The sequence below is a fragment of the Winogradskyella thalassocola genome (genome assembly GCF_900099995.1).
In the GTDB taxonomy this organism is placed as follows: Bacteria; Bacteroidota; Bacteroidia; order Flavobacteriales; family Flavobacteriaceae; genus Winogradskyella; species Winogradskyella thalassocola.
The window spans coordinates 57672-173014 of sequence record NZ_FNCZ01000001.1; the positions used below are offsets into that span (position 1 = coordinate 57672).

The window sequence follows — 115343 nt, forward strand, 5'->3', positions numbered from 1 at the left end:
TCAACAATAGAGCTATTTTCGTTTAGCTCTTCAACACTTTTCCAGTATTTCTTGTTTGATGACATAGTGTTTATTTATAATTTTCGATTTTCGAATTTAAAATTAAAGTCTTTAAAACTTCAACAAATCCAATCTAAATATTTAACTCTTTTAATTTATTGTTTTTTTTCTCTTTAAAGTACTTCCTGATGAATCTGGAATCACAAAAAACGAGTTTTAGTAATGACACTTACCACATTCTAAACCACCCATTTGTGCTACTGTCAATTCCTCAACACCATACTTTTTAGATAATTCCTCGTGGATCTTAGTGTAATATTCGTTATCCTTAACTTTTACGTTAGTTTCTCTGTGACAGTTAATACACCATCCCATAGTTAAAGGAGCATGCTGATACATAATTTCCATTTCTTCTACAGGACCATGACAGGTCTGACATTCTATACCTCCAACTTCTACGTGTTGCGAGTGATTAAAATAAGCGAAGTCTGGCAAGTTATGAATACGAATCCATTTTACAGGTTTAGAATCACCGGTATATCCAGTTCCATCCCATCCCACGGCATCATATAATTTTTGAATTTCAGCATTATAATCAACACCAAAGTCAGTTCCTTCAGCTAAGGTTTCTGGTGCTACTTCCGAAATTGATTTATGACAATTCATACAAACATTTAAAGAAGGAATACCTGATGTTTTACTCACTCTAGCAGAAGAGTGACAATATTTACAATCGATACCATTATCTCCAGCATGAATTCTGTGTGAATAATGAATAGGCTGAACAGGTTCGTAACCTTGATCTACACCTACCTGCATAAAGTAACCATATACAAAATAACCACTAGCTAATAAAAAGACAATAGCCGTAACCATTACTAAAAATTGATTCTGAACAAAAGCCTTCCACAATGGCGTTCTTTTATCTTGCGAAGTAAAGACTTCGATATCCTTAGCTTCAGCAAAACGATTTAATGTACGATTCACTAACACTAAGGCGATTGCTAATAAAGCAAATAATAATGCCAACGCACCAAGTATTAAATCATTTGACACGCCACCTTGCCCACCACCTTCAGATGTTGGCGCAACATAGTTTGGACAACCTGGCTGAGGATTAGCTACACAAGGATCAACTTTCTCAGCAGTATAAGCTAATATATCAGAAATATCCTGATCACTTAACTGTGGAAACGGAGTCATTGCTGTGCCGTTGTGCTCATTAAATATTTTAGTAGCATATGCGTCACCTGCTTTGATAAGTGCAGAGCTATTCCTAATCCACGCACTTAACCATGCTTTATCTAAACCTTGCTCATCAGCTAATCGAGCTTCGATATTACGTAGAGCCGGACCCGTCATTGGCTTATCTAACTTATGACATGCTGCACAATTAGAATTAAAGAGCGATTTTCCATTTGCTGGATCACCTTCTTGAGCTATAAGGGCGGTTGAAAAAGAAAGCAATAGAACAAGACAAAGACTAAAAATCTTTGAGGTTAAACTACAGTAAATCACCTGTTTCATATTATAAGTTGGATTATCTTCTAAACTTTGGTACGATTTTTTCATTCAAAAAGTGAAAAAAGATGTTATAAAAACTCTGGCAAAAGTAACATTTAAAGTCGATTTTGAAAATCTTAGAGAAGTGTTAATAGATAATTTATACTTATTCTAAATAATATCTTTTGAAATTTAATATGCGAATATTCGTTCCTTATATATCGACCGCTTGAAGCGCAATTGATTACAATAGAAATGTCAATAAAAAAAAGTTGTACATGTTAATTTGAATACTCTACCTTTGTCTAATAATTTGAACTTATGAAATTAAAAAATAAAAATTTTGCTCTTATAATTATAGGCTTTGGCCTAACCGTTTCATTACACGCACAACAAGGTGTCGTTAATGTAAGCCAAGATAGTGATATTGATAAGTTACTAGAATATAAAAAGGATATTAAAACCTCAAAGGTTTATAAAATTCAAGTATATCAAAGTATTGATATTGATAATGCGCAACGTGAGAAAGAAAATTTCTTAAACGCTTATGACGAATGGCCTACAGAGATTATTTGGAACACTCCAAATTACAAGGTTTGGGTTGGCAATTTCGCTACTAGACTTGAAGCAGATCGCGCACTAGTTAAAATTAAGAAAAATTATATGTACGCTAATATTCTTCAACCAAAAACAGAAAAATAAGTATTTGGTTCTATCCCATAAAAAAACCGACAATCACTTGTCGGTTTTTTTGTTTATATAACTTATGAAGCTATTATTTTAACTTCTTCTTTACTTCTACTTCTTGGAATGCTTCTATAACATCACCTTCTTTAATGTCGTTATAACCTTTAATTTGCATACCACAATCATAGCCTTTAGCTACCTCTCTTACATCATCTTTAAATCGTTTTAAAGCTTCTAATGTACCTGTATGAACAACAACTCCATCTCTAATGATTCTGATTCCAGAATTTCTAAAGATTTTACCATTCATTACCATACAACCTGCAATGTTTCCGATTTTAGATACTTTAAATATTTCTCTAATCTCAGCAGTACCCGTAACCTCTTCTTTAACTTCTGGAGATAACATACCTTCCATAGCATCTTTAAGATCATTAATAGCTGCATAGATAATTGAGTACGTTCTGATATCAATTTCTTCTTTGTCTGCAATCATTCTTGCATTTCCAACAGGACGTACATTAAATCCGACAATAATAGCATCAGACGCTGTTGCTAATAACACATCACTTTCTGTAATGGCACCAACACCTTTATGTATAATATTTACTTGTATCTCTTCAGTAGATAACTTCTGGAAAGAATCTGTTAATGCTTCAACAGAACCATCCACATCACCTTTAAGGATAATATTTAATTCTTGGAAATCACCAAGAGCAATACGTCTTCCAATTTCATCAAGTGTAATATGACGTTGTGTTCTAACTGACTGCTCACGTTGTAACTGTGCACGTTTCGTTGCAATTTGTTTTGCTTCACGCTCATCAGAGAAGACATTAAACTTATCCCCTGCTTGTGGCGCACCATCTAAACCTAAAATAGATACAGGAGTTGCAGGACCAGCTTCTTTAACATCTTGTCCTCGCTCATCTTGCATGGCTTTTACTTTACCACTATTCTTACCAGCTAAAACGTAGTCACCAACTTTTAATGTACCTGCTTGTACCAAAATTGTGGATACATAACCTCTACCTTTATCTAAATAAGCTTCCACTACTGTTCCGCTTGCGGCCTTATTAGGGTTTGCTTTTAATTCTAAAAGTTCAGCTTCTAGTAATACTTTTTCTAATAATTCTTTAACACCAGTTCCTACTTTCGCAGAGATGTCATGAGATTGAATTTTCCCACCCCAATCTTCTACTAAAAGATTCATTTGTGCTAATCCTTCTTTTACTTTTTCAGGATTTGCATCTGGCTTATCAATTTTGTTAATCGCAAATACGATTGGTACTCCTGCAGCTTGTGCATGAGAAATCGCTTCTTTCGTTTGAGGCATTATAGCATCATCCGCAGCAACAACAATAATAGCAATATCTGTTACTTGAGCACCACGAGCACGCATCGCTGTAAAGGCTTCGTGACCTGGTGTATCTAAGAATGCTATTTTTTGCCCATTTTCTAATTGTACACCATAAGCACCAATGTGCTGTGTGATACCACCAGATTCACCGGCAATTACATTCTCTTTACGTATATAATCTAATAAGGATGTTTTACCATGATCGACGTGACCCATTACAGTAACGATTGGAGCTCTTTCTACTAAATCTTTTGGATCGTCTTCAACAACCACAATAGATTCTTCGATATCTGCTTTGATAAATTCTACATCAAAACCAAACTCTTCGGCAACAATTGTCAACGTTTCTGCATCTAATCTTTGGTTCATGGTCACCATCATACCTAAAGACATACATGCTGAGATAACTTGCGTTACTCCAACTTCCATCATCGTAGCCATTTCACTTACAGTAACAAACTCAGTAACCTTAATAGTTTTACTTTCTGCTGCTGCAATCTCTTGGTCGATTTCAGATTGTTGACGGTGTTGATCTCTCTTATCTCTACGATATTTAGCTCCTTTACCTTTATTCGATTTTCCTTGAAGCTTTTCTAAAGTTTCACGGATTTGTTTTTGAACATCTTCTTCAGTTGGCTCTTCCTTAACAACTTTTGGTCTTGCAGCATTATTACCACCGCGACCTCTTGGTGCGCCTCTTTTATTATCGAAGTTTGGTTTACCAGGTGTATCACCTGTTTTGCTAATTCTACGTCTTTTACGTTTATTAGCATCACCAGGTTTAGCTGTTTCTACTTTTTTCTTCTTAGGCTTGTTAAATTGAGATAAATCAATTTTTTTACCTGTAGTAACAGGACCGGTAAGTTTTTTGTATTGTGTCTTAAGTGTTTCTTCTACTGGTGCACTTGGAGTTGTAGGAGCTTCTTCTTTTTTAGTCTCTTCTTTAGATTTAGTCTTTTCAGTTTTTTCAACTTTTTCAACCTTCTCTACTTTCTCAACTTTGTCTACTTTCTCGGTTTTCTCAACTTTTTCAAGCTTTTCTACCTTTTCAACTTTTTCAGTTTCCTTTGGTTTTTCAACTTTAGGTGCTTCCTTAGGTACTTCAGACGTTACCTCAGGTTTTTCAGCTTTAGGTTCTTCCTTAACTTCTGGAGCTTTAGGTTCTTCCTTTTTTTCAGCTTTAGGTTTTTTATCTAAGTCAATTTTACCAACTTGTTTTGGTCCAGTTAACTCAGCCTTAGCCTTAACAACGGCTTCCCTCTCGGCTTTTTGCTTTTGCTTCTCTTCAATTTCGCGTTCTCTTTGTTCGCGAAGCTCTTCTTTTTCTTTAAGCTTTGCTTCACTTACCTCTTGAGCTTTTTCACGCTTAGATGCATCCGTCTGAAATTCATCAGAAAGCGTGTTATAAACCTCTTCCGAAATTTTAGTATTAGGACTTTTCTCAATTTCGACACCTTTGGATTCTAAAAAATCCACAGCACGATCTATTGAGATATTTAATTCCCTTAATACTTTGTTTAATCTTGTTGTTTGAGCCATAAACTGCCTGTAAAATACTTAAATATATTATATATTAATTTTAAATTAAAATTAATACAGTACCAATTAACTTAAAAATGAATTACTATAAATCATTTTTGAAATTATTTTGATATTATTCTTCAAATTCTTCTCTTAGAATTCTAATGACATCTAAGATTGTTTCTTCTTCTAAATCTGTACGCTTCACTAAATCAACAATATCTTGCTCTAAAATACTTTTTGCAGTATCTAAGCCCGCTTTGCTAAATTCAGAAATTACCCAACCTTCAATTTCATCAGAGAATTCTTTTAATTCTACATCTTCTTCTGCGCCTTCTCTAAATACATCAATCTCGTAACCTGTTAATTGACCAGCCAAACGAATATTGTGACCACCTCTACCAATGGCTTTAGAAACCTCTTCTGGTTTTAACAACACTTCAGCTCGCATCGTTTCTTCATTTAATTTCAATGAAGTTACTCTCGCAGGACTTAATGCTCTAGTTACAAAAAGTTGAATATTATTAGTGTAATTAATAACGTCGATATTCTCGTTTCCTAACTCACGTACAATACCGTGAATTCTTGATCCTTTCATACCAACACAAGCTCCAACAGGATCGATTCTATCATCATAAGAATCTACCGCTACTTTCGCTTTTTCACCAGGAATACGCACTACTTTTTTAACGGTAATTAAGCCATCAAAAACTTCTGGTATCTCTTGTTCGAATAATTTCTCAAGAAATACAGGAGAGGTTCTAGACATTATAATTGCCGGTTTACTTCCTTTTAATTCAACACTTTCAATTATTCCTCTTACATTTTCTCCTTTTCTAAAGAAATCTGAAGGAATTTGTTTGTCTTTTGGAAGTATAATTTCATTACCATCATCATCTAACAAAATAATTGCTCTGTGACGAATGTGATGAACTTCTGCCGTATAAATCTCACCTTCAAGCTCTTTAAAGTGCTTGTAAATGTTAGTATTATCGTGTTCGTGAATCTTAGAAATTAAATTTTGTCTTAATGCAAGGATTGAACGTCTTCCAAGGTCAATTAACTTAACTTCTTCTGCAACATCTTCACCAACTTCAAAATCTGGTTCTATTTTCTGAGCTTCTGATAAAGCTATTTCTTGGTTTGGCTCTTCAACTTCACCATCTGCAACTACGATTCGGTTTCTCCAAATTTCTAAATCTCCTTTATCTGGATTTATAATGATATCAAAATTATCGTCATCACCATATTTCTTTTTTAATGCATTACGTAATACATCTTCAAGAATCGCCATTAGCGTAACTCTATCTATTAATTTGTCGTCTTTAAATTCTGAAAATGACTCAATTAACGCTATATTTTCCATATATTGATATGAATTAAAATTTTATTTTAACTTTCGCTTCTTTAATATTATCAAAAGCAATTGTTGCTGTTTTAGCTACTGTTACTTTTCCTTTTCCAACGGGTTTTGGCTCTCTTGCTTTCCAGCTTAAAACCACCCCATCATCGTTTACTTCTGTGAGTTCTCCTTCTAAATCTTGATTATCTAAAGTCTTTACTTCTAAGTTTCTGCCAACATGTTTGTTATACTGTCTTGGCAAAATTAACGGAGTTGCGGCACCAGATGATAAAACCTCTAGAGAAAAATCGTGTTCTTCTCTGTCTATGTTGTGTTCAATCGATCGACTTATAAACATACAGTCTTCTACTAACACACCATTATCACCATCTATTACAATTTTGACAGCATTATCTCCAGACAAAGAAAAATCTATTAAGAACAGATCTTGTCTTTCTGTTAACGCCGTTTGTAATAAGTCTTCTACTATTTTCTTAAACATTTGTTGATATAAAAAGAGAGGACTTTTCGTCCTCTCGCTTATTCATTTTTAGTAAATAACGGTGCAAATATACGACTTTTATATTAAATTACCCAAGCTATGTAATGTGGATTTATTTTCTTAAATTTAGAAAGACTAACTCAAACCGATAAATATGAATAGAATATTAGTTCCAACAGATTTTTCAGAGCAAGCAGAAAACGCCTTAAAAGTAGCTGCCATGCTCGCTAAAACGCATAATGCAGAGATTTATTTATTGCATATGATGGAGATTCCGATGCAACAAACGGATCCAGGACAAACTCAAAGTGATATTCCTGAAACTTTATTTTTTATGAAGTTAGCACGAAAAAGGTTTGAAAATCTAATGGCACAAGACTATTTAGAAAATATTACTGTTCATGAAACCGTAAAGGCAGACATCACTTTTAATGAAATTAAAGATTCTTGCAAAGAGTTTAATATCGATTTGATTGTTATGGGTTCTCATGGAGCAACAGGAATGAAAGAAATGTTTGTAGGTTCTAATGCCGAAAAAGTGGTTCGTTCTTCAGATGTACCCGTATTGGTTATAAAAAACGAACATCAAAGCTTTAAAGTATCTGATTTTGTATTTGCATCTGATTTCAAAAATGACAACAAAGAAACTTATAAGCAAGCCGTAAAATTTGCGCAAGCCTTTGGGTCAAAAATTCATTTATTATTGGTTATAACCTCTAGTAATTTTATGACGTCGTATGAAGCAAAATCTAGAATTAATGATTTTATTTCCGGACAAACTTTTGATAACTATACCATTACCATACACAATGACCATACGGTCGAACAAGGTATCTTAAATGTTTCTAAAGATATAGATGCCGATCTTATTGGAATTAGTACCCACGGCAGACAAGGTATTGCCCATTTCTTCAACGGCAGTATAAGTGAAGATTTAGTGAATCACGCAAAGCGACCTGTGATTACTTTTAAGATATAAAAAACTGATATCTAATACATTAAACAAACATATTAGTCTTTAGTAAATATTATAAAAACGAAAAAATCCTAATCATATTGATTAGGATTTTTTTCTTTTGGTTGGCCTACTAGGTTTCGAACCTAGACTCTTCTGTACCAAAAACAGATGTGTTAGCCAGTTACACCATAGGCCAATCTCTCATTTTGAGGGTGCAAATTTAATACAAAGTTTCACTTCCGCAAAAAAAAACAAGAAAATTTTTTAAAATACTTAACGTTAACTTAAAAATGTAGGCTTTTAGGTATTAATTAGTAGATTTGCGAGCATTAATAAGCAACGTTTTCATGAAAGATTTTAACTTTAAAAAGTGGAACAACATCCTAGGATGGTCTGTTTTTACAGTAGCAGTTGTAGTTTACGGACTAACTATAGAACCAACCGTTAGTTTTTGGGATGCTGGAGAATATATTTTAACGTCATCCAAATTACAAGTTGGCCACCCTCCTGGAGCACCATTATTTCAAATGTTAGGAGCTTTTTTCTCAACGTTTGCTTTAGAACCTTCACAGATTGGAGCCATAATGAACATGATGAGTGGTGTTGCAAGTGCATTTACCATCCTTTTTATGTTTTGGACCATTACTTTGTTGCTTGTAAAACTCACCAAATACAATGAAGACAAAGACACGAGCAAAGCTTATGCTATTTTAGGAAGTGCTTTAGTGGGTAGTTTAGCTTTTACATTTACGGATTCGTTTTGGTTTAATGCTGTAGAAACAGAAGTGTACGCCATGGCTACACTAATAATGGCCGTTTTATTTTATTTAGGACTACGCTGGGAACAAGACATGAACGAGCCACGAGGTAATCGTTGGTTAATCCTTATCGCTTTTGTTATTGGTTTATCTTTTGGAGTTCACTTTATGGGATTATTAACGATTCCTGCAATTGGTCTACTTTATTATTTTAAGAATTATAAAACCATTACGGTAAAGAATTTCATCATTGCAAATATTGCTTCGGCCGCAATTCTACTTTTTATATTTAAATTACTATTGCCTTCAACCTTAAAACTTTTTGGTTACTTAGAAGTATTTTTTGTCAATTCTATAGGCTTACCATTTAACTCTGGGACTATTATTACAGGTATAATGGTTATTGCTTTATTTTATTTGGGTCTGAATTACACTCAAAAAAAGGGCATGAAACATACCAATACATTAGTGTTATGTCTAATGTTTATTTTTATAGGTTTCTCATCTTGGATGATGCTTCCTATTCGTGCGAATGCCCAAGTTGTTATTAATGAAAATAACCCATCGGATGCGAGAGAACTTTTAGCATACTACAACTTAGAACAATATCCTGAAACGCATTTATTCTATGGGCCGTTTTTTACAGAAGTATATTCTGGAGCAGATAAAGATGAACCGTTTATTGATGATAAAAAGAATTATGAACGCGACGATGAGGCTGGAAAATACGTTATTATAAACGATTGGGAAAAAAGTAAGCAAAACTACAATCATGAGCATGCGTCTATACTTCCAAGAATGTGGAGCTCAGAACACGCTGAAAACTACATGATGTTTACAGGCTTAATTGATTTTAAAGTTGATCCAAGTTTACAAACGCGTGCCTATAATGAAGCGCTTAATGCTGGTTTAACGGAAGAGCAATCTGCGCAATATGCCCTTGGAGAAAAACAACAATTTGATCAACTGATTAATGACTTCAGAATGCGTGTTGCAAATGGAGAAGTAGACTATGATGGTTATAATCAATTTTTAAAGCGTTATGGCCAACAGTATCTGATTATAGAGAAACCTACCTTCATGGACAATATTATGTACATGTTTCAATATCAGTTTGGATATATGTATTGGCGTTATTTTATGTGGAATTTCACTGGACGACAAGATGATATTCAAGGAAAATACACTCATAAAAATGGAAATTGGATTTCGGGTATAAACTTTATAGACTCGATGCATATAGGAATGTCTCAAGATAATTTACCTACTGATGTTCTAGACAATAAAGCGAGAAACACCTATTACTTCTTACCGTTATTGCTAGGATTAGCAGGTTTCTTTTTCTTAATGTATTCCGATTTAAAACGTTTCTGGGTACTATTAGTCTTCTTTTTACTAACCGGTTTAGCCATTCAGTTTTACACCAATGTAAGACCTTTTGAACCTAGAGAACGTGATTATTCTGTTGTAGGTTCATTCTATGTCTTTGCGATTTGGATTGGTTTTGGAGTTTATGCCATTTATGACCTCTTAAAATCGAGCCTAAAAACGAAACTTTTAGCTCCTATAGTCACATTAGCTTGTCTTATTATTGTGCCTGGAATTTTAGCAGCAAACAATTGGGACGATCATGATCGTTCTGGTAAGTACACCACAAACTCTATGGCCCGGAAGTATTTAGAGTCTTGTGCGCCAAATGCGATTTTATTTACTATTGGAGATAACGATACATTCCCACTATGGTATTTACAAGAGATAGAAGGTGTACGTACAGACGTACGTGTTGTAAATACCAGTTTGTTTCAAACAGATTGGTACATTGATCAAATGAAACGCAAAGCTTATGACAGTGACCCTATACCTTCTCAACTTACCCACAATCAATATAGAGGAGGAACAAGAGATGTCATTATTAGAAGAGAAATCACTAAGGATACATTACCGATTAAGGATTTTATGGATTTTATTTCTAGTGAAAGACCTGATACAAAATTTAAGTTTGTAGCAGAAAAACAAGGTGAAGATCCAAGTCAGTATCCAAAGCATTTGTTGAATTCTAATTATTTCCCTACACGAAACATTAGTATTCCTGTGAATAAGGAAATGGTTCTAAAAAATGGTGTTGTAAAGCAAAAAGATGCTGATAAAATAGAAGACAACTTATACACTCAAATTGAAGGGAGTTACATTTATAAAAACCGCTTATTAATGTTAGATATCATTGCTAACAATAATTGGGAGCGTCCTATATATTTTACAGGAGGAGCTTTTGGTGCTGAAGATTATGTTTGGCTAAAAGATTATTTACAGCTCGATGGTATGTGTTACAAACTCGTGCCAATTAAAACTGCAGTAGACAAAGCTAATCCATATGATATGGGACGCGTTGATCCAGAGCTTATGTACGATATGGTTAAGAACTGGGAATGGGGAGGCAGTGGAGACGATATCTACTACGACATTGAAACTAGGAGAAATGGTATCACCTACAGAGGGAACTTAGCACGATTAATTGAGCAATTAATTAATGAAGACAAATTAGATAAGGCGGAAGAAATAGCAGACATCGCTATGGAAAAAATGCCGGTTGATAAATTTGGTTTTTACTCATTACTTGAGCCTTATGTAAGTGCGTATTATGAAATCGGAAACCTTGAAAAAGGACGTGCACTCTACAAAGATGTCGCTAAAAAATATCAAGAAAACTTAGTGTATTACAGCGGACTTTCTTTAGAAAACCAAGAACGTATGGTTGGTGAGGATATTTACTTAGACATTCAACGCTATAGAGCTCTAATTGATATTTTAGTCATCTACAACGATAAAGAATTTGCTTTACAGGAAACCAAAACCTTTAATAGTTATTTAAGCTTGTTTGACGAACTTATGAATCGTTACAGTCAAGACGAGTTACCAGAACTACCAAGTGATTTAGATCTACAAGAAGCAACTAGAGACACGATAGACTTAATAGCTCCTGAGAATTAATAAGGTATGCAGATTATTCCAGCTAAAACGCCAGACTTTGTAAAAATAGTGTTCCCAAATTTTATCTGGAATATCAATACCAAAAGTAAAGAACTCTATCTAACGTTTGATGATGGCCCAACTCCTGAAATTACAGATTGGGTACTTACAATATTAAAGGCTTACAACGCAAAAGCTACCTTTTTTTGTATTGGAAATAATATTGAAAAACATCCTAATATTTTTCAAACTATTATCAATGAAGGGCATGCTATTGGTAACCACACTTACAATCATTTAAAAGGCTGGAAACATAAAGCCAAGGATTATATTAACGATATTGCATTAACGCAATCTTTAATAGATTCTGTATTTGAAAATTCCCAAGTCGTTAATCAGAAGTCCTCAATCTCTCCTCTTTTTAGACCTCCATATGGTAAGTTAAAATCTAAGCAAAGTCAACAACTTCAAGAATTAGGCTATAAGATTGTTTTATGGGATGTTTTATCTTATGATTGGGATAGTTCAGTAACTGAAGAGACTTGTCTTAAAAATGTAACTTCTGCTGCTGTAGAAGGAAGTATAATTGTATTTCATGATAGCGTAAAAGCCTCCCGAAATTTAAAATATGTCCTCCCTAAGGTTTTGGAATATTACAGTGAGCGCGGTTTTGAATTTAAAAGTATAAATTAATACCTGTCTGGTTGTATCTTGAAAGACTAAAACCTACCTAAATATATTCTTGAATTATATTAATTAAGGTATTAGCATCTTGCTCTCCGCTATGTCGCCATTTCATTTCACCATTCTTATAGATGATTAAGGTTGGTAAACCTTTAACGCGCAATGCTTCTGCAAGTTCTCTGTTTTTTTCTACATCAATCTTAATCACTTTAGCTTTATCACCTAATGCAGCCGCAACATCTCTAAGAATAGGATGCATCGCTATAGATTGATCTTCTCGTTCGGTGTAAAAATCCAGAAGTACTGGAATTTCAACATCTATTAATTCCCCAAATTTTGACATACGTTTTAGTTTTAGTCAAATATATAAGCACTTCAAGTAAGATACTCATATCATAAAAATAAGCAATTCTTTACAATTAAGCACTTTTCGAGCCTTTTTTGAGCTCAATCACTGTGATTTCTGGCCAAATACCAACGCGACCAGGATATCCCAAATAGCCAAAACCTCTATTCACATTGATATGCTGACCTAACTCTGTATAAATTCCAGCCCATTGTTTATAACGCCATTTTGCAGGACTCCATTTTATCCAACCCGGAATTTCAATTCCAAATTGCATACCATGTGTATGACCACTCAAGGTTAAATGGTAGTGATAAGGATCTTTTAATACTTTCGCTTCCCAATGACTTGGGTCGTGTGACATTAATATTTTAAAGTCATGAGCATGAATTTCTGCCGAAGCTTTTTCTAAATCTCCAGCTTTTTTAAAACCACCTTTTCCCCAATTCTCTACTCCAACTAAAGCTAAGCGTTGACCATCCTTTTCAAGATAGCGACTCTCATTTAATAATAAATCGAAACCTATATCTTTTTGAATCGTTTTTAAATCTTCAAGATTTTGCGCTTTTTCTTCAGGTGAATTCCAATCGACATAATCTCCATAATCATGATTTCCTAAAACAGAAAATTTACCATCCTTAGCTTTCAATCTTCTGAAGGTCTTTAACCATGGCAACATTTCAGAAGCTTTATTATTTACCATATCACCTGTAAATAATAACACATCAGATTTTTGTTCATTGATTAAATCTACGGCATATTCTATCTTTTCGTGATTATCAAAACTACCAGAATGAATATCACTAATCTGCGTTATCCTGTACCCATCAAAAGCGTCAGGCAAATCTTCAAAATGAAGCGTATAACTAAGAACTCTAAAATTATATTTCCCTCTAAACATCCCGTACAACAATGAAGACAATGGTATTGCTGCCAGACCTAATGCCAGTTGACTCACAAATTTTCGGCGTGATGGCATATAAAATGTATCATTTTTAGTTACAACTTTATCGTATAACCCTATGATGCCTCTAATAATATCTTCACCAATTAAAAAAGGAACTATCACCAAATTAAAAGCCATAAACGCTAATAAAAACCCAAAAGCAAAACTTTTACCTGTTGTTAATACACGACCTTCGCTAGTTATTGCAAACTGGTAAATAAAATTACCAACAACAATAATTGCAATACCAAAGAACAAATAATAAACCCAAGTTTGTTTAGTTACTGTTCTTATAGCTTGAAAACCATAAACAGTTAGAATTATAAATAAAATAGCAAATAGTATCCAACGAATCATCTTGATTTTTTTGAGCTTACAAATTTAAAGCTTATAACAAGCCACCTATCTTATGAAAGTGTTAAAGGTTTTTCAACCTCAATACTCGAAACAGCAAAACACAAACTAGACAAAAAGGACGACAGTTAAAGATGGTCTTGATTTCATTTTACTATATTAGATGCATTAAAATTAATAGTCTTTTTGATGAATCTTATACGGACCACTATTGTAATTGCACTTACACTTCTTATAAGTTGTAATACCTCAACTTCGATTACCGAAGCTCAAAAAGACCAACCACTAACCCACTACGTCAACACATTTATTGGCACTGGAGGTCATGGACACACCTATCCTGGAGCCACATTACCTTTTGGCATGATGCAGTTAAGTCCCGACACACGCTTAGACGGTTGGGATGGTTGCTCAGGCTATCATTATACAGACAGTTATATTTATGGGTTTTCGCATACGCATCTAAGCGGAACAGGCATTAGTGATTATGGTGATGTGCTTTTAATGCCAACAAACGAAATCAATTTTAATAATGGAGCTGATGGTAAAAAGGGCTATCGTGCACATTTTAGTCATGATAATGAATTTGCAGAACCAGGCTATTATAAGGTGCATTTAGATTCTACTAATATTAATGTAGAGCTTACGGTTGCGCAACGAAGTGGTGTTCATAAATATGAATTTCCAAGTTCTGAAAATCAATATGTGATTTTAGATTTAGAACATCGTGATAAAGTTTTAGATGCTAAGATTGAAATGATTTCAGACACTGAAATTGTGGGTTATCGTCATTCTGAAGCTTGGGCAAAAGATCAACGATTATACTTTATTATAAAAACATCGCACTCGTTTAATGATGTGTTACAATCTCCATCCGAAACAGGAATGCCAGGAGCTAGACGGTCAGCCTTAAAATTTATAAACCCAAATAACGAACCTGTTTATATCAAAGTTGGCATTTCAGCAGTTGATTTAGATGGTGCACGTAAAAATTTGGAAGCCGAAGTTTTAAACAAAGATTTTGAAACCGTTAAAAAAGAAGCCCAACAGACTTGGGAATCGCAACTCGAAAAAATTGTGATTGAAGGTGACGATTTAGACAAAAAGACCAATTTTTATTCGGCATTATACCATACGATGTTGGCACCGCAATTGTATCAAGATGTTGATGGCCGTTATAGAGGCATGGATTTAGAGATTCATAAAACAAATGATTTTAATTATTATTCGGTGTTTTCACTTTGGGACACCTATAGAGCTGCACATCCACTATACACTATTATTGAACAAGATCGCACCAATGATTTTATAAAAACATTTTTAGCCAAATACGATGAAGGTGGCATTATGCCCATGTGGGATTTAGCTGGTAACTATACCGATTGTATGATTGGCTATCATGCCGTACCAGTTATTGCAGATGCCTATTTAAAAGGCTTACGTGATTATGATACCGAAAAAGCATTTGAAGCTATGAAGTATTCCGCTACAAGAGATAAATTTGGACTTGAAGCTTATAAAAAATATGGATTTATTCCTGTGGATGAAGAAAGCGAATCGGTTTCAAAAACTTTAGAATATGCTTACGATGATTGGACGATTGCACAAATGGCAAAAGCCATGGGTAAAACGGATGATTACAAAACCTACATTCAACGCGCACAGTACTACAAAAATGTATTTGATCCGGAAACCAATTTTATGCGTGGACGATTCAGAAATACATGGTTTACTCCTTTCGATCCTTACGAAGTGAATTTTAATTACACCGAAGCCAATGCTTGGCAATACAGTTTTTATGTCCCTCAAGATATTTCAGGATTTATAGAACTACTTGGAGGAAAAGAGCAATTGGAAGCACAACTTGATGAATTATTCAGCGCCAAGACAGAAATATCCGGACGCCATCAATCGGATATCACAGGCTTAATTGGGCAATATGCACATGGCAATGAGCCTAGTCATCATATGGCTTACCTCTATAATTTCGTGAACAAACCACATAAAACGCAAGAGAAAGTCCATCAGATTTTAACGGAATTGTATCATAATGATCCCGATGGCGTTTCAGGAAATGAAGATTGCGGACAAATGAGTGCTTGGTATGTGTTGAGCTCCATGGGTTTTTATTCCGTAACTCCAGGAAGTAATGAGTACATTATTGGAACTCCTCTTTTTGATAAAGCAACCATAAGTCTTGAAAGTGGAAAGAAATTTTCAATAATAGCCCATAATGTTTCAGATAAAAATAAATATGTCGGTTATGTTCTTTTAAATGGTGAGCTTTTAGATAGAAGCTACATATATCATAATGAAATAATGCAGGGTGGAACAATGGAGTATTTTATGACAGATTCTATTTCTCGATGGGGAAGAGAAAAATGGCAGATGCCAAAAACTGAAATAAAAGACCATATTATTCTGCCGTCACCTTTTATAGCAAAAGGAGATATTACGTTTAGAGATTCGACCGAAATTGTTCTGTCTACTTCTGAAGTTGATGCTAAAATATATTACGCTTTAGATGATAATGACTTCAAATTATATAAAAACCCATTTACCATTTCCGAAGACACGAAAGTGAAATTATATTCTGAAAAAGGAGATTTAAAAAGTCCGGAATTAACCACTACATTCTTCAAAATTGATCCTAATTTGAGTATTACTCTAAAAAGTGACTATGCGAATCAATATTCTGCAGGAGGCAACGATGCGCTTATTGACGGTATTAGAAGCACCAAAAATTACAGAACCGGGAGTTGGCAAGGTTATGAAGATACAGATATGATTGCGATAGTCGATTTGGGCTCAGAGAAATGGATTGAATCTATAACAACGGCCTTTTTACAAGATCAAGGTGCATGGATATTTTTTCCGACTGAGGTTGAATACTTGGTTTCAAAAGATGGTAAACAGTTTAAATCTGTAGCTAAAACCAAACTCAATCCTTCAGAAAAAAATAGTGATATCGAAATTGAAGACCTTCAATACCATCTTAAAGGTGAAAATGCAAGGTATGTAAAAGTTATAGCAAAAAAACTTGGCAAAGTACCAAAATGGCATGTTGGCTATCTTATGGATGGACGAAGTTGGATTTTTGTGGATGAAATATCCATAAAATAGCATAACATTCAATACTTTTAAATCCGATTAAAATTAACCACACAAGATTGTATTGACAACAAAACACAATTTAAACAAGACCTTAACACTAACTAACAATTAATAACAATGAACAATCAAAATAACAAATCTGCACTAGCTACGCTTTGTACGGTCTTCTTTTTCTGGGGATTTATAGCCGCTTCTAATAGTGTGTTTATTCCGTTTTGTAAAACCTATTTTAATATCGATCAGTTTCAATCGCAATTAGTTGATTTTGCTTTTTATGGCGCTTATTATATTGGTGCGCTATCATTATTTGTAATGTCTAGTGCTGTAAAGCGTGATATATTAAATAATTGGGGTTACAAAAATGGTATTGTTTACGGCTTACTGTTATCTGCAATAGGAGCTTTTGTAATGTATCCTGCAACTGCTGGTGCAGAACAAGGCCAAACAGAGGTATTCTATTTTGTGCTTATCGCCTTTTTCATTGTAGCGTTAGGGTTCTCATTACAACAAACTGCAGCAAACCCGTTTGCTGTTGCGCTTGGTGATCCCAAAACAGGCTCGCATCGCTTAAATTTAACAGGAGGTATAAATTCCTTTGGTACAACCATTGGCCCAATTGTAGTAAGTCTTGCTATTTTTGGATCTGCTTCTTGGTCCACTGAGCAATTGGCAGAAAAAATTAGTACTAATGAAATTACATTGGTCACCGTGCAAGTTTTATACATGTGCGTTGGTGCCTTATTTTTAATTGCAGCAGCACTATTTCATTTTTCAAAAAAATTACCAGCTCTTAAATCAGAAACGGCTTTTGAACCCGCCAATAAAGCTAGAAACTTATTAATTGTTTTAACCTTAGTCATCGTCGGTTGTTTTGGTTATATTTTTAGCACTTACTCAGGAGATGCTGTTGCCACTGAAGAGCTAGAACATACAAGATTAATCATTTTATTTATCGCATTATTGGCAGTTATCGCAACTGTATTTGTCGCAAATTCTAGTGCTTCTAAAAATCCGGAAGGTTGGGGAGCCATGAAATACCCTCAACTTGTTTTAGGCATGTTAGCTATATTTACCTATGTTGGTGTAGAAGTAACTATAGGAAGTAACCTTGGAGAACTTTTAAAACAAGGTGTAGAAAACACAGGTTTAAACACTATAGGTTTACCAGTCTTAAATGATTCCGAATTAGGAAAATATATTTCTATGTATTGGGGAGGTTTAATGATCGGTCGATGGGTTGGCGCAATTACCGTTTTTAATCCAAGTAAAGGATTGAAAAAAATACTTCTAATTATAGTTCCTTATGTGGCCTTTGCGGTAATCATTTTAGCCAATTTGGTTAAATACAGTTTTACTACCAATGAAATTCTGTTCTTTGGAATCTGTATCGCTGTTCAAATTGGTGGCTTTTTCTTAGCAAAAGATAATCCTGTTAAAACCTTAAAAATATTTAGTATTCTTGGTATGTTAGGCATGTTGATTGGATTATTCTCTTCAGGAAATCTCGCCTTATTTGCCTTTTTATCTGGTGGGTTATTCTGTTCTATTATGTGGCCATGTATTTTTACATTGAGTATTGCTGGCTTAGGAAAATACACGTCTCAAGGTTCTGCCTTTTTAATTATGATGATTTTAGGAGGTGCTATTATTCCACCTGTTCAAGGAAAGTTGGCTGATGTCTTTAACATTCAAGCATCGTATTGGATGGCAGTGGCTTGTTTTGCGTATTTATTATTCTATGCATACAGAACCAAAACAGTGTTGGATAAACAGGGCGTAACCTACTAAATATCGTAGAGTTCACCAGAAAACATTCAGTAACCAAATAGCCATTAAAATATTCAGGGTTTCCTTTTATGAAATCATGAATTAAATTCAGCACAACATGAAACGAAGAGATTTTATAAAAAATGCATCGTTAACCGGAGTTGGTTTAGCAATTGGCAGTTCTTTAATTAATTGTGATGAAGCCGTTTCTGATAAAACAACAGAACAAAACAATAAAGCTATCCATGATTTGTATGGCCTACCTTTAGTTGTTGCCACTTGGCATGTTAAAAATGCAACAGCCAAAGCCATGGAGATTTTACAAGCTGGCGGAAATGCGTTGGATGCCGTAGAACAAGGTTGCAGAGTTGAAGAAGCTAACGAAAAAGACCAAACTGTTGGCAAAGGTGGCTTGCCAGACAGGGAAGGTAATGTTACGCTCGACGCTAGTATAATGGACAAACATGGCAACTGTGGCTCGGTAGTGTATCTTCAAAATATTACGCATGCCGTTTCAGTCGCTAGAAAAGTGATGGAAGACACACCACATGTAATGCTCGCTGGCGAAGGGGCCAAACAATTTGCTATTTCTAAAGGTTTTGAACCTGAAGATTTATTAACAGAAGCCTCAAAAGACGCATGGGAAAAATGGAAGGTTGAAGCCAAATACAAACCCATTATTAATATTGAAAACCACGATACCATAGGAATGTTAGCCATTGATAAAAATGGTGATATTTCTGGTGCCTGTACCACTAGTGGATTAGCATATAAATTAGCAGGACGTGTTGGCGACTCTCCAATTATCGGTTCAGGATTATTTATAGATAATGAAATCGGTGGTTGTGTTGCCACTGGTTTAGGTGAAGAAGTTGTAAAAACCGTGGGTAGTTTTTTGGTTGTTGAATTGATGCGTCAAGGTAAATCACCTCAACAAGCATGCGAAGAAGCAATTAGTAGAATTGTGAATAAACCCAATAGTAATTATAAAAATTTTCAAGTCGGTTATGTTGCCGTTAATAAAAAAGGAGAAACGGGATGTTACTCAATTCATCAGTGGTTTAGCATAACTAAATATCAGGATGGAGTGAACGCGCAAATTCAATCTGATTATTATAATAAGGCCTAAAACCACTTTATAGTCAACCTAGCCAGCTTCTCTTTAAACCCTGTATAAGGAGGAAACAACAGCTCGGTAACTCCAAACGTATGTTGTTTCATTACTGAGCGTTCATTACTAAAAGCTTGAAATCCATAAAACCCATGGCTTTTACCAATACCACTATTATTAACCCCACCAAAAGGTAAATTATGGTTGGTATAATGCAATACACTATTATTAATACAGGTTCCTCCTGCCCTAGTGTTATTTAAAATCGTATTCGTATTCGTTTTACTTTTACTATATATATAAAGCGCCAATGGTCGTGGTTTAGAATTGATGTAGGCTACGGCCATATCTAAACTATCATAAGTTACAATCGGCAAAATTGGTCCAAAAATTTCGTCTTCGAGCAATTTAGCTTCTGGTTTTAAATCGGAAATGATGGTCGGTTCTATATATTTTGAAGCACTATCGGTTTGTCCACCCACTTCAAATTTAGCATCTAGTGCTTTTGCATTGTTGAGATAAGAACTTAAGCGCTCAAAATGTTTATCGGTAACGATTCTTCCATAAGAATCTGATGCTTTTGGATTATCGTTGTAAAATGTTTGAAGCCATTTTTTACAGGAATCTATAAATTGAGTTTTTACACTGGCATCAATTAAAACATAATCTGGAGACACGCAAATCTGTCCACAGTTCAGAAATTTAGCCCACATAATCTTTTTTGCTGCTTTATCTATATTTGCAGTTTTATCAATTAAGGTTGGAGACTTACCTCCTAATTCTAAGGTTACAGATGCTAAATGTTCCGATGCAGCTTTCATTACAACCTTCCCCACATTTGGAGAGCCTGTAAAAAAGATATGATTAAAAGGTAACTTTAATAATTGTGTAGAGACGTCAACTTCACCTTGTAGTACAGCAACTTCATCTTCAGTAAAAACATCTGCAACAATCTTAGCCATGAGATGAGACGAATTTGGTGTCATCTCAGAGGGTTTAATAATAACGGTATTACCAGCTGCAATTGCAGAGACTAAAGGCCCAAAGGTGAGATTGAAAGGAAAATTCCATGGAGAGATAATTAAACACACTCCTTTAGGTTCATACTTTATATAAGAACTAGAACCTAATAAAGACATCGGTGTGTCTACATTTTGTTTTCGCATCCATCTATGCAAATTCTGCTTAGCAAATTTTATATCACCAATTATAGCATAGATTTCTGTGAGCTCAGTTTCTACAACGGGCTTTCCTAAATCTTTTTGTAATGCATCTTGGATTTGAGTCCTATAAGTGACTTCAATAGCCTGTTGAAGTTTGTTTAAGGTTTTAAGCCTTTCCTTATAACTACGATTACCCACGGCGTATTGATTGATGCTTTGTTTTGAAAACAATTCATAATAGGGGTTATTCCTAAAATCATTCATAATTAATTATCTATTTACAAGTGTTTCAAGCATGTTTTGTGCATTTCGTCGATAAAATTTATTGAGAAGTGTTTTTCATCTTATAAAAAACGACGTTTAACTTTAATTGCAACGTATTTAAAGGGCTACCGACGCAAATAGTGCATTTCAACGATGCTTTTTGCTAGCGTTTACCACTTAACAGTTTATCGACATATTTCATCTAAAAATTTTATTCACACTAGATATCTTGCGTTTCTTTGACCCGAAGTTAAAACAAATATAGCTTCTTACGATTATGAAAAAAGGTTTATTCATCATATTATTCTTAACAATGTCTTTAGCAAGTTTCGCACAACAAGACGTAATAGTTAACAATGAAACTGAAGTTGTTGAAACCTCTAAAACCGTAAAATCTGAATCTAGTAGTGCTGCTATTTCTTCTGAAATTAAAGCTAAGGTTTTAAAAATGAATCGTAAAAAGAATAACGAAATTATCAGTATCAAAACTTTTAGAAAAAGTCTTCAAATTAGAGTTAAGACCGTAAAGCTTTGTTAATAAAATATTTAAAATGCTATTAACCATATAATGCTATTAACCATTTATTGTTAAAAAAAAGCCGAAACTCACGTTTCGGCTTTTTTATGTTTATATAATTACGAGTGGATTAATCCGCATAGTTTAACTCACCATTCGCTTCTTGCTCTTTAAATTTCTTTACCAATTCTAAAGCGTCAGGTATCACATCACTACATAATATAATAAGTGAGCCTTTGACAGCATTTCTAACGGCAAATTTAATCGCTTCTTTTTCTGATGGAATAATAGTCGTCTTCTTATTAGGATCTCGTTTCTTAATCCCATCATCTAGCATCTTAATCAATTCTTGTTCTGTTTTACCTCTTAAACGCTTGTCTTGTCTAATAATAATTTCATCAAACATGTCGGCAGCAATAGCTCCCATTTCATTGTTATCTTCTACACGTCTGTCTCCAATGCCTGCAATGATACCTACTTTTACGGTCGCTTCAAGTTCATTCGTAAACGCTTGCAAGGCTCGCATTCCTGCTGGATTATGAGCATAATCGAGTAAAATAGTAAAGTCTTTAAATTCAAATAAATTTAAACGTCCAGGTGTTTGAGATGCGGAAGGTATAAAGGTTTCCAAACCTGCCTTCATATCTTCAATACTAATACCTTGTACATGTGCTCCTAAAACGGCTGCTAGTACATTCTGAATCATGAATTTTGCTTTCCCACCATAGGTCAACGGAATATTTTCAGCCTTCATTAAGCGCATTTTCCATTCTCCTCTACATATGGTTACGTAACCATTTTCATAAACTGCAGTAATACCATTTAAGCGTTGTAAAGCCTTAATATGCGGATTGTTTTCATCCATAGAAAATAACGCGACATTACAATCTAAACTACGACGCATATCATACACCAAAGGATCATCTGCATTTAAAATAGCGTAGCCATCTGGTAAAACCGTTTCTGGCACGACTCCTTTTACTTTGGCCAATTGCTCTATGGTGTGAATGCCTTTTAAACCTAAATGATCTGCTGCAACATTGGTTACAATAGCGACATCACATTTTTTAAAGCCTAAACCAGCTCTGAGTAAGCCACCACGTGCACATTCTAAAACGGCAAAATTCACGGTAGGATCCTTTAATACAAATTCTGCACTTGCAGGCCCCGTACAATCGCCCGTCATTAATAAACGGTTCTGAATATAAACACCATCACTAGTGGTATAACCCACTCGATAGCCATTCATCTTGGCTATATGAGCCATTAATCTAGACGTCGTTGTTTTTCCGTTAGTTCCTGTAATGGCAATAATTGGAATACGCCCTGTGTCTCCTTTGTTTGGAAATAATTTATCAATTACCGGAGCGGCTACATTTCTTGGCAATCCAGATGTTGGTGCTAAGTGCATTCTAAATCCAGGACCTGCATTAACTTCTAAAACAGCTCCTCCGGTTTCGGATAAAGGCTGTGAAATATCAGTGGTCATAATATCAATACCACAAATATCTAAATCAATAATTTTAGAAATACGCTCTGCCATACTTACGTTTGCAGGATGTATAATGTCGGTAATATCTTCTGCGGTTCCTCCTGTACTTAAATTGGCGGTGTCTTTTAATATTAGACGTTCACCTTCTGCAATGACAGATTCTAAAGTATAACCAGCATCTTTTATAATGGTTAGTGTTAATTCGTTCGTAGTGATTTTTGTCAATACATTTTCATGTCCAAAGCCACGACGCGGATCACTATTCACTTTATCCATTAATTCTTGAACTGTAGATGTCCCATCTCCAATCACATGTGCAGGAGTTCTAATCGCTCCAGCGACTAACTTATTATTAATGACCAGTAATCTATAATCTTGACCAACAATAAACTTTTCAACGATAATCGCTCCACTTTTAGAACTTTCTTTCGCATGGTGAAAAGCCGCTAGTGCATCCTCATAATTTTGAATATCTACAGTAATCCCACGACCATGATTACCATCAATGGGCTTAATTACCAAAGGATAACCAACATAATCACAAGCCTCTTGTAAACTACGTTCACGACGAATAATATCTCCACGCGGTACTTCAACCTCAGCTTGTTCTAATAAAAACTTAGTATCTTCTTTATCGCAAGCCAATTCTACTCCAATACTACTCGTTTCAGACGTTACGGTGGCTTGAATTCGTTTCTGATTCGCACCATAACCCAACTGACAAAGCGAATATTTATTAAGACGAATCCAAGGAATACCGCGCGCTTCGGCTTCTTCAACAATAGACCCTGTACTCGGACCTAAACGATCGGCTTCACGCAATTCTCTCATTTCCTGAATATCATCAGTCAAGTCGTAGGCTTCACCTGCAATTAAGGCTTCACATATTCTCACTGCCGATTTAGCTGCAAAACGCCCAACGGATTCTTCCATATATGAAAAAACAACGCTATACACACCTTTTTCGCCATAACCTCTAGTACGACCAAAGCCCGTATCCATTCCTGCAAGGGTTTGAATCTCTAAAGCAATATGCTCTATAATATGACCCATCCAAGTCCCATCATCAACGCGCATAAAAAAACCACCTTCACAACCTTCAGAACAGCGGTGCGAATACATTGTAGGAAACATGGTTTTTAATCGCTCTGGAAAACCTTCAATTTTATTAGAAGGTAATTCTTCCATCTCTTCAAGATCGAGAACCATTACAATTAATTTATGTCGTCTTACAGACCAGTAATTAGGTCCTCTCATCGCATTAATTTCGCGTATTTTCATGTTCGTTGGTTTGTTTTAGTTATTGAAAGATTCTAAATATAGTATTTTTCACTAAAAAAAATGGCTTATTTTTGGGCAATATTTTTAGATACAAATTATGCAGAAGATAAAGGGAACTTTAATACCTATTGGAGGAAATGAAGATAAAGGGATTGAAGAAAGTGAAATCTACACACTAGAGTTTATTGACGAAGGTATTTTGTACCACGTTGTTAAAGAAGCTGGAGGAGTTGATGCCAAAATTGTGGTGATACCAACAGCATCTAGTATTCCTGTTGAAGTAGGTGAAAATTATCTAACAGCTTTTTCAACTTTAGGTTGTAAAAACGTTACCGTTTTAGACATTCGTTCTAAAGAAGATTCTGAAACGGAACACGCCATTGAACTTATAAAAAGTGCTAACTGCGTTATGTTTTCTGGTGGTGATCAATCTAAGATCACCGATAAAATTTGCGGAACTATAATACACACCATTCTGGCGGAACGCTTCGTTAATGAAGCTGGTTTTGTTATTGCGGGCACAAGTGCTGGCGCCATGGCAATGGCCAACGAAATGATTGCTGGCGGAAGTGCTTCGGAATCGTTTATTAAAGGTGCCGTGAATATGTATAAAGGTTTAGGCTTGATTCCTGAATTGATTATAGACACCCACTTTATACGTCGTGGTCGCTTTGGAAGACAGTCTGAAGCTGTTGCTAAATTCCCGAATCTTATTGGGTTTGGACTAGCTGAAGATACAGGCATGATTATTAAAAACGGAAATGATTGTACGGTTATTGGCTCTGGAATGGTCATTGTTTTTGATGGAAGCACATTAACGCATAACAATGAAAAAATATTAGAAGAAGGAACGCCAATGACTATGGCAAACCTTACGATTCATGTATTATCTAACGGAGATGAGTACAGTATTAAAACTCGAAAAGTAAAAGTGTTGCCTATTGAAGCTCCTTTCATCTAACACACACACATCCCTTTGAAAAAAGGGATCTCATTACTATATACTAGATTTTACTGATTTATAAAAACGTTTCCCAAAATCACACTTCGCGTCTTAGCGCCTTTGCGAGAATATTTCACAGAGATACACAGCGGTTACACAGAGAGAAAGACATCAACAAAAAACAAATTCCAAAAAGTTTTTAAACAACCACACTTTGCGTCTTCGCGGCTTTGCGAGAATATTTCACAGAGATAAACAGAGGTTTCACAGAGATACACAGAGAGAAAGACATCAACAAAAAACAAATTCCAAAAAGTTTTTAAACAACCACACTTTGCGTCTTAGCGCCTTTGCGAGAATATTTCACAGAGATAAACAGAGGTTTCACGGAGATACACAGAGAGAAAGATCTCAAGAACAAAACTAAACAACAAGCAACCACACTTCCCGCCTTTGCGCCTTTGCAAGAAAATCACACAGATTTCATAAACTTACACAAACACCCATTGGAAGCAATATCTTAATCGTTTTCAACCTTGAAACTATGAAACCTTGACACCTTGAGACTTTGAAACTATACAACTCTGAGACTTTGAAACCTTGAAACTTTGAAACCTCACAAACCTATCCATAAATAGAAACATCATCAATCCCATCAGAAGATTTCTGCCCTCTGTACATCCCTTCGGTATTAAATGGCATCGCAATGTTCCCTTTCGTATCCACAGCAATTAAACCGCCATCACCTCCAATTTCGAGGATTCTTTTATGGATGACTTCACTTGAAGCGTCTTTTACGGACATGCCTTTGTGCTCCATTAAACAAGCCACATCATAAGCCACCACACCACGAATAAAAAACTCACCGCTTCCGGTACAACTAATAGCACAGGTTTTATTATTGGCATAATTTCCGGCACCAATCATTGGTGAATCGCCTACACGTCCCCATTTTTTATTGGTCATACCACCTGTTGATGTTGCTGCTGCAATGTTTCCATCTTTATCGCAAGCAACCGCTCCAACAGTTCCGAATTTTGAATCTTTCTTCTTAGCATGATCTAACTGAAAACTATCGGTATCCTTAATCTCTAACCATTGGTTGTGTCGAAACTCATCATAAAAATAAGACGCATCTTCCAACTTATAATTGAGTTCTTTCGCAAACTGCATTGCTCCGTCTCCGGCTAAAAACACATGCTCGCTTTTTTCCATGACGTCACGCGCCAAAGACACGGGATTTTTAATTCCTGTAATTAAACTCACGCCTCCTGCATTCAAGGTTTTACCATCCATGATACTGGCATCCATTTCATGCGTTTCAGTAGCTGTAAATACAGAGCCTTTTCCGGCATTGAATAAATGAGAGTCTTCTAATAATTTAACCGCAACTTCAACAGCTTCAACAGCGGTTTTTCCCGCTTCTAAAACTTTGTATCCTGAGTCTAACGCTAATTGTAATGCTGATTTATACTGTGCTTCTAATTCTGGAGTCATCATCCCTTTGACTAAAGTTCCTGCGCCTCCGTGAATGGCTATTGAGAATGTTTTCATGGGTATCATTTAAGTTTGGAAAATTACAAATTGCTTTTTAAATAAACGCTTTAGTTTTTGTAATTTGCAGGCTATTGTTTTACTTAAACTAAGCAATTGTATTCCACTGTCATTTCGAGCGCAGTCGAGAACTTAAAACCTAGTGTTTTAATGAGCTTTCGACAACATTCAAAGTGACATTAATTTTCAAATTAACGCAATATCATTTTTTTGTTTAGGTTAGCTTATACGAAAAATGATGATTTTTTTAGATGATGCGAGAAAGAAAAATTAAACATAGCCATAGCTACGTTTCATTTTTATTTTGAAGCAGAAATGAAAAAAGAGCATTTTGCAAAGCTCACTTAAATAAAATATGATATAAAATGTCAGATCAAAAACGCCTATTTCTAGTTGATGCTTACGCTTTAATTTTCCGCGGGTATTATGCTTTTATAAAAAATCCAAGAATCAATTCTAAAGGGGAAGACACCTCAGCCATTATGGGCTTTATGAATTCACTTTTAGATGTCATTAAACGTGAACGACCAGATCATTTAGCTGTTTGTTTTGACAAAGGAGGTAGTGTAGACCGCGTGGAAATGTTCGAAGCCTATAAAGCCAACAGAGACGCCACACCAGAAGGCATTAAAACAGCCATTCCGCATATTTGTAATATTCTTGAAGCCATGCACATTCCAATCATGGTAAAAGAAGGATACGAGGCTGATGACGTCATTGGTACCTTAGCTAAAAAAGCCGAAAAAGAAGGTTATAAAACCTTTATGGTAACTCCAGATAAGGATTTTGCACAACTCGTTTCAGAAAACATTTTTATGTACCGACCTGTCTTTGGAGGTGGTTACGAAACTTGGGGCATCCCAGAAGTACAAAAGAAATTTGAAGTTACCGATCCACTACAAGTCATTGACTTTTTAGGGATGATGGGAGATGCTTCTGATAATATTCCTGGACTACCTGGTGTTGGCGAAAAAACAGCTAAGAAATTTTTAGCGGCTTACGGCAGCATGGAAAACCTTTTTGCAAATTCACATGAGCTAAAAGGGAAGATGAAAGAAAAGATTGAAGCCAATCAAGAACTCGGTTTATTATCAAAACAACTCGCTACCATTATGCTCGACGTCCCTGTAGAGTTTAATGAAAAAGATTTTGAAATGTCAGAACCTGATATTCCAAAAGTGACTGAAATTTTTCAAGAATTAGAATTTAGACGTCTCATTGATAATTTTAATAAAACCTTTTCTGCTGAAGCTATGCAATCTGCTGGAACTTCAACTCCAACCTCTGATAAAAAGGAAGCTCCCAAAACAACACCTACTGAAGAAAAATCTGCCGGAGCTGGTCAATTCTCCTTATTTGGTGGTGCAGAACCATCAGCAACGGAAGCTGTATCTGAATTTACGCGTAAAACAGCTGAAACCACATCCCATTTTTATCAAAGTGTAGCATCGGGAATGGCAACCAAGCTCTTCGTTAATAATTTAATGAGTCAGACCTCGGTGTGCTTCGATACCGAAACCACAGGCTTAAATGCATTAACCGCAGAATTAGTCGGGATTGCATTTTCTTGGGAAGTTGGCAAAGGATTTTATGTCCCATTTCCAGAAGATAGAAATGAAGCGCAAGAATTAATTGAAACCTTCAGACCATTTTTCGAAAATGAAACCATCGAAAAAATCGGTCAGAACTTAAAATACGACATCAAAGTATTAGCCAAATACAATATCGATGTTAAAGGCAAACTCTTCGATACCATGTTAGCGCATTATTTAATTAATGCAGACATGCGTCACAATATGGACATCTTAGCAGAAACCTATTTAAACTATACACCAATTTCTATTACAGAGCTTATTGGTAAAAAAGGAAAGAATCAATTGTTTATGCGCGATGTGCCGTTAGAAAAACTAACAGAATACGCTGTAGAAGATGCCGATATTACCTTACAGTTAAAAGAACATTTCACAACGGAATTAGGCGAAGCTAATACTCAAAAATTATTCGATGAGATTGAAATTCCGCTACTACGTGTCTTAGCAGCTATGGAATTAGAAGGGATTAACCTTGATAAAGACTTTCTAGCCTCCTTATCTGAAGACCTAAATAACGACATCGCAACGCTCGAACAAGAAATCTACGCAACAGCAGGCGAGGAATTCAACATTGCTTCACCAAAGCAGTTAGGGATTGTGTTGTTTGAAAACATGAAATTGGTCGATAAACCAAAGAAAACCAAAACAGGTCAATATGCTACTGGCGAAGATATCTTATCCTATTTAGCAAAAGACCATGATATCATTCAGAAAATATTAGATTTTAGAGGCCTTTCAAAATTAAAGAGCACCTATGTAGATGCTTTGCCTTTACAAGTAGAATCATCAACAGGTCGTGTGCATACCGATTACATGCAAACTGTGGCAGCAACTGGGCGTTTAAGTAGTAACAATCCTAATTTACAGAATATTCCAATTCGTACCGAACGTGGTCGTCAAGTGCGTAAAGCCTTTGTGCCAAGAAACGAAGAGTACATCTTACTCGCTGCCGATTATTCGCAAATAGAATTACGAATCATTGCTGCTTTAAGTGAAGAAGAAACCATGATAGAAGCCTTTAAAAATGGTGAAGATATTCATGCTTCAACCGCATCCAAAGTATTTAATGTGCCATTGGCTGAAGTCACCAGAGAACAACGTAGCAATGCCAAAACCGTCAATTTCGGAATCATCTATGGTGTGTCTGCCTTTGGGTTAAGTAACCAAACCGATTTATCGCGTGGTGAAGCCAAAGAACTCATTGACACCTATTACGAAACCTATCCAAAATTAAAAGCCTACATGAGTAAGCAAGTCGATTTTGCTAGAGATCATGGCTATGTCTCTACCGTTTTGGGTCGTCGTCGTTATTTAAAAGACATCAACTCGCGTAACGCTGTGGTGAGAGGTGCCGCAGAACGAAATGCCGTTAACGCACCCATACAAGGAAGTGCGGCCGATATCATTAAAATTGCGATGATTAATATTTATAACAAGCTAGAAGCTGGTAATTATAAATCGAAGATGCTCTTACAAGTACATGATGAATTGGTCTTTGACATCTACAAACCAGAACTCGAAGAACTCACCACCTTAATTAAAACCGAAATGGAAAGTGCATTTATTATGGATGTGCCTTTAGATGTTGAGGTGGATACTGGTGTTAATTGGTTGGAGGCGCATTGATATGAAAACAATTCCTGTTACTTGTGCCATTATTCAATTTGGCAGTAAAGTTTTAGCTATTCAACGAAGTGAAACAATGAAACTTCCGTTAAAATGGGAATTTGCTGGAGGAAAAATTGAACCTGGTGAATCTGAAATTGAATGTGTTAAAAGAGAAATATTTGAGGAATTGAATATTCATATTGAAGTCAAAGAAAGGTTAAATCCTGTTATTCATCAATACCCAGATTTTAAAATAAAATTGATTCCATTTACTGCGGACTATGTTTCAGGAGAGCTGAAGCTTAAAGAACATTCCGATTATGTATTAGCAAATAAACAAGAATTGATTAATTTAGATTGGGCAGAAGCTGATTTACCAATTTTAAAAGAATATTTAAAAGCTTAAAATAATTCTTCGATTCCTATCTCCTTCAAATAATTATAAGTCCCTTCATAAAATTTATTTGGTCTTGTATGGTCACTATCTGAACCTTTTGGAATGAAAATAATCATACCTTGTCTTGCTCTGGTTAACAAAACGCGGTAAGTATTTTTTAAGTAGCTCTTACTTACCTCCTGGTTTATATTTTGCCATTTACTTCCTTTGAAGTTTTGGTAATTCCATCTATCTCCATTTAAATGAAAATTTGCGCCCCAAATTAAACAAGTTCTATCTATTTCTAAACCCTGAATATCAAACTCAGTTGCGATATCTTCATGAAAATATGAAGACCTAATATCCTCACTTGAATTTAAAAACCAATAAGGTGCGGATATTTCATTTTTCACATTATAGCCTATAGCTTTCAACCTTCTAGCACCCGAAGAGGCAATTAGACCAGTTCTTTCTGTTCCCTTACTTTCTTTTCTCAACCAATTTTTAGCTATTTCCATATCTCTAGTTAGAAATATAGGAAATGATTTTTTAACTTCTGAATATATCTTTTTCGTATTATCTAAATTCAATTCTAATAGTTCATGTACAAAAGCAGATACCTGTTCTGACCTGAAAGAGCGTACTGAAACTGATAAATGTAAATCTGTTTCAGAAGTTCCATTTTCAATTAGCCATTTTCTTTGAGTTACACTTTTAATATAATTAGGACTATTAATTATTGTATTTGAAAAATGAATCTCCCAATCTTTATAGTTCTCTTCAAATGCATTAATCCACTCTTCTAAACCTGCTTCACCTGTATTTATCTCTTGTCCTCCTCCAATTAAACAAACTATTGTACACCAATCTTCATGACGATTCATTACATCAATTAGGAATTCAGGTTCAGACATAGCAAAATTTTCTATGCCCTTTTTTCTTTTCATAAAAGAGCTAACCTGCTTTTTAGTCCATGCTCTTTGAGCTTCATCAAAAACAACAACTTTTTCTGTTGGTTCAACATTATGTTTTAAATATTCATCTCTAAAATGATGAATGTTTTGAATAAATGTACTCGTTCTTCTTTTTGCATTTTCCTTAGTTACTTTTTCTCCATTCTCTAACGATGTTAAAACAAAATCTCTTGCTAAAGCCTCTCTTAATACCTCTACTAACGGACCATTTCCTGAAAGAAAAACAGCATGTTCATCTTCATCAGCAAGCATTCTTTCATTTGCAATGCTTAAACCCGCTAAAGTCTTTCCTGCTCCAGGCACTCCTGTTATAAAACAAATTGATTTTTTGTGGTTTCGTTTGGAATTTTCAATAACTCCATTTATATAATTAGAAGTTTTATTAAGATTTATTTTACCTGAGTCATGTCTAGATATTTCTTCAACCTTATGTCCTTTATACAAAGCTTGCGCAGCCTCAACAATTGTCGGAGTAGGTTTATAAATTGAATTTTGCCATTCATCTATATTGATTCTCTCTTTAGAGTGCAAAAGAAATTTTTCTATATTATCTTTTATACCTGATTTATTACATTTTGCAACTTGCCGATGCTCTAAGACTTCATTTATATTTATAGAACTATTATCAGCATTAGTAGCGACCAATAACGGTATCAATTTCACAAAATGACTTCCTTCATGGAAATTTTTCAAATCTAAACAATAGTCAATTACTTGTAATTCGGCATGTTTACCATATGTATCATCACCAATTTTAAATTCAACAACAAAAACGCAATCATCAACAATAATTATGTTATCTACTCTCTTTCCCATTCTTGGAATTTGAAATTCAAAATAAATTGAACCATCTATTCCATTCAATTCATCTTTAAGAATTTCAATCTGTTTTACCCAAGCATTCTTTTGTAAGTCCTCTAATGAACGATTTGTATGATTTAAGCTTAAGTATCCTAAAATTGAACTTAAGTCCTCTTTAATAAAACTTGAAATCGTATTACTATAATAAGCTCTACCCATCTAATTATCAGTCTTTAGTTCATAATCTTGATGGTTTAATTTTGGATTCTGATTTTTGAAGTTTACTAAATCAGAAATATCCATTTCAAAGGCTTTTGAAAATACAGCAATATTGGTAAGAGATATATTTCTCTCACCTCTTTCAATCATTCCAATATATGTACGATGAAATCCTGTTTTAAAAGAAAGCTGTTCTTGGCTCAACTGTTCTTGTGTTCTTAAGTATCGAATTCTAGCCCCAAATTCTTTTAAAAGAAACTTATTTACCATTTATCGAAACTATACTTATTGTATGCGTAAATCAACATACAATAAGTATCATTTTGTTATATTTGATTTTAATAAGATGATTAAATTGTTATGACTCGGTACGCAAGAAAATGTAGTGTTGACGGCAAAGGAATGAACTCAGGATTTCTATTTGAGAATGAAATGTATTATTGCAAAAATGAAGAGCAAGCAAAAGAATATGTAGAATCTTTAGGCTTAAATTGGGTAAAAGAATTAAAAACTATTCATACAAAAAAAGAGTGGTTCTACTATACCGAATGGGAAGAAATTGATGAAGATGAATTCTTTGATTCTCATGGAAACACTTATAAACTGTGTCTCAATTGCAGAAAAGCCGTGAGGGTATATACGGATTTTAACATGTGTAAATGCGAAAATCACCTCTAAAGTTCATACATTTATTTAAATTAATTTCAGCTTTTTACACCCCTAAAGTCCCCTCTAGGGGACAATCTAGACCAAGAAACTTTTGTGTAAAAATTAGTTTTTATTGATACCATTCATAATATACAATTTTATGAATAACATGTTTTCCTTAAACAAATTTCCCCTTGAGGATTATTAAGGTGAAAGAATTCTTTTATCAAAAATACCGAGCGTAGCGCATTAGCGAAGTTTTAGAAATTACACATAATTCCGCATCCTATTCTAAACAACTAGCAACACTTTAAATCACACCAATTTATCAAAAAACACCAAACAAAAAAAAGCCTCAATTATAAAATAATCAAGGCCATTTCAATAAGATTTACGTAACGCTATTTTTTCAAAAGCTTATCTGTATGGGTCTTACCATCTGTGGTAACAATAGTTAACATATAAACGCCACCAGAAAGACGACTAACATCTAATGCATCTACAGAAGTACGTTCCATTAATTGCTGTCCATTTAAATTATAAACAGACACCTGTGCAATCTGCGCTCTCTGAATACCTGTAATTTGTAATTCATCAGTAACCGGATTTGGATAGATACGCAATGTTGAACCATCAGCAACATCAGTAACACCTAAGGTACCCGTTTCAAAACTAAAATTATCGTAATAAGCATCACCACCATAATTGTTATGCAACATATTAAAACCTACAATATCAACAGACGTAAAATTGCTACGTGTATGTGCCAAAACATCATTTAAGTAATACTTTAATTCTGTGGCAGTCACTTCAATTTTAACATGTAACCAAGTATTTGGAGTCCATTCTGCTCCGTCAATATAGGCAGCCGTATAATTAATGTCATCTATGGTATAAATAAATCCTCTATATTCCATAGCAATGCCTGCTACAGGAACAAAATCATCATTAGCATCAATACCAAAAAGCGTCATTTCAAAATCCGCTCCATTACTTTCTGTTACCATAACATCATACGAAAATGTAAAATCCTCAAATGACTTTGGTGTATTAAAACTCTTAACTGCACCAAAGATTGGCAACCATTGCGCATCAAAACCAGATTCATAAGAATTTTTAAAAGCATAAGTACCATCTGAAGACTCCTCATCAGACACGACTTGATTCTGAAGAAAAGCACCTTCGCTTCCTTCAGTAACTTCCCAACCATTTTGATTGTTTAGTGTTCCTAAAGTATAAGATTCACTGGTTTCAAAGGAAATTGTTTCCTGACTAAATACACCTCCCGTAAGTAATAACATGAAGGCAATTGTGTAGTTTTTTATCATTTTTTATGTTGTTTAGAGCAATAAAAATAATATAAACACAATGAAAAAACCAAACAATTAACACTTGAAAGCCCCTAAATTCAGTAGTTAATTGAATTACTGACACCTATACCAATGATCTATTTAAGAAAGTAATAATTGCAATATGTTTTTACAGCATTAAAGCAGATTCTTAAGTCCTCTTATCGTGACATCTTCCAAAATATACCATCAGAAAACAAATCGAAAAGTGAGATTAATATAGATTAAAGTATGGGTTCACCCATAGCTCCTCCGTATCTCCTCCGTATGTACTCCGTATCTAAGTCGGGTATGCGTCGGGTAGAACCCAACTTAATATAAGCTAAAACTAAAAGAATAAATAATATAACCCACAAATCAGACTGAATTAAACAACTTAAGACTAACATAGCTTCCTCTTAGTACATCTCCCCAACACACTCACTAACACCCTTTAACAAACCTATATAAAATAAAAGCTTAAATTAGCAAGTGCGTAAATTTTGCACGCAACTATTGTTCTGTTTCAACCGTTTTGTGACTTTCTTAGGGATGAAGATCATAATTCTAGTAAGCTGTGGTTGATACTAGTCGTAATTGGTTAGAAGCACATTAAATATTATCACGTTATGAAGTACCGTTTTTTAATTTCCATTTTAATACTTAATTTTCTATTGACGTCTTGTAATGGAAATAAAACAAACCAACAGCGTATTGGTGCTGATGAGATTCAAAAAAACAACATATCAACTAGGGATCACCACGAATTCTCATTACAAGATTTTTATAATTATGATAGCAGGTTAGCTTATAAAACGGATAGTATTTTTAATACCATGTCCGACTCAGAGCGTGTTGCACAAATGATCGTAAGTTCTATTGGCGAGTTAGGTCATAGCTTAAGCAAAGCGAAACGTCTTGTTAAAAATAATAAAGTCGGAGGCTTTGTCATTTTAAAAGACACTAAAGAGGAGCACAAAAAGGCAATTGAAGAACTTAATTTAGCAGCTAAAAAGAATAAATCTCTCGGTCTTTTATTTAGTGCTGACGCTGAACCAAGTCTCTTAAATAGTCGCATTATAGGTTCTCAAACCGTAAAAAACACGATTGATATAAATTCCCTTTCAGAAGCGGATTCGGTCGCTAAAATAATAAGTAACGAATTAAAACATCTAGGAGTCCATCAAAATTATGCTCCCGTTTTGGATGTGAGCGAAAACAATTCAGCTATAAAAAACAGAAGCTTTGGTTCTAATCCCAAAGACGTTATCGATCTAAGTAATGCTTTTATAAAAAGTACTCAGAATGAAAATATAGTCGCAACGGTTAAACATTTTCCTGGTCATGGATTAGTTAAAGGAGACTCTCATTTTAATTCGGTTTATATTGATGGTGACTTATTAGAACTCGACAATTACAAACCCATAATTAACAACGATGTTATAAGTGTAATGGTGGCGCATATTTCAATTAAAAACAATCCAAAATACAATACGTTTAATGTTCCTGCATCGTGTTCAAAGAAGATAGTTACCGGACTTTTAAAAAACGAATTAAATTTTAAAGGCCTTGTCATTTCTGACGGAATGAAAATGAAAGCATTGCAACATATTCCGAACGCCACGCTTGAGGCGTCTAAAGCTGGCTGTGACATTATTTTAATACCTAAAGATGAAAAGGATACTGCTAAATTAATTCTACAGGAAATGAAGACGAATGCAGCCTATAAATCTCAAGTTTATGAATCTGTAATGAAAATAATTCGTTTAAAAATTTGTCTAGGAATTGCTTAAACAAAAAAACATGACTACCAGTTTAATAAAAAAAACACTGTGGATTATCTATGGCGCCGTTGCTTTAATTGCGATAGATTCGATTATAACATCCATTGTGTATTATATTTTTCATCTCACTATAGAAAACAACTATCAATTTTCCTCAAAAATAAAACTCTATATTTTTGGCGCTACACTCGGTTTATATTTGCTCTCTGCCTGCTTATTGGCGTTTTTTATTACAAAAAAATCACGATTAAAAAATTACAAGATAAAAGAACGTCTTCCTGTGTTACCCTTCTTAATAGCTATAAGTATTGCTATAACCCTCAAACCTTTAACACTCTATTTCTCTGAGAAAAAACTTGAAAATGCGCTTGATGATTTATCTAAAACCAATTACATGAGTTCTCTTAACCTCTCTAGTATTAACGAGTTTATTACAAATTCTATCTACATCTGTAAATGGTCCACAATCATCGTACTCGTTCTGTATCTATTTATTTTAAACAGTTATGCTAAGAAGCATTAAACTTTCAGTTTAACTAATAGTAACACGAGGACTTTAGTTAATTTCTATACCGTAAAAGGAATATTCACCCACATTACAATCACAGGTTAATTTAAAGCCAATACTCATAATCACAAAAATGATTAATGAGATAATTATGACTTTATTAGTAATCCTTTTAAAGCGCCATTTTATTTTACCAAAAAGATGAAGCATCATAACACATAGAAATAATACCAAGAAAATTACAATCGGTAATGTCTTCGTATTAGTCGTCATTATATTATATATATGACTATACTCCCCCATACACATATAGCCAAAAAACTTTATGATGATGCTAACTTCAGGTTGATATACATAGTAGTTTTGCGTTCTAAATTTGGCTAGTAAATCTTTAGTTTCACTTGCGTTTGAATCTATAGTATGACTTGTAATTTCATTATTAACTTGTTTTGCTAAAACGGACAGTACGACGCTTCCTTTCATAACATTGATAGTGTTTAAACTATCATTTTTCATATGCAAGGCGTTATCAAAGGCTATCGAATACTCTTTTATGGTGTACCCACTAAAATCAATATTCGTAATTTCAGTTAGATCGCTATAATCTATAGTCTTCTCAATATTTGAATCATTTTCTTGTCCAAAAAGGCACAATTGAAACACAACTAGTAGTTTAGCTAACCAGATTTTTGAATTTTTCAAATTAACGTTTTTATTTATCCGTATAAAAAACAATCAGACTAGAAGCTCTTTCAATTCTAGCAAGTTTAGTGGATGGATTTGGATTTAAATTTTCAAGATATGTTCCGTTATTTACATGCAATATATTTTTGCTCCCAGTATCTAGATTTAGTATAAAGTTTACATCGTAGTTTTCAGCTTTTAGGAGATTGAAAATATCTTGAGCCGCTTTTAGAATATAATCCTTGTTTTTAGTATCTATTATAAGGTTTTTTAGTTCCCCTTCTTTAGTGGCAATAACCAGAAATCGTCTTTCCTTACTATTAGAACCTACCAGAAGTGTTTTGAAATTTTCGTCTTCTGTTTTTAAATGGGAATAAACCAATTGTGTTTGAAACACTGAAAGGTTGTTCTCTTCAACCCTATTATAAAACACATAAGAATCTAAAGCATTTTCTCTGGGATTTAAATTAAGATGAGAATGATTAGATGCAATTATGGAATCACAATTTTTACTAGTAAAATCTAAATCGGTTATATCATTTGTGTTTATAAGGCCATCTGAATTAATAACCACTAGCCCATCCATAGTTTGATCTGGCATTTTATTAAGAAACTCTCCTTCGTATGCACAAAGCCCAATTGGAGTTCCGTTACTAAAAAAAGCTGAAGTAAAAGATGCTGAAGTGACTAATAAAACATCTTTGTTCTTTTCAAGATCTAAAAATTTATTATACGCATCTTTTACCAAATACTTAATTTTTACTTTTTTAGAATCTAAATGTGTATTACCAAATTCATACGACTGAAAATCATTGTCTGATAAACTGATTTTTTCTAACGCATTGTGACTTTCGCTTTGTGCTTCACTTAAATTTATAGTTCTCATCGAGAAAAATAAAACGAGAAAGACACAACATGATATAGTTATTACAATGAATGATTTCATAAGTAAGTTGATAATAATTTTTTCAAATCTAACTTTACTCAACGATTCACTATAAAAAAACGGCTAAAAGGAATATTAAAAAGATGAACATAACTTTTTATGGTTTTCAACTAAAAGTTTACATAACACATTAAGTATCAACATATGATAATAATCCTTTCGATTACAAGTTCACATATGGAGTGTATTAAGTATAAAACTGGCACAAATTAACGGATAGCCTATCCATGTCATTAAATGAGCAGAAGATATAAACTAAGAAAAGTTAGTTTTAATGAAGAAAAATAAAATCTCGACAATTAAGGCGATGATTAGCGATTACAAATCCAACCCTTTTAAACTCTCAACACGATTCCTAACCAAGAAATCATCTATAGTTTCAAAATGTTCAACGACGCGTTTTTCTTTAAATTCAAATACTTTATTAGATAGCCCTTGTAAAAAATCTCTATCGTGAGAAACAAGAATTAAAGTCCCATCAAAATTCTGTAAAGCTTCTTTTAAAACATCCTTTGATTTTAAATCTAAGTGATTGGTAGGCTCATCGAGAATTAATAAGTTAACAGGTTCTAATAAGAGTTTTACCATAGCTAATCTGGTTTTTTCTCCTCCAGATAATACGCTGACTTTTTTCTCAATATCATCTCCTCTAAACATAAAACCACCCAAAATACTTTTAATCTGAGTTCTTACATCTCCTTTAGCAACATCATCAACAGTTTGAAAAATGGTTAAGTCCTCATCTAGTAAACCTGCTTGATTCTGGGCAAAATAACCAACCTTAACATTATGACCTAAAGCACAAGTACCTTCCACATCAATTTCACCTAAAATGGCTTTAATCATGGTAGACTTCCCTTCTCCATTACGACCTACAAAGCACACCTTCTCTCCTCTTGCAATAGACATATTAGCATTTTTAAACACCACATGCTCGTCGTAAGATTTAGAAACATCCTTTACCGTCACCGGATAATCTCCAGATCGCTGTGTCGCTGGGAAACGTAATTTTAAAGCAGACGTATCAATCTCGTCAATCTCGATGATTTGTAATTTTTCGAGCATACGCTCACGAGAGGTTACTTGGTTGGTTTTAGAATACGTCCCTTTAAAACGCTCAATAAATTGCATGTTATCTGCAATAAATTTCTGTTGTTCTTGATAGGCCTTTACCTGATGCACACGTCGATCTTCTCGTAATTGAAGGTAATGTGTATAATTAGCTTTGTAATCGTAGATACGCCCCATTGTTACCTCAATCGTTCTATTGGTAATATTATCTACAAACGCTCTATCGTGAGAAATAACCACAACGGCATTGGCTTTATTCAGTAAAAAATCCTCTAACCAAATGACCGATTCTATATCAATATGGTTGGTTGGCTCATCTAATAGAATTAAATCTGGCTTTTGAAGTAAAATCTTAGCCAATTCTATTCGCATTCGGTAACCACCAGAAAACTCATTGGTTTGTCTTGAAAAATCGTCTTGTTTAAATCCTAAACCTTTAAGAGCTTTTTCGACTTCAGCATCGTAATTGACATCTTCGAGAGCATAATATTTTTCACCCAAATCCGAAACTCGCTCAATGATTTTCATGTACTCGTCAGATTCGTAATCGGTTCGCGTTTCCAATTGCTTGTTAAGGCCTTCCATTTCGTCACGCATTTCGTATACGTGCTTAAATGCTTTGGACGCTTCATCGAAAACAGTGGTATTATCTTCCGTTAGTAAATGCTGAGGCAAATACGCAATAATAGCATCTTTTGGACACCTCACATTACCACGAGTTGCACTTTGTACACCTGCAATAATTTTCATCATGGTAGACTTCCCTGCTCCATTTTTACCCATTAACGCAATTTTATCATTGGGATTAATCGTAAAAGACACATCACTAAAAAGGGTGTGACCACTAAATTCTACCGCTAAATTATCTACTGAAATCATGTTCTGAATTTTGAATTTGCAAAACTACTAAATGGAAAGTCATTATTTTTAATTGTGAATAAAATTATATAACGTTTTATTTCAGTTAATTCTGGTAGTATTTCAGTCAAGCCTTGTGACACTTTTAAACTAATTTTAAAATTAGATTATAAATAACGTTTAATATCACAATTATGATTATCACAAAAGTATTAGGATTAACAAGTGCACTTACAAGAAGCAAAAAAGCCAAAATTGCAATTTTAGGTTTAGAGATGGCCGTATTAGGCTATGCACTTTATCAGCAAAAACAGGAAAAGAAAAATAAGAGACTTAAATCTTAGTCGTATGAGATTTTGAAGTAATTTTGCAATCGGATTTTAAGATTATGAGTATTATTTCAAAAGATATATCAAAAGCGATTCAACTGTTAACAGCTGAAGACATTGTTGCTATTCCAACAGAGACTGTCTATGGCTTAGCAGGAAATATTTATAGCGAGAAAGCTATAAAAGCTATTTTTGAAACCAAGAAGCGCCCATTTTTTAATCCGCTTATTGTTCATATTCCTTCTATAGATAAGCTTTCCGACATCGTTGAATATATTCCTAAAAAAGCACAGTTATTAGCCGAAGCTTTTTGGCCAGGCCCCATAACTTTGGTTTTAAAAAAGAAAGCTATAATTCCAGATTTAATCACTGGTGGAAAAGATACAGTTGCGGTTCGTGTTCCAAATCATCCTATAACTTTAGAATTATTAAGACAATTACCATTTCCTTTAGCTGCACCAAGCGCCAATCCTTTTAGTAGCATTAGTCCAACGACAGCAGCACATGTAGAAACCTATTTTAAAGATACTATTAAAATGGTTTTAGATGGAGGGGCTTGTACAAGCGGCATAGAATCTACCATTATAGGTTTTGAAAATGACGACCCTATTATTTATAGATTAGGTTCAACAGCTTTAGAAGACATTGAAGCCATTGTTGGAAAAATTAAAATAAAAAACATGGCTACTGAGCGTAGTCAAAATAATAAAGAAATAAGTCCGGATGCTCCTGGTATGTTAGAGAGACACTATGCACCAAAGACGACGACGATCTTAACAGACAATATTCCAACCACATTAGATAAATATAAAGAGAAACGTATTGGACTCATAACGTTTCAATCTCAAATTGAAAATAACGCAATCGAAGTACAAATTGCGCTTTCAAAATCTGGCGACTTAGCCGAATCGGCTTCAAAACTTTACGATGTTCTACATCAGTTAGATAAAATGTATCTGGATGTTATTATTGCCGAAAAATTCCCAGATTATGGCTTAGGAAAATCTATAAATGATAGGCTCACTAGAGCTACAAAAAATTAATTTAAAGTGTCATTTTTGAAATCCTCTGATTTTCAGCAGAAAAATATATTAAGCAAGGTTTGGTAAATCAATAGTTTATCGTAAATTTGCAAACTCTTTTTTAAGAAGAGGAATGTTTAATCTTTTTGCGCTGTGAAGCGTAAATATAAATCAAATTAGTGTGGATACATTAAGCTACAAAACAGTTTCAGCAAACAAAGCTACCGTTAATAAGGAGTGGGTTTTAGTTGATGCTGAAGGACAAACTTTAGGTCGCTTAGCTTCGAGAGTAGCAATACTTTTAAGAGGTAAGCACAAGCCTAATTTTACGCCACACGTTGATTGCGGTGACAACGTAGTTGTTGTTAATGCAGAGAAAATCAACTTAACTGGTAACAAATGGACGGAAAAAAGTTACATCCGTCACACAGGTTATCCAGGTGGACAAAGAAGTCTGACAGCTACTGAATTATTTGGGAAAGACCCAAGTAGATTAGTAGAAAAGTCAGTAAAAGGAATGTTACCTAAAAACAAATTAGGAGCAGCCCTTTTTAGAAATTTAACAGTTGTTACTGGTACAGAGCATGCTCATGCAGCTCAAAAACCAAAAGCAATTAAATTAAACGAAATTAACTAATGGAAGTAATTCACAAAATCGGCCGTAGAAAGACGGCTGTTGCTCGTGTGTACCTTGCTGAAGGAAGTGGCAAAATCACGGTGAACAAAAAAGACATGGCGGATTATTTTACTACTGCAACATTGCAGTATAAAGTAAACCAACCTTTAGCCTTGACTAACAATGATGGCAACTTTGATATTACTGTTAACGTATATGGAGGTGGTATCACCGGCCAGGCAGAAGCAATACGTTTAGGCCTTTCTCGTATTATGTGCGAGATAGATCCTGAAAACAGACTAGTATTAAAGCCAGAAGGTCTATTAACTAGAGATCCACGTATGGTGGAAAGAAAGAAATTCGGACAAAAGAAAGCTCGAAAGAAATTCCAATTCTCGAAACGTTAATATCCAACAATTATTTTTTATTCAGAATCTGCTTCGGCAGATTCTGGATTATTATTTTTTATTGAAATTGAAAAGATCCTGAAATAAATTTGGGATTAAAGTTTAGCATCTAAATGAAGCCAACAGTAAATAGTGAAAACTATAAGCCAAATGGAACATTGCTAATTTAACAGAACGTAAACTATTACAAAATGGAAAAAGTAGAAGTAAAAGAATTACTTGAAGCAGGTGTACACTTCGGTCACCTTACACGTAAGTGGAACCCAAACATGGCTCCTTACATTTATATGGAACGTAACGGTATCCATATTATCAACCTTTACAAAACAGCAGCAAAAATTGAAGAAACTTCTGAAGCTTTAGCTAAAATAGCAGCATCAGGAAAGAAAATCTTATTCGTTGCGACTAAAAAACAAGCTAAAGACATCGTAGCTGAAAAAGCTGGTGCAGTTAACCAACCTTACATTACTGAGCGTTGGCCTGGTGGAATGTTAACTAACTTTGTTACAATCAGAAAAGCCGTAAAAAAAATGGCTTCTATTGATAGAATGAAGAAAGATGGTACATTCAACTCTTTATCTAAAAAAGAGCGTTTACAAGTAGATCGTCTACGTGCAAAATTAGAAAAGAATTTAGGTTCTATTTCTGATATGACACGTTTACCAGGTGCTATATTTGTTGTAGATATTATGCGTGAGCATATTGCAATTAAAGAAGCTCAGAAATTGAATATTCCAATTTTTGCAATGGTAGATACAAACTCAGATCCTCGTGAAGTTGATTATTTAATCCCTTCAAATGATGATGCTTCTAAATCTATAGACAAAGTCTTATCTATCGTAACTTCTGCTATTGCTGATGGTTTAAACGAAAGAAAAGCTGAACGTTCAGATAAAGAAGGTAAAGCTCAAAAAGGAGAAGCAAAAGCAAAGCCTGCTAAAAAAGCAGAAAAAGCTGTTGTATCTGAAGAAGAAGAATAAATAACATTTATACAATATTAAAAGTCATTTGGTTCTTTTCATTTTGAAAATTAATTAAATGACTTTTTAAATTTAAAAATTATGGAAAATACTGTAAAAATTACAGCAGCAGAAGTAAACAAGCTAAGACAAGCAACTGGTGCTGGGATGATGGATTGTAAAAAAGCCTTAGTTGAAGCTGGTGGAGATTTTGATAAAGCCATTGAAGTTTTACGTAAAAAAGGTCAAAAAGTTGCAGAAAAAAGAGCTGACAGAGATTCTTCTGAAGGTGCTGCAATCGCAAAAATTAATGCAGATAACACAGCAGGTGTTGCTATTGTATTAGGTTGTGAAACTGATTTTGTTGGTAAAAACGAAAACTTCGTAGCATTAGCTAATGACTTAGCTGATATCGCATTAAACCATGACACAAAAGAAGCATTTTTAGCTGCTGATTTTGGTGGTATGACTGTTGCAGAAAAATTAGTAGAACAAACTGGAGTTATCGGTGAGAAATTAGACATCACTGCTTTCGAAAAATTAGATGCTCCTTATGTTGGACAATATGTACACATCAACAAAATTGCTGCTTTAGTCGGTTTATCTGCTAAAGTCGATAACGTTGAGACTTTAGTTAAAGATGTTGCAATGCAAGTTGCTTCTATGGGAGCGTCATCATTATCTTACAAAGATTTTGACCCTGCTTTTATTGCTTCTGAAACTGAAGCGCGTATCGCTGTAATTGAAAAAGACAATATCGAATTAGGACGTTTAGGTAAAACCTTAAAGAATGTACCAAGTTACATCTCTATGGCTCAACTAACTCCTGAAGTTATTGCTGAAGCTGAAGAAGCTGCAAAAGCAGAATTAAAAGCTGAAGGTAAGCCAGAACAAATCTGGGATAGAATTTTACCTGGTAAAATGGAGCGTTTTATTTCTGATAACACAACTTTAGATCAAGAACAATGTTTATTAGATCAAAAGTTTATCAAAGACGAAAAGCAAACTGTTGCTGATTACGTTGCAACTTATGGTGACGTTACTGTTACTGGTTTTAAACGTGCTACAGTAGGATAATTAAGTCACTGCATAAGCAGAATCTACATATCTTTTAAAAGTCATTATCCATATTTTGGATAATGACTTTTTTTTTAGCGTTTTTTTCACTTTTACAGATGCTAATAATTACGTAGCTTTGCTCAACTTTTAAATCATCTATTGAAATGAGCCAAGATGATACTAATTTTACAATAGTAATTACTTGGCAGATTTCATACAGACTCAAAATTTGAACAGAACCTATCTAATGAAATATAAAAGAATATTACTAAAATTATCTGGAGAAGCCTTAATGGGAAATCGTCAATACGGTATCGATCCTGAGCGACTTTCAGAATATGCTCTAGATATTAAAGAAATAACAGAATTAGGTGTAGAAGTCGCTATCGTTATAGGTGGTGGAAACATTTTTAGAGGTGTTGCAGGTGCTATGCAAGGTATGGATCGTGTTCAAGGTGACCATATGGGTATGCTAGCCACTGTGATAAATGGCTTAGCCTTACAAAACGCACTAGAAGATAAAGGTATCAAAACACGTTTACAGACGGCTATTAAAATTAATGAAGTTGCTGAACCGTTTATAAGACGAAAAGCAATGAGTCATCTTAATAAAGGTCGTGTTGTAATTTTTGGTGGTGGAACAGGAAATCCGTATTTCACAACAGATTCTGCAGCCGTATTACGTGCTATAGAAATAGAAGCCGATGTGATCTTAAAAGGGACTCGTGTTGATGGTATTTATTCTGCGGATCCAGAAAAAGATAGTACAGCAGTTAAGTTTGATCATATTTCTTTTAAAGATGTTCTACTAAAAGGTTTAAAAGTTATGGATACAACGGCATTCACTCTAAGTCAAGAAAATGAGTTGCCAATTATTGTTTTTGATATGAATAAAAAAGGAAACTTATTAAAAGTAGTTTCTGGAGAAAGTATAGGAACAGAAGTCAATGTTTAACTTTGGCTTAAACTTTGATAACTCTCAATTAAAAAGTTAACACAATGAACGAAGACATTCAATTTATAATAGACTCCACAAAAGAGGCCATGGATGCTGCTCTTAAGCATTTAGCTAAGCAATTTACAAACATTAGAGCCGGTAAAGCTAGCCCTGCGATGTTAGGTAGCGTAATGGTCGATTATTATGGCTCACAAACACCGTTGAGTCAAGTAGCAAATGTAAATACACCAGACGGAAGAACAATAACAGTTCAACCATGGGAAAAAAATATGCTTCAAGAAATTGAACGTGGAATTATGATTGCTAATCTTGGCTTTAATCCCATGAATAACGGTGATACCATCATTATAAATGTACCACCATTAACTGAAGAGAGACGACGCGATTTAGCAAAACAAGCTAAAGCAGAAGCTGAAGATGCCAAAATCGGAGTTAGAAGCGCCCGAAAAGATGCTAATCATGACATTAAAGATTCTGACGTATCTGAAGATTTACAAAAAAATGCAGAAGCAGATATCCAAAAACTTACCGATTCTTATGTTAAGAAAATAGACGAAATTCTAGAGCTTAAGGAAAAAGAAATAATGACCGTGTAATTTTAACACGCATAACATATAACATCCCAACACATTTGGGATGTTTTTTTTAATATCACAATTAAACATTTTAAATGCGAAAGCACCTGTTTGTCGTTTTACTTATAACGCTTGCATCTTACAGTTATGCACAGCAAGCACGTGTAACTAAAAAAGACTCTACAAAAACAGCTCAAGATTCCATTAAGAAAACAGAATTCTTAAAAAACATTGGAAACGGATTTCTGCCTTTTAATTACTTTAATATCGATTTAAAGTATCTCATTAAATTCAATCAATACGAGGGTATACGAAGTGGATTAGGTGGTATTACAAATGATCGGTTTTCAGAACGCTACCGTATCGATGGCTATTTGGTTTATGGTTTTAAAGATAAGGCGCTTAAATATAAAATTGGTGGAGGCTTTAGAATTAATGAAACTTCAAATACGTGGATTAATCTTGCTTATATCGATGATTTACAAGAAACCGGAAGTTCAAAATTTTTAACCGACAAACGTTTTTTTACTTTTTTTGAGCCACGATTATTAAATATTGATTTGTTTCACCGGCACATTACAAAATCCATTTCACTACAGCATAAATTTTCTAACCACTTACTTTCGGAAACTCAATTCGCAATATCAAAAATAGACCCAACATATTATTATAACTTTTTAATAGATAACAAAACCTACTCTAGTTATGATTTAAGTACGTCCAAAATCGGTTTGCAATGGAGTCCATTTAGCACGTTTGCTAAAACAAATGGTAAGTTAGAAGAAACCAAAGATGGCTTTCCAAAATTTACGCTTCAATACACACAAGCGTTCAAATCTATTTTAGGTAGTGATTTTAATTTTTCCAAGCTCGATTTTAGAACCATACAGCAATTCCAACATAAAAATAACGCTATAACCAAACTAACACTGGTTGCAGGCATTGCGGGAGGAGACACACCAATAACGCATCTATATCATGCCTACCCTAATAATATTCGGAAAGAAACCATACTACAGCGTTTCTCTGTGGCAGGTTTAAATAGTTTCGAAACGATGTATTTTAATGAATTTTTTAGCGATAAATTTTCAACATTACAATTGAAACACACGCTAAAACCCTTTAAAATTACGGATCGTTTTAAACCACAACTGGTATTAATATCGCGTTATGCTATTGGAGATATGAATAATACTAGCAGACATCAAGGCATTCAATTTAGCACACTTAACAAGCTCTATTCAGAATCTGGTTTTGAAATCAACAAATTACTCTTTGGTTTTGGACTTAGTTTTGCCTATAGATATGGGGGGTATCACCTACCCAATTTTGAAGATAACATCGCCTTTAAGTTTACCTTCAATATTTCACTATAAGGCAAATTATAATACTGTTAATTAACCTACAAATCCTTAGGTTTTTTCTACCTTTACCGCTCATTTTTGTCACTCAACGATATTAAAGATATTGAGGAGACTGTTTCAAAAATAATTATATTTTTCAACTAATACCTTATGAGCTTACTCTGAGGACGTTACTAAGACATGTTTAAACTTTTTACCACAGGTTTTTGGGAAGCTATTGCGAGACTTATTCTACGTAATAAAATTTTTATGCTTATTGCCATTATTTTGGCGACGGTGTTTTTCAGCTTTCAATGGAAACACATGCGTTTTTCATCTACTGAAGCTAATTTATTACCAGATGACCATGAAGTTAACCTTATTTATAACGAGTTTTTAGAAATTTTTGGAGAAGAAGGAAATTTAGTTGTATTAGGTGTAAAAGATTCTACATTATTCTCAGTAAAACAGTTGAATGCATGGAATGCACTTGCCGATTCCTTTAAAGGCTATGATGAAGTTGAAGCTGTTTTATCCATCAAAGACCTTCAAAAATTAGTTAAAAATACTGAAAAAGTTCAGTTTGAATTAGAGCCTTTTATAAAGGATTCTATATCTAGTATTGAAGAGGTCAATAAACTTCAAAAAGAGCTTTTTGAGCAATATCCTTTTTACGATAATTTCTTATTTAACCCAGAGACTAAAACCGTTAGAACGGCGCTCTACTTAAAGAAAGATATTATTAATACACCTGCCCGGAAAGCATTTATTATAAATAATCTTCAGGAAAAAGTTGATACGTTCGAAGCCCAAACAGGTTTAGACGTTAGAGTTTCTGGAATGCCGTATATCCGAACTTTAAATTCTCAAAGTATAATAGATGAAATTCCGATTTTTATTGGAGGAGCGCTATTTGTAACGTCATTAATTTTCTTCTTATTCTTTAGATCGTTTACAGCCACTTTTATTTCACTTATCGTTGTATGTATTGGTGTGATGTGGACCTTTGGTATTTTGGGATTACTTGGGTATGAAATCACAGTTCTCACCGCTTTAATTCCACCGTTAATCATTGTAATCGGAATTCCGAATTGTATTTTCTTAATCAATAAATTTCAACACGAAGTAAAATCTCATGGTAACAAAGTAAGGTCGCTACAACGTGTCATTACCAAAGTGGGGAATGCCACTTTAATGACTAATGTTACAACGGCTTCTGGTTTTGCCACATTTATGCTTACCGAAAGTACATTACTTAAAGAGTTTGGTATTGTAGCATCATTGAGTATTCTGGCAATTTTCACATTGTGCTTACTCATTATTCCTATAATGTATACGTTTTTACCTTACCCTAAAGAACGTCATCTCGAACATTTAAATAAACGTTGGATTGGTGCTTTTGTAAATTGGATGGAATCCATGGTAAAGAACAAAAAAATTACGATATATATTACAACATTGATCTTAATTGTTGCCAGTATTATTGGAATTCATCAAATTAAAATTTCGGGAAGTCTTATAGAGGATATGCCTCAAAACACAGAGTTTTTTAAAGATATTCGGTTTTTCGAATCTGAATTTAATGGTATTATGCCATTAGAAATTATGATTGATACCAAACGTAAAAAAGGAGTTATGAAATTAGCGACTTTAAAACGTATGGATGAACTTGAAGACCTAATTCAAGACATACCAGAATTATCGCGACCAATTTCAGTAGTAAGCTTAGTAAAATACAGCAAGCAAGCCTATTACAACGGTAATCCTAAATATTATCAATTACCAACAAGTCAAGAAAATAGTTTCATCTTATCGTATGCTAAAAATTCATCAACGAATGTTAACATGCTTAATAATTTCGTAGATAGCACAGGGCAATATGCACGTATTACTACGTTTATGAAGGATATTGGTACAGATAAAATGGAGCGTATTCAAGAAGACCTTCAAGTTAAAATTAACAAGCTATTTCCTAAAGAACGTTATAATGTTATTATTACAGGTAAAGCTTTGGTCTTTCAAAAAGGAACTAAATATCTAGTTAAAAACTTAGCAATTTCACTGACACTTGCCATAGTCCTCATTGCTTTATTTATGGCTTATTTGTTCCGTTCTTTTAGAATGATTATTGTTTCACTTATACCAAACTTATTGCCGCTTGTAATAACAGCAGGTATCATGGGGTATTTGGGTGTACCTATAAAACCTTCAACTATCTTGGTGTTTAGTATTGCCTTTGGTATTTCTGTAGATGATACCATTCACTTTTTGGCAAAATACAGGCAAGAATTACAAGCCAACAATTGGAAAATTAGGAAGTCTGTATATGCAGCATTAAGAGAAACCGGTGTTAGTATGATCTATACCTCTATTGTATTATTCTTTGGATTTTCGGTATTTACAATATCTAGTTTTGGTGGTACTGTAGCTTTAGGAGCTTTAGTATCTATAACCTTATTATTTGCTATGCTTTCTAACTTACTGTTATTACCTTCGCTATTATTATCTTTAGAGCGAAATATTGCCAATAAAGAGGTCTTAAGAAAACCTTCTATTAATATTATTGCTTCTGAGGATAGTGATGAAGACGATAAAGAGAATAAAGATTAACACATATTTTAGCATTCAAAAATTATTTATAAAATGACTTCAAAAACTGTAGCACAATTATTATCACAAGATGTCACCTTACAAGATGTTTCTATTAAAGGTTGGGTAAGAACGTTTAGAGCTAATCGATTTATTGCCTTAAATGATGGTTCTACCATTAATAATATTCAATGTGTTGTTGATTTTGAGAATTTTGACGAAGCTCTTTTAAAGCGCGTCACTACAGGGGCAGCAATACACGTAACCGGAGAGTTGGTAGAAAGCCAGGGCAAAGGACAATCGGTTGAAATTGTTGTAAAAAGTTTAGAAATTTTAGGTGATTCTGATCCTGAAACTTACCCTATTCAACCTAAAAAACATTCCTTTGAATTCTTAAGAGAAAATGCACATTTGCGTACTAGAACAAACACGTTTAGTGCTGTGATGCGTTTAAGATCATCGTTATCATTTGCTGTTCATAAATATTTTAACGAGAATGGTTTCAATTACATGCATACACCTATTATAACCGGAAGTGATGCAGAAGGAGCAGGTGAAATGTTTAAAGTTTCAAATTTAGATCCTAAAAACCCACCTTTAAATGACGATGGTTCTATAAATTATAAAGAAGATTTCTTTGGTAAGGAAACTAATTTAACGGTATCTGGTCAACTTGAAGCTGAAACTTACGCGATGTCTTTAGGTAAAGTTTACACTTTCGGACCAACATTTAGAGCAGAAAACTCTAATACTACGCGTCACTTAGCTGAATTCTGGATGATTGAACCAGAAGTTGCTTTTATGGATTTAGCAGGAAACATGGATTTAGCTGAAGATTTTATGAAATCTGTTTTAAGCTATGTACTTGAAAATAACAAAGAGGATTTAGAATTCTTAGACAAGCGTTTACTTGATGAAGAAAAGGTAAAACCACAAGCGGACCGCAGTGACATGAGCCTAATTGAAAAAATTAAGTTTGTTGTAGATAATAACTTTAAACGCGTAAGCTATACCGAAGCTATTGATATTCTAAGAAACTCCAAGCCGAACAAAAAGAAGAAATTCAACTATATCATTGAAGAATGGGGAGCAGATTTACAATCTGAACACGAACGTTTCTTAGTAGAAAAGCACTTTAAATGTCCTGTAATTTTATTTGATTACCCAGCCAACATTAAAGCATTCTACATGCGTTTAAATGAGCCTGACAGTGAAGGAAGAGAAACCGTAAGAGCTATGGATATTTTATTTCCAGGTATTGGTGAAATGGTTGGAGGATCGCAACGTGAAGAACGTTTAGATGTCTTAAAAGAAAAGATGAAAGCTTTAGATATTTCTGAAGAAGAATTATGGTGGTATTTAGATTTACGTAAATACGGAACAGCTGTTCACTCTGGCTTTGGATTAGGTTTTGAGCGTTTAGTTATGTTCGCTACAGGTATGGGAAATATAAGAGATGTCATTCCTTATCCTAGAACACCACAAAATGCAGAGTTTTAATCACTATATTTAAACCTGTCAGGTTTTAAAAACCTGATAGGTTTTTTTATTATTTTTATAATCAACTAAAATTTTATGTCTTTAAAGCAGTTTTTATCATTTAAGCTCTCACAAAAGCTTTCTCCACAGCAGATTCAGCTTATGAAGTTGATTCAATTGCCGACTCAGGCTTTTGAGCAACGTTTAAAGCAAGAGTTAGAAGAAAACCCAGCTTTAGACACGGGAAAAGAATCGGACGAGTCTGACGACAACTTTGATGAATTCGATAATTCTGAAGAGACTTACGATGACAATGAAACTATTGAAGCTGATGATATTAATATTGATGAATATCTAAGTGACGACGAAATCCCAGAATACAGAACACAAGCCAACAACTATAGCGCAGATGATGAAGATAAATCTGTTCCCTATGCTGCTGGAACGTCTTTTACACAACATTTAATAAATCAATTAAATACTTTTCGTTTATCAGACCAAGAAGAAGAAATAGCGTATTTCTTAGTTGGTAGTGTTGACGAAAGTGGTTACATACGTCGATCACTCGCTGATATTACAGACGATTTAGCGTTTACACAAAATGTGTATACGACTGAAGAAGAAGTTGAAAAGGTCCTCAACATCGTGCATCAATTAGATCCTGCCGGTGTTGGAGCTCGTAATCTTCAAGAATGTTTAAGTATTCAATTACATAGAAAAGAACAACATCCAGATGTCGAACTAGCAACAACTATTATAGATAAAGGCTTTGAGCAATTCACCAAAAAGCACTATAAGAAGTTAATGCAAAAATTTAATATTGACGAAGAGCAACTTAAAGATGCTATAGAAGAAGTTGAAAGACTTAATCCTAAACCCGGTGGTTCTTATGCTGGTAATAACAAAATCGTAGAGCACATTGTACCAGATTTTGCGATAAAGATTGTGGATGGGGAATTAGAGTTGACGTTAAACGGTAGAAATGCACCAGAGTTACATGTCTCCCGAGAATACAACAACATGCTTAAGGGTTATAAAGAGACTAAAGAAAAGTCGAAATCTCAAAAGGATGCGATTATGTTTATAAAGCAAAAGCTAGATGCTGCAAAATGGTTTATAGAAGCCGTAAGACAACGCCAGCAAACTTTATTTGTAACTATGAGTTCTATAATGCATTACCAAAAAGAATACTTCTTAACTGGTGATGAGCGTAATTTACGTCCTATGATTTTAAAGGATATTGCTGACGAAATTGAAATGGATGTTTCTACCATTTCTAGAGTTGCAAACAGTAAATATGTAGATACTCCTTACGGCACAAAATTAATTAAAGAATTCTTCTCAGAATCGATGACTAACGATCAAGGTGAAGAGGTTTCAACTAGAGAAATCAAAAAAATCCTTGAGACCGTTATAGAGGAAGAAAGTAAAAAGAAACCTCTAACCGATGAAGCGCTTTCTAAAATATTGAAAGAAAAAGGCTATCCAATCGCAAGACGTACAGTTGCGAAGTATAGAGAGCAATTAGATATTCCTGTAGCACGATTAAGAAAGGAACTTTAAACGTTTATTGCGTACAACTTTCACAATAACTTTTGCGCAAATAATCGTTTGCCAATAGCTGAAATGTTACTCCTCCATTTTCAACAGCATTAAATATTTTACAATATCTGTTACTGTTAAGGTTTATAGCGTTTAACATAATTGCTCTATAAGCATCAGTCTTAGTGAGCTCATTATCGGTTAGTGTTAAGTTTAAGTAGTAAAACAGTAAGTCTTCATCCACATCTATAGAACGCACTTTTTTAGTTAATAATTCAGCCGCTTTATCCGTATTTGCATAATACACTAAATACTGCGCTAAACTAAAATAGTCAAAATCTGAAAGTGAGACTTTCTTATATGCATTAGTAATGTAATTTACCGACTTATCTTTGTTTTTGTAATCGCGCTCGCGCATATACTTTTCACTTTTAATGATGTGATAATTGATCATCATCCTATCGATAAGCTGCTGGTCAATACCAAAACTCTTTAGAGCGTAAATTTCTGATTTAAACTTATCGTCATTTACAGGTTCAATATTGTGACGCCAAATTAAAAATTTTAAGGCTACTAAATTATAACGCACTTTAGGATTCTTAGCTTCTAATTTTTTTAGAGTTTCTAGTTCATTCCTTACGATAATAAGTTGCTTTTGGTCTAATTGGTATTTAATGGCACTATTGTTATTTAAAAAATTAATGAATTTCAACTGTGCAGGAATTTCCATATTTTTTAAAATATCTGGTGATACTTCCTTATTCTTTAGCTTTTCAAAAATTGAATTCTGTATTTGGGCAGCTTCATCTAATTTACCATCCTTTATAGACGAATTAAAGAGACTTACCAATTCTGTAGAAGATTTTGCTTTATAGATATCTTTACGCTCTAATTCTAACGTAATAACCGCTTTTCTATGATTTTTTAAATAATGCTCCATGTCTTGAGAAAATGAACCAACAAGTTTAGATTTTAATTCATCTTTACTTAACAACTTAAGATTCTCGTGTTGTGTACCTTCAATATCATTTAAAAATTCAACCCAATTTTCTGAAGACGAAATAGTTGTTCTAATATTTGGTTTTTGATACGATTGAATGGCCTTGGCAATACTATTAGCTCTTTCCTGTTGCAATTCTATATTGCGTTCTAAACTTCCCTCAATAGATGAATACGCTTTTATATTTATACTCTTTATATTAAAGTTTGTTAAGTTTAATGAATCGTAAACTGGTTTTATATCCGCTGATGAATATTGCGTCTTATTCTTCTCAAATGGTATTTTAAAGCGAAGCGTTTTATAGGTTATCTGAAATGATTCATCTCCAGTATCTGAAACTCTTTCATTTTTAAAACTTATAGAATCTAAATACATGCCCATATCTAATAAGTCCCATTTGTAGGCTTTAATATCATAGATGATTTGATAGCGACACAGCGTTTTATTACCTAAGAAAAGCATATTGTATTCTAGTTCTTTATTTTTTAGGTTATCTGGTAATTTACCTACTAATACACGATAGGAATTTTCACCAATAGATTTTAAGCCGCTTTTAAGTCGGGATGCATACACAGGTCTTAATAATTCACCTCTAATCTGATCCGTTTTTATATTTTCTATTGTACAATCATAAATATCATTAGAAACGACATCAATAGCGATACCATCATCATTACTTGTAAATAAACTATTAAACCACGTTTTATCGTTAGTGTGAAAATACAAGTTACCATTGTCATTTTTTATGGTGAAATTTACTTCTTTTGGTTTTTGCTGAAATGCTGAAAAACAACTTCTGCAAGATTGATTTCTTTCGGATTCTGACTTAGGAAAAATGATTCCGTAATTACCTTGAGCCAAAGCATAATTGATACTTAGTAAAATGAATAAACTTAAAATGAGGTATTTTTTAATCATTAGATGCCTTTTTCATAAAAATATAATATATAATGCTACTATTAAATTATAGCATGATTTTTTTGCGGATAAAACTTTACATTTGTTACTAGACATGAAAGAATTTATTTTAAAAGGTATATCGTTTGTTTTTCACCCCTTAATTATGCCATTATTGGGTATACTTTTTTATTTTTCTAAAACACCACGTTATATTCCTGAACCTGTAAGAAATGCAAAAATTTTTTCGATTGTTATCCTTACGATCATATTACCTATTCTTCTATTCTTTCTGCTAAAAACAATTAATAAGGTCAATTCTATCTACTTAAAGAGTACTAGAGAACGCTTAATACCACTTTTTATAAATTGTATAATAATTGTATTGATTTTAATCCGCGTCCTGACGCCTGAAGAAATTATAGAATTATATTTCTTCTTTTTAGGTATTCTATTTTCTACCCTAACATGTTTTATACTGGCTGTTTTTAAAGTAAAGGCAAGTATTCATATGATCGCTGCTTCTGGATTTTTTATGTTTGCTGTGGCATTAAGTATGCACTATCATATAAATATTAATGGCACCATTGCCCTAATGATGGTAATTCTTGGAGCGATTGCGACCTCGCGTTTACATCTAAAAGCACATACGTCTCAAGAATTAGTTATAGGTGTTTTTACAGGATTGGTACCGCAGTTTATCCTACTTAATTATTGGTTATAGAATGTAAAACATCAATCCTATTTTTAAGGATTTCATATCTATACTTGCTCCATCAAACGTTGCAGAGTTGTCAAAAATAGAATTTAGACCATAATACACATGAAAATTCCATGTACTATAACCAGCACTCAAGGTTAGACCATATTGAAGTTTATTAAAGCTGTCTATATTAGAAAGTTTTTCATTAGTCACTTCACTTTTAAATTTCGAAGAATTATAAAACACATAGCCCATTTTAAATCCGGTATAAATACGCCAAAAATTATAATCTTGTTGATTTGATGTTCTCCATCTTATCTCTAAAGGAACCTCAACAAGATAGGTGGTAAACTTGTTCTTTGAGACATTATATTCACCTTCATCGATTTTAGTGAAGTAAATAGTATTGTCAATATCTTCAATCAATACATTCTTTTGATTGTATGAATTTGTAGAAATACCCATACCTAAACCAATAGCCACATTACGTTTTTGGTTAATTGGCATATCTCTAATAAAGCCAAAATGAAAACCAGAAGAAAAACCAGTTTGAGAAATACCTTTTGGCTTTTCATTAAGTAAGTTATAGGTTACAGAGGCGTAGAATTGATCTTCTCTATATTTCTCATCAAGTTCAGATGTATCCGAATTATAGCTTTGAGAAAACCCTAAAAAACCAACTAATGTTACTAAAAGTAAAAGGTAACTTTTCATGTATTAATCCTTAATTTATTTAAATGTTAGATGCTGTTTATTAGTATCAATGCATTTGAATCTAATAGACTTAACATACTCGTTTAATATTGATAAAGCTACAAAATCTTTAATATCTATTAAACAAAAAAACGTCCCGATTGCTCAGGACGTTTTTTTTATAAAATTAAGATTTTATTATAACTTTTCAGTTTTTGTATTAGCGATATACATTACTTTTAATGCATTAGCCTTACGCAGTTCTTGCTTAATATCCGATACTAAACCAGCATTGGTATTCTTATCGATCTTAAGACCTACAACCACTTTACTTTGAAGTTCTTCATTCATTTCACTTATACCTTGATATACTGAAGACTGAACATCTTCAACTGTAATAAAAGCATCATTAAACTGAATTCTTGGTTCAACACCAAATTGCTTATACTGACTACTAGGTTTACCTGCATAGATAAAAATAGTTCTATCTTTTTTAAGTTTTTCTACTTGATCTGCACTTGGCAATTGGTTTTCAATCATTAAAGAACTATCTCGCATAACAGTTGCAACCATAAAAAAGAAAAGCAACATAAATACAATATCTGGAAGGGATGCCGTTGAAATTGCCGGCAATTCACCTTTTTCTTTATTTCTAAACTTAGACATAATTGTTACGTTTTATTTTTTATCTGGTTCTGCTTCGGACAATTTCATCGGGAATAATTTCTTAATGGTCTCTATACGCTCATTAAGCACTTCATCCTTACTAAATTGATTCTTCTCTTTCTCTTCAAGCATTGCAGTAAACACTTTTTCTGCATCTGGATAATACTTTTTATAAAGTCTAGATGCTTCACGCTCTCTTAAGAAATTATAAGCCGCCACCAACTCATTTTGTACATCCATGTACTTCTCATAAGTGGTTTCTCTATCGTGTTTCATTGAGATAATTGCTTTATCAGGATGATCAGAGGACTCCTCTAAACGTTTTCCTTTACAATAATCACAAGATTCACCTGCTTGGTTTGTTCCACCACCATTATCTAAGAAATCTATTGTAGCCTGTCTTAACTGACTAATTGGAATCTCCTCTTCTTCTACTAAGAGTTGATTGTTACGGTTAATATTAACCGTAAATAGATTCTTTTGTCTAATAATTGGTGGTTCAACTTCGGTATCATCAATAGGCGGCAAACTTCTTAATAATCCTTTATCTTTCTCAATAGTTGTTGTTACTAAGAAAAATATCAGTAATAAGAAAGCAATGTCAGCCATTGATCCTGCATTAACTTCGGGTGCTGCTCTTTTTGCCATGTTATATTATTTACTGATTACTTTTTTAACTCCTGAAAAAATCATAGTTATTGCAGCAACAGCTAATAATATATAAAACGCTACTAAACCAGCTCCTACCATTGTTGATTGTCCTTCTGTTGCAAAGCCATCTTGTAATTTATACTGCATAGCATCTCCACCAGATAGCACATAAGAAATTATCAATACTGCTGCAAAAGCACCTACACCTATCAGTGTATTTTTTAGTCCTGCTGTATTTGTGAATAGATTCTTTAATACAAAAACCACCACAAATAATAAAACGAGTCCTAATATAATATAAGCTGTAATAGCCATCGGATCTACAATAGCAGTATCTCCTGCTAAAGCTGCTGCTTTTATTTCATCATCGCCTTTAGCAATTATCCTTCCAAGAAAGATAATGCCAAGTACGCTTATAATAGCAGCTACTATTTTTAATATTTTGTGCATAATTGTTTTTTATTTTTTGTGTCTTACTAATAAATCCATCAATGTGATTGATGCATCTTCCATATCATTTACAATGCTATCAATTTTAGCAATGATATAATTATAAAAGATTTGAAGTATAATCGCTACTATAAGTCCAAATACCGTTGTTAAAAGTGCTACTTTAATACCACCCGCAACTAAAGAAGGTTGCATATCACCAGCAGCTTCAATCTTATCAAAGGCTTGAATCATACCAATTACCGTACCCATGAAACCAAGCATTGGTGCCAAAGCGATAAACAATGAAATCCAAGACACATTCTTTTCTAATTGTCCCATTTGTACACCACCATAAGCTACAACAGCTTTTTCAGCAGCATCGATATCTTCGTCGGCTCTGTCTAAACCTTGATAGAATATAGAGGCAACTGGTCCTTTTGTATTTCTACAAACTTCCTTTGCAGCTTCGATACCACCAGAATTTAGTGCATCTTCTACATTTTGGGTTAATTTTTTAGTGTTTGTAGTCGAAAGGTTTAAAAAGATAATTCTCTCAATAGCAATCGCTAATCCAAGAATTAAACATAGTAGTACAATACCCATAAAGCCTGGACCACCTTCGATAAAACGCTTTTTTAATTCTTGATGGAAACTCAAATCTTCGGAAGCTGCTTCTTCTGCTTGAGTTACACTTGTTACAGTTGCTGTTGCACTTGCAAATGCTGTTGTTGCATTAGCATTAACAGTTCCGATAGCCATTAAACATGTTATGGCAAGGATAGAAAATAATCTTTTCATTGTTCTGAATCTTAATTTTATTAGTTAAAGTGTTAAAGGTAAAAAAAAATATGCAATAATCACGTAAAAATATCAGCAGAGAGGAAGGGATTCGAACCCTCGATACCCTTTTGAGGTATACACACTTTCCAGGCGTGCGCCTTCGACCACTCGGCCACCTCTCTCTAAATTTATTTCAAATTACATAGTGCCAAATAACGAAAAAAACTTCAAACACTAAAATTTATAGTGTTATTTTCTGTTATTTTTAGGACATTTCGCCTCTTAAGGACGTTTCGAAAATAGTTTTGAATTCTTTTCCTTCAATTTTCTCTCCCAAAAGGTACATTAATTTGGCAATTGCTGCTTCTATAGTAATATCTTTTCCGGAAATAACACCAATAGATTTTAACTGTGAACTCGTTTCATATTGCCCCATATTTACACTACCTCCGGCGCATTGGGTAACATTAATTATATGAAGTCCATTGTTAATTGCTTCGCTTAATAATTTTATAAACCAAGCTTCGCTTGTTGCATTACCAGAACCGTAAGTTTCTATGATAAGTCCTTTAATTAATTTACTTGTAAGTATGGCTTCACAAATTGGTCTAGAAATACCCGGAAATAACTTTAGGACTCCAATATTAGTGTCCATAGCTGTACGTAAAATCAATTTTGTATTTGGGGTTGGCTTCCATAAATGTTCTGAATTAACTTTTAAGTGGACTCCAGATTCGGCCAAATGCGGATAATTTAATGACTCAAAAGCTTCAAAATGTTCTGCATTTAATTTTGTAGTTCTATTGCCTCTGTATAATTTATATTCAAAATACAAGCCTACTTCTCTAATGACAGGTATACCTTCAATATTTAAAGATGCCATCTGTATCGATGTAATTAGATTTTCCTTAGCATCTGTTCGTAAATCTCCAATAGGCAATTGTGAACCGGTAAAGATTACTGGTTTTGCTAAGTTTTCTAACATAAAGCTAAGTGCAGATGCCGAATAACTCATGGTATCACTACCATGCAAAACCACAAAACCATCATATTTTAGATAATTTTCACCTATAATCGTCGCTATATCTCCCCAATATTTAGGATTCATGTTGGATGAATCTATAGGTTCTTCAAAAGAAATGGTATCAATGGTACAATCCAATAATCGTAATTCTGGAATCTTAACAAGCAGACTTTTAAAATCAAATGCCTTTAGCGCACCAGTTTCAACATCTTTAATCATACCAATGGTGCCGCCGGTATATATTAATAGAATATGTGGTTGTTTTGTCATTTAAATTCCGAATATAGCTTTTGAATTTTCTGTAGTAATACTAGCAATTTCTTCGTGACTTTTACCATAAAGTTCTGCCAATTTTTCTAAGACTTTATATATATGAGCACTTTCATTTCGTTTTCCTCGGAATGGTTTTGGAGCCAAATAGGGAGAATCGGTTTCTAAAACTATGTGTTTGAGATCTATTTGATTTATAAATTGATCTATTTTACCATTCTTAAAGGTAACGACTCCTCCTATTCCTAATTTCATATTATAAGAAATGGCTTTTTGTGCTTGTTGTAAATCCCCAGTAAAACAATGAAAAATTCCGTATAAATCATCGGACTTCTCTTGTTCTAAAACTTCAAAAATTTCATCAAAAGCTTCTCTACAATGAATGACTATTGGCAGCTTATATTGTTTTGCAAGATTTATTTGATGTCTGAAGGCTTCAATTTGAATCCCTAAAGTAGATTGATCCCAATACAAATCAATTCCGATTTCCCCAATCGCACAAAATTTTCGTTGAGCTAATAAGTCGTCAACAATACGCAACTCTTCTTTATAATTTTCTTTTACAGAAGTGGGGTGTAAACCCATCATTAAAAAGACATGCTCAGGGAAATCTTTTTCGAGTTGAAGCATAGATTCTGTATAGGTAGAATCTATTGCCGGAATGAAAAACCGTGTTACATTAGCATCTATGGCGCGCTGTATCATTTCCGCTCTGTCTTCATCAAAAGCATCGCTGTACAAATGGGTATGGGTATCTGTAATAATCATTTTGCAAAAGTAAAAAAGTCATCTTGGATTTGATGACTTTCGTTTTAGTATTTATTTTAAAGGGCTATAGCACTATATCGCAAGCATTTAAAGTTTAGTCTAATTTCTGCAATAATTCTTGAGCCATTTTGTAATCTTCTGCATCCTGAGGTATCGTTTTAAGAACTTTAATACACTCTGAATCCTTGTCCTGTTTTAAGTAATTTAAGGCTAAAATCCATTTTGCTTTATTTTGATACGCTGAATTTCCATTAGTTATTTTTCTTAATAAAATTTCAGCTTCTTCAAATTGACTGGTTTCAACCAAAGCCATAGATTTATATAGTTGAATTTCTAAATTCGTAAAATCATTCTCTAAAATGTTATTAAAACTCTTGATAGCTTCATTATAATTCTTTGCATTAAAGCTTTCTTCTGCTTTACTAAAATCAGCATCATTAGAACTTCTAACCGTTAAACTAATAGGGTCAAAATTATTATATTCATCATACTTAGGACCTCCAAACTGATTAAAAAGAAAGAAACCTAATAAAACAACCACAGAGGCTGCTATCGCATATTTATAAAATTTAGATTTTTCTGAAGTTCTATTTGTATTGTCCATATCATCAATTGTATTAAAATGTTTATTCGAAATCACATCTAAATTAGCTTTAAAATCTGATGTTTCCTGTTCATTCCCAATTTCATGCTCTAAATGAGCAGACATATCTTTATAAATTTCAAAGGCCTTATTAAATTTAGGATCTAATTCTAATCGCTTATTAAATGTTATTAAGTCTTCATCAGATAAGTCTCCGACGAGATAAGCTTCAAACTGTATATAATCTTGTTCTTCCATAATTTTAATATTTCAAGCTGTTAAATTTTGGTGAGGCTTGCACTAATTTCGTCAATTGCCCTATGCATAATGATTTTTTCTTTCGTGCATAAGCATAGCTGATGTTAAGACTTTTAGCAACGTCTTCCATTGATTTTATACTAAAAGTCGCTTTTAACAAATCTTTACAAGCATCTCCTAATTGTTGATACATCTCATTAAAGAGGGCTTGTTTATTTTCAAAAATTGACGTCTCAAAAGATAACACTTGTGCATCATCATCCTTAGATAACACTTCTTCATTAATTGTTACCTCTTTTCCTTTACTTTTCTTCAATTGATTTAGCCACTTTCGTTTACATAACAAGAAAAAATAAGCATCAAACGGACATGTTAATTGCAACTTCTTCTGTTTGGCTTGGTTATATATTGTTATAATCGTTTCTTGAATAACATCCTGAGCATCATATGCATCTCCACTATTCTGCTTTATATAATTTATCACTTTGGGCGCAAACTTATCATAGATGGCCTGAATAATAAAGGTATTGTTTTCGGCTAATCCATCAATATATTTTTGGTCTTCGTGTAATTTTTTATCGCTCATGAACCCTTTATTTTCAACGAATTTAAAGAATATTTACAAATTGAGGGTAACAATTTTAAATGTGTTTTTATATAAGGGTGTAACAGTGAAACAAAACTGAACAAACAAATCAAAATAATTAATTCAAAAACCCTCGATTATGAAACGTACAATTTTAATTTTCGCAACAGTAGTATTAGGATTCACAACTTTAAATGCTTCAACAGAACACACGATCGTAACTAATGAAACCTCATTAGAAATTACAACAGACAATATCATAGAAGTTTATGATTGGAAAGTCATCACTAAAAGTGGTAAAAGTGAAGGCACCTCATTAAACCTTGAAACTGCGAAACGCATGATTACCTTATTCAGCGCTGGAGAAATCATCTTAGAAAAGCAGATTAAAAACTTTAAGGTTTTAAGATCTGAAGCAACTGAGATCTCACAGCGACTTTTTTTCTGGAAGGTGAAAAGTAATTACGGTAAATCTGAAGGTTTTGCATCATCCAAATCATCAGCCGAAAGAATGATTAGGTTAGCTTCAAAAGGTGATATAATAACATATAAAGTTATCGCAAGTAGCAAATATTAAAAGAAAATTAAAAAAACAGGGTAACAATAGTATTACCCTGTTTATATAACTACAAATAATAATAAATTCAACGATTATGAAAACAAGTAAAAACATTTACATCAGAACAAGTACAAAACGTATTTTAACTAAAAATTTATTCAGCCTTTTTGCCCTATTATTAACGACCTCACTACTTACAACCAGCTGCAACCCTACCGACGATGCAAATGACGGATTACAAAATGAAGAGCCTCCTACAGCTCAAGAATTTAAAAACAATAGAGACATCGCACTTAATAACCATACTCAACTATTTAATTTTAATACAGGCGATGGTTACATTTCATTAACCTCAGAAAACGGTGTTCAAATTAATTTAAACGCAAATTGTCTTACCGACAATGGCAACCCAGTTTCTGGAGACATAACTTTAGAATATGTTGAAATTTTTGAAAAAGGCAGTATGTTAACGACCAATAAACCCACTATGGGAAAATTACCAAATGGTGATAAAGCCTTAATAATTACAGGAGGAGAATTCTTTATAGAAGCCACTCAAAACGGTACTATTTTAGATACAAACTGTGGCTTACAATTAATGATCCCAACAAGCTTAACAGGAGGCGCTGATCCAGATATGAGCCTTTGGACTGGCGAAATAGATGCAGATGGCAACTTAGTTTGGGATGAAATTGAGGATAACACCAATGGAGATGGAGGTCTATTTTTAGAAGGTGAAAATTATTATGGAATTTTAGACGGATTCGGTTGGACCAATGTAGATAAATTCTATAACGATCCACGTCCTAAAACAACATTACAAGTAGAAGCTCCAGGAGGTTACGACAATCAAAACAGTGCTATTTACTTGTCTTATGATGGCGAATTACCAGCCTTAGCACAACTAGACACTTATGATGATACTTTAAATATTTTCAGTGAGCATTATGGACAAATACCTATTGGTTTAGATTGTCATGTTATTTTTATTTCTGAAGCTGATGGAGAATGGAGATACGCTATTAAGCCAGTAACTATTGTTGCTAACGAAATTATTACGTTTTATTTAGGGGAGACTACAGTAGGAACAGAGGCTTCATTAACAGCTTTGATAAATGATTTACCATAAATCATTGTGGCCTACTTAGTTAATAAAAGTCAGAAATTAATTTTTCTGACTTTTTGTGCTATCTATAAATGGGCTTAACTTTTAATCCTTAAATTTAATCACAATAAATCTAATGTTGTAAAATGAGCATGCTCAAACCATTATCTCTAAGAATGATTAAATAACCAACAGCACGTTAACCTTGAAAAACAACACATATAAACACATGAAACCTACACTCTTATTTTATATAGCTGTTAGCTTTTCCGTTTTTAGTTTTGCACAGCAAGATATTGCAATAGACACGACACGTAGAACAGCAAGTATTGAACAGAAAACTCTAGGCAACCAAATTGAATTTAAGGCAAACGCACCAGAACTCAATCAAATTGCGGGTGCACCAAAAGCCTTTTACACCAATTTTTGGGAGTTTGGAGATGGTACGTTTAGTAAAGAACTAGAACCCAAAAAAACCTATAAGAAAAATGGCGACTACACCGTTCGGTTATGGGCCACCAATAATTACGATACCGGAAAACCACCAGTAACACGTCCTAAAAAAATAACCGTTGACAATGTATCTGACGATTTTAAAGATGAATCATCAATGGATAATGCTCTAAACCTTCAGCGGAATAGAGAGCCCATGCCAGATGAGGATATCGTCATCGTTTTAAGTTATAAAAACACCAAATCGTATACAATAAATGGAAAGTTCTTTTTGTTTTACAACGAAGCGAAATACAAAGCAGACAACTTCGACCTTATTGAAACTAGAGCGTATCATAATGAAAAAGAAATAGAAGACGCTATTGTGTATACCTCAAAATTTGATTCTTATGTGTATTATGCCTCAGCTGACGATAATTTGCTATCTCTAAAAGCAAAACCTCAAGATACAACGGTACGAAAAAATCTACCTCAAACTTTAGACGATGCTAAATTCGCGTATAGAAACTCAAGTCAACTTCGTTTTGACAATATGGAACCAAATGAAGAACGCCATGTCTTTTACAGCTTAAAGACCACCAAAGAAATGCTAAAGGATACGTCTGCTATTATTTCTGTTAGAGGAGTCTATGTGCCAGATAATAGTTACGATAATCACCATGTAAAAGATATGGAAATGGAAATTGTAACATCTCACGACCCTAATAAAATGTCCTCTAATGCCTCATTTCTAAATTATAGGTTAGTACGTTTTAAAAAGCCTAAATTTAAAATTAGATTTCAGAATAATGGTGAAGGTCCGGCTACAACGATTCGTTTAGAAACTGATATTCCAGATATGTTTGATAAATCGAGTATTGAAGTTTTAGACATGTATCCCAAAGTAAAAATATGTCCAAAATATGATGTTGCCTATAGTTGCCTCGACACTACTTATACGGCAAAGCAAGCGATTTTCACATTCAAAAACATCTATCTTCCTGGAAGCGAGCAGAAAAATGTAAAAGCATACGATTCAACAAAAGGATTTGTAAAATACAGATTAAAGTTCTCTGATGATTTTCATAAAAAGAAAACGAAATCACGAACAGCCATAATCTTTGACAAAAACGAACCAATAATAACCAACTATTCTACAACACGATTTTTACCAGGTATTTCTATTGGTGTAAAAGCGGGTTACAATTCATTTGCAGATTTAAAAAATTCAGAAAGTTACTTTTTAGGAGCTACTATTTCACCTTATAAATCTTATCGTTGGTATTGGCAGGTTGAATTATTAAACAGCATTCATAAATACGACAGTAATACAGACGTTGTGGAAGAAGTAATAGATGACGGAGCCATTGGTTTTCCATTTACCCAACGCACTACAACAAGCAGAAACTACAGCAATATAGATTGGGAAATCCCAGTATTAGCTAGGTATAATGTAAATAATTATATCGGTTTAGGAGCCGGAATTATCGGTACCGTTTCGGTAAACGAAAAACAAAAGCAATCCATTTTAATTGAACAATTTGAAGGGCAAGGTGCCGATTTATTTCTTTTTGATAGTCGCACCACTAATGAAGAAGTTACAGAATCCTTCACTAATTTCAGAAAAGGGTTCTTAGTGGAAGCTACAGCTGGCTTTGCTCGTATTGGCCCGAGTCTTGGAGCACGTTATGTGTTTAATTTAGAAGACGATTATAATTATTTACAACTTTATGCGATTTGGAAATTCTAGTTTAAAAACGGTTCCATAATAAATGAAAAAAGGACTCATTTTAATTTTTATGCTGGTCTTCGGAACTTGTTTTGCTCAAGATTTAGAAGAGGCTATTTACGTGGCTACTGAAACGTTTAGTCAAAATCAAACAGATGAAGGTTTAGAGGCATTGAATAAAAGTAGTCTTCAATTTGAAACACAACTTAATACAAAGGATGAGTACTATGCTTTTATAAATCTATTAGTTAATAAAGCGTACTATCTCGATAAAACAAATAGAAAAAAGGAAGCGATTAGAAGCTACGAAAAAGCACATCAGCTTTATAACGACCACAATATTTCATCTTATGATATTGTAGAGTATTGTTTGATTCCTTTAGGTATTCTCTATCATAAAACGAATGCCTATATAAAAGCAGAACAAATTACCACCTATTATCTTCAACTTGCCGAAAAACAACATAACAAACAACAACAAATTTCTGGTTACATTAATTTGGCAAAGCTCTATCAATCGTTACATAAACATCAGCAAGTCATTGACATTTCGAATAAAGGGCTTAAAGTTGAAGGCATAATAAAACATCAAAAACAAAACCTCAACTATATAAAAAGAAAAAGTAATCTACTTATAAAAAGCAACCAAAAGCGATTGTTTCTGGAAAATGATGTCATTGTTCCAAGACGTGATCTTGGCACTATTGAAGCCCTTCAACTCCACTACGAATCGGCTATAAACAATAAAGATTATGAGAAAGCTTATTCGTATTTAAATCGTTTAAGACCTCTAACAATTAATAACCTTTCCACAGCACGAAGTAGAGCGCAATTTAGTTTTCAGGAAGCACAATTAAATTTTAAACGCAACGAAAATGACAAAGCTATTGCTAAATTAAAAAATTGCTTAGCCATTTTATTACCCAATTTTGACGGCACTCAATTACCAAAAACAACCGATTTATATCCCGAAAACACCTTTATAGATATTTTCGATTTATGGGCAGAGTTAGAAACTAAACCTGAAACCATATTGCATTATTATGATTTAAGTTTTTTCGTTTCAGACTTACTCGCACAAGAAAATACCAGCCAAGAAAGCTATATAATTAATGCAAGCATCAACAAGAACCGCAGTGAAAAATGTATAGCCATACTATACAATATGTTTCAGCTAAAAGGAGAAAGCCACTATGCCGAACGTGCTTTTAACTACGCAGAATACACTAAAGCTTCAGCCCTAAAATGGTATACTAACAAAACGACACTTTTAGAAAAACACCCAACTGATAGCCTTCTTTTAAAAGAACATTATTTATTAAAACAGCAACAACAATTATCTAACAGATTACTTAATAGACCTATAAATAGAGCGCAATTGCAATTATTAGATCGCGATAGTTTACAATTAAAACTCATAACTACAAGCACTAAATTAAAGCAATTACAAGATTCTATTAATAAAAGATATCCTTCAAATTATTCGAAGAGTATAAATATAGCCAACCTAAAATCGAAATTAAACATAGACAACGCCTGTTTAATAGAATACTTTTATGGGAAAAATAACTTGTATCAATTTGTATTTACACCAAATCATATTGATTTTCAACACATAGAATTATCAGAATCCAACAAACTTAAAATTGCAACATTTATAGATTATTTTGATAATGCTTCCGTTATCAACAATAATATCTCTCAGTTTACTGATGATGCATTTGAACTCTATGAATTTTTAAAATTGAATGAAATTAGCACTTATGAAAATGTAGTGATGATTGCAGATGGTTTTTTAAATTTTATTCCATTTGAAAGTTTGCTAACAGAACAAACAGCAAATTCTAATTATTCAAAAATGCCATTTTTAGTTAAGAAACACCGCTTAGCTTATCATACAAGTGCTTTATTTTATACGGATACAAAACCTTATCAGTTCAAGAATTCTGCTTTGGGTGTGTTTCCTGTTTTTGGTAATAGTAATTTAAAACTCACCTATTCTTTAGATGAAGCAGAACGTATAGACGATGAAATTAAAACTGAGTTTTTAATGTATAATGCGGCCACCAAAAAAGATGTGTTAGACCAAATAAACCAATACAGTATTCTGCACCTTTCTACGCATGCTCATAGTGGTGATTTTACAACTCCGGCCAATATCGATTTTATAGATTCAAAATTGTATTTACAAGAGTTGTACAATCTCGATCTAACAAATGACTTAGTTGTTTTAAGTGCCTGTGAAACAGGAGTTGGAATGCTTCATAAAGGAGAAGGTAGCATGAGTTTGACTCGTGGCTTTACATATGCCGGTATTTCTAACTTAGTAGTTTCACTTTGGAAAATTAATGACTTATCGACCTCGAAACTGATGTCTAGTTTTTACAGCGATCTCAGAAAAACAGAGTCTGCTTTTTCTGCCAATCAAAACTCCAAATTAGCGTATTTAAATAATCCTGACATTTCCAATATTAAAAAGTCCCCCTATTATTGGAGTGCTTTTGTCTATTTTGGTGACTTAACGGTATCAAAACCTTCTAGCAACTACAATTTGTATGTCTATTTCATCTTAGGCTTGATAGTTGCATTCTTAAGTTGGTTACTAATTTTTAAACAAAAATCATGGAAACGTTAAAAGACTTCCTCTTAAATAAAGGCTATTCTAAAGTAAAATTAAAACTGACTAAAACCAATCATTTTGAAATAAAAGCCTCTATTAACGGCGTAAAAGGACGCTTTATATTAGACACAGGAGCATCAAGCAGTTGTGTTGGTTTTGAAGCTATTGAACGTTTTAACCTTAAAGTAAAAGATTCTGAAATTAAAGCCGTTGGTGCCGGAGCTTCTGACATGTTGACGCAAATCTCTACATCTAATGCAGTAAAGTTAGGAAAATGGAAGAAAAACCGTGTGGCGCTGATTCTTTTTAATTTATCTCATGTTAATAATGGTTTAATAAATCATAACGCAGATCCTGTGGATGGTATTATTGGTGCAGACATCTTAAAAAAAGGCAAAGGCATTATAGACTACAATAAGAAATACTTGTATTTAAAACTGTAATCCTATTTTAACTATAAATAGTGATAAGAAATTTTATATGCTGAAGATTCTTCTTACCTTTAAAATAATTAATAGCAAAAAATGAATCCTACAATCATTATTGCAGATGACCATCCCTTGGTACTAAAAGGTCTGCATGATTTTCTAATAGAAAAAAAGTATAACGTACTTGCAAGTGCAAAAAACGGAAAAGAAGCCTTAACGTTAATAAAGGCACATACACCAGACATTGCCATTTTAGATATAAAAATGCCTTTTCTAACGGGCTTACAGATTGCTGAAAAATGCAAAAAGGATAAGATAGCGACTAAAATAATTCTTATTACTTTCGAAAAAGATGAAAAAACATATTATGATGCCAAAGCATTAGGTATCTATGGTTATGTTTTAAAAGAATTTGCACTTGTAGAAATTGAAAATTGCATCTCCTCTGTAAGAAAGGACAACTCTTATTTTAGTCCTGAATTATTAGAATTTTTAGAATTAAATGAGCTTCCAGAAAATTTTGATTTATTAACCAATCACGAAAAAGGAATTGTTAAATTAATTTCTCAAAACAAAACCGGAGTAGAAATAGCAGAATTGCTTTTAATTTCACCTAGAACTGTGGAAAAACACAAAAGCAATATCATAAAAAAACTAAAATTAGAGAGTAAACAAAACAGTTTACTCATTTGGGCTAAGGAAAATTCTGAATTTTTTGATACTTAATTCTAAAAAAAACACAAACTACGTAAAGTTACGTATAGTATGGTATTCTTTTTTTTATGACCTTTACTGCATGTTACAAATGTAGGGGTTGTAACATACGATTTGCTATTAGTTAATTCTAAAAAATATAGGATTGATTAATTCTTAGGGATTACTTTGGCCTTGAACTTTTGTTCAAGGCCTTTTTTTTATTTAAAAAAAATTAAAAAATACGTAAAGTCACGTATAGTATTGTATCATAATTAGTTGCAATTTTACATCAGCTATTAATTCATACCTGAAATAAAAACCATATAAGCTCTGAATTAACTTATAAGTCAGAGTTTATAAAAACACAACAAGTCTATGGAAGCAATGAAAAATGAGTCTACAACAAAAAGTGACAAAGTATTTATTATTTTATTAATTGTTAGTTCAATAATTGTTATATCAGCAAATATTGCTGTTAATTTCTTTAATTAACTTTAACTAGTTAATCACTCTGTTGTTAGTTCGGAGTAAAAAAAAGCGCAATTCAAATAGAATTGCGCTTTTTTAATTTTATACTTTATATGAGATTTACATCTCCAAAGCTTTCTTTATATTATTATCCATTAATAACTCTTCAGGGTTTTCTAAGGCTTCTTTTATAGCAACTAAGAACCCTACGGATTCCTTACCGTCAATAATTCTATGGTCGTAAGATAAAGCAACATACATCATCGGGTGTATCTCAACATTACCATTTACGGCTATTGGTCGCTCAATAATATTATGCATTCCTAAAATTCCACTTTGAGGTGGATTGATAATTGGTGTAGATAGCATACTACCAAAAACTCCACCATTAGTAATAGTAAAAGTACCACCTGTCATTTCATCAACAGTGATTTGACCATCTCTGGCTCTCAACGCTAATCGCTTAACTTCAGATTCTATACCTCTAAATGATAGATTCTCCGCATTTCTAATTACTGGTACCATTAATCCTTTTGGTCCTGAAACCGCAATACTAATATCGACAAAATCATAAGTCAACATTTCCTTACCATCTATCATAGAATTAACAGCAGGATACATTTTTAATGCTCTTACTACTGCTAAAGAAAAGAAACTCATAAACCCAAGGCTTACTCCGTGCTTCGCTTTAAAGTCTTCTTTGTATTGCCTGCGTAATTCAAAGATTGGTGTCATATTAACCTCATTAAATGTGGTTAACATGGCAGTCGTGTTTTTTGCTTCAACTAAACGTTCAGCTACTTTACGACGCAACATTGACATTTTACTGTGTGTTGTCCCTCTATTTCCTCCTGTAGGAGTTCCCATAGATGGAACTGCTTTTACAGCATCATCTTGAGTGATTCTTCCGTCTTTTCCTGTTCCAGAAACGGTACTTGCATCAATTCCTTTTTCCGCTAATACTTTCTTAGCAGCAGGACTTGCAGTGCCTGTTGCATACGTTTTAGACGCTTCAGCAACTGGTTTAGATACTTCTTTTACAGGTGATTCTTCTTTCTTTTCTTCTTTTACCGGCGCTTCTCCTCCTTCTGGTTTTGCTGCGCTAGTATCGATTAAACAAACAACAGCACCAACGGCAACAGCATCACCTTCCTCGGCTTTTAGTGTAATTGTTCCACTAGCTTCTGCTGGCAACTCTAAAGTTGCTTTGTCGCTATCTACTTCAGCTATTGCTTGGTCTTTTTCTACATAGTCACCATCTTGCACTAACCATTCTGCAATTTCTACCTCAGTAATTGATTCGCCTGGTGAAGGCACTTTCATTTCTAAAATCATGCTTTATTGTTTTATTTAAGCTCTAATTTGCGTTGTGTTAATTCTCGTTTATCTCTGGTTGTTTTTGGTTTTATCAAAAACGTAATCTATAACTTGTTTATGTCTTTTTTTAGATCGCACAGAGCTTCCTGCTGCTGGCGCTCCATAAGGCCTTCTACTTGCTACTCTAAATTGTTTAGTCTCATCAAAATTCATTAACATATGACCGTAAGCTCCCATATTTCTAGGTTCTTCTTGCGCCCAAACAATGTCTTCTGCATTTTTATATTTCTCAAGTATTTCTCTCATAGCTTGAGCAGGCAAAGGAAATAATTGTTCTATTCTAACTAAAGCTATATCTTCTCTTCCTAGATTTTCTTGTTCCTCTAATAAATCATAATAAAATTTACCAGTCACAAAAACCAAGGTTTTAACCTTTTCTACTTTTGCATTAGCATCATCAATTAACATTTGGAAACTTCCATTTACAAATTCATCTACACTAGAAACCACTTTTGGATGACGCAGTAAACTTTTAGGTGTAAAAACAATTAATGGTTTTCTGTAATCCGCTTTCACTTGTCTACGCAGTAAATGAAACATATTAGCAGGTGTTGTACAATCTGCTACAAACATATTATCCTTAGCACATAACTGTAAATAACGCTCCATACGTGCTGATGAATGTTCAGCTCCTTGACCCTCGTAACCATGAGGTAATAGCATTACTAAACCGTTCTGTAATTTCCATTTGTCTTCTGCAGCAGAAATATATTGGTCTAACATTATTTGTGCTCCATTACTGAAATCACCAAATTGCGCTTCCCAAATCGTTAATGTCTCTGGACTTGCCATAGCATAACCATAATCAAAACCAACTACTCCATACTCAGATAATAGAGAATTATAGATATAAAACTTTCCTTGTTGGTCGCTTAATTTATTATGCAGTATAATTTCTTCTTCACTATCCTCAACTTTTACAACAGCATGACGATGCGAAAATGTACCACGTTCCACATCTTGTCCAGACATTCGGACGTCATTACCATCTAACAAAATAGACCCATAAGCCAAATGCTCTGCCATAGCCCAATCTAAACGATCTTCATCAAACATGGTTTGCCTCGACTCTATTAAGCGTTGAATTTTTCTTATGAATTTCTTTTCCTTTGGTAAATTAGATATGGTTTCAGTAATTTTCTTAAGTCCTTCTCTAGAGTATGATGTATCCACTGGCTGCATCATTTTATCCTCTTGTGCTGACGTAAAATTAATCCACTCGTTTTGCATGAATGGTGTAATCTCAGTTTTCTTTACTTTACGAGAATCCTCAAGTTTTTCCTCAAGCTTATCTTTATATTCTTTTTCAATTTTAGCAACAAAGTCATTATTAATAACTCCTTCGCCCAATAAGCGTTCTGCATAGATATCTCTTGGATTTTTATGCTTTGCAATCGCTTTATATAATAATGGCTGTGTAAACTTAGGTTCATCACCTTCGTTATGTCCATATTTTCTATAGCCCAACATATCAATAAATACATCGCGCTTAAATTTCATTCTAAAATGTAACGCAAATAATGTCGCGTGTACTACTGCTTCAACATCATCTGCATTAACGTGCAGAACAGGAGAAAGTGTTACTTTACCAACATCTGTACAATACGTACTAGAACGTGCATCTAAATAATTAGTGGTAAACCCAATTTGGTTATTAACTACAATATGTATGGTTCCATTAGTTTTATAGCCGTCTAACTGCGCCATCTGTACCAACTCATAAACCAAACCTTGACCTGCAATTGCAGCATCTCCATGAACAATAATTGGTAGTACTTGTGACGGATTATCTGGATATTTATCGTCTTGCTTTGCTCTAACTATTCCTTCCACAACAGCTCCAACCGTTTCTAAATGCGAAGGGTTTGGTGCTATATTTAGATTAATTTTTTTACCTGCATCACTAACACGATCGCTAGTCCAACCTAAATGGTACTTTACATCACCATCAAATACTTCTTGCTCGTAATCTTTACCATCAAATTCGCTAAAAATATCTTTTGCAGATTTACCGAAGATATTTGTTAATGTACTTAAACGTCCACGATGTGCCATTCCCATTACAAATTCTTTCACATCATAACCAGAAGCATGCTCAATTAAAGCATCTAAAGCTGGAATTAATGCTTCTCCTCCTTCTAAAGAAAAACGTTTTTGACCTACATATTTAGTATGCAAAAAGTTTTCGAACGAAACGGCTTCATTCAACTTTCTTAAAATTGTTTTCTTTTGATCTGGTGAGAACTGTGGATGATTGTCATTGACATTTAGCTTCTGCTGAATCCACTGAATTTCTTCAGGTTTTCTGATGTACATATACTCTACACCAATAGATTCGCAATACACTTTTTCTAAATGATCAATAATAATTTGCAACGTTGTAGATCCTAAACCTAATACTTCTCCTGCTGAGAAAGTGGTTTGCAAATCGCTTTTTGACAATCCGAAGTTTTCAATTTCGAGGGTTGGAGCATATTTACGTCTTGCTCGTACAGGATTTGTTTTAGTAAACAAATGACCTCTACTTCTATAACCATCAATAAGTTTTAAAACTTGAAATTCTTTTTGAACCTGTTCTGGTATTTGCGTAGAAACACCTTCTACAATTTCACCATCTAATCCGTAATTTTCGGATCCAAAGTCGTAACCTTGAAAAAAGGCACGCCAACTTGGTTCTACAGAGTCTGGGTTTTTTAGGTATTGGTCGTATAAATCAGCAAAATATGCTGTATGTGCCGCGTTGAGAAAGGAATATTTATCCATTTTACTTTTTGAGACGTTGTCGTTTCAACATAATTTAGTCAAAAATACAACTTTTGACAAATATAGATAAGGATTTATTATATTTATAACATATTGAATAGAACTAATAAAGCTATGATAAATTTGAAGCATTTTAACACCTACAAAATAATACTATTCACACTTTTAATGTGTTTTTTTACATTATTTTCATTCGCGCAAGAGCCTACTGCAAATAAGGAAAACTTTTGGAGTTCTGTAGAATATGGAGGAGGCATTGGCTTAAACTTTGGAGATGGCTTTTTTAGCGGGTCTTTGTCACCAAATGCGCTTTATAGATTTAATCCTTATGTAGCCACAGGTATTGGCCTTAACTTCTCTTATAGCAGTCAAAAAGATGTATTTAAATCTACTGTTTTAGGAGGAAGTGTTATAGGATTATTCAATCCCTACAGAGAAGTTCAAATCTCTACAGAATTTGAACAGTTGCACGTAAGCAGAAAATTTGACGACAGATTTGTTACTAATCTTAAGGAAGATTACTGGTATCCAGCTCTATTCTTAGGCGCAGGTTATACCAATAGCAATGTAACCATTGGTATTAGATATGACGTATTATACGATAAAGATAAAAGTATCTATTCTGAAGCTTGGATGCCATTTGTACGTTTCAGGTTCTAATCAAATACATCTGCTAAAAAAAACATCTCGACTTAAATTTAACTAACCCACAGTTCATCTGTGGGTTTTTGATTTTCTAACCTCACTAGATTTAAGTTACTTATATTCTAATAATCAGTATCTCAACAATAAAAATTCAGCACCATATTAAATAGGACTAAATTATCCTAATCATGATAAAAGTCATATAATTTCTGATACATCCTATTTAAATTTGACAAAAATAAAATGTAAACCAATGAAAAAATCTCTAAAATTATTATCAATCATAGCTATAGCAACTGTAATTAGTTGTGGAGGAAATGATAAAAAAAAGGAAGAATCGAGTTACGGTAAAAAAGCACCTGTAAAAACTGAAAAGAAAGTAGCTGCTTCTCAACGTATAGAACTATCTAACAAAGGAGTAGGACCAATTACATCAGTAACCTTAGCTGCAGAAATTGACCAAGATATGGCAAATCATGGTATGGAAGTTTACAACAAAATGTGTACTGCGTGTCATAAAGCAGATAAGAAATTTATTGGACCAGCACCAAAAGGCATCTTAGAAAGAAGAGCACCAGAATGGGTAATGAATATGATTTTAAACCCAGAAGGAATGGTAAAAGAAGATCCTTTAGCTAAAGATTTATTGATGGAATTCAATGGAGCACCTATGGCAAACCAAGGTCTTACAGAAGAAGATGCAAGAGCGGTTTTAGAATATTTTAGAACGTTAAAATAACAACCAATGAGAACAATAAAACATTTAGTTCTCATCTTTTCATTAGCAGTTTTTGTCTGCTCTTGTAAAGATGAAAACAAAGACACAAGCACCGCTACGTCTAACTCAGATTCGCAAGTGGAATCTACAGAACGAACAGGGCAAGCCTTTATTGAAGACGACGAAAGCACAACCGTTTTAAGTATCGCTATGGGCTCTAAAGACCATACTACGTTAGTAGCAGCAGTACAAGCAGCCCAATTAGAAAATGCTTTGGTAAACGCAGGTCCTTTAATGGTTTTTGCACCAACAAACGAAGCCTTTGCAGCTTTACCAGAAGGTACTGTTGAAAATTTATTGAAACCAGAAAACAAAGATGCTTTGGCTAATATTTTAAAGTATCATGTAACTCCAGGAAATTATTCTAAAGACTTTTTAAAGAAATTTAAAAAACTAGGTCAGGCTAATAATGACTATGTAAAAGTAGAAGTCGTAGACGGAGAACCTATGATTGGAGGAGCAAACATATTGGCAAGTATTAAAGCTGGTAACGGAATTGTCCACGTTATAGACAAAGTATTATTACCTCCAACCGAATAATTCTAACGCTAATTAAAACTATAAACAATGAAAAAAATACTAAAATCAACACTTGCAATTGTAGCGGTTTTTGCCGCATTTACAAGTTGTAATAATTCTGGTAAGTCTAGTAATTCTGGAGCCTTATCTAGCAACAATGCAGAAAAAGTTTATGTAGCTCCAGGAGAACACGATTCCCATTACGCATTCATCTCTGGTGGTTATAGTGGTAACCTTACTGTTTACGGTTTACCGTCTGGAAGAATGTTTAAAGAAATCCCTGTATTCTCTCAGTTTCCAACAAATGGTTATGGGTATTCTGAAGAAACCAAACCCATGTTAGAAACCTCTTACGGTTTTGTACCTTGGGACGATTCGCATCACCCAGATATTTCTCAAACTAAAGGAAAATTAGATGGTCGTTGGATTTTTATTAACGGTAACAACACACCTCGTATTGCCAGAATTAGTTTAACCACTTTTGAAACTGAAGAAATTATTGAAGTTCCAAATAGTGCTGGTAACCACAGTTCTTCTTTTATAACAGAAAATACTGAGTATGTGGTTGCAGGAACGCGTTTTTCTGTACCAATTCCTCAAAAAGATATCGCAATAAAAGACTACAAAGGCAACTTTAAAGGTGCTTTATCTTTTATTTCTGTAGATCCAGAACATGGGCATATGGATATTAAATTCCAGGTATTGATGCCAGGTTTTAATTACGATTTATCGCATCCTGGACGTGGAAAATCTCATGGTTGGTTCTTCTTCACCACATACAATACAGAAGAAGCAAACTCACTATTAGAGGTGAATGCGTCTCAAAATGATAAAGATTTTATTGCAGCCATCAACTGGAAAAAAATTGAAGAGTATGTAAATAATGGTGGTGGTACAATGATGCCTGCTAATTATGCACATAACGTTTATGATGATAACACTCATACAGCGACTTCTACTATGAAAAAAGAAGTACGCGTTGTAAATCCTTCAGAGGTTCCTGGCGCTGTATATTTAATACCAACACCAAAATCACCTCACGGTTGTGATGTAGATCCTTCTGGGGAATACATTGTTGGTAATGGAAAACTTTCAGCGAACTTAACAGTACATTCATTTACAAAAATGTTAGATGCAATTAAGAATGAAAAATTTGCTGGAGACGCTTATGGAATTCCAATATTAAATTTCGAAGATGTTTTAGCGGGTTCAGTTGAACAACCTGGATTAGGACCTTTACATACAGAATTTGATGGAAAAGGAAATGCGTACACCACCTTCTTTATTTCTTCTGAAGTTGTAAAATGGAAACTAGGAACTTGGGAAGTTATTGACAGAAAACCAACGTATTACTCTGTAGGTCACTTAACCATACCTGGCGGAAACTCAGCAGAACCTTTTGGTAAATATATGTTTGCAATGAACAAAATAACAAAAGATAGATACTTGCCAACTGGGCCAGAAATGGAACACTCTGCACAATTATATGATATTTCTGGTGACAAAATGGAACTGCTTTTAGATTTCCCAACACATGGTGAACCACATTATGCAGCAGCTATTCCAGCAGAAATCATTAAAAACAACTCTCGAAAAATCTTTAAGTTAACTGAAAACGAGCATCCTAAAAAAGCATTAAGTGATGCTGATACTAAAGTCGTTAGAGATGGTAAAAACGTTCATATATATATGACTATGATACGTAGTCACTTCTCACCAGATAATATTGAAGGTGTAAAAGTTGGAGACAAGGTATTCTTTCATATTACTAACCTAGAACAAGATTTTGATGTACCGCATGGTTTTGCTATGATTGGAGCTAGAAATGCTGAATTGCTAATCGCACCAGGACAAACAAGAACCTTAACTTGGGAACCTGAAAAAGTAGGTGTTTGGCCATTCTATTGCACCGATTTCTGTTCTGCATTACACCAAGAAATGCAAGGTTATGTACGTGTGTCTCCGGCTAGTTCTGACATTGAATTGTCATGGTCTTTAGGAGAATAGTTTACTACTTATAAAAATTTAGGGAAATTTTGTTTTAGTGTTTATTTTCCTAATATAAGGCGAGGGTTGACATGTCGCTCTCGCCTTTCTTTTTAAATCACTATGAACTGAATGGTTAAATTAGATAATACTGAATATTATGAAAAAGGCTGGAATTATAATGATTATAGGTTCATTACTCTTATTAGGGCTTTTTAAATTTCCTCTATGGAACATTATGCTAGGTGCACCTCAATATCCTGATCCATTAGGAATGAATATCTATATTCAAGGTATTAAAGGTGTTCAAGAATTTGATCTACAAAATATTGATGGTTTAAACCACTATATTGGTATGAAAACAATCCCAAAAGCAGAAGACATGTGGGAGTTTTCAGTTTTCCCTAAAGTAATTTTAGGTATGGCCACTCTAGGGGTTGTTATTGGCTTGTTAGGCTATTTTGAAAAACTAAGTTATAAATACTTCTTAGGATGGTTTCTATTAATGTCTGTATTAGGTATTTTAGGTATGTATGATTTTAATAATTGGCTCATAGACTACGGTAGTAATTTAGATCCGCATGCTATTATCAAAGTAACCAATCCAGATGGTACACCTATGTCTTATAAACCACCATTATTAGGGTTTCAAAAATTATTAAATTTTGATGTTACGTCATTGCCACATATAGGAGGTTACCTTATGTTTATTGGTATGGCACTAACGCTGATCGCTTTTTGGATAGGCAGAAAAGCAAGTTTACAAAAAACATAACAGTCGCCCTCTTAAAAAACACTACACTCATGCAAACACTAAAACACTATTCAAGCCTTGTACTACTACTTCTATTTTTAAGTTGCAATGTCAGTCCGGAACCGATAAATTATGGAAGCGACAGTTGTCAATTTTGCACCATGACTATTGTAGATAAAGTTCATGCCGCAGAAATTGTAACTCAAAAAGGTAAAGTCTATAAATTTGATGCCACAGAATGTATGATTAATTTCATGAATGATTTTGAGGCTTCTGAAATTCAATTGTACTTGTCTAATAACTACACAGAACCCGAAGTTCTAATTGATGCTACAAAAGCCACATTTTTAATTAGTGATCAGATCCCTAGTCCAATGGGAGCTTTTCTTTCCGCCTTTAAAAACAAGGCAGATGCTGAAAAAGCTCAAGCAGATAAGGGAGGTCAATTATACACTTGGGAAACCTTACTAGCAAAATTTAAAGCCTAGTAACATGAAACATATTTTAGCTTTATTAGCCGTCATTTTAATGACTCAATTTACTTGTGCCCAAACCGTTGAAGTTTGCAAAACCTGCCCTATTTCAACATTAAGCGATGGAATCTCACAGGCAAAGGATTTTGATACCATTGTCGTTAAAAAAGGCACGTATAAGGAACATAATGTTATCGTTGATAAACCCTTGACCATCATTGGTGAAAATTATCCAATTATTGATGGTGAATTAAAAGGCGAAATCATTACAATTATTTCAGATAATGTTACTGTAGATGGTTTATTCATCATTAATGTTGGTAATAGCTATACCGCAGATTACGCAGCCATCCGTGTTAAAAACAGTAAAAATTTCTTGATTCAAAATTTGGTTTTAGAAAAGTTATTTTTCGGAATTTATATCGAAAAATCAAGAGATGGTAAAGTCTTTCACAACAAAATAATTGGTGAAGCTGTAGAGGAATATAATTCAGGAAACGGCATTCAACTTTGGTACAGTAAAAACGTACTGATTGAACATAATTTTGTGCAGCATGTTAGAGACGGTATTTATTTAGAGTTTTCTGATTTTTGCACTATTAAGAACAACGTCAGCACATTAAACGTGCGTTACGGCTTACACTTTATGTTTTCTAATGACGATTTATACGAAGACAATACCTTTGAAAACAATGGGGCTGGTGTTGCTGTGATGTTTTCAAGACGTATAAAAATGTTTAATAATAGTTTTAAAGAAAATTGGGGAACCGCGTCTTATGGCTTATTGCTGAAGGAAATTAACGATGCCGAAATTAAAGGCAACACCTTTGAAGACAACACTATTGGTATTAATGTAGAAGGGTCTAACCGTATTAATTATACGCACAATACCTTTAAAAATAATGGCTGGGCGATTAAAGTTAAAGGCGCCTGCTATACCAACATCTTTACAGAAAACAACTTTTTGTATAATTCCTTTGACATTGCCTACAATAGCAAAGTTAATGACAATGAATTCGACAAAAATTACTGGAGCAGCTACACAGGTTACGACTTAGATAAAAATGGCATTGGAGATATCCCCTACCGCCCCGTAAAACTATTTTCTTACATCGTAAATCGTACGCCAGAAACCATCATTTTACTACGAAGTATGTTTATAGATATTATTGATTTTTCTGAAAAAGTATCACCTGTTTTTACACCAGATGATTTATTGGACAACAACCCACTAATAAAAAAACTAACATGGTAACGATTGAAAATCTACATAAAAAATTCGGAAAGAATCAAGTCCTAAGTGGTGTTGATTTATCGATAAGCGAAGGCGGTATTTTCGCCGTACTAGGTCCAAATGGCTCTGGTAAAACCACTTTGATAAAATCGGTTTTGGGTATGGTGATTCCTGATAAAGGCACTATCACTGTGCTTGGCGAAAACATTAAAAAGAATTCCGAATACAGACATAAAATCGACTACTTACCCCAAATAGCTAACTTTCCGAGTAACCTTCGTGTTAAAGAATTAATCAAAATGATTAAGGATTTACGTAAACCAACCAATGAAGACGAACGCTTAATTGATCTTTTTAAATTGAAACCCTTTTTAGACAAAAAATTGGGAAACCTTTCTGGAGGAACCAAACAAAAAGTAAATCTCGTTTTAACCTTTATGTTCGATAGTCCATTGGTTATTCTAGACGAACCGACTACAGGTTTAGATCCAATTTCACTAATTCGATTAAAAGATTTAATTAAAGCCGAAAAAGCCAAAGGAAAAACCATTCTCATCACCTCACACATAATGAGCTTTGTTGAAGAAATTTCAGATGAAATTGTATTTATCCTTGAAGGCAAAATTTACTTTAAAGGCACCATTCAAAAATTAAAAACCAAGACCAATCAACCCGATTTTGAACATGCGATTGCGTCTATATTAACCGATAACCATGCTTAAGATATTAAAATATAGTTTTTACGACCTTATGCGTAGTCGCTGGAGTTACGTGTATTTTGCCTTCTATTTATTATTAGGTGTTGTCTTGTTGTTTTTGAATAATGATTTATCAAAAGCCGTTATTACCTTAATGAACGTCATCATCGTTTTAGTACCATTAATAGGCACTATTTTTGGTGTGATGTATTATTATAATTCACAAGAATTTACAGAATTACTTTTAGCACAACCTATTAAACGGTCGTCCATATTCTTAGGACAATATTTAGGTGTTGCCTTGTCATTATCTATGAGTTTAATTTTAGGATTAGGTATTCCTTTTGTGTTCTATGGCTTGTTTGAAAGCAGTGCCATTTGGGATTTTTCACTATTACTAATCACAGGTACATTTTTAACTTTAATTTTTACAGCATTAGCGTTTAATATTGCCTTATCTAATGAGAATAAAATTAAAGGCTTTGGTTATGCCATCTTACTTTGGTTGTTCTTGGCTGTTATTTATGATGGCCTCTTTTTAATGACATTAATTTTCTTTGAAGATTATCCATTAGATAAAGTATCGCTTATTGGCACGATGTTAAATCCTATAGATTTATCGCGAACACTTATCCTTTTAAAATTAGACATTTCGGCCTTATTAGGATATACAGGTGCGGTTTTCAAACAATTTTTTGGAACAAGTTTTGGCTTAATTGTATCTTTTGTGATGCTTACTGTTTGGGTTGTGATGCCTGTGCTACGCATTATATTCAAATCAAAGAAAAAAGATTTTTAATTATGAAACGATTACTATCAAATTCAGTTATTCTTATAATGATACTGTTAAGTTGTTATTCATGTAAAAACAACACAACCAAACATCAAGCAATTCAACTTGAAGGTTTAACACTCAACAATAACCAAAAGTGGATTGCCAACGAAGAAACTCATATTGGCATGAAGCGTATTGATTCTATTTTAAAGAACAACACTTCATCAAGTGGAAAAATTTTAGGTGATGTACTTTCAAAACAAACAAGTTATATTATTAAAAGCTGTGATATGGAAGGCGAACCACACGACCAGCTTCATGTGGTACTTGTTCCTATTCTAGAAGAAATTACAGATATAAAAGATGTAGAAAACACTTCAGAATTAGAGAAAAAAGTGACAAATTTGCAACGCTTAACAGCCACTTATTTTGAATATTTTAAGATTAACTGATAAAAATCATTTAATCAAAGACAAAATTGTCTGAATTTTGAATTATGATATTAAAGGTTATATATAAAGCCATTGCCTTGTTTTTAACGTTCGTTTTATTAGCGAACAATATTAACAACGTGGTTATTGTAACCGATTTTGTTGTGAACCAAGATTTTATTGCTAAAACGCTTTGTATTCAAAAAGACGACCAAAAAGGTTGTAATGGTAAATGTCATTTAGCAAAGCAACTCGTACAGAGTAACACAGATTCTGGCTCAGATGCACCATTACCAACAACAGACAGAACGCACTTAGACGTTTTTGTTATTTATGAAACTACAAACCATACCATTGCTGATTTTAGTCAATTATCAAGGTTCCAAAACAATCCATATTACAGAATAAAACAACCTGTTTCTGGCTTTTATTCTATCCATACGCCTCCACCAGATTTAAGTTAATTTTTTTTGAAGCTCTACTTAGAGCAAACTTCTATTTTTTGAAACCAAATCGGCTTCAAACAGGATACTTACATTTAAAAATAACTTAAACACTTTAAAATGAAACTTAAATATGTATTACCAATCGCATTTATTGCGTTATTCTTTTCATGTTCAACAGACGACGACGATAACACAACAATAGTTAATGAAGTTGAAGGATTAGAACTTATTCAAACCATTGTTAATGGCAACGAAACTATTGAGCTTTACAACGAAAAAGGTCTGTTTGAAACTGGCTATAATATGATTAGTCTTAGAATTAAAGACAATACAACAGATAGCTATATTGAAGACGCTACCCTCTCTTGGATGCCAATGATGCAAATGCCAACTATGGAACATTCTTCGCCTAAATCTACAATTTCAAAAGCTATAGGAAAAGACACCGTTTATGAAGGTTTTATCATTTACCAAATGATAAATACAGATGGTTCTGGTTGGTCATTAACTTTAAACTATACTATAGATGGCACAGATTATTCATTAACTGAAACTATCTCTGTAATGCAATATGGAAACCAAAACACAGCAACTTTTATGGGTAGCGATGGCACCAATTATATCTTGGCGTTAATTGAACCAAAAGACCCAAGTATTGCTGTAAACGAAATGAAAGTTGGTTTGTTTAAAATGGAAAACATGATGACTTTTCCTGTTGTAGAAGATTATACTATCGCTTTAGACCCACGTATGCCAGGTATGGGAAATCACACATCACCTAACAATACAGATTTAACTTATAATAATGCTGATAATTTCTATTATGGCGATTTATCATTAACAATGACTGGTTACTGGAAACTAAACCTAAAGTTAATGAATACTGATGATGATGTTTTAAAAGGCGAAGACGTTACCGATGAAAACGAAGCGAGTAGCTTGTATTTAGAACTGGAATTTTAATTTATTCCTTACTGTCATTAAGAATGAGGCACGACGTGAAGAATCCCAACTTTAATAGTGGTTGTGATTCTTCAGTTTCGCCTCTAACGTCTATGACACCTTTTACCCCTTTATTTTAAACACTAAAATTTTTAGCTATGAAAACGCTAATAACAGTCATTCTATGTCTGCTATTGTCTTCTTTGGGATTTGCTCAAGATAACAATAAAGAGACAAAAAAAGACACCACAAAATTAGAAGAAGTCCTCGTACTTTCAAGACGCAAATTAAGCAATCACAGACAAGAAAAAACACTGTCTAGCATTGATGATTATCTTGAAAAATCTAACAAAATAACCATGATAAAACGTGGTAATTACGCTTGGGAACCAACCATTAACAACATGACGAGTGAGCGTTTGGTAGTGACTATCGATGGTATGCAAATTTTTGGTGCCTGTACAGATAAAATGGATCCCATAACGTCGTATGTTGATGTTTCTAATCTCGAAAAAGTAACTATTGGTTCTGGTCAAGAAGGCACAGAAAACGGACATTCAATTGGTGGTGGCATTGATTTAAAATTACCATCCTCTAAATTTAATGGTTCTGGTTTTAAATCTGGATTAGACTTAGGTTATGAAACTAACGGCAACTATAAAGCAACAGGACTAGATTTAGAATACACAGGCAATAAATTCTTTATTAGCGCAGATGGTATTTATAGAAAATCTGATAATTATGATGCAGGTGGCAATGAAGAAATCTTATATTCTCAATTCGAAAAGTATAATATCTCATTAAAAACGGGCTACAAATTTTCAGAAACTCAAAGTATAGATGCCAACGTTATTTATGATAAAGCTACAGATGTAGGATATCCTGCTTTGCCAATGGATGTTTCTTTAGCTGAAGCTTTAATTGCATCCCTAACGCATTATTACAAACCTGAAGATAAAGCCTTAAAATCTTTAGAAACCAAATTGTATTTTAATACCATAACGCATATTATGGATGATACAAAGCGACCTGTTGTAGCTATTAGAATGGACATGCCAGGTTGGAGTGATACGTATGGATTTTACAGTAAAGCCGAACTGATGAAAAACAAACATCATTTCACGCTTAACCTTAATGGATTCTATAATAAATCACTTGCAGAAATGACCATGTTTTCTAACAATCCAGGCGAGCCAGACATGTTTATGTACACTTGGCCAGATATTAGAACACTATATTCTGGTATTTTTATTAAAGATGATTTTCATTTTAGTGCACATGAAACACTCGCATCTTCTATACGATTAGGCTATCACAATAACAAAATAGCAAAAGAAGTTGGTGTACAAAGTCTTCAAATTTTTCATGATACTGTAGATGACCAAAACAATAGATTTTTAGTGAGTTTAGCATCTACATATCAACTTAAAAAAGAGAATTATAATCTATCTGTTGGTTTAGGTTATGGTGAACGCGCACCTTCCGTTAGTGAAGGTTATGGTTTTTATTTATTCAACAGTTTTGACAATTACGATTATATAGGCAACCCAAATTTAAAGGACGAAAAAGCCTTAGAAGCTAACTTTAGTTTTAAACAGAAATTCAACGATTTTGAAATTGGTTTAGAATCGTCCTACTTCCATATTATGGATTATATTATTGGTGAGATTGCGCCAGACGTAAGCTCAATGACTATTGGAGCTAATGGTGTACGCGTTTATACAGCTTTGGACCATGCCTCTATTTTTAATACCTATGTAAATAGTAGTTATAAAATATCGAAACGTTTTGCAATCAACGGAACTGTTGGTTACAATTACGGAAAAGGAAATGATGGTGAAAATTTACCTCTCATAAAACCATTTTCTTACTTTGCTGAATTCAACTACAACACACCTAAATTTAATGCCGCATTGCAATTAGATGGTAACGGAAACCAAAGTAATTACAGCCGTAAGTATGGTGAAAATGAAACTGCTGATTATGCGATTCTAAATCTTAATTTAGGGAATGTATTTTACAACAAACTCGGAAAAACAGTCTTAAAATATGGTGTTGAAAACATATTAGACACTAAATATTCTACCTACGCAGATTGGAATAACTTTCCGAGACACGGACGCAATTTTTACTTAAACCTTTCATTTGTCCTACAGTAGCTAAACTTGTAAAAACCTCTAAAAGTGATTTTTATACAAAAGTTATGACTATCTTAGATTTTACATCTTTAGAATTCAATATCATTTTATTATAATTAGGATAATTTTATCCTGTTTATGATATTTGTCATATTAAATAATTATTTATCCCGCTATTTTTGACAAAAATTAAACCACGTAAACCAATGAAAACACTAAAACCAATCATCCTTAGCTTAGCTTTAATCATGTTAAGTTGTGGAGACAACGAAAAAAAAGAACAACACTCTGATACTGCAGAAATTCCGGTAAGTAGAGAAATGATTGCAGAATTAACCTCACCTCCAAATGTACCAACACCGGTAGGACGACGAAAAGCAAAAAAGCTTATTGTTAATATGGAAATTCTCGAAGAAGAAGGCGAATTAACAGATGGAGTAAAGTACGTGTATTGGACCTTTGGTGGTTCTGTACCTGGTAGTTTTATTAGAACACGTGTTGGTGATGAAGTTGAATTTACATTATCCAATCATCCAGATAATAAACTACCACACAATATAGATTTACATGCTGTTTCAGGTCCAGGAGGTGGAGCAGAATCTTCTTTTGTAGCTCCAGGCCATGAAAAAACATTTTCGTTTAAAACATTAAACCCAGGACTCTATGTTTACCACTGTGCAACAGCACCTGTAGGCATGCATATTGCAAATGGAATGTATGGCCTTATTCTCGTTGAACCAGAAGGAGGTTTACCACAAGTAGATAAAGAATACTACATTATGCAAGGTGATTTTTATACCAAAGGTAAAAATGGTGAACGTGGCTTACAGCCTTTTGACATGCAAAAAGCAGTTGACGAAAACGCAGATTACGTTGTATTTAATGGAAGCGTTGGCGCCTTAACTGGTGACAATGCCATAACAGCAAAAGTCGGCGAAACCGTTAGACTTTACGTCGGAAATGGTGGGCCAAATCTTGTCTCTTCTTTCCACGTTATCGGTGAAATATTTGATAAAGTTCATGTTGAAGGTGGTGACTTAATTAATGAAAATGTACAAACCACACTTATTCCTGCTGGTGGTGCTGCTATTGTAGAATTTAAAGTCGATGTACCTGGCACATTTATTTTAGTAGATCACTCTATATTTAGAGCATTTAATAAAGGTGCTTTAGGTATGCTTAAAGTTGAAGGTGAAGAACAAAAGAAAATCTATTCTGGTGAGATTAGAGAAGGTATTTATTTGCCTGAAGGACCAGGAATACAAAACATGCCAACCACTAATGAGATCGTAGAATCTGAAATTCCTGCAAAATCTTTCGAAGAACAAATGGAGTTTGGAAAACAAATCTATATGCAAACCTGTTTTGCTTGTCACCAAGCAGAAGGGCAAGGCATTCCTAATGCGTTTCCTCCTCTGGCAAAGTCAGATTATTTAAATGCCGATGTGGATAGAGCAATTGGAGTTGTTATCAATGGATTAAGTGGCGAAATCACTGTAAATGGCGCGAAGTACAATAGCGTTATGACCAAGCAAATGATCTCTTCAGACGATGTTGCCAATGTATTGACTTATGTTTACAACAGTTGGGGGAATTCTAAAAAAGTAGTGACCAAAAAGATGGTTGACGACGTTAAAAAGAAATAATATTATGAAAACCAAAGTCTTTAGTTTGTTATTACTGTGTTTAATGGTTCAATCTTTAATGATTGGGCAGACTAAAGACATGGTTTTCATTGAAGGGAGTCGCTATATTCCTTTATATGGAAGAGATTCTACAGTCGTTGAAGTCAAAGATTTCAATATAGATATCTATCCTGTATCTACTGAAGATTATAAGCAATTTCTAAAAGATAATCCAAAATGGAGAAAATCTAAAGTCGTAAAGTTATTTGCAGATAAAAGTTATTTATCCAATTGGAAAACCGATTTAGAACCCAAAGATTCTATTAATTCTAACAGTCCGGTTAACTATGTGTCTTGGTTTGCGGCAAAGGCCTATTGCGAATGCCAAAATAAGCGTTTACCAACAATTGACGAATGGGAATATGTTGCCATGGCAGACGAAACCACTAAAGATGCACGTGTAAAACCATCTTATAATGCACAAATTTTAGCCTGGTATGAAGCCCCTAGAACAAAAGAAAACCGTATTGGTGAAACACCAAAAAATGCTTGGGGAGTTTACGATTTACACGGTTTACTTTGGGAGTGGACTTTAGATTTTAATTCGGTATTAATCACCGGAGAATCTAGAAAAGATGTTGATAAGGATAGTAATCTATTTTGTGGAAGTGCCGCAATCAACGCTACAGATTTAATGAATTATGCTGCTTTTATGCGTTACGCCATTAGAGGAAGTTTAAAAGCTAAATACTCTATGAAAAACTTGGGATTTAGATGCGTACAGGATATTAAAAAAGAAAACAAATGAACTTTTCAAAGAAAAATCACAAACACATAATCCATATAAATAACGTGAGTAACTATTTAAAAATATTAGCCTCAGCATTCGTATTGCTAATGGTTGTTACATCATGCAAATCGGATGCATCTAAAAATTCTGAAACTGCACTAGCTATGTATCAATGTCCAATGCAATGCGAAGGAGACAAAACTTATGATGAAGCTGGCAGTTGTCCTGTTTGTAAAATGGATTTAAAACAAGTAGAAACCACTTCAAAAGACATAGAAAGTGATGAAATTTCGGAAGAATCTATTTTCAACCTAACAAGTGAATGGCATACTGAAGAAGGGAATAAAATTCAACTTGAAGACCTTAAAGGAAAAACATTGGTTATGGTTATAATTTACACCTCTTGTAAAGCTGCTTGTCCAAGATTGGTTGCAGATATGCGACATATTGAAGCTCAAATTCCTGTTGAGAATATTAAGAATGTTCAATTTGCATTAATCTCTATCGACCCAGACACTGACACACCAGAACGATTAAAAGCCTTCGCTATTGAAAACGCGATGGATGGAGAACAGTGGACCTTTTTACAAGGTACAGAAAGTGGTGTTCGTGAATTTGCAAATGTACTTTCTGTAAAATATAAAGAAATTTCACCAATAGATTTTTCACATTCTAATATTATCAGTGTGTTTAATGCCAAGGGAGAATTAGAACACCAACAAGAAGGTTTAGGAGTAGATAACAAAGACACTATAGAAACCATTCTGCAGCTCACCAATTAAAACGACTAAGATGAAAACACTATTAACAATCCTATGTTTAGGCGTTGTAATGACGTCCTATGCTCAAGAATTTGAAATTTCAACAGAACTAAGACCACGTTTTGAATACAGGCATGGCTACAAAACTCTTAGTCCAGATAACGTAGACGCAGCAACATTTATATCGCAACGCACACGCTTAAATTTAAGCTATAAAAGCGAAAAGCTTAATGCCTATATTGCTTTTCAAAATGTAAGAGTTTGGGGAGATGTTGCGACCCTATCAACTTCCGATAAAAACGGCATTACTATACATGAAGCCTGGGCTCAACTATTATTAAATTCTCAACTCTCTTTAAAATTAGGGAGACAAGAACTTAACTATGACGATCACAGAATATTTGGAAATGTAGGCTGGGCACAACAAGCAAGAAGTCATGATGCTTTTGTAATGACCTACACACCGAATTCCACTAACCGCATAGACTTAGGGTTAGCAATGAATGAAAATGCAGAAACACTTTTTGAAACTGAGTATCTCGTTAATGATTATAAAGCATTTCAATATTTATGGTACCACACCAAATTAGAGGCCGTAAGCTTGAGTTTTTTAATCTTAAATAATGGCTTAACTTATGAAGATGAAGATGATAAACAGAATGTAGATTATAACCAAATTATAGGGACCAGAGCTACTTTTGAAAACAATAAATTTAATGCTGATGCCTCCCTCTATTTTCAGACCGGAAAAATAGCAGACACCGATCTAAGCGCTATTAATATTGCCGCCAATGCGTATTATAAAATCAATGATCAATTTAAAGCAGGATTGGGTGTTGAGTATCTTTCGGGCACAGACATGAACACCACAGAGAATACTTTAAAATCTTTTAATCCATGGTTTGGAACCAATCATAAGTTCAATGGACTAATGGATTATTTTTATGTAAGCAATCATATGAATTCAGTAGGTCTACTAGATATAAATGCCAATTTGAGTTATGTAAAAAATAACCTTTCAGTAAAATTGGCTCCCCATTTATTTTCAGCCGCTGCAACCGTAATTGATAATACAGGTAATGATATGAGTAATGGTTTAGGTACTGAATTAGATCTTGTTTTAGGTTATAAGTGGAGCAAAGACATCAATTTTCAAGCAGGTTATTCTCAGTTATTTGCCACTGATACTATGGAAGCTTTAAAAGGTGGTAACAAAGACAACAGCAACAATTGGGCTTGGCTAATGATAACAGTTAATCCTAGCCTGTTCAAAACCACATTTAAGAATTAAAAGAAGACGTAAGATTACGATGCTATTTCATCCATAATCTTACGTCTTTTTTTAACTAAAATTCGTGAATATGATACACTTATAAATACGGCAGAAATTACTGTTAGTTATGTCTTAATTTCCCAGTAAACTCTTCAATAGTAATAATAAAAACTGTTGGAGTTTCTTCAGAATCAATTTTAGCAGAAAACTCACTTATAAAATCGAGATCACGTAATTCTTTCCTCAGAATAACATCTTTAACTCCTAAAGAAAATTCATGCAACATGGCTTTGGCACTGCTGCGTTCTAGTTCTATAAATTCTCCATGCGCAACAACAGATTTCCAATTGGTAATAGACTCTATTTCAGAAACCTCAAACGCTACAGACGTATGCAGGCGTAAAGCATTTAGTTTATGCCCTTCACCCGAATAACAAATAATTCTCTCGTCTGAATAAAAATACGTAATTGGCACTACAAACGGTTTGCCTTGATAAACATAAGCCAAATGACCAATATAGTTTCGGCTCAATAATAGTTTACATTCTTCTTTAATTAAGGTTTTTATCATGATATTCAGACTTTAAACATATTCAAATTTAGCAATTAATGACTGTGTAAGACTAACAATGGTAATTTCATTCTAGACTTTAGGACTTTACTTGGTGAGGTACTAAACAAGCGTTCTAATAAAGATTTATCTTGCGCAATAAAAGCCGTTATATCTATAGTGTTAGTTTGAAGGTAACTGGATACAGCATAATCTACGGGTACATCTTCAATGAGAAAATACTTAGATTCTAACAACGACAAGCGTTCCTTATCTCCTAAAGCTATTTGAGAGGTATCCTTTTCTGATGTCACTCTAAGCACATGCAATTTCAGATCAAAATCCTCAATAAAATCCATAATGTCTTCGCGCAAATTATTATTTAATTTACAATGGTTATTTAAGGATACAAGAAATTCTTTAACGGGTAAAAACTTATAATTACTTGGTATAACTAGCGTTTTACATTTTACCTTTTCAATGACATTAATCGTATTACTGCCAAAAATAACCTCCTTAATATTAGACGCACCATTACTTCCTATGACCACAAAATCTATAGAAAACTTATTTACTACTTGATTGACAGCATCGGTAAACACATCATAATCTATGATAATTTCAAAATGATAATCTTTAGTTTTATTCTCATTTTTTAATTTTTCAATTAAAACATTTAGTTTTTTATTTGGTTTTTCGGTTATAGAATCGTGTATAGAATTTTTAGGAGACATTAATAAATCGTCGGTTACATAACCTCCAACTTTATGCACGTACATGACATAATATGTACATTTTCTAGATTCAAAAAACCGCATAGCATAAGCCATAGCATTTTCCGCATTCTTAGAAAAATCGGTAAGTAAAAGTATCTTTTTCATAATAATTGAACTTATACTTAAAATTAGAAAAACTTATAAAAACGCACAATGATATTAATCATGAATTGAATTTGCTATTTCCAAAAGACATCACTTTCATTGTCTTCAAATTTTTCAGGTTGATGAATTATTTCAATCTGACGTAATTGTGCTTCTGTAGCTACTTTTTGAATTTCTGGAAAAAGAATCCGTTCTTCAAATCGAATATGCTGATCTAATTCTTCTTCAATTTTACTCAGTATTTTTAAATCATCATCTTTATCGGTAAACAATCGTTTTAAACGTCTGTGTTCTGCCAAAGCACGTTTTACCAATTCGTTTTCGGGTTCTAAAATCGAGAATATATGAGTTTCTTCTAATTCAAAATGTGGAATTAAATGATTTTCATAAAACCAATTGGCATAAGTTCTAATGCGTTTAGGATCTATGTCTTTGCTAAATCCTGCTCTAATTTTCCAGGATAACAATAAGCCATGATGATGTTCTCTGCTTAAAGGTTGAAGTGCTTTATGTCGTTTTTGAGGTTTAGGTTGCATACGTTTTGTGTTTGATAATATTAAATAACAGGACACTGATGCCCAATGGTAAAAGGATACTAAACAAGAATAGTAATAGGTAATAATGAGAAATAATTCCGGTTCCGAAATAAAACATAATCCCTTGAATTAACAGCAGTACTTCCGTTAAAACGAAGCCTAAAAAGAAACTATACATACCAAAATTTAAACTTTTAGAATGGTGTAGTAAATTGCTTTTCAAAATAAAAGCAAATAAAAATCCCGAAACCACACCCAACATGAGTAAGTGAATAAACCCGATGACAAAATTGCGATGATTATAAACTGCAGTAGAGAATTCTGGTAAAATTGATACTGTTTGAAACAGTACTTTTAAAATAAAACAAACCAGCGCAAAACCGTACATATAGGTCACAAGCTTATATTCTTTTTCGAATACTAAAACATGTCTCGGTTTTAGTATTTGCAAGAATTTATAAAGTGTTACAACTTGAATAATTATACCAATTCCATTAAGCCATATTAAACTTATGTGCGGTGCGAACCACTGAATTGGCAGTGCAAACGTTAATACGGTTGATGCTATTAATAGCAAATAAAACTGTCTAAATGTTTTAGAATCTTCAACTTTTAAAAGATGAAAAAACACAGCCAAAACAGCAATTAAAAACCAACCGTTAAACTGAAAGTGTAAAAAGAACTGAATCGCAATGTTATAAAATGCCGAAGTTGGCCCAAGTATAGAAACTGCTGGGCCTAAACACCAAACACCAATGGTTGAAATTACCATAAATAGGAGTGCTGTTTTTACTAATTTTCCTGAAACAAATGAGGTGCTTCTAGCGTGTTTCCAAATGAGATGGACAAAATAATAACTACAAAAAATATGCAGTGTTGAAAAGGATATTGAAATGGCTGCATATCCTTGTAACGGAAAGCTAATCATCATCCCAACCACAGCAAATTCTGTGACCCAAAATAAGCGCGTAAAATTTTTGGGTTTATCTGGAACAAAATAATGAACAAAAAGTGTAAATAACATTAAATACACCCAACCTAACATAGCAACATGAGAATGCGCGTGCGTTAAAAACCGATAATTTAAACCAATAGATTCTAAAAACGAGAAGCGTAACGCCAAACCCATCAAGGCAGCAATTAGAAAATTAATTAAACATATGACGACTAATTTTTTGGGCATCGCTTTAGATTACGATTTAGTAATATACAGATTAATAAGAAGAAAATCCCAAAATGTTAGCGAATAACATCTCAGGATTTTCACAAGTTAGAAAAATAATTAGGGATTGCTATTAACCAAACTGTTGTTCTAATTTTATAGCCTCTGGAAAAAGGATATTATTCTCTAAATGAATGTGTAGATGTAAATCTTTTTCAAACTCCTCTAACATCGCAAAAGTGACTTTATAGGTATTACAAGCATCTGCTGGCGGAGTATAATTATTAGTAAGTGCATCGATTTCTCTAAAACGCGAACCTTCGTTATCGTGTTCTTCCATCATCATGGCAATAGGATTTTCTACCGTACCAAATTGAGGAGATTGTACAGCACTATTTTCTAATTTAGCTTTCACCATTTTTTTCACGAAAGGAAAAAGGATAAGTTCTTCTTTTTTCATGTGCGATGCTAACTCTCCCGAAGAAGCCGTAAACAATTCGTTAATTTTAAATAATTCTGGATGACGCTCACCATGAACTTTACAGAGTTTATCTAAAAACTGGCGTAGTATTGGTGTTTTTTCTTCAACATATCTATGGTGTTTCTTTTCGATATATTCAGCCAATAAATCTAATGGCCAAGATTTATAATCAATAGTTTCTCCTCCTTTTGAATTTAAAACGTGATTAAGTTCATCCATTAACTGGTTGCTATCAATACCTTTTTTATCACACGCCTCTTCTACTGTTCTATTGCCTTGGCAACAAAAGTCAATTTTATATTTCGAAAAAATAGCTGCGGTTCTAAAATCGTCGGCAACAAATTGCCCTATTTCTTTTTGTGTGTTTTTTTGAAGTGTTTCCATATCGCTTGTTTATTTCGGACAACTTTATCCTATTTGTATTCAAATTTTTTTAGACCTTTAAAAATGCTACACCAGATTTTATATCTAATGCTAATTGTTCTAAACTCGTGTTTTCTAACATGTGCTTAAGTTCATCTCTAATGACCTTAAACTTGTCGTGCACAGGACAAGGATGATTTTCATCGCAAGTATGTAAGCCTAACCCACAACCTTTATAGATACCATCTCCATCAATAGCGTAAACAATTTGTGATAGTTTAGTGGTTGCAATTTTGTCTTTCTCAATTTCAAAACCACCATACGCACCTCTAACAGATTTTACAATGTTATTTCTAACTAGCGCTTGTAGAATTTTAGCAGTAAAAGCCTGAGGAGAATCTATCTCTTCCGAAATTTCTTTAGGACTAACACGTCTATTTTCAGAAGAATTAATAGCAATAAAAATTGTTGCCTTAATTCCATATTCACAAGCTTTAGAAAACATATTTAATAGTATTATTGATTACAAAAGTACAATATTTTTTTAAATAAGATAAAATTATCCGAAATAAATTATTTTTAAGAGTATTTAGATTTATACCATACTTTTTGCCATTCGCGTTGCAAAATAATAAAAGTAACCTCTTCAGACAATTTTAAAATGTCACTACCGTCAAGACTTCGAATTTTAGCTTCGGAAACATCTACTATATAAAGTAGATTTAGATAGTCTGAAAATTTAGAATTTATAAGATTAAAAACGGTGTCTTGAAATATTAATTTTAAACTCGTTGGCAAGGTCTCTTGGTCAAACTCTAAATCGATATTCGCATAAAGCAAATCCTTATTAAGTTGAATAATAAGGTTCTTATAAAGTTGTAAGGCTTCTGCCTCTAGAATTAAATCTTCAAAATTTGATGGTAAACTCATTAGGAATTAAACGCGTCTATTCATTAATTGTTCCCCAAACAATCGTAGCGATTGCTTTTTATCTTCAGTAATATTTAAAGTTTCTAAAACCTCAAAAGCCTTATTTGTATAGTCTTTTACAGCATTTTGCGTTGATTCCGCTGCACCAGAAGACTTGAATAACGCTTTAACCTTTTCAACTTTGTTACTATTAGGAAATTCAGAATTAGACATAAATGTCTTTAAGTTTAAGGTATCATCATCAGACCCTAACTCTAGTGTTTTAAGATATAGATACGTTTTTTTATTTTCGATAATATCCCCTCCTACTTGTTTTCCAAAGGTTTCAGGGTTTCCGAAAGCATCTAAATAATCGTCTTGTAATTGAAACGCGATTCCTAAATGGCGTCCAAATTCATAGATAGCATCTTGATCTTCAATTGACGCTTTTGCTACAATAGCTCCCATTTTCATAGCGGCAGCGACTAAAACCGCAGTTTTATATTCAATCATTTTAAGGTATTCTGCAATCGTAACATCATCTCGTGTTTCAAAATCGATATCATATTGTTGACCTTCGCAAACCTCTAAAGCTGTTTTGCTAAATAAACGTGCTAAATCTTGAAAGGTTTGAGCATCGTAATTTTCAAATAATTGATACGCCATAATTAACATGGCATCACCAGAAAGAATCCCTGTATTTAAATTCCACTTTTCATGAACCGTTTGTTTTCCTCGTCGCAAAGGAGCATCGTCCATAATATCATCATGTACCAAAGAAAAATTATGAAACACCTCAATAGATAACGCTGCATCCATAGCATTAGCACTGCTTTCACCGAAAACCTCAGCGGTCATTAACGTTAAAATCGGACGTAGTCGTTTGCCTCCTAATTCTAGTATATAATTAATAGGATTATATAAATTCTTGGGCTCTCGGTCTACTGTAAAACCTTCTAAATACTTCAGAAAGGGCTTTTGATACTTCTCAATATGTTGCATAAGACAAAAATAATGTTTTAAACATATTTTAAACTAATGTTAGTCATGTTAAAAAATCATTAAAACTTTGGAAACTTTTTTGGTTTTTAAAGTTTCCTGTTGTAGTTTTGCGCCAGATTAAAATAGATTTCCAGACCACGGAATAACAAAATGAAAGATAAAATAATATTAAAATCTACTGATTTGTTCTTAAACTTAGGGTTTAAGAGCGTTACCATGGATGATATTGCTAATGAAATGGGTATTTCTAAAAAAACCATTTATCAGCATTTTCAGAATAAAACAAAATTAGTGGAGGCTACTGCAATGCATGTTTTTGAAAAGATTTCACATGGTATTGATTGTATTTGTGAACTGAATACAAACCCGATTGAAGAAATATATGAGATAAAGAAGTTTGTAATGCTCAATTTAAAAGACGAAAAATCGTCTCCTCAATATCAGCTTCAAAAGTATTATCCAAAAATTTATGCCTCATTAAAAGGCAAACAATTTGAAAAAATGATTGGCTGTGTCACTCGTAATCTAGAACGTGGTGTAAGCCAAAAACTATATAGAGATACCATTGAGATTGATTTTGTTGCACGACTATACTTTAACGGTATAGTATCACTAAAGGATCAAACCATTTTTCCAAGAGAAGATTTTTCAATGATAATGTTAATGAATAACTATATAGAATACCATTTACGAGGAATCTGCTCGTCTAAAGGATTAGAAACATTAACACAATTAAACACCAATCTAAAATAACCTATGAAAAAAACACTAACGCTTTTAATTGGTTTTATCATTTTTCAAGTCGGCTTTTCGCAAGACCAGCCTACAAGCCTTTCGCTTCAAGAAGCCATTGACTATGCATTGGAAAACAATAGAACGTCCATTAATGCTTCACGAGATATAGAAGCTGCGAAACAACAGAAATGGGAAACTACTGCAATTGGTTTACCTCAAGTAAGTGCAAGTATAGATTATCAGAACAATTTAAAACAGCAAGTGCAATTAATCCCTGCAGAATTTTTTGGTGGGCAACCGGGAGAATTTGCAGAAGTAATGTTTGGTACTAAACAAAGTATGACGGCTTTTGCAACCTTAAATCAAAAATTATTTGATGGATCATACCTTGTGGGTTTACAATCTGCCAAAGTTTTTTTAGAAATATCTAAAAACGCTAAAACAAAGACCGATTTAGAAGTCAGAAAAGCGGTTATTGAAGCCTATGGAAATGTGCTTTTAGCAGAAGAAAGCATCAACATTTTTAAAAGAAATATTGATGTCTTGGAAAAAAACATTTTTGAAACACAAAAAATTTATGAAAATGGATTAGGCGAAGAAGAAAGTGTTGAACAATTACAGATAACCTTATCTGGTGTAAAAAGTAACCTGAATAATGTTGAAAGATTAAAAAAACTAGCCTATCAAATGCTAAATATTAATTTAGGCTTAGACGTTCAAAATACTTTGGTATTAACGGATAATCTAGAAACATTAACAGACCAAAATATCTCGTTAGCAGGTTTAGATACAGAAAACAATCCAGAAAGTACTATTGATTATTTAATTGCCTTAAACGACAAAAAATCAAAAGAGCTTTTGGTTAAACTAGAAAAAAGCAAAGCTTTACCAACGCTTAGTACCTTTATTAATGGAGGTTATTCTGGCTACAATGAAGACTTTTCATTCACCAAGAAAAATCAACCTTGGTTTGGGTCTTCTCTATTTGGCGTTAGTTTAGATATTCCAATTTTTAGTTCTGGTATGCGAAGCGCTTCAACCCAACGTGCAAAAATAAATCTAGAAAAAGCAGAAACTGATTTAACAGAAACAGAACAACGCATAAAACTTGAAATTGCATCGGCCAAAAGCGACTATCAATTTGCTATTGAAGATTACGACAATAAAAGACAAAATTTAGCACTTGCAGAACGTATTGAAACTAAAAACCAAACTAAATTTTTTGAAGGTATTGGTTCTAGTTTTGAGTTGAGACAAGCACAAACACAATTATACACCGCACAACAAGAATTACTTCAAGCTATGCTAGATGTTATAAACTCTAAAGCAACCTTAGAAACGGTTCTAAACACACCAATCAACAATTCATAAATCACTATTCAAAATGAAATATATATTTCCACTATTATTCATAGCCATATTTACAGTATCGTGTTCTGGCGAAAAGAAAAACTCTGTAGAAAACGTCATTGAACAAGGTAATCTCGAAACCATAAGAGCAAAAAGAGGAGAGCTCGTTGGAGAACAGCAAGCCATTAATGATAAAATAAAACTTTTAGACGAAAAAATAAAAACGTTAGATTCTGTAAAACATGTGCCTTTAATTACGACTTTTAAAGCTGAAGCTGAAGTTTTTAATCATGTTTTAGAATTACAAGGAAACGTTACCACTAAAGACCTTTTGACCATTACACCAGAATACAGTGGAATTTTAACCAATGTATATGTTAAAGAAGGACAAAAAGTAACTAAAGGTCAAACTTTAGCGAAAATTGATGATGGTGGTTTAAGTCAACAATTGGCTCAATTAAAAATCCAAGCCGAATTAGCAAAAACAACTTACGAGCGTCAGCAACGTCTTTGGGAACAGAACATCGGTAGTGAAATTCAGTTTTTACAATCAAAATCTACATACGAATCACAAGAAGAAGCCGTTAATCAGTTAAAGCAACAAATTTCTAAAACAACTGTTAAAGCTCCTTTTTCTGGAACTATTGACGATATTATCACAGAACAAGGAAGTGTTGTTGCTGCAGGTCAATCTCCATTAATGCGTATTGTGAATTTAGACAATATGTATATTGAAACTGAAGTACCAGAACGTTACGTTTCAGACGTTACAAAAGGAAAAAGTGTCAGTGTAAATATTCCTGTATTAGGGAAAACAATCGAAACAAAAATTCGTCAAGCCGGAGATTTTATAAACCCTGCAAACCGAACGTTTAAAGTTGAAGTTGAAATTCCTAATAAAGATAAAGCGATTAAACCGAACCTATCTGCACGATTAAAAATTAATGATTACACAAGTGAAAATGCCTTGTTAATTCCACAAAGTGTCGTTTCTGAAAATTCTGAAGGAGAACAATATGTGTATGTGGTAACTAATAAAAACGCAAAGGGAATAGGAACCGCAAAGCGTGTTATTATTGAAACAGGAAAAACACAAGAGGATATCATTGAAGTTTTAAAAGGACTTGAAGATGGAGCTGAAATTATTAAAGAAGGAGCTCGTAGTGTAAGAGACGGTCAATCCGTAGAAGTTCTTAAAATAGACGAGAAGAACTAAAAGAACACTTTTAATCTTCAAAAAACTAACCAACAATTCAAACGTCTAAAACTAAAGACAAATGACTAAAAACAATAAAAAAAATACCGAAAAGGAATTTGGATGGTCATCATGGGCGATTAATAATAAAACCACCATGTATGTGCTTATTGCTGTCTTTTTCTATTTGGGAATTTCGGCTTTTTTCGACATGCCAAGAGAATCTTTTCCAGAGGTAAATGAAACCAAAATTTACGTCAGCACTATTTATCCTGGAAACACCGCTGAGGATATTGAAAAACTAATTACAGATCCGGTTGAAGACAAACTAAAAACCGTTAGTAATGTTGTAGAAATTACGTCGACATCGCAAGAAGATTATTCTATGGTGGTCATAGAATTTGATGAAAATATTACGGTAGAACAAGCCAAACAAAAGGTTAAAGACGAAATAGATTCTGAAACAGCCGGTGAAGATTGGCCAACATTTAACGGAGCAAAAGTAGAACCCGATGTTTTTGAGTTGAGTCTTTCAGAAGAAATGCCAATTCTTAATATTAATATTTCGGGCGATTATCCTATTGAAAAATTAAAGGATTATGCTGAATATCTTCAAGATGAAATAGAAGATTTACAAGAAATTAAGAAGGCCGATATTCGTGGTGCTCAAGACAAAGAAGTAGAAGTTGCGGTTGACATTTACAAAATGATGGCAGCTAAAGTAACCTTTAATGATATTCTTGGTGCTATTGGCAATGGAAACATTACGCAATCTGCAGGTAACTTAAAAGCAAGTGGCCAACGCCGAACTATAAGAATTATAGGAGAAATTGAAAAGCCATCAGAGCTAGAAGATTTCGTTGTAAAATCAGACAATGGTAATCCTATCTATTTAAAAGATGTGGCATCCGTTTCATTTAAAGAAGAAGATAAAACCACATTTGCTAGAAAATCGGGAGAACCAGTAGTGATGCTAGACGTTAAAAAGCGTGCTGGTAAAAACATGGTGGCTGCTGCTGAGCAAATTCAAGTTATTGTTCAAAATGCTATCGATAATGAGTTCCCACAAGATTTAGAAGTTACCATTACAAACGATCAGTCTTCTGTTACTATTGGGCAAGTAGATGACTTAGTAAATAATATCATCTTTGGTGTTATTCTGGTAGTTACTGTTTTAATGTTCTTTTTAGGATTTAAAAATGCCTTGTTTGTAGGGTTCGCTATCCCAATGTCCATGTTTATGTCACTTATGATTTTAGGTATGATTGGCTATAGTTTAAATACTATGGTCCTTTTTGGACTTATCATGGGACTTGGTATGTTGGTGGATAATGGTATTGTGGTGGTTGAAAACGTCTATCGTTTAATGGAAGATGAAGGCATGAGCCGTATTGAAGCGGCTAAAAAGGGTATCGGAGAAATTGCATTTCCTATCATCATTTCAACAGCAACTACTGTTGCAGCCTTTGTTCCTTTAGGACTTTGGCCTGGTATTATGGGGGAATTCATGAAGATTTTACCAATAACCTTATCCATTGTTTTAGGCTCGTCATTAGCTGTTGCCATCTTTTTTAATTCGGTATTAGTATCGCGTTATATGACTACAGAAGATAAGGATATGCCATTGAAGCAAATTATTAAAACAACAATTATTGTGGCTAGTTTTGGAATTCTAATTCTAATCTTAGGAGGCCCTTACCGTGGTATGGGAACTATTATGATCTTTACAGCAATTATGCTTTGGGCTTACCGCTTTTTCATTAGAGGTTGGGCAAATAGTTTCCAAACAAAAGCATTAGTACGTTTAGAGAATTGGTATGAGCGTCGTTTAAGGAATGCATTGTCTAAAAAGCAACCTTACATTTTAAGTATAGGAACGTTTCTATTATTAATAGCTGCGTTTATAGCTTTCGGAATTTCATTGTCAACACAACGTACCAAAGTAGAATTTTTTCCAGATAATAAACCCAATCAAATTATTGTCTATATAGAATACCCTCAAGGTACAGCCATTGAAAAAACCAATGCTATTACATCACAAATTGAAAAACGTGTGTATGAGGTTATCAATGCAGACCGATTTATGGAAAACGGCAGAAACTTCTTAGTAGAAAGTGCTGTTTCTCAGGTTGGTGAAGGCGCAGGAAATCCACAAACTGATATGGGTTCTGGAGCAGAAATGCCACATAAGGCTAAGATAACGGCTTCTATGCGAGAATATAAATTCCGTCGTGGAGAAGACAGTGAGCTATTGCGTCAAAAAGTACAAGAAGCCCTCGTTGGTATTTATCCAGGTGTTTTAATTTCAGTTGAAAAAAATGCAGATGGCCCACCAGCTGGTTCTCCAATTAATATTGAAATAGATGGTAACGATTATAATGAATTAATTGCAACTGCTGAACAAATGCGTGCTTTTATCAATTCTAAAAACATTCCTGGAATTGACGAACTTAAGATTGATGTTAATAAAGACAAACCTACAATGTTAGTCGCTATTGATAGAAAAAAAGCAGGTGAATTAGGAGTAACTGCGAAACAAATTGGAGATCAGTTACGTAATTCAATATTTGGATCTAAAGCCGGAATTTTTAAAGAAGACGGAGACGATTTTGATATCTATGTGCGTTTTAATGAAGCTAATCGTTATGATAAAAGTGCACTGTTTAATCAGAATATTACGTTTAGAGATAATACGGGTCAGATTAAGGAAATTCCATTATCTACAGTGGCTAAGCAGAAAAATAATTCTGGTTTTAGTGCTATAAAACACAAGGATACTAAGCGTGTTGTAACGGTCTATTCTGCTATGTCTCCTGGTTATACAGATGCGGGTTCGATTGTAGCACAGATTCAGAATGAAATGAAGAGTTATGAAGGTTTACCTGAAGATATTCATATTGATTACACAGGTCAAATTGAGGAACAAAACAAGCAAATGGCTTTTTTAATGGGAGCTTTTTTCACTGGTCTTGGTTTAATTTTCTTCATCTTAATCTTTCAATTTAACTCTATATCTAAACCGACAATCATTATGATTGCGATTTTCTTGAGTTTTATTGGTGTCTTTGGAGGTATTGTACTTTCTGGTAGTGCGTTTGTTATTATGATGACTATGGTTGGTATCATTTCATTAGCGGGAATTGTAGTTAATAATGGTGTTGTTCTCTTAGATTATGCACAATTGTTAATTGACCGAAAGAAAAATGAATTGGATCTTGGTGATAACGATTATTTAACAACCGAGGACCTTTTTGAAAGTATCGTTAAAGCAGGAAAAGCCCGTTTAAGACCAGTATTATTAACTGCAATTACAACTATTTTAGGTTTAATTCCATTGGCGATAGGTCTAAACATTAACTTCTTTACTTTGTTTGCAGATTTCGATCCAAACATCTATATGGGAGGAGATAACGTTGTGTTTTGGGGACCTTTAGCATGGACTGTTATTTATGGTCTACTCGTTGCTACATTTTTAACGTTGATTGTGGTACCAATCTTATTCTTTTTAAGTGTAAAACTTAAAATGTGGGGACGACGAAAATTCACTTCTGAGCCTTTAAGAGCTTTTGAAGTAGACCAAACTCCTCAAATAGATGAGTCTTCAAAACTCGAAATTAACAATTAATTGAAATCCATTATTTAAATAGAAAAATCCGAAGTCTTAACTTCGGATTTTTTACTTTTGCAATTCTAATAAAAAACTATGTACAGAAGTCACAATTGTGGTGAATTAAGAGCATCACACAGCAATACAGAAGTTACACTTTCCGGTTGGGTTCAAGGTGTTCGCGATAAAGGATTTATGATTTATGTCGATCTTAGAGATCGTTACGGTATCACACAACTCTATTTTGATGAAGAACGCACACCAAAAGCTATTATAGAAAAGGCTCAAAAGCTTGGACGCGAATTTGTAATTCAAGTAAAAGGAAACGTTATTGAACGTGCTTCTAAAAATCCAAATATTCCAACTGGGGATATTGAAGTTTTAGTTTCAGAATTAACCATATTAAACAAAGCTTTAGTGCCTCCGTTTACCATTGAAGATAAAACGGATGGTGGTGACGACATCAGAATGAAATATCGCTATTTAGATATTCGTCGTAATCCTGTAAAAAACAGCTTAATTTTTAGAGCGAAAGTGGCTCAAGAAGTTAGAAACTATTTGTCTAATGATGGTTTTATTGAAGTTGAAACACCATACTTAATCAAATCCACTCCAGAAGGAGCACGTGATTTTGTAGTCCCTTCTCGTATGAACGAAGGACAATTTTACGCACTTCCACAATCACCACAAACTTTCAAACAATTATTGATGGTTGGTGGCATGGATAAATACTATCAGATTGTAAAGTGTTTTAGAGATGAAGATTTACGCGCCGACAGACAACCAGAATTCACACAGATAGATTGTGAAATGGCATTTGTTGAGCAAGAAGATATTTTAAATGTTTTTGAAGGTTTAACACGTCACTTACTAAAAGAAGTAAATGGTGTTGAAGTTGAAAAATTCCCAAGAATGCTTTATGATGACGCTATGCGTTTATACGGAAACGATAAACCAGACATTAGATTTGGGATGGAGTTTGGCGAATTAAATGCAGTGACACAACATAAAGATTTTGGTGTTTTTAACAATGCTGAATTGGTAGTTGGTATCGCAGTTCCTGGTGGAAACGCTTATACAAGAAAAGAAATTGATAAATTAATTGATTGGGTAAAGCGTCCACAAGTTGGTGCTTTAGGCATGATTTATTCACGTTGCAATGACGATGGAAGTTTCAAATCTTCAGTAGATAAATTTTATGATCAAGAGGATTTAGCAAAATGGGCAGAAGTAACTGGTGCAAATCCAGGAGACTTAGTTTGTGTTTTATCTGGTGATACTAATAAAGTACGAGCGCAATTAAGTGCCTTACGTATGGAATTAGCAACACGTTTAGGGTTAAGAGATCCTAAAGTATTTGCACCATTATGGGTTATTGATTTCCCATTATTAGAACTAGATGAAGGAACAGGGCATTACCATGCGATGCACCACCCATTCACGTCTCCTAAACCAGGACAAATAGAATTGCTAGATACTAATCCTGGTGATGTCAAAGCTAATGCTTACGATTTAGTGTTAAACGGAAATGAAATTGGAGGAGGCTCTATCAGAATTCACGATAAAGAAACTCAAGCTATAATGTTGAAACATTTAGGTTTTTCTGATGAAGATGCTAAAGCACAATTCGGATTCTTAATGGATGCTTTTGAATATGGAGCACCACCACATGGAGGTTTAGCTTTTGGATTGGATAGATTGGTTGCCATTTTAGGAGGCCAAGAAACGATAAGAGATTTTATTGCGTTCCCTAAAAACAATTCGGGTCGTGATGTGATGATTGATGCACCTGCACCAATTGATGATGAGCAACTAAAAGAGTTGAGTTTAAAACTGAATTTAAAACCATAATATACTGATTGGGAAATGCTTTTCCAAAATTGTATATTTGGTAAATGAGTCTTTACACTCTATAAAATAAATAGTTAGACCTGTAGGTTATTTGCGGAGCATAGTCGAAGTATAAAACCTAACAGGTCTTTTTAAAATATGCCAACAAAATCACCCATAAGACGATTGATTTTATTGCGATACAAATATATCTCGCAAAAAAACTTTGTTTATATATTAAGTACTGCTGTTGGTTTATTAACTGGTATTGCTGCCGTAACGTTAAAAAATATTACATATGCCATTCAGTCTGGATTAGAGGAAGGTATTATTTTTTCTCAAAACCAACTTTATTTTATACTTCCCGTTATCGGTTTATTTCTGGTGTATCTTTTAACCAAGTATATGTTTAAAAAAGGAATGACACCATCTATTCCTCCATTTATTAAGCGTGCCATACCTTCACTACTCTATTCTTTATTAAGGCAAAAAGGACTTTTATCATATAAACTCATCTATCATCCGTTAATAATGGCACCGTTAACCGTTGGTTTTGGTGGTTCTGTTGGATTATTAGGACCAGCAATAACCTCTGGGTCTGCATTGAGTTCAAATCTAAGTCGGATTTTACATGTCGATAAAAAAACGAGGACACTTCTTATTGCTTGTGCAACTGCTGCTGCTGTGGCATCTATGTTTAAATCTCCAATTGCAGCCATTGTCTTGGCAGTAGAAATTTTCAGTTTAGATCTTACGTTTGCATCCTTATTACCACTATTAATTGCGTCAATATCGTCAGTTTTAACCTCTTATTTTTTCTTGGGAGATGAATTGCTTTTCAACTTTAATGTCACTGAAAAATTTAACCCAAGAGATACGGCTTTTTATATGCTTTTAGGATTAGGAACGGGTATAGCATCCATCTATTTCACTAAAATGTATTTTGCTATTTATGCCTTTTTCGACCGCTTTAAATCAAGGTTTACAAAGCTATTAGTTGGAGGTATCGCTATAGGAATAATGCTGTATTTTATTCCACCATTATATGGTGAAGGTTTAAGTTTTACAAAAGATTTATTTGAAGGCAACTATCTGCATGCACTAGGCTCTAATCCATTTGACAAATACATTGATAATATTTGGGTGGTTATTGTATTACTCATCGGTTTCACTATATTTAAAGCGATTGCAATGACGACGACTTTTGCTGCTGGAGGTGTTGGAGGAGTTATTGTACCAACCATGGTAATGGGAAGTGCATTAGGTAATGTAGTAGCCAAAATCATAAACAATATTGGGCTTGGTCATCAAGTCTCTGAATCTAATTTTACATTAATCGGCATGGCAGGGTTGATTGCCGGCGTGATCCACGCACCTTTAACAGCTATATTTTTAATTGCTGAAATTACAGGAGGGTATATTTTATTTTTACCATTAATGATTACAGTAGCGATTTCATATATGATTACAAAGAATTATATGGAACACACAATATACACACGTGAATTAGCCGAACGAGGAGATCTTTTAACACATGATAAAGACCAAAGTGTCCTAACCGTAATGACCTTAGATTCGGTGATAGAAAAAGATTTCATTGCTTTACATCCCGAAATGAGCCTAGGTGAAATGCTAAGAGAGGGAGTTTCAAAATCGAGTAGAAATTTATTTCCTGTTACGGATTCTAATGATATGTTTGTTGGTATTATCCTTTTAGATGATATCCGATCTGTAATGTTTGATCAAAGTTTATATGAATCTACTACAGTTGAAACCTTTATGCATCAAGCACCAGATTATATTTTATATGAAAAGGATGATATGCATACTGTTATGAAAAAATTTCAAGATTCAAAAGCATGGAATTTACCGGTAATAAAAGATAATAAATATTATGGCTTTGTTTCTAAATCTAAATTATTAACAGCTTATCGTACCGAATTAATTAATTTTACATCCTAAATCCCAATTCGGATTTTAGATAAATTCACTCAAATGAAACCTATAAAAATTATAACGTTTATTGCCTTTTTAGCTTCATTTTCGAGCATCGTTTGTGGCTTAATTTTAGAGATAGAATACAATCAAAAACTTATAGGCTTTGGAGTTCTTGGTTTATTCTTTATTGTTTTTCCGTTGTTTTCTTACTACAGATGGAAAGATAAAGACATTAAAGACTATATGCTTACTAAAGAGAATCTTGATAAAATGCGTGAGAATCAACACGATTTAAAAAAGGAATAGAATAAGTTTTAACGCAAGAAAAAGACTATAAAACAAAAAACAATTTTTTAACATTGGATTTTTATTTTATCTTTGTACTTTAATTTTTATTTATATTATAATGACTGGAACAGTTAAATTTTTTAATGATTCAAAAGGATTTGGATTCATTACCAACGAAGAAACAGGAAAAGACATCTTCGTACATGTATCAAACCTTAATGGCGTAGAATTACGCGAAGGAGACACAGTAGAGTACGACGAAGAAGAAGGAAGAAAAGGATTAGTAGCTGCAAACGTGCAAGTGCTATAAGTATATATCTTACAAGTTTCAACGCTCAACCAATGGTTGAGCGTTTTTTTTTGCTCAATGTTTTAGGTGTTCACTATCAGTCGTTCTGCCAATCTACTGAAACACAACAGGTAAATCCGTTTTCGGAATCTTAGTAATATAATAAGGTTGCGTCATTACACTAGTCGCATTTCCGGTAGGACTAATGTACTTCACAACAACTAACGTGTTTTCAGAAGTTGTAGAAATATCTAATTTAATACTATTCCCTCCACTACCTTTTACGTCATTGAATACTGCAATAATGGTATATTCTGAAAAATCAATTTTAGTTTCGGTAAAACTCTCTGAAACGTTGTTTACTTTATTCATTTGAGCTATTAATTGCTCCCAATCACTCTGATTTTCTATAACAGTATTTTGCTTAGCGATACCTTCTTCTCCAGCACCGTAAAGATTTCCTTTGGCAATTAAAGTAAGTTCTGAATGTTTCATTTTAGCATTATTTTCTTCAATTTTATTGCTTTTACAATTCAAAACAAATACCAACGATAATAGTATTAGGGCTTGTATTTTCATAATTAATCTCTATTTAAAATCTAAAATTGTCTTAATTCAAGTTACGCTTTTCAATAAAAAAACGTTTCATTAATGCAGAAGCTTCTTTTGCTAAAATGCCACCAATCACTTCTGTTTTAGGATGCAATTGTGTTCCCATAGTTTTAAAACCTCTTTGGTCGTCCGAAGTGCCATAAACTATTTTAGAAATCTGACTCCAATACAACGCACCAGCACACATTTGGCAAGGTTCTAAAGTGACGTATAGGGAGCATTTGTTTAAATATTTCCCACCTAAAAAATTAGCGGCAGATGTAATGGCTTGCATTTCTGCATGTGCGGTTACATCGTTTAATAATTCGGTGAGATTATGCGTGCGTGCTATGATTCTATCTTCTACTACAATTACTGCGCCAACCGGAATTTCACCTTTTTCAAAAGCAGCCTCAGCTTCCTGAAGTGCTTTTCTCATAAAATAAGTATCGTCAAATGGGTTTATCATAGTTGTAAAAATACGATTTCAAAATTATTTTAAATCATTGCGGCAAGAAATTTGATGTCTAAAAACAAAGCTATTGGTCATGAAAACACACTACTCCATTTCGATTCCAAAACCATGCCACGAAGATTGGTCTAAAATGACACCGAATGAGCAAGGACGCTTTTGCCAATCGTGCTCAAAATCAGTAATCGATTTTACTAAAATGCCAAAACAAGAGGTTCAAGATTATTTGGCCGTAAATACTGGTGCAAAATTTTGTGGGCGCTTTAAGGTGTCTCAATTAGAACAGATTCGCATTGAGATTCCACAACACATCATTCAGCAACAACGGAGTTTTCATAAATTATTCTTTTTAGCCTTGTTGATTACCATGGGAACGTCGCTATTAAATTGTTCTGATGAAAATGGTAATACTAAGAAAATTGACACTATTGAAGTTATTTCTACTCTTGATGCTAAATCAATTCAAATCCTAGAGCTTACAGCTTCTAAAATTATTATTGATTCTTCTAAAACTACTACCATCCCAAAACCATCAGATCCAATTCAGGTTCAGGCAAGTCCAATTCCTCCTATCATGGGAGATGTTATCGAAGTGATTGATGTTGTTGGTCTTATTGAACCTCCAAAACCAGATGAAGACATTGTTTTTGGACATATAATTGAAGACGTTGCAGAATTTACACACACACCAGATTCATTATCTAAATCAGAAAAGAAAGAATACCTATCTAAACACATTTCAAAAATCATTACCGACAATTTTAATATTGAAATTGCTGAAAAGCTTGGTTTAAAAGGCAAGCAACGCATTTTTACTCAGTTTAAGATAGATGTAAATGGAGATGTAGTAGATATCAATATAAGAAAATCATCCCATCCGGAATTAGAGAATGAAGCCAAAAGAGTGATTAAACTTTTACCAAAATTCAAACCTGCAAAACAACGCAACCAAAATGTAGCTGCTATTTATACTTTACCAATAGTCTTTTTAATCGAAGACTAATAAAATCTCGTATTTTTGTGTGGTGAATAATGAGCTTTTAAAACATATCAATCTACCAAAAGATTTACGACATCTTAAGCCCGAAGACTTACCTCAACTTGCCCAAGAGTTGCGCCACTTCATTATTAATATTGTCGCAACAAAAGAAGGCCATTTAGGAGCGAGTTTAGGCGTCGTAGAATTGACTATTGCTTTGCATTATATTTTTAACACACCAAAAGATCAACTCATTTGGGATGTTGGACACCAAGCTTACGGACATAAAATCTTAACCGGAAGAAAAGACATTTTTGACACCAATAGACAACTTGGTGGTATAAGTGGTTTTCCAAAGCGCAGTGAAAGTGAATATGACGCTTTTGGAGTCGGACATTCATCAACCTCAATTTCGGCAGCTTTAGGAATGGCAATTGCCTCTCAACTAAAAGGAGAAGACAAACACCATATTGCTGTAATTGGCGATGCTTCTATTGCTAGCGGAATGGCTTTTGAAGGCTTAAACCATGCCGGAGTTACAGATGTTAATTTACTCGTTATCTTAAATGATAATGCCATTGGTATAGATCCTAGCGTTGGTGCCTTAAAACAATATTTAACCAACGTAAAAAAAGGAACTGAAAAGCAAGACAATATTTTTGAGGCTTTAAACTTTAATTATTCTGGACCTATTGATGGTCACGATTTACCTTTGCTCCTTTCAGAACTAAAACGACTTAAAACCGTAAAAGGGCCTAAGTTCTTACATATTATTACCACCAAAGGTAAAGGTTTAAAGCAAGCCGAATTAGACCAAGTAAAATATCATGCACCAGGAAAGTTTGATGCCAAAACAGGTGAACTTCCCATAAAATCAGAGTTGAAGCAGCCACCTAAATTTCAAGATGTGTTTGGTGAGACGATTGTAGAATTGGCTTTAAAAAACAATAAAATTGTAGGTATTACTCCCGCAATGCCAACAGGTAGTTCGTTAAAATATATGATGGAAACAATTCCTGATCGTGCTTTTGATGTGGGTATTGCAGAACAACACGCCGTGACGCTTGCAGCTGGAATGGCAACTCAAGGTCTTATTCCATTTTGTAATATCTATTCCACCTTTTTGCAACGCGCTTATGACCAGATTATACACGATGTGGCTTTACAAAATTTACCCGTTATTTTTTGTTTGGATCGAGCCGGATTGGTGGGTGAAGATGGAGCTACACATCATGGCGTTTTCGATTTAGCCTATCTTAATTGTATTCCTAATTTGGTGATTTTCTCACCAAGAGATGCCATAGCACTCAGAAACATAATGTACACGGTTCAATTAGGTATTGATTTCCCAATTGCTATTCGTTATCCAAGAGGTCGTGGTCATCTATTAGATTGGAAAAAACCATTTAAAGCTATTGAAATCGGTAAAGGTATCTGTCTAAAAACAGGAACCCAAATTGCGATACTATCTATTGGTACTATTGCTAAAACAATTGAGGAAGTTATTTTATCTATAGATCAAAAAGAGGCCATTGGCCACTATGATATGCAATTTGTAAAACCTTTAGATGAACGCTTACTACATGAGGTGTTTAAAACACATGAAGCAATAATTACCATTGAGGATGGCACTATAATTGGCGGTTTTGGAAGTTCTATTCTAACCTTTGCCAATAACAATAACTACAAACAAAAAATTGTAACTTTAGGTATTGAAGATCAATTTATTGAACATGGAACTACTGACCAATTAATGCACTTACAGAAATTAGATACCCCATCTATTAAAAAAGACGTTGAAGATTTATTCTTCACTCTCAAGAATAGCTAAATCTGAATTGGTTTCAACCTTCTCTGTCTTAATTGTTTCGTAAGTTGTTTGTTCTAAACTTTTGCTTGAAATGTCGTCTAACATAAGCAGACAAGTCACCACAACCATAAAAATGACAAGTCCTCCAAGTATATTATTTTTCATAAGTAGGTATTTTACTGAGGGCTGATTATGAAGTAAATAAAACACTATTATCGCTAAAAAACAAATTTATTCGATGAAATGCACTCTTACAATATTTGACCTTGGAGTTTTTTATGCAATAACATGGCATTAGTATCTGATAACTTTGAAATATATAAACATACAGCTAACAGGTTTTTATATAACGATTCATTATTAAGCTTAACGGTCTCTGGCAATATACTATATAACAATTCATCGTAATTAGACATCTTATCTTCAAAACAATGATATGCCATTTCCCCAAATGATTCTAATAGCTGATTCAAAATTTTATACCCAGCAATCTCTTTATTTATGACTTCTTTAGAACGGTACACATTTTTGATACTAATATTAATAATATCCTTGATTTGCGCTTTATACTGACTTACATCTAGCAAAGCGGTTTCAAATTTACCCGCTAAAATGTCTTCTTCATGTTTCATAAACAAAGAAGCTGCTTCATCGATTAATCTTCCAATAGCTAATGCACGCAAATAACTTACGCGATCTTCAGTAGTTTTTAAGGCATGATAGTTCTCTGTTTTAATACTGCCTCTAACCAAATTGATTAGGTATTCTAAAGCATACTCTTCTTCAATGAGTCCAAGATTAATTCCATCTTCAAAATCAATAATTGTATAACAGATATCATCAGCGGCTTCCACCAAAAAAGCCAAAGGATGGCGTTGATAGCTGGCATGCTCATCACTTCGTTTTGCTAAACCCAATTCGGAAGCTATAGTTTCGAACATGGTTTTTTCACTTTGAAAGAACCCATATTTTTTATCTACAATATGATTGGTTGGCTTTTTAGGTAACGATTCTTTAGGATACTTTGTAAATGCTCCTAGAGTCGCATAACTTAATCTTAAACCTCCTTCTCTACCTTCTCGGCTTTCAGTTAATATTTTAAATCCATTAGCATTACCTTCAAAATCACATAAATCTTGATATTCTTTATCGGTTAAGTGCTTTTTAAACTCAGCTCCACTTCCATCTTTAAAATAAGACCCAATCGCTTTTTCACCAGAATGGCCAAAAGGTGGATTTCCAATATCGTGCGCTAAAGCCGCTGCCGCAACAATGGCACCAAAATCATTCATTTTATACCCATGAACATTTTCTAATTGCGGATGCTTCTTTAATAATAACTGGCCAACTTTACGACCTAAAGACCGTCCAACAACACTTACTTCTAAACTATGTGTTAAGCGAGTATGTACAAAATCGGTTTTCGATAAAGGCACCACTTGGGTTTTATCTTGAAGTCCTCTAAATTCCGAAGAGAATATAATACGGTCATAATCAACCTCAAAACCCAAACGCGTTTCATCTTGTTCTTTTCTTAATCTTTTATTAGTATCGCCAAAGCGCTTTAAGGAGAGTAGTTGTTCCCAATTCATAGTTTAAGTCTTATAAGATGCAAGATAAATAAATCGGTATACAATTAATTATATAATGCCTAGTTAGATAAAACAAATTTCAATGTTAGCTAATTGTTTCCTTAATATAAATTGCCTTAATACTAAGCTAACACTCCACTAACCTTTTCATTACAAACCTTTAATTTTCAATTAACCTACAAGTTAGTTAATCATGTTTTCTTTGCGGCATAACATTTAATGATAAAAACAAAATGAAAACAATTAAAAATTTATTTTTCTTACTTACATTTTCTTTAATTGCATTTAACTGTAGTAGTGATGATGATAACACTACTGATGACGGAGGAGATTCTAATGAATTAATCCTGAAATCAGGTATTCTAACTGCAGATGAAACATGGACATCTAACAACATCTACTTATTAAATGGAAAAGTAGTCGTTAACGATGGTGTAACTTTAACGATAGAAGCGGGTACTATTATTAAAGGTGCTGAAGGACAAGAATCATTAGCGTCTGCTTTAGTTGTTGACCAAGGTGGTAAAGTTATTGCTAACGGAACAGCAACTGCACCAATTATAATGACATCGGAATTAGACAACATTTCTTTTGGACAAAACACAGGAACAAACCTTAACCAAAACGATACAGGTCTTTGGGGTGGATTAATCATCTTAGGTCGTGCACCTATCTCTGTTAGTGGAGATGTTGAAACCGCACAAATAGAAGGTATTCCTGCAACTGAGCCTTACGGTCAATATGGTGGTACGGATGCTAATGATAACTCAGGTGTATATAAGTACATTTCAGTAAGACATGGTGGTATTACTATCGGGTCTGACAATGAAATTAACGGTGTTACAATGGGAGGAGTTGGTAACGGAACAGTAATAGATCATATTGAAGTTGTTGCAAACCAAGATGATGGTTTTGAGTGGTTCGGTGGAACTGTAAATGCAACCAACTTAATTACTTGGGGTAATGGTGATGATGGTTTAGATGCTGATCAAGCTTGGTCTGGATCTGTAAATAACGCCTTAGTTATTCAAGGAAGTGAATCTGGTAGCGCATTAGAATTAGATGGTCCTGAAGGATCTGCGGCAACAGAAGATGGTTATACAATGAGCAATATTACTTTAATTGGTGATCCTACAACCTCTAGCTATATCGCAGATTGTAGAGATGGTTTAATTGTTAACTTAAATAATATTTTAGTTTACAACTTTGGAACTGAATCTACAGTAAGAATTAGTGGTGATGACTCACATACAGAATTTGCAAATGATAGATTAGCATTTTCTAACTGGGAAATTATTTTACCTACAGGAGTTGCTCTTGAGGATATCATTCAAGCAGATGCAAACCAAACAAAATTCACTGATAACGCTACAGCTATCACTGAAACACAAGCATCAACTGGTGCTAACACAAGTGTATTTGGTTGGACATATGCAGCGTCTCAAAACGCATTCTAAACTAACAAACATAATTCTCAAAATGTCCGGAAATTACTTTCGGACATTTTGTATATTTTAAAATCATATTAAAATGATTAAGTCTATATCTCTATTTTTTGCAATCTTATTATCTTTTTCTTTCTTATCAGCACAACAAACAGGAACTGTAACTGGTAAAA

The 115343-nt window shown here is 33.7% G+C and carries 102 protein-coding genes and 2 tRNA genes (2 of these 104 cut by a window edge); 62 read left to right on the top strand and 42 right to left on the bottom strand.

Annotated elements, in window-relative coordinates:
• Both BLT80_RS00215 and BLT80_RS00220 read right to left on the bottom strand, forming a co-directional pair.
• Positions 1-65, bottom strand: partial view of a TAT-variant-translocated molybdopterin oxidoreductase gene (locus tag BLT80_RS00215; RefSeq protein WP_092465585.1) — the start only. The gene continues 3187 nt to the left of window position 1, outside the view; 65 of the gene's 3252 nt are visible here — the first part of the coding sequence; the start codon lies at positions 63-65; its stop codon lies off the left edge, out of view.
• A gap of 151 nt (positions 66-216) precedes the next feature.
• Positions 217-1527 (bottom strand): c-type cytochrome, encoded by a 1311-nt coding sequence (locus BLT80_RS00220; RefSeq protein WP_092466835.1) that lies wholly within the window; start codon positions 1525-1527, stop codon positions 217-219.
• A gap of 297 nt (positions 1528-1824) precedes the next feature.
• On the opposite strand from BLT80_RS00220, the gene BLT80_RS00225 reads away from it, so the two are divergent.
• Positions 1825-2205 carry an SPOR domain-containing protein gene (locus tag BLT80_RS00225; protein WP_092465586.1) on the top strand — a complete coding sequence of 127 codons (381 nt, stop codon included), beginning with the start codon at positions 1825-1827 and terminating at the stop codon, positions 2203-2205.
• A 73-nt stretch (positions 2206-2278) separates the two neighbouring features.
• Here BLT80_RS00225 and infB read toward each other — a convergent pair whose 3' ends face one another.
• The 3 genes from infB to rimP all read right to left on the bottom strand — a co-directional run bounded on the left by infB (position 2279) and on the right by rimP (position 6915).
• A complete protein-coding gene (infB, locus tag BLT80_RS00230; RefSeq protein WP_092465587.1) occupies positions 2279-5089 on the bottom strand; it encodes a translation initiation factor IF-2 in 2811 nt (936 codons plus the stop codon).
• Between the two features lie 115 nt (positions 5090-5204).
• Entirely contained in the window at positions 5205-6437 is a 1233-nt protein-coding gene (gene nusA, locus BLT80_RS00235) for a transcription termination factor NusA (RefSeq protein ID WP_092465588.1), read from the bottom strand.
• 13 nt (positions 6438-6450) lie between these two features.
• Positions 6451-6915, bottom strand: a complete 465-nt coding sequence (gene rimP / locus BLT80_RS00240) for a ribosome assembly cofactor RimP (protein ID WP_092465589.1) — start codon at positions 6913-6915, stop codon at positions 6451-6453.
• A 154-nt stretch (positions 6916-7069) separates the two neighbouring features.
• Between rimP and BLT80_RS00245 the strand changes: the two genes are divergently transcribed.
• Positions 7070-7894 carry a universal stress protein gene (locus BLT80_RS00245; protein WP_092465590.1) on the top strand — a complete coding sequence of 275 codons (825 nt, stop codon included), beginning with the start codon at positions 7070-7072 and terminating at the stop codon, positions 7892-7894.
• 98 nt (positions 7895-7992) lie between these two features.
• Here BLT80_RS00245 and BLT80_RS00250 read toward each other — a convergent pair.
• A tRNA-Gln gene (locus tag BLT80_RS00250) sits at positions 7993-8069 on the bottom strand.
• A gap of 151 nt (positions 8070-8220) precedes the next feature.
• Between BLT80_RS00250 and BLT80_RS00255 the strand changes: the two genes are divergently transcribed.
• Positions 8221-11619: a glycosyltransferase family 117 protein gene (locus tag BLT80_RS00255; RefSeq protein WP_092465591.1), complete on the top strand. Its 3399-nt coding sequence runs from the start codon at positions 8221-8223 to the stop codon at positions 11617-11619.
• A 6-nt stretch (positions 11620-11625) separates the two neighbouring features.
• On the top strand, positions 11626-12291 hold the full coding sequence (locus tag BLT80_RS00260) for a polysaccharide deacetylase family protein (RefSeq protein WP_092465592.1): 666 nt from the start codon (positions 11626-11628) through the stop codon (positions 12289-12291).
• Between the two features lie 37 nt (positions 12292-12328).
• On the opposite strand, the gene BLT80_RS00265 is transcribed toward BLT80_RS00260, so the two are convergent.
• Together BLT80_RS00265 and BLT80_RS00270 are read right to left on the bottom strand one after the other, a co-directional pair.
• The gene (locus BLT80_RS00265; RefSeq protein ID WP_092465593.1) at positions 12329-12625 is read right to left on the bottom strand and encodes a thioredoxin family protein; all 297 of its coding nucleotides are present in this window, start codon (positions 12623-12625) and stop codon (positions 12329-12331) included.
• A 76-nt stretch (positions 12626-12701) separates the two neighbouring features.
• A complete protein-coding gene (locus BLT80_RS00270; protein WP_092465594.1) occupies positions 12702-13931 on the bottom strand; it encodes a metallophosphoesterase in 1230 nt (409 codons plus the stop codon).
• 186 nt (positions 13932-14117) lie between these two features.
• On the opposite strand from BLT80_RS00270, the gene BLT80_RS00275 reads away from it, so the two are divergent.
• The 3 genes from BLT80_RS00275 (at position 14118) to BLT80_RS00285 (ending at position 19938) form a co-directional block, all read left to right on the top strand.
• Positions 14118-17051 (top strand): GH92 family glycosyl hydrolase, encoded by a 2934-nt coding sequence (locus tag BLT80_RS00275; protein ID WP_092465595.1) that lies wholly within the window; start codon positions 14118-14120, stop codon positions 17049-17051.
• A gap of 108 nt (positions 17052-17159) precedes the next feature.
• Positions 17160-18830, top strand: a complete 1671-nt coding sequence (locus tag BLT80_RS00280) for an MFS transporter (RefSeq protein ID WP_092465596.1) — start codon at positions 17160-17162, stop codon at positions 18828-18830.
• A gap of 97 nt (positions 18831-18927) precedes the next feature.
• Positions 18928-19938 (top strand): glycosylasparaginase, encoded by a 1011-nt coding sequence (locus BLT80_RS00285; RefSeq protein ID WP_092465597.1) that lies wholly within the window; start codon positions 18928-18930, stop codon positions 19936-19938.
• On the opposite strand, the gene BLT80_RS00290 is transcribed toward BLT80_RS00285, so the two are convergent.
• Entirely contained in the window at positions 19935-21347 is a 1413-nt protein-coding gene (locus BLT80_RS00290; protein ID WP_092465598.1) for an aldehyde dehydrogenase family protein, read from the bottom strand. The two genes, BLT80_RS00285 and BLT80_RS00290, sit on opposite strands and share 4 nt — an antisense overlap.
• Positions 21348-21624: 277 nt before the next feature.
• Here BLT80_RS00290 and BLT80_RS00295 point away from each other — a divergent pair, with 277 nt between their 5' ends.
• The gene (locus BLT80_RS00295) at positions 21625-21885 is read left to right on the top strand and encodes a hypothetical protein (protein ID WP_092465599.1); all 261 of its coding nucleotides are present in this window, start codon (positions 21625-21627) and stop codon (positions 21883-21885) included.
• A gap of 109 nt (positions 21886-21994) precedes the next feature.
• Here the strand turns inward: BLT80_RS00295 and cphA are convergent, their stop codons facing one another.
• A complete protein-coding gene (gene cphA, locus BLT80_RS00300) occupies positions 21995-24637 on the bottom strand; it encodes a cyanophycin synthetase (RefSeq protein WP_092465600.1) in 2643 nt (880 codons plus the stop codon).
• A gap of 97 nt (positions 24638-24734) precedes the next feature.
• Between cphA and BLT80_RS00305 the strand changes: the two genes are divergently transcribed.
• Positions 24735-25598, top strand: a complete 864-nt coding sequence (locus tag BLT80_RS00305; protein ID WP_092465601.1) for a cyanophycinase — start codon at positions 24735-24737, stop codon at positions 25596-25598.
• 606 nt (positions 25599-26204) lie between these two features.
• On the opposite strand, the gene BLT80_RS00310 is transcribed toward BLT80_RS00305, so the two are convergent.
• The gene (locus BLT80_RS00310; RefSeq protein ID WP_092465602.1) at positions 26205-27134 is read right to left on the bottom strand and encodes an isoaspartyl peptidase/L-asparaginase family protein; all 930 of its coding nucleotides are present in this window, start codon (positions 27132-27134) and stop codon (positions 26205-26207) included.
• A gap of 365 nt (positions 27135-27499) precedes the next feature.
• On the opposite strand from BLT80_RS00310, the gene polA reads away from it, so the two are divergent.
• Both polA and BLT80_RS00320 read left to right on the top strand, forming a co-directional pair.
• On the top strand, positions 27500-30352 hold the full coding sequence (polA, locus tag BLT80_RS00315; protein ID WP_092465603.1) for a DNA polymerase I: 2853 nt from the start codon (positions 27500-27502) through the stop codon (positions 30350-30352).
• A 1-nt stretch (position 30353) separates the two neighbouring features.
• On the top strand, positions 30354-30740 hold the full coding sequence (locus tag BLT80_RS00320; RefSeq protein ID WP_092465604.1) for a (deoxy)nucleoside triphosphate pyrophosphohydrolase: 387 nt from the start codon (positions 30354-30356) through the stop codon (positions 30738-30740).
• On the opposite strand, the gene BLT80_RS00325 is transcribed toward BLT80_RS00320, so the two are convergent.
• Both BLT80_RS00325 and BLT80_RS00330 read right to left on the bottom strand, forming a co-directional pair.
• Positions 30737-32704 carry a DUF2075 domain-containing protein gene (locus tag BLT80_RS00325; protein ID WP_092465605.1) on the bottom strand — a complete coding sequence of 656 codons (1968 nt, stop codon included), beginning with the start codon at positions 32702-32704 and terminating at the stop codon, positions 30737-30739. The genes BLT80_RS00320 and BLT80_RS00325 overlap by 4 nt on opposite strands.
• The gene (locus tag BLT80_RS00330) at positions 32705-32974 is read right to left on the bottom strand and encodes a helix-turn-helix domain-containing protein (RefSeq protein WP_092465606.1); all 270 of its coding nucleotides are present in this window, start codon (positions 32972-32974) and stop codon (positions 32705-32707) included.
• A 90-nt stretch (positions 32975-33064) separates the two neighbouring features.
• Here BLT80_RS00330 and BLT80_RS00335 point away from each other — a divergent pair, with 90 nt between their 5' ends.
• Positions 33065-33382: a hypothetical protein gene (locus tag BLT80_RS00335; protein WP_092465607.1), complete on the top strand. Its 318-nt coding sequence runs from the start codon at positions 33065-33067 to the stop codon at positions 33380-33382.
• 371 nt (positions 33383-33753) lie between these two features.
• On the opposite strand, the gene BLT80_RS00340 is transcribed toward BLT80_RS00335, so the two are convergent.
• A complete protein-coding gene (locus BLT80_RS00340; protein ID WP_092465608.1) occupies positions 33754-34680 on the bottom strand; it encodes a T9SS type A sorting domain-containing protein in 927 nt (308 codons plus the stop codon).
• Between the two features lie 629 nt (positions 34681-35309).
• Between BLT80_RS00340 and BLT80_RS00345 the strand changes: the two genes are divergently transcribed.
• The gene (locus BLT80_RS00345; protein WP_092465609.1) at positions 35310-36473 is read left to right on the top strand and encodes a glycoside hydrolase family 3 N-terminal domain-containing protein; all 1164 of its coding nucleotides are present in this window, start codon (positions 35310-35312) and stop codon (positions 36471-36473) included.
• Positions 36474-36483: 10 nt separating this feature from the next.
• A complete protein-coding gene (locus tag BLT80_RS00350) occupies positions 36484-36987 on the top strand; it encodes a hypothetical protein (protein ID WP_092465610.1) in 504 nt (167 codons plus the stop codon).
• 33 nt (positions 36988-37020) lie between these two features.
• Here the strand turns inward: BLT80_RS00350 and BLT80_RS00355 are convergent, their stop codons facing one another.
• The 3 genes from BLT80_RS00355 to BLT80_RS00365 all read right to left on the bottom strand — a co-directional run bounded on the left by BLT80_RS00355 (position 37021) and on the right by BLT80_RS00365 (position 40552).
• Positions 37021-37674: a hypothetical protein gene (locus BLT80_RS00355; protein ID WP_139180991.1), complete on the bottom strand. Its 654-nt coding sequence runs from the start codon at positions 37672-37674 to the stop codon at positions 37021-37023.
• Positions 37675-37684: 10 nt separating this feature from the next.
• On the bottom strand, positions 37685-38542 hold the full coding sequence (locus BLT80_RS00360) for a hypothetical protein (RefSeq protein WP_092465612.1): 858 nt from the start codon (positions 38540-38542) through the stop codon (positions 37685-37687).
• Positions 38543-38920: 378 nt separating this feature from the next.
• Positions 38921-40552: an ABC-F family ATP-binding cassette domain-containing protein gene (locus BLT80_RS00365; RefSeq protein WP_092465613.1), complete on the bottom strand. Its 1632-nt coding sequence runs from the start codon at positions 40550-40552 to the stop codon at positions 38921-38923.
• 173 nt (positions 40553-40725) lie between these two features.
• Here BLT80_RS00365 and BLT80_RS19940 point away from each other — a divergent pair, with 173 nt between their 5' ends.
• The 12 genes from BLT80_RS19940 (at position 40726) to rpoN (ending at position 53430) form a co-directional block, all read left to right on the top strand.
• Positions 40726-40875 (top strand): hypothetical protein, encoded by a 150-nt coding sequence (locus tag BLT80_RS19940; RefSeq protein WP_175455517.1) that lies wholly within the window; start codon positions 40726-40728, stop codon positions 40873-40875.
• A gap of 44 nt (positions 40876-40919) precedes the next feature.
• Positions 40920-41903, top strand: a complete 984-nt coding sequence (locus BLT80_RS00370; RefSeq protein ID WP_092465614.1) for an L-threonylcarbamoyladenylate synthase — start codon at positions 40920-40922, stop codon at positions 41901-41903.
• Positions 41904-42063: 160 nt separating this feature from the next.
• Positions 42064-42519, top strand: a complete 456-nt coding sequence (gene rplM / locus BLT80_RS00375) for a 50S ribosomal protein L13 (RefSeq protein WP_092465615.1) — start codon at positions 42064-42066, stop codon at positions 42517-42519.
• The gene (rpsI, locus tag BLT80_RS00380) at positions 42519-42905 is read left to right on the top strand and encodes a 30S ribosomal protein S9 (RefSeq protein ID WP_092465616.1); all 387 of its coding nucleotides are present in this window, start codon (positions 42519-42521) and stop codon (positions 42903-42905) included. Before rplM ends, rpsI begins: the two co-directional genes overlap by 1 nt.
• Before the next feature lie 191 nt (positions 42906-43096).
• Positions 43097-43885: a 30S ribosomal protein S2 gene (rpsB, locus tag BLT80_RS00385; protein WP_092465617.1), complete on the top strand. Its 789-nt coding sequence runs from the start codon at positions 43097-43099 to the stop codon at positions 43883-43885.
• Positions 43886-43966: 81 nt separating this feature from the next.
• Positions 43967-44941, top strand: a complete 975-nt coding sequence (gene tsf, locus BLT80_RS00390) for a translation elongation factor Ts (protein WP_092465618.1) — start codon at positions 43967-43969, stop codon at positions 44939-44941.
• A 229-nt stretch (positions 44942-45170) separates the two neighbouring features.
• Entirely contained in the window at positions 45171-45878 is a 708-nt protein-coding gene (gene pyrH / locus BLT80_RS00395; protein ID WP_092465619.1) for a UMP kinase, read from the top strand.
• 44 nt (positions 45879-45922) lie between these two features.
• Positions 45923-46477 carry a ribosome recycling factor gene (frr, locus tag BLT80_RS00400; RefSeq protein WP_092465620.1) on the top strand — a complete coding sequence of 185 codons (555 nt, stop codon included), beginning with the start codon at positions 45923-45925 and terminating at the stop codon, positions 46475-46477.
• A gap of 74 nt (positions 46478-46551) precedes the next feature.
• Positions 46552-47832, top strand: a complete 1281-nt coding sequence (locus tag BLT80_RS00405; RefSeq protein WP_092465621.1) for a DUF5686 family protein — start codon at positions 46552-46554, stop codon at positions 47830-47832.
• Positions 47833-48000: 168 nt separating this feature from the next.
• The gene (locus BLT80_RS00410; protein WP_092465622.1) at positions 48001-50409 is read left to right on the top strand and encodes an efflux RND transporter permease subunit; all 2409 of its coding nucleotides are present in this window, start codon (positions 48001-48003) and stop codon (positions 50407-50409) included.
• A 33-nt stretch (positions 50410-50442) separates the two neighbouring features.
• A complete protein-coding gene (gene asnS, locus BLT80_RS00415) occupies positions 50443-51888 on the top strand; it encodes an asparagine--tRNA ligase (RefSeq protein WP_092465623.1) in 1446 nt (481 codons plus the stop codon).
• A gap of 75 nt (positions 51889-51963) precedes the next feature.
• Positions 51964-53430: an RNA polymerase factor sigma-54 gene (gene rpoN, locus BLT80_RS00420; RefSeq protein ID WP_092465624.1), complete on the top strand. Its 1467-nt coding sequence runs from the start codon at positions 51964-51966 to the stop codon at positions 53428-53430.
• A 4-nt stretch (positions 53431-53434) separates the two neighbouring features.
• Here the strand turns inward: rpoN and BLT80_RS00425 are convergent, their stop codons facing one another.
• Positions 53435-55327, bottom strand: coding sequence for a hypothetical protein (locus BLT80_RS00425; RefSeq protein ID WP_092465625.1), 1893 nt, complete (start codon positions 55325-55327; stop codon positions 53435-53437).
• 94 nt (positions 55328-55421) lie between these two features.
• Here BLT80_RS00425 and BLT80_RS00430 point away from each other — a divergent pair, with 94 nt between their 5' ends.
• The gene (locus BLT80_RS00430) at positions 55422-56030 is read left to right on the top strand and encodes a hypothetical protein (RefSeq protein ID WP_092465626.1); all 609 of its coding nucleotides are present in this window, start codon (positions 55422-55424) and stop codon (positions 56028-56030) included.
• Here BLT80_RS00430 and BLT80_RS00435 read toward each other — a convergent pair.
• The 10 genes from BLT80_RS00435 to BLT80_RS00480 form a co-directional block, all read right to left on the bottom strand.
• Positions 56025-56723: a porin family protein gene (locus BLT80_RS00435; RefSeq protein WP_092465627.1), complete on the bottom strand. Its 699-nt coding sequence runs from the start codon at positions 56721-56723 to the stop codon at positions 56025-56027. The two genes, BLT80_RS00430 and BLT80_RS00435, sit on opposite strands and share 6 nt — an antisense overlap.
• A 177-nt stretch (positions 56724-56900) precedes the next feature.
• Positions 56901-57368, bottom strand: coding sequence for an ExbD/TolR family protein (locus BLT80_RS00440; RefSeq protein WP_092465628.1), 468 nt, complete (start codon positions 57366-57368; stop codon positions 56901-56903).
• A 12-nt stretch (positions 57369-57380) separates the two neighbouring features.
• The gene (locus BLT80_RS00445) at positions 57381-58016 is read right to left on the bottom strand and encodes an ExbD/TolR family protein (protein ID WP_092465629.1); all 636 of its coding nucleotides are present in this window, start codon (positions 58014-58016) and stop codon (positions 57381-57383) included.
• Positions 58017-58022: 6 nt separating this feature from the next.
• Positions 58023-58469, bottom strand: a complete 447-nt coding sequence (locus BLT80_RS00450; protein WP_092465630.1) for a hypothetical protein — start codon at positions 58467-58469, stop codon at positions 58023-58025.
• 9 nt (positions 58470-58478) lie between these two features.
• The gene (locus BLT80_RS00455) at positions 58479-59249 is read right to left on the bottom strand and encodes a MotA/TolQ/ExbB proton channel family protein (RefSeq protein WP_092465631.1); all 771 of its coding nucleotides are present in this window, start codon (positions 59247-59249) and stop codon (positions 58479-58481) included.
• Positions 59250-59325: 76 nt separating this feature from the next.
• Positions 59326-59413, bottom strand: a tRNA-Ser gene (locus tag BLT80_RS00460).
• 83 nt (positions 59414-59496) lie between these two features.
• The gene (locus tag BLT80_RS00465) at positions 59497-60525 is read right to left on the bottom strand and encodes an asparaginase (RefSeq protein WP_092465632.1); all 1029 of its coding nucleotides are present in this window, start codon (positions 60523-60525) and stop codon (positions 59497-59499) included.
• A complete protein-coding gene (locus tag BLT80_RS00470) occupies positions 60526-61293 on the bottom strand; it encodes a TatD family hydrolase (RefSeq protein WP_092465633.1) in 768 nt (255 codons plus the stop codon).
• Positions 61294-61387: 94 nt separating this feature from the next.
• Positions 61388-62134 carry a tetratricopeptide repeat protein gene (locus BLT80_RS00475; protein ID WP_092465634.1) on the bottom strand — a complete coding sequence of 249 codons (747 nt, stop codon included), beginning with the start codon at positions 62132-62134 and terminating at the stop codon, positions 61388-61390.
• Between the two features lie 4 nt (positions 62135-62138).
• Positions 62139-62720 carry an RNA polymerase sigma factor gene (locus tag BLT80_RS00480; RefSeq protein WP_092465635.1) on the bottom strand — a complete coding sequence of 194 codons (582 nt, stop codon included), beginning with the start codon at positions 62718-62720 and terminating at the stop codon, positions 62139-62141.
• Between the two features lie 139 nt (positions 62721-62859).
• Here BLT80_RS00480 and BLT80_RS00485 point away from each other — a divergent pair, with 139 nt between their 5' ends.
• The 6 genes from BLT80_RS00485 to BLT80_RS00510 all read left to right on the top strand — a co-directional run bounded on the left by BLT80_RS00485 (position 62860) and on the right by BLT80_RS00510 (position 70319).
• A complete protein-coding gene (locus BLT80_RS00485) occupies positions 62860-63297 on the top strand; it encodes a hypothetical protein (RefSeq protein WP_092465636.1) in 438 nt (145 codons plus the stop codon).
• Positions 63298-63373: 76 nt separating this feature from the next.
• Entirely contained in the window at positions 63374-64408 is a 1035-nt protein-coding gene (locus BLT80_RS00490) for a hypothetical protein (protein WP_092465637.1), read from the top strand.
• A 205-nt stretch (positions 64409-64613) separates the two neighbouring features.
• Complete coding sequence (locus BLT80_RS00495) at positions 64614-66566, top strand: PKD domain-containing protein (protein ID WP_092465638.1); 1953 nt, start codon at positions 64614-64616, stop codon at positions 66564-66566.
• A 22-nt stretch (positions 66567-66588) separates the two neighbouring features.
• Positions 66589-69180: a CHAT domain-containing protein gene (locus BLT80_RS00500; RefSeq protein ID WP_092465639.1), complete on the top strand. Its 2592-nt coding sequence runs from the start codon at positions 66589-66591 to the stop codon at positions 69178-69180.
• A complete protein-coding gene (locus BLT80_RS00505) occupies positions 69168-69608 on the top strand; it encodes a retropepsin-like aspartic protease (protein WP_092465640.1) in 441 nt (146 codons plus the stop codon). Before BLT80_RS00500 ends, BLT80_RS00505 begins: the two co-directional genes overlap by 13 nt.
• A gap of 81 nt (positions 69609-69689) precedes the next feature.
• Positions 69690-70319 carry a response regulator gene (locus BLT80_RS00510; RefSeq protein ID WP_092465641.1) on the top strand — a complete coding sequence of 210 codons (630 nt, stop codon included), beginning with the start codon at positions 69690-69692 and terminating at the stop codon, positions 70317-70319.
• Positions 70320-70877: 558 nt separating this feature from the next.
• Here the strand turns inward: BLT80_RS00510 and odhB are convergent.
• Positions 70878-72092 carry a 2-oxoglutarate dehydrogenase complex dihydrolipoyllysine-residue succinyltransferase gene (gene odhB / locus BLT80_RS00515; protein WP_092465642.1) on the bottom strand — a complete coding sequence of 405 codons (1215 nt, stop codon included), beginning with the start codon at positions 72090-72092 and terminating at the stop codon, positions 70878-70880.
• A gap of 48 nt (positions 72093-72140) precedes the next feature.
• Complete coding sequence (locus BLT80_RS00520; protein WP_092465643.1) at positions 72141-74897, bottom strand: 2-oxoglutarate dehydrogenase E1 component; 2757 nt, start codon at positions 74895-74897, stop codon at positions 72141-72143.
• A gap of 168 nt (positions 74898-75065) precedes the next feature.
• Here BLT80_RS00520 and BLT80_RS00525 point away from each other — a divergent pair, with 168 nt between their 5' ends.
• The 17 genes from BLT80_RS00525 to BLT80_RS00605 all read left to right on the top strand — a co-directional run bounded on the left by BLT80_RS00525 (position 75066) and on the right by BLT80_RS00605 (position 91183).
• Positions 75066-75557: an alpha-ketoglutarate decarboxylase gene (locus tag BLT80_RS00525; protein WP_092465644.1), complete on the top strand. Its 492-nt coding sequence runs from the start codon at positions 75066-75068 to the stop codon at positions 75555-75557.
• Positions 75558-75795: 238 nt separating this feature from the next.
• Positions 75796-76281, top strand: coding sequence for a c-type cytochrome (locus tag BLT80_RS00530; RefSeq protein WP_092465645.1), 486 nt, complete (start codon positions 75796-75798; stop codon positions 76279-76281).
• Between the two features lie 6 nt (positions 76282-76287).
• On the top strand, positions 76288-76860 hold the full coding sequence (locus BLT80_RS00535; protein ID WP_092465646.1) for a fasciclin domain-containing protein: 573 nt from the start codon (positions 76288-76290) through the stop codon (positions 76858-76860).
• 27 nt (positions 76861-76887) lie between these two features.
• Positions 76888-78846, top strand: a complete 1959-nt coding sequence (gene nosZ / locus BLT80_RS00540) for a Sec-dependent nitrous-oxide reductase (protein WP_092465647.1) — start codon at positions 76888-76890, stop codon at positions 78844-78846.
• Between the two features lie 139 nt (positions 78847-78985).
• Entirely contained in the window at positions 78986-79600 is a 615-nt protein-coding gene (locus tag BLT80_RS00545) for a hypothetical protein (protein ID WP_092465648.1), read from the top strand.
• A gap of 29 nt (positions 79601-79629) precedes the next feature.
• Positions 79630-80067, top strand: a complete 438-nt coding sequence (locus BLT80_RS00550; protein WP_092466836.1) for a nitrous oxide reductase accessory protein NosL — start codon at positions 79630-79632, stop codon at positions 80065-80067.
• Positions 80068-80071: 4 nt separating this feature from the next.
• Entirely contained in the window at positions 80072-81307 is a 1236-nt protein-coding gene (locus BLT80_RS00555; RefSeq protein ID WP_245710054.1) for a nitrous oxide reductase family maturation protein NosD, read from the top strand.
• On the top strand, positions 81301-82008 hold the full coding sequence (locus BLT80_RS00560; protein ID WP_092465649.1) for an ABC transporter ATP-binding protein: 708 nt from the start codon (positions 81301-81303) through the stop codon (positions 82006-82008). The genes BLT80_RS00555 and BLT80_RS00560 overlap by 7 nt, the downstream gene beginning before the upstream one ends.
• Positions 82001-82783 (top strand): ABC transporter permease, encoded by a 783-nt coding sequence (locus BLT80_RS00565; RefSeq protein WP_092465650.1) that lies wholly within the window; start codon positions 82001-82003, stop codon positions 82781-82783. Before BLT80_RS00560 ends, BLT80_RS00565 begins: the two co-directional genes overlap by 8 nt.
• A 2-nt stretch (positions 82784-82785) precedes the next feature.
• Positions 82786-83211, top strand: coding sequence for a hypothetical protein (locus BLT80_RS00570; protein WP_245710055.1), 426 nt, complete (start codon positions 82786-82788; stop codon positions 83209-83211).
• A gap of 44 nt (positions 83212-83255) precedes the next feature.
• Complete coding sequence (locus tag BLT80_RS00575) at positions 83256-83654, top strand: hypothetical protein (RefSeq protein ID WP_092465651.1); 399 nt, start codon at positions 83256-83258, stop codon at positions 83652-83654.
• Between the two features lie 99 nt (positions 83655-83753).
• On the top strand, positions 83754-84599 hold the full coding sequence (locus BLT80_RS00580; RefSeq protein WP_092465652.1) for a hypothetical protein: 846 nt from the start codon (positions 83754-83756) through the stop codon (positions 84597-84599).
• A 137-nt stretch (positions 84600-84736) separates the two neighbouring features.
• Entirely contained in the window at positions 84737-86737 is a 2001-nt protein-coding gene (locus tag BLT80_RS00585) for a TonB-dependent receptor plug domain-containing protein (protein WP_092465653.1), read from the top strand.
• A 185-nt stretch (positions 86738-86922) separates the two neighbouring features.
• Complete coding sequence (nirK, locus tag BLT80_RS00590) at positions 86923-88362, top strand: copper-containing nitrite reductase (protein WP_092466839.1); 1440 nt, start codon at positions 86923-86925, stop codon at positions 88360-88362.
• A 4-nt stretch (positions 88363-88366) separates the two neighbouring features.
• Positions 88367-89149 (top strand): formylglycine-generating enzyme family protein, encoded by a 783-nt coding sequence (locus BLT80_RS00595; protein WP_092466840.1) that lies wholly within the window; start codon positions 88367-88369, stop codon positions 89147-89149.
• Between the two features lie 161 nt (positions 89150-89310).
• Positions 89311-89913 carry an SCO family protein gene (locus BLT80_RS00600; RefSeq protein WP_092466841.1) on the top strand — a complete coding sequence of 201 codons (603 nt, stop codon included), beginning with the start codon at positions 89311-89313 and terminating at the stop codon, positions 89911-89913.
• A gap of 10 nt (positions 89914-89923) precedes the next feature.
• On the top strand, positions 89924-91183 hold the full coding sequence (locus BLT80_RS00605; RefSeq protein WP_092465654.1) for an alginate export family protein: 1260 nt from the start codon (positions 89924-89926) through the stop codon (positions 91181-91183).
• A 103-nt stretch (positions 91184-91286) separates the two neighbouring features.
• On the opposite strand, the gene BLT80_RS00610 is transcribed toward BLT80_RS00605, so the two are convergent.
• The 8 genes from BLT80_RS00610 to BLT80_RS00645 form a co-directional block, all read right to left on the bottom strand.
• A complete protein-coding gene (locus BLT80_RS00610; protein WP_092465655.1) occupies positions 91287-91736 on the bottom strand; it encodes a pyridoxamine 5'-phosphate oxidase family protein in 450 nt (149 codons plus the stop codon).
• A gap of 35 nt (positions 91737-91771) precedes the next feature.
• Positions 91772-92596: a universal stress protein gene (locus BLT80_RS00615; protein ID WP_092465656.1), complete on the bottom strand. Its 825-nt coding sequence runs from the start codon at positions 92594-92596 to the stop codon at positions 91772-91774.
• A 74-nt stretch (positions 92597-92670) separates the two neighbouring features.
• Positions 92671-93132, bottom strand: coding sequence for a hemerythrin domain-containing protein (locus BLT80_RS00620; RefSeq protein ID WP_092465657.1), 462 nt, complete (start codon positions 93130-93132; stop codon positions 92671-92673).
• On the bottom strand, positions 93122-94315 hold the full coding sequence (locus tag BLT80_RS00625; RefSeq protein ID WP_092465658.1) for a hypothetical protein: 1194 nt from the start codon (positions 94313-94315) through the stop codon (positions 93122-93124). The genes BLT80_RS00620 and BLT80_RS00625 overlap by 11 nt, the downstream gene beginning before the upstream one ends.
• A gap of 112 nt (positions 94316-94427) precedes the next feature.
• Positions 94428-95159 carry an iron-sulfur cluster repair di-iron protein gene (ric, locus tag BLT80_RS00630; RefSeq protein WP_092465659.1) on the bottom strand — a complete coding sequence of 244 codons (732 nt, stop codon included), beginning with the start codon at positions 95157-95159 and terminating at the stop codon, positions 94428-94430.
• Between the two features lie 49 nt (positions 95160-95208).
• Positions 95209-95643 (bottom strand): RrF2 family transcriptional regulator, encoded by a 435-nt coding sequence (locus tag BLT80_RS00635; protein ID WP_092465660.1) that lies wholly within the window; start codon positions 95641-95643, stop codon positions 95209-95211.
• Positions 95644-95717: 74 nt separating this feature from the next.
• Positions 95718-96068, bottom strand: coding sequence for a hypothetical protein (locus tag BLT80_RS00640; RefSeq protein ID WP_092465661.1), 351 nt, complete (start codon positions 96066-96068; stop codon positions 95718-95720).
• A 6-nt stretch (positions 96069-96074) separates the two neighbouring features.
• Positions 96075-97049, bottom strand: coding sequence for a polyprenyl synthetase family protein (locus tag BLT80_RS00645; RefSeq protein WP_092465662.1), 975 nt, complete (start codon positions 97047-97049; stop codon positions 96075-96077).
• 150 nt (positions 97050-97199) lie between these two features.
• Here BLT80_RS00645 and BLT80_RS00650 point away from each other — a divergent pair, with 150 nt between their 5' ends.
• From BLT80_RS00650 to BLT80_RS00685, 8 genes are all read left to right on the top strand, one after another.
• A complete protein-coding gene (locus tag BLT80_RS00650) occupies positions 97200-97802 on the top strand; it encodes a TetR/AcrR family transcriptional regulator (protein ID WP_092465663.1) in 603 nt (200 codons plus the stop codon).
• A gap of 3 nt (positions 97803-97805) precedes the next feature.
• Complete coding sequence (locus BLT80_RS00655) at positions 97806-99155, top strand: TolC family protein (protein ID WP_092465664.1); 1350 nt, start codon at positions 97806-97808, stop codon at positions 99153-99155.
• Positions 99156-99168: 13 nt separating this feature from the next.
• On the top strand, positions 99169-100350 hold the full coding sequence (locus BLT80_RS00660; RefSeq protein ID WP_092465665.1) for an efflux RND transporter periplasmic adaptor subunit: 1182 nt from the start codon (positions 99169-99171) through the stop codon (positions 100348-100350).
• 61 nt (positions 100351-100411) lie between these two features.
• Positions 100412-103954, top strand: coding sequence for an efflux RND transporter permease subunit (locus BLT80_RS00665; protein ID WP_092465666.1), 3543 nt, complete (start codon positions 100412-100414; stop codon positions 103952-103954).
• Between the two features lie 78 nt (positions 103955-104032).
• Entirely contained in the window at positions 104033-105787 is a 1755-nt protein-coding gene (gene aspS, locus BLT80_RS00670) for an aspartate--tRNA ligase (protein WP_092465667.1), read from the top strand.
• A gap of 138 nt (positions 105788-105925) precedes the next feature.
• Positions 105926-107728: a chloride channel protein gene (locus BLT80_RS00675; RefSeq protein WP_092465668.1), complete on the top strand. Its 1803-nt coding sequence runs from the start codon at positions 105926-105928 to the stop codon at positions 107726-107728.
• A 33-nt stretch (positions 107729-107761) separates the two neighbouring features.
• Positions 107762-108010 carry a hypothetical protein gene (locus BLT80_RS00680; protein WP_092465669.1) on the top strand — a complete coding sequence of 83 codons (249 nt, stop codon included), beginning with the start codon at positions 107762-107764 and terminating at the stop codon, positions 108008-108010.
• A gap of 100 nt (positions 108011-108110) precedes the next feature.
• On the top strand, positions 108111-108302 hold the full coding sequence (locus BLT80_RS00685; RefSeq protein ID WP_020898101.1) for a cold-shock protein: 192 nt from the start codon (positions 108111-108113) through the stop codon (positions 108300-108302).
• A gap of 93 nt (positions 108303-108395) precedes the next feature.
• Here the strand turns inward: BLT80_RS00685 and BLT80_RS00690 are convergent, their stop codons facing one another.
• Together BLT80_RS00690 and BLT80_RS00695 are read right to left on the bottom strand one after the other, a co-directional pair.
• Positions 108396-108860, bottom strand: a complete 465-nt coding sequence (locus tag BLT80_RS00690) for a protease complex subunit PrcB family protein (RefSeq protein ID WP_092465670.1) — start codon at positions 108858-108860, stop codon at positions 108396-108398.
• 31 nt (positions 108861-108891) lie between these two features.
• Positions 108892-109341, bottom strand: a complete 450-nt coding sequence (locus tag BLT80_RS00695) for a nucleoside deaminase (protein ID WP_092465671.1) — start codon at positions 109339-109341, stop codon at positions 108892-108894.
• 79 nt (positions 109342-109420) lie between these two features.
• On the opposite strand from BLT80_RS00695, the gene BLT80_RS00700 reads away from it, so the two are divergent.
• Both BLT80_RS00700 and BLT80_RS00705 read left to right on the top strand, forming a co-directional pair.
• Positions 109421-110347 carry an energy transducer TonB gene (locus BLT80_RS00700; protein ID WP_092465672.1) on the top strand — a complete coding sequence of 309 codons (927 nt, stop codon included), beginning with the start codon at positions 109421-109423 and terminating at the stop codon, positions 110345-110347.
• Positions 110348-110369: 22 nt separating this feature from the next.
• Positions 110370-112154 carry a 1-deoxy-D-xylulose-5-phosphate synthase gene (locus BLT80_RS00705; RefSeq protein ID WP_092466842.1) on the top strand — a complete coding sequence of 595 codons (1785 nt, stop codon included), beginning with the start codon at positions 110370-110372 and terminating at the stop codon, positions 112152-112154.
• Here the strand turns inward: BLT80_RS00705 and BLT80_RS19945 are convergent.
• Together BLT80_RS19945 and BLT80_RS00710 are read right to left on the bottom strand one after the other, a co-directional pair.
• Positions 112128-112298, bottom strand: a complete 171-nt coding sequence (locus BLT80_RS19945) for a hypothetical protein (protein WP_175455518.1) — start codon at positions 112296-112298, stop codon at positions 112128-112130. The genes BLT80_RS00705 and BLT80_RS19945 overlap by 27 nt on opposite strands.
• A gap of 86 nt (positions 112299-112384) precedes the next feature.
• Positions 112385-113725, bottom strand: coding sequence for a deoxyguanosinetriphosphate triphosphohydrolase (locus BLT80_RS00710; protein ID WP_092465673.1), 1341 nt, complete (start codon positions 113723-113725; stop codon positions 112385-112387).
• 233 nt (positions 113726-113958) lie between these two features.
• Between BLT80_RS00710 and BLT80_RS00715 the strand changes: the two genes are divergently transcribed.
• Together BLT80_RS00715 and BLT80_RS00720 are read left to right on the top strand one after the other, a co-directional pair.
• Complete coding sequence (locus tag BLT80_RS00715) at positions 113959-115182, top strand: hypothetical protein (protein WP_092465674.1); 1224 nt, start codon at positions 113959-113961, stop codon at positions 115180-115182.
• A 73-nt stretch (positions 115183-115255) separates the two neighbouring features.
• On the top strand, positions 115256-115343 hold the start of the coding sequence (locus BLT80_RS00720) for a TonB-dependent receptor (RefSeq protein WP_092465675.1). The gene runs 2738 nt beyond the window's last position; the window shows 88 of its 2826 coding nt (coding positions 1-88); it begins with the start codon at positions 115256-115258; its stop codon lies off the right edge, out of view.

What these genes read in the sequence shown, in the direction of transcription:
- nusA (WP_092465588.1), bottom strand. Translation starts at nt 6,437, where the DNA reads ATGGAAAATATAGCGTTAATTGAGTCATTTTCAGAATTTAAAGACGAC.
- BLT80_RS00665 (WP_092465666.1), top strand. Translation starts at nt 100,412, where the DNA reads ATGACTAAAAACAATAAAAAAAATACCGAAAAGGAATTTGGATGGTCA.
- BLT80_RS00445 (WP_092465629.1), bottom strand. Translation starts at nt 58,016, where the DNA reads ATGGCAAAAAGAGCAGCACCCGAAGTTAATGCAGGATCAATGGCTGAC.
- BLT80_RS00715 (WP_092465674.1), top strand. Translation starts at nt 113,959, where the DNA reads ATGAAAACAATTAAAAATTTATTTTTCTTACTTACATTTTCTTTAATT.
- BLT80_RS00435 (WP_092465627.1), bottom strand. Translation starts at nt 56,723, where the DNA reads ATGAAAAGTTACCTTTTACTTTTAGTAACATTAGTTGGTTTTTTAGGG.
- BLT80_RS00320 (WP_092465604.1), top strand. Translation starts at nt 30,354, where the DNA reads ATGAAAACAATTCCTGTTACTTGTGCCATTATTCAATTTGGCAGTAAA.
- BLT80_RS00690 (WP_092465670.1), bottom strand. Translation starts at nt 108,860, where the DNA reads ATGAAAATACAAGCCCTAATACTATTATCGTTGGTATTTGTTTTGAAT.
- BLT80_RS00600 (WP_092466841.1), top strand. Translation starts at nt 89,311, where the DNA reads ATGCAATGCGAAGGAGACAAAACTTATGATGAAGCTGGCAGTTGTCCT.
- BLT80_RS00585 (WP_092465653.1), top strand. Translation starts at nt 84,737, where the DNA reads ATGAAAACGCTAATAACAGTCATTCTATGTCTGCTATTGTCTTCTTTG.
- nirK (WP_092466839.1), top strand. Translation starts at nt 86,923, where the DNA reads ATGAAAACACTAAAACCAATCATCCTTAGCTTAGCTTTAATCATGTTA.
- BLT80_RS00280 (WP_092465596.1), top strand. Translation starts at nt 17,160, where the DNA reads ATGAACAATCAAAATAACAAATCTGCACTAGCTACGCTTTGTACGGTC.
- BLT80_RS00520 (WP_092465643.1), bottom strand. Translation starts at nt 74,897, where the DNA reads ATGGATAAATATTCCTTTCTCAACGCGGCACATACAGCATATTTTGCT.
- BLT80_RS00405 (WP_092465621.1), top strand. Translation starts at nt 46,552, where the DNA reads ATGCGAAAGCACCTGTTTGTCGTTTTACTTATAACGCTTGCATCTTAC.
- BLT80_RS00605 (WP_092465654.1), top strand. Translation starts at nt 89,924, where the DNA reads ATGAAAACACTATTAACAATCCTATGTTTAGGCGTTGTAATGACGTCC.
- BLT80_RS00575 (WP_092465651.1), top strand. Translation starts at nt 83,256, where the DNA reads ATGATATTAAAGGTTATATATAAAGCCATTGCCTTGTTTTTAACGTTC.
- polA (WP_092465603.1), top strand. Translation starts at nt 27,500, where the DNA reads ATGTCAGATCAAAAACGCCTATTTCTAGTTGATGCTTACGCTTTAATT.
- BLT80_RS00475 (WP_092465634.1), bottom strand. Translation starts at nt 62,134, where the DNA reads ATGGAAGAACAAGATTATATACAGTTTGAAGCTTATCTCGTCGGAGAC.
- BLT80_RS00485 (WP_092465636.1), top strand. Translation starts at nt 62,860, where the DNA reads ATGAAACGTACAATTTTAATTTTCGCAACAGTAGTATTAGGATTCACA.
- pyrH (WP_092465619.1), top strand. Translation starts at nt 45,171, where the DNA reads ATGAAATATAAAAGAATATTACTAAAATTATCTGGAGAAGCCTTAATG.
- frr (WP_092465620.1), top strand. Translation starts at nt 45,923, where the DNA reads ATGAACGAAGACATTCAATTTATAATAGACTCCACAAAAGAGGCCATG.
- BLT80_RS00675 (WP_092465668.1), top strand. Translation starts at nt 105,926, where the DNA reads ATGCCAACAAAATCACCCATAAGACGATTGATTTTATTGCGATACAAA.
- BLT80_RS00660 (WP_092465665.1), top strand. Translation starts at nt 99,169, where the DNA reads ATGAAATATATATTTCCACTATTATTCATAGCCATATTTACAGTATCG.
- rpoN (WP_092465624.1), top strand. Translation starts at nt 51,964, where the DNA reads ATGTCTTTAAAGCAGTTTTTATCATTTAAGCTCTCACAAAAGCTTTCT.
- BLT80_RS00490 (WP_092465637.1), top strand. Translation starts at nt 63,374, where the DNA reads ATGAAAACAAGTAAAAACATTTACATCAGAACAAGTACAAAACGTATT.
- BLT80_RS00450 (WP_092465630.1), bottom strand. Translation starts at nt 58,469, where the DNA reads ATGCACAAAATATTAAAAATAGTAGCTGCTATTATAAGCGTACTTGGC.
- BLT80_RS00275 (WP_092465595.1), top strand. Translation starts at nt 14,118, where the DNA reads ATGAATCTTATACGGACCACTATTGTAATTGCACTTACACTTCTTATA.
- BLT80_RS00610 (WP_092465655.1), bottom strand. Translation starts at nt 91,736, where the DNA reads ATGATAAAAACCTTAATTAAAGAAGAATGTAAACTATTATTGAGCCGA.
- BLT80_RS00645 (WP_092465662.1), bottom strand. Translation starts at nt 97,049, where the DNA reads ATGCAACATATTGAGAAGTATCAAAAGCCCTTTCTGAAGTATTTAGAA.
- BLT80_RS00305 (WP_092465601.1), top strand. Translation starts at nt 24,735, where the DNA reads ATGCAGAAGATAAAGGGAACTTTAATACCTATTGGAGGAAATGAAGAT.
- BLT80_RS00560 (WP_092465649.1), top strand. Translation starts at nt 81,301, where the DNA reads ATGGTAACGATTGAAAATCTACATAAAAAATTCGGAAAGAATCAAGTC.
- cphA (WP_092465600.1), bottom strand. Translation starts at nt 24,637, where the DNA reads ATGAAAATACGCGAAATTAATGCGATGAGAGGACCTAATTACTGGTCT.
- aspS (WP_092465667.1), top strand. Translation starts at nt 104,033, where the DNA reads ATGTACAGAAGTCACAATTGTGGTGAATTAAGAGCATCACACAGCAAT.
- BLT80_RS00350 (WP_092465610.1), top strand. Translation starts at nt 36,484, where the DNA reads ATGACTACCAGTTTAATAAAAAAAACACTGTGGATTATCTATGGCGCC.
- BLT80_RS00345 (WP_092465609.1), top strand. Translation starts at nt 35,310, where the DNA reads ATGAAGTACCGTTTTTTAATTTCCATTTTAATACTTAATTTTCTATTG.
- BLT80_RS00655 (WP_092465664.1), top strand. Translation starts at nt 97,806, where the DNA reads ATGAAAAAAACACTAACGCTTTTAATTGGTTTTATCATTTTTCAAGTC.
- BLT80_RS00695 (WP_092465671.1), bottom strand. Translation starts at nt 109,341, where the DNA reads ATGATAAACCCATTTGACGATACTTATTTTATGAGAAAAGCACTTCAG.
- odhB (WP_092465642.1), bottom strand. Translation starts at nt 72,092, where the DNA reads ATGATTTTAGAAATGAAAGTGCCTTCACCAGGCGAATCAATTACTGAG.
- BLT80_RS00635 (WP_092465660.1), bottom strand. Translation starts at nt 95,643, where the DNA reads ATGTTTTCTAAAGCTTGTGAATATGGAATTAAGGCAACAATTTTTATT.
- BLT80_RS00310 (WP_092465602.1), bottom strand. Translation starts at nt 27,134, where the DNA reads ATGAAAACATTCTCAATAGCCATTCACGGAGGCGCAGGAACTTTAGTC.
- BLT80_RS00615 (WP_092465656.1), bottom strand. Translation starts at nt 92,596, where the DNA reads ATGAAAAAGATACTTTTACTTACCGATTTTTCTAAGAATGCGGAAAAT.
- BLT80_RS00620 (WP_092465657.1), bottom strand. Translation starts at nt 93,132, where the DNA reads ATGCAACCTAAACCTCAAAAACGACATAAAGCACTTCAACCTTTAAGC.
- BLT80_RS00685 (WP_020898101.1), top strand. Translation starts at nt 108,111, where the DNA reads ATGACTGGAACAGTTAAATTTTTTAATGATTCAAAAGGATTTGGATTC.
- BLT80_RS00225 (WP_092465586.1), top strand. Translation starts at nt 1,825, where the DNA reads ATGAAATTAAAAAATAAAAATTTTGCTCTTATAATTATAGGCTTTGGC.
- BLT80_RS00530 (WP_092465645.1), top strand. Translation starts at nt 75,796, where the DNA reads ATGAAAAAATCTCTAAAATTATTATCAATCATAGCTATAGCAACTGTA.
- BLT80_RS00285 (WP_092465597.1), top strand. Translation starts at nt 18,928, where the DNA reads ATGAAACGAAGAGATTTTATAAAAAATGCATCGTTAACCGGAGTTGGT.
- BLT80_RS00255 (WP_092465591.1), top strand. Translation starts at nt 8,221, where the DNA reads ATGAAAGATTTTAACTTTAAAAAGTGGAACAACATCCTAGGATGGTCT.
- BLT80_RS00440 (WP_092465628.1), bottom strand. Translation starts at nt 57,368, where the DNA reads ATGTCTAAGTTTAGAAATAAAGAAAAAGGTGAATTGCCGGCAATTTCA.
- ric (WP_092465659.1), bottom strand. Translation starts at nt 95,159, where the DNA reads ATGGAAACACTTCAAAAAAACACACAAAAAGAAATAGGGCAATTTGTT.
- BLT80_RS00500 (WP_092465639.1), top strand. Translation starts at nt 66,589, where the DNA reads ATGAAAAAAGGACTCATTTTAATTTTTATGCTGGTCTTCGGAACTTGT.
- BLT80_RS00535 (WP_092465646.1), top strand. Translation starts at nt 76,288, where the DNA reads ATGAGAACAATAAAACATTTAGTTCTCATCTTTTCATTAGCAGTTTTT.
- BLT80_RS00545 (WP_092465648.1), top strand. Translation starts at nt 78,986, where the DNA reads ATGAAAAAGGCTGGAATTATAATGATTATAGGTTCATTACTCTTATTA.
- BLT80_RS00340 (WP_092465608.1), bottom strand. Translation starts at nt 34,680, where the DNA reads ATGATAAAAAACTACACAATTGCCTTCATGTTATTACTTACGGGAGGT.
- BLT80_RS00325 (WP_092465605.1), bottom strand. Translation starts at nt 32,704, where the DNA reads ATGGGTAGAGCTTATTATAGTAATACGATTTCAAGTTTTATTAAAGAG.
- BLT80_RS00455 (WP_092465631.1), bottom strand. Translation starts at nt 59,249, where the DNA reads ATGAAAAGATTATTTTCTATCCTTGCCATAACATGTTTAATGGCTATC.
- BLT80_RS00565 (WP_092465650.1), top strand. Translation starts at nt 82,001, where the DNA reads ATGCTTAAGATATTAAAATATAGTTTTTACGACCTTATGCGTAGTCGC.
- rimP (WP_092465589.1), bottom strand. Translation starts at nt 6,915, where the DNA reads ATGTTTAAGAAAATAGTAGAAGACTTATTACAAACGGCGTTAACAGAA.
- BLT80_RS00650 (WP_092465663.1), top strand. Translation starts at nt 97,200, where the DNA reads ATGAAAGATAAAATAATATTAAAATCTACTGATTTGTTCTTAAACTTA.
- rpsB (WP_092465617.1), top strand. Translation starts at nt 43,097, where the DNA reads ATGGAAAAAGTAGAAGTAAAAGAATTACTTGAAGCAGGTGTACACTTC.
- BLT80_RS00365 (WP_092465613.1), bottom strand. Translation starts at nt 40,552, where the DNA reads ATGATTTCAGTAGATAATTTAGCGGTAGAATTTAGTGGTCACACCCTT.
- BLT80_RS00220 (WP_092466835.1), bottom strand. Translation starts at nt 1,527, where the DNA reads ATGAAACAGGTGATTTACTGTAGTTTAACCTCAAAGATTTTTAGTCTT.
- rpsI (WP_092465616.1), top strand. Translation starts at nt 42,519, where the DNA reads ATGGAAGTAATTCACAAAATCGGCCGTAGAAAGACGGCTGTTGCTCGT.
- BLT80_RS00555 (WP_245710054.1), top strand. Translation starts at nt 80,072, where the DNA reads ATGAAACATATTTTAGCTTTATTAGCCGTCATTTTAATGACTCAATTT.
- BLT80_RS00430 (WP_092465626.1), top strand. Translation starts at nt 55,422, where the DNA reads ATGAAAGAATTTATTTTAAAAGGTATATCGTTTGTTTTTCACCCCTTA.
- BLT80_RS00570 (WP_245710055.1), top strand. Translation starts at nt 82,786, where the DNA reads ATGAAACGATTACTATCAAATTCAGTTATTCTTATAATGATACTGTTA.
- BLT80_RS00510 (WP_092465641.1), top strand. Translation starts at nt 69,690, where the DNA reads ATGAATCCTACAATCATTATTGCAGATGACCATCCCTTGGTACTAAAA.
- BLT80_RS00505 (WP_092465640.1), top strand. Translation starts at nt 69,168, where the DNA reads ATGGAAACGTTAAAAGACTTCCTCTTAAATAAAGGCTATTCTAAAGTA.
- BLT80_RS00360 (WP_092465612.1), bottom strand. Translation starts at nt 38,542, where the DNA reads ATGAGAACTATAAATTTAAGTGAAGCACAAAGCGAAAGTCACAATGCG.
- BLT80_RS00710 (WP_092465673.1), bottom strand. Translation starts at nt 113,725, where the DNA reads ATGAATTGGGAACAACTACTCTCCTTAAAGCGCTTTGGCGATACTAAT.
- BLT80_RS00680 (WP_092465669.1), top strand. Translation starts at nt 107,762, where the DNA reads ATGAAACCTATAAAAATTATAACGTTTATTGCCTTTTTAGCTTCATTT.
- BLT80_RS00370 (WP_092465614.1), top strand. Translation starts at nt 40,920, where the DNA reads ATGAGTATTATTTCAAAAGATATATCAAAAGCGATTCAACTGTTAACA.
- BLT80_RS00260 (WP_092465592.1), top strand. Translation starts at nt 11,626, where the DNA reads ATGCAGATTATTCCAGCTAAAACGCCAGACTTTGTAAAAATAGTGTTC.
- nosZ (WP_092465647.1), top strand. Translation starts at nt 76,888, where the DNA reads ATGAAAAAAATACTAAAATCAACACTTGCAATTGTAGCGGTTTTTGCC.
- BLT80_RS00265 (WP_092465593.1), bottom strand. Translation starts at nt 12,625, where the DNA reads ATGTCAAAATTTGGGGAATTAATAGATGTTGAAATTCCAGTACTTCTG.
- BLT80_RS00625 (WP_092465658.1), bottom strand. Translation starts at nt 94,315, where the DNA reads ATGCCCAAAAAATTAGTCGTCATATGTTTAATTAATTTTCTAATTGCT.
- BLT80_RS00495 (WP_092465638.1), top strand. Translation starts at nt 64,614, where the DNA reads ATGAAACCTACACTCTTATTTTATATAGCTGTTAGCTTTTCCGTTTTT.
- tsf (WP_092465618.1), top strand. Translation starts at nt 43,967, where the DNA reads ATGGAAAATACTGTAAAAATTACAGCAGCAGAAGTAAACAAGCTAAGA.
- BLT80_RS00640 (WP_092465661.1), bottom strand. Translation starts at nt 96,068, where the DNA reads ATGAGTTTACCATCAAATTTTGAAGATTTAATTCTAGAGGCAGAAGCC.
- BLT80_RS00290 (WP_092465598.1), bottom strand. Translation starts at nt 21,347, where the DNA reads ATGAATGATTTTAGGAATAACCCCTATTATGAATTGTTTTCAAAACAA.
- BLT80_RS00330 (WP_092465606.1), bottom strand. Translation starts at nt 32,974, where the DNA reads ATGGTAAATAAGTTTCTTTTAAAAGAATTTGGGGCTAGAATTCGATAC.
- BLT80_RS00245 (WP_092465590.1), top strand. Translation starts at nt 7,070, where the DNA reads ATGAATAGAATATTAGTTCCAACAGATTTTTCAGAGCAAGCAGAAAAC.
- BLT80_RS00470 (WP_092465633.1), bottom strand. Translation starts at nt 61,293, where the DNA reads ATGATTATTACAGATACCCATACCCATTTGTACAGCGATGCTTTTGAT.
- asnS (WP_092465623.1), top strand. Translation starts at nt 50,443, where the DNA reads ATGACTTCAAAAACTGTAGCACAATTATTATCACAAGATGTCACCTTA.
- BLT80_RS00335 (WP_092465607.1), top strand. Translation starts at nt 33,065, where the DNA reads ATGACTCGGTACGCAAGAAAATGTAGTGTTGACGGCAAAGGAATGAAC.
- BLT80_RS00425 (WP_092465625.1), bottom strand. Translation starts at nt 55,327, where the DNA reads ATGATTAAAAAATACCTCATTTTAAGTTTATTCATTTTACTAAGTATC.
- BLT80_RS19945 (WP_175455518.1), bottom strand. Translation starts at nt 112,298, where the DNA reads ATGAAAAATAATATACTTGGAGGACTTGTCATTTTTATGGTTGTGGTG.
- BLT80_RS00550 (WP_092466836.1), top strand. Translation starts at nt 79,630, where the DNA reads ATGCAAACACTAAAACACTATTCAAGCCTTGTACTACTACTTCTATTT.
- BLT80_RS19940 (WP_175455517.1), top strand. Translation starts at nt 40,726, where the DNA reads ATGATTATCACAAAAGTATTAGGATTAACAAGTGCACTTACAAGAAGC.
- BLT80_RS00525 (WP_092465644.1), top strand. Translation starts at nt 75,066, where the DNA reads ATGTGTTTTTTTACATTATTTTCATTCGCGCAAGAGCCTACTGCAAAT.
- BLT80_RS00700 (WP_092465672.1), top strand. Translation starts at nt 109,421, where the DNA reads ATGAAAACACACTACTCCATTTCGATTCCAAAACCATGCCACGAAGAT.
- BLT80_RS00270 (WP_092465594.1), bottom strand. Translation starts at nt 13,931, where the DNA reads ATGATTCGTTGGATACTATTTGCTATTTTATTTATAATTCTAACTGTT.
- BLT80_RS00410 (WP_092465622.1), top strand. Translation starts at nt 48,001, where the DNA reads ATGTTTAAACTTTTTACCACAGGTTTTTGGGAAGCTATTGCGAGACTT.
- infB (WP_092465587.1), bottom strand. Translation starts at nt 5,089, where the DNA reads ATGGCTCAAACAACAAGATTAAACAAAGTATTAAGGGAATTAAATATC.
- BLT80_RS00480 (WP_092465635.1), bottom strand. Translation starts at nt 62,720, where the DNA reads ATGAGCGATAAAAAATTACACGAAGACCAAAAATATATTGATGGATTA.
- BLT80_RS00295 (WP_092465599.1), top strand. Translation starts at nt 21,625, where the DNA reads ATGAAAAAAGGTTTATTCATCATATTATTCTTAACAATGTCTTTAGCA.
- BLT80_RS00580 (WP_092465652.1), top strand. Translation starts at nt 83,754, where the DNA reads ATGAAACTTAAATATGTATTACCAATCGCATTTATTGCGTTATTCTTT.
- BLT80_RS00465 (WP_092465632.1), bottom strand. Translation starts at nt 60,525, where the DNA reads ATGACAAAACAACCACATATTCTATTAATATATACCGGCGGCACCATT.
- BLT80_RS00595 (WP_092466840.1), top strand. Translation starts at nt 88,367, where the DNA reads ATGAAAACCAAAGTCTTTAGTTTGTTATTACTGTGTTTAATGGTTCAA.